97 protein-coding genes and 1 riboswitch (1 of these 98 running past the window's edge) are annotated in these 111,815 nt (G+C 72.6%); of the genes, 58 read left to right on the top strand and 39 right to left on the bottom strand.

Annotated features, from left to right (window positions below; all coding sequences use genetic code 11):
* Positions 1-64 precede the first annotated feature (64 nt).
* The 5 genes from tsaB to ACZ4TG_RS27995 all read left to right on the top strand — a co-directional run bounded on the left by tsaB (position 65) and on the right by ACZ4TG_RS27995 (position 3,653).
* Entirely contained in the window at positions 65-727 is a 663-nt protein-coding gene (gene tsaB, locus ACZ4TG_RS28015) for a tRNA (adenosine(37)-N6)-threonylcarbamoyltransferase complex dimerization subunit type 1 TsaB (protein WP_468167594.1), read from the top strand.
* Positions 724-1,245, top strand: coding sequence for a ribosomal protein S18-alanine N-acetyltransferase (rimI, locus tag ACZ4TG_RS28010; RefSeq protein ID WP_468167592.1), 522 nt, complete (start codon positions 724-726; stop codon positions 1,243-1,245). Before tsaB ends, rimI begins: the two co-directional genes overlap by 4 nt.
* Complete coding sequence (gene tsaD, locus ACZ4TG_RS28005) at positions 1,238-2,401, top strand: tRNA (adenosine(37)-N6)-threonylcarbamoyltransferase complex transferase subunit TsaD (protein ID WP_468167590.1); 1,164 nt, start codon at positions 1,238-1,240, stop codon at positions 2,399-2,401. The genes rimI and tsaD overlap by 8 nt, the downstream gene beginning before the upstream one ends.
* Entirely contained in the window at positions 2,398-2,670 is a 273-nt protein-coding gene (locus tag ACZ4TG_RS28000; RefSeq protein ID WP_468167588.1) for a hypothetical protein, read from the top strand. Before tsaD ends, ACZ4TG_RS28000 begins: the two co-directional genes overlap by 4 nt.
* 203 nt (positions 2,671-2,873) lie before the next feature.
* On the top strand, positions 2,874-3,653 hold the full coding sequence (locus ACZ4TG_RS27995; RefSeq protein WP_468167586.1) for a hypothetical protein: 780 nt from the start codon (positions 2,874-2,876) through the stop codon (positions 3,651-3,653).
* On the opposite strand, the gene ACZ4TG_RS27990 is transcribed toward ACZ4TG_RS27995, so the two are convergent.
* A complete protein-coding gene (locus ACZ4TG_RS27990; RefSeq protein ID WP_468167584.1) occupies positions 3,583-4,767 on the bottom strand; it encodes a class I SAM-dependent methyltransferase in 1,185 nt (394 codons plus the stop codon). The genes ACZ4TG_RS27995 and ACZ4TG_RS27990 overlap by 71 nt on opposite strands.
* 178 nt (positions 4,768-4,945) lie before the next feature.
* On the opposite strand from ACZ4TG_RS27990, the gene ACZ4TG_RS27985 reads away from it, so the two are divergent.
* Positions 4,946-5,806, top strand: a complete 861-nt coding sequence (locus ACZ4TG_RS27985; RefSeq protein WP_468167582.1) for a polysaccharide deacetylase family protein — start codon at positions 4,946-4,948, stop codon at positions 5,804-5,806.
* A gap of 325 nt (positions 5,807-6,131) precedes the next feature.
* Complete coding sequence (locus ACZ4TG_RS27980; RefSeq protein WP_468167740.1) at positions 6,132-6,995, top strand: polysaccharide deacetylase family protein; 864 nt, start codon at positions 6,132-6,134, stop codon at positions 6,993-6,995.
* A gap of 579 nt (positions 6,996-7,574) precedes the next feature.
* On the opposite strand, the gene ACZ4TG_RS27975 is transcribed toward ACZ4TG_RS27980, so the two are convergent.
* Positions 7,575-7,889: a 4a-hydroxytetrahydrobiopterin dehydratase gene (locus tag ACZ4TG_RS27975; RefSeq protein ID WP_468167580.1), complete on the bottom strand. Its 315-nt coding sequence runs from the start codon at positions 7,887-7,889 to the stop codon at positions 7,575-7,577.
* A 1-nt stretch (position 7,890) separates the two neighbouring features.
* Positions 7,891-9,135 (bottom strand): Twin-arginine translocation pathway signal, encoded by a 1,245-nt coding sequence (locus tag ACZ4TG_RS27970; RefSeq protein WP_468167578.1) that lies wholly within the window; start codon positions 9,133-9,135, stop codon positions 7,891-7,893.
* A 248-nt stretch (positions 9,136-9,383) separates the two neighbouring features.
* Here ACZ4TG_RS27970 and ACZ4TG_RS27965 point away from each other — a divergent pair, with 248 nt between their 5' ends.
* A complete protein-coding gene (locus tag ACZ4TG_RS27965; RefSeq protein WP_468167576.1) occupies positions 9,384-9,620 on the top strand; it encodes a hypothetical protein in 237 nt (78 codons plus the stop codon).
* Positions 9,621-10,079: 459 nt separating this feature from the next.
* Here ACZ4TG_RS27965 and ACZ4TG_RS27960 read toward each other — a convergent pair whose 3' ends face one another.
* Entirely contained in the window at positions 10,080-11,495 is a 1,416-nt protein-coding gene (locus ACZ4TG_RS27960; RefSeq protein ID WP_468167574.1) for an FtsW/RodA/SpoVE family cell cycle protein, read from the bottom strand.
* A gap of 376 nt (positions 11,496-11,871) precedes the next feature.
* Positions 11,872-12,384 carry a hypothetical protein gene (locus ACZ4TG_RS27955; protein ID WP_468167572.1) on the bottom strand — a complete coding sequence of 171 codons (513 nt, stop codon included), beginning with the start codon at positions 12,382-12,384 and terminating at the stop codon, positions 11,872-11,874.
* Between the two features lie 363 nt (positions 12,385-12,747).
* On the opposite strand from ACZ4TG_RS27955, the gene groES reads away from it, so the two are divergent.
* The gene (gene groES / locus ACZ4TG_RS27950) at positions 12,748-13,056 is read left to right on the top strand and encodes a co-chaperone GroES (protein WP_030230757.1); all 309 of its coding nucleotides are present in this window, start codon (positions 12,748-12,750) and stop codon (positions 13,054-13,056) included.
* A gap of 130 nt (positions 13,057-13,186) precedes the next feature.
* Entirely contained in the window at positions 13,187-14,815 is a 1,629-nt protein-coding gene (groL, locus tag ACZ4TG_RS27945) for a chaperonin GroEL (protein WP_468167570.1), read from the top strand.
* Between the two features lie 147 nt (positions 14,816-14,962).
* Here the strand turns inward: groL and ACZ4TG_RS27940 are convergent, their stop codons facing one another.
* The 3 genes from ACZ4TG_RS27940 to ACZ4TG_RS27930 form a co-directional block, all read right to left on the bottom strand.
* Positions 14,963-15,655 (bottom strand): ester cyclase, encoded by a 693-nt coding sequence (locus ACZ4TG_RS27940; protein WP_468167568.1) that lies wholly within the window; start codon positions 15,653-15,655, stop codon positions 14,963-14,965.
* Positions 15,656-15,755: 100 nt separating this feature from the next.
* A complete protein-coding gene (locus tag ACZ4TG_RS27935) occupies positions 15,756-16,529 on the bottom strand; it encodes an SDR family NAD(P)-dependent oxidoreductase (protein ID WP_468167566.1) in 774 nt (257 codons plus the stop codon).
* Positions 16,526-17,221: an MOSC domain-containing protein gene (locus ACZ4TG_RS27930; RefSeq protein WP_468167564.1), complete on the bottom strand. Its 696-nt coding sequence runs from the start codon at positions 17,219-17,221 to the stop codon at positions 16,526-16,528. The genes ACZ4TG_RS27935 and ACZ4TG_RS27930 overlap by 4 nt, the downstream gene beginning before the upstream one ends.
* 79 nt (positions 17,222-17,300) lie before the next feature.
* On the opposite strand from ACZ4TG_RS27930, the gene ACZ4TG_RS27925 reads away from it, so the two are divergent.
* Entirely contained in the window at positions 17,301-18,200 is a 900-nt protein-coding gene (locus ACZ4TG_RS27925) for a LysR family transcriptional regulator (RefSeq protein ID WP_468167562.1), read from the top strand.
* A 207-nt stretch (positions 18,201-18,407) separates the two neighbouring features.
* Here ACZ4TG_RS27925 and ACZ4TG_RS27920 read toward each other — a convergent pair whose 3' ends face one another.
* The gene (locus ACZ4TG_RS27920; protein ID WP_468167560.1) at positions 18,408-18,734 is read right to left on the bottom strand and encodes a WhiB family transcriptional regulator; all 327 of its coding nucleotides are present in this window, start codon (positions 18,732-18,734) and stop codon (positions 18,408-18,410) included.
* A gap of 379 nt (positions 18,735-19,113) precedes the next feature.
* Between ACZ4TG_RS27920 and ACZ4TG_RS27915 the strand changes: the two genes are divergently transcribed.
* From ACZ4TG_RS27915 to ACZ4TG_RS27900, 4 genes are all read left to right on the top strand, one after another.
* Positions 19,114-19,725, top strand: coding sequence for a response regulator transcription factor (locus ACZ4TG_RS27915; RefSeq protein ID WP_003948568.1), 612 nt, complete (start codon positions 19,114-19,116; stop codon positions 19,723-19,725).
* 264 nt (positions 19,726-19,989) lie between these two features.
* The gene (locus tag ACZ4TG_RS27910; protein ID WP_468167558.1) at positions 19,990-20,619 is read left to right on the top strand and encodes a sigma-70 family RNA polymerase sigma factor; all 630 of its coding nucleotides are present in this window, start codon (positions 19,990-19,992) and stop codon (positions 20,617-20,619) included.
* 137 nt (positions 20,620-20,756) lie between these two features.
* On the top strand, positions 20,757-22,256 hold the full coding sequence (gene guaB, locus ACZ4TG_RS27905; protein ID WP_468167556.1) for an IMP dehydrogenase: 1,500 nt from the start codon (positions 20,757-20,759) through the stop codon (positions 22,254-22,256).
* 169 nt (positions 22,257-22,425) lie between these two features.
* Positions 22,426-23,550, top strand: coding sequence for a GuaB3 family IMP dehydrogenase-related protein (locus ACZ4TG_RS27900; RefSeq protein ID WP_468167554.1), 1,125 nt, complete (start codon positions 22,426-22,428; stop codon positions 23,548-23,550).
* 80 nt (positions 23,551-23,630) lie between these two features.
* On the opposite strand, the gene ACZ4TG_RS27895 is transcribed toward ACZ4TG_RS27900, so the two are convergent.
* Positions 23,631-24,104: a hypothetical protein gene (locus ACZ4TG_RS27895; RefSeq protein ID WP_468167552.1), complete on the bottom strand. Its 474-nt coding sequence runs from the start codon at positions 24,102-24,104 to the stop codon at positions 23,631-23,633.
* Positions 24,105-24,384: 280 nt separating this feature from the next.
* A complete protein-coding gene (locus ACZ4TG_RS27890) occupies positions 24,385-25,614 on the bottom strand; it encodes a nucleotide sugar dehydrogenase (RefSeq protein ID WP_468167550.1) in 1,230 nt (409 codons plus the stop codon).
* Between the two features lie 247 nt (positions 25,615-25,861).
* Between ACZ4TG_RS27890 and ACZ4TG_RS27885 the strand changes: the two genes are divergently transcribed.
* The 7 genes from ACZ4TG_RS27885 to ACZ4TG_RS27855 all read left to right on the top strand — a co-directional run bounded on the left by ACZ4TG_RS27885 (position 25,862) and on the right by ACZ4TG_RS27855 (position 40,590).
* Positions 25,862-27,568 (top strand): glycerol-3-phosphate dehydrogenase/oxidase, encoded by a 1,707-nt coding sequence (locus ACZ4TG_RS27885; RefSeq protein WP_468167548.1) that lies wholly within the window; start codon positions 25,862-25,864, stop codon positions 27,566-27,568.
* Between the two features lie 290 nt (positions 27,569-27,858).
* A complete protein-coding gene (locus ACZ4TG_RS27880) occupies positions 27,859-30,579 on the top strand; it encodes a protein kinase domain-containing protein (protein WP_468167546.1) in 2,721 nt (906 codons plus the stop codon).
* 114 nt (positions 30,580-30,693) lie between these two features.
* Positions 30,694-33,336: a protein kinase family protein gene (locus ACZ4TG_RS27875; protein WP_468167544.1), complete on the top strand. Its 2,643-nt coding sequence runs from the start codon at positions 30,694-30,696 to the stop codon at positions 33,334-33,336.
* Between the two features lie 125 nt (positions 33,337-33,461).
* Positions 33,462-35,114 carry a serine/threonine-protein kinase gene (locus tag ACZ4TG_RS27870; protein WP_468167542.1) on the top strand — a complete coding sequence of 551 codons (1,653 nt, stop codon included), beginning with the start codon at positions 33,462-33,464 and terminating at the stop codon, positions 35,112-35,114.
* Between the two features lie 115 nt (positions 35,115-35,229).
* Positions 35,230-36,861: a succinic semialdehyde dehydrogenase gene (locus ACZ4TG_RS27865; protein ID WP_468167540.1), complete on the top strand. Its 1,632-nt coding sequence runs from the start codon at positions 35,230-35,232 to the stop codon at positions 36,859-36,861.
* A gap of 58 nt (positions 36,862-36,919) precedes the next feature.
* Positions 36,920-38,713, top strand: a complete 1,794-nt coding sequence (locus tag ACZ4TG_RS27860) for a GMC oxidoreductase (RefSeq protein WP_468167538.1) — start codon at positions 36,920-36,922, stop codon at positions 38,711-38,713.
* A gap of 188 nt (positions 38,714-38,901) precedes the next feature.
* Positions 38,902-40,590 carry a peptidase gene (locus ACZ4TG_RS27855; protein WP_468167536.1) on the top strand — a complete coding sequence of 563 codons (1,689 nt, stop codon included), beginning with the start codon at positions 38,902-38,904 and terminating at the stop codon, positions 40,588-40,590.
* A gap of 286 nt (positions 40,591-40,876) precedes the next feature.
* Here ACZ4TG_RS27855 and ACZ4TG_RS27850 read toward each other — a convergent pair whose 3' ends face one another.
* On the bottom strand, positions 40,877-41,137 hold the full coding sequence (locus tag ACZ4TG_RS27850) for a chorismate mutase (RefSeq protein ID WP_468167534.1): 261 nt from the start codon (positions 41,135-41,137) through the stop codon (positions 40,877-40,879).
* Positions 41,138-41,431: 294 nt separating this feature from the next.
* Between ACZ4TG_RS27850 and guaA the strand changes: the two genes are divergently transcribed.
* The 4 genes from guaA (at position 41,432) to ACZ4TG_RS27830 (ending at position 45,876) form a co-directional block, all read left to right on the top strand.
* On the top strand, positions 41,432-43,024 hold the full coding sequence (gene guaA / locus ACZ4TG_RS27845; protein WP_468167532.1) for a glutamine-hydrolyzing GMP synthase: 1,593 nt from the start codon (positions 41,432-41,434) through the stop codon (positions 43,022-43,024).
* 159 nt (positions 43,025-43,183) lie between these two features.
* Positions 43,184-43,939, top strand: a complete 756-nt coding sequence (locus tag ACZ4TG_RS27840; RefSeq protein ID WP_468167530.1) for a class II aldolase/adducin family protein — start codon at positions 43,184-43,186, stop codon at positions 43,937-43,939.
* 143 nt (positions 43,940-44,082) lie between these two features.
* Positions 44,083-45,348 carry a hypothetical protein gene (locus ACZ4TG_RS27835; RefSeq protein WP_468167528.1) on the top strand — a complete coding sequence of 422 codons (1,266 nt, stop codon included), beginning with the start codon at positions 44,083-44,085 and terminating at the stop codon, positions 45,346-45,348.
* Positions 45,349-45,372: 24 nt separating this feature from the next.
* Positions 45,373-45,876 (top strand): DoxX family protein, encoded by a 504-nt coding sequence (locus tag ACZ4TG_RS27830; RefSeq protein ID WP_468167526.1) that lies wholly within the window; start codon positions 45,373-45,375, stop codon positions 45,874-45,876.
* On the opposite strand, the gene ACZ4TG_RS27825 is transcribed toward ACZ4TG_RS27830, so the two are convergent.
* Together ACZ4TG_RS27825 and ACZ4TG_RS27820 are read right to left on the bottom strand one after the other, a co-directional pair.
* Positions 45,822-46,046 (bottom strand): hypothetical protein, encoded by a 225-nt coding sequence (locus ACZ4TG_RS27825; protein ID WP_468167524.1) that lies wholly within the window; start codon positions 46,044-46,046, stop codon positions 45,822-45,824. The genes ACZ4TG_RS27830 and ACZ4TG_RS27825 overlap by 55 nt on opposite strands.
* Positions 46,033-47,349: a PspC domain-containing protein gene (locus tag ACZ4TG_RS27820; protein ID WP_468167522.1), complete on the bottom strand. Its 1,317-nt coding sequence runs from the start codon at positions 47,347-47,349 to the stop codon at positions 46,033-46,035. The genes ACZ4TG_RS27825 and ACZ4TG_RS27820 overlap by 14 nt, the downstream gene beginning before the upstream one ends.
* 131 nt (positions 47,350-47,480) lie before the next feature.
* Here ACZ4TG_RS27820 and ACZ4TG_RS27815 point away from each other — a divergent pair, with 131 nt between their 5' ends.
* The 3 genes from ACZ4TG_RS27815 to ACZ4TG_RS27805 all read left to right on the top strand — a co-directional run bounded on the left by ACZ4TG_RS27815 (position 47,481) and on the right by ACZ4TG_RS27805 (position 50,677).
* Positions 47,481-48,782, top strand: coding sequence for an ATP-binding protein (locus ACZ4TG_RS27815; RefSeq protein ID WP_468167520.1), 1,302 nt, complete (start codon positions 47,481-47,483; stop codon positions 48,780-48,782).
* Positions 48,779-49,474 carry a LuxR C-terminal-related transcriptional regulator gene (locus ACZ4TG_RS27810; protein ID WP_468167518.1) on the top strand — a complete coding sequence of 232 codons (696 nt, stop codon included), beginning with the start codon at positions 48,779-48,781 and terminating at the stop codon, positions 49,472-49,474. Before ACZ4TG_RS27815 ends, ACZ4TG_RS27810 begins: the two co-directional genes overlap by 4 nt.
* A gap of 90 nt (positions 49,475-49,564) precedes the next feature.
* On the top strand, positions 49,565-50,677 hold the full coding sequence (locus ACZ4TG_RS27805) for an alpha/beta hydrolase (RefSeq protein ID WP_468167516.1): 1,113 nt from the start codon (positions 49,565-49,567) through the stop codon (positions 50,675-50,677).
* Positions 50,678-50,686: 9 nt separating this feature from the next.
* On the opposite strand, the gene ACZ4TG_RS27800 is transcribed toward ACZ4TG_RS27805, so the two are convergent.
* The 3 genes from ACZ4TG_RS27800 to ACZ4TG_RS27790 all read right to left on the bottom strand — a co-directional run bounded on the left by ACZ4TG_RS27800 (position 50,687) and on the right by ACZ4TG_RS27790 (position 53,202).
* On the bottom strand, positions 50,687-51,757 hold the full coding sequence (locus ACZ4TG_RS27800) for a C40 family peptidase (protein ID WP_468167514.1): 1,071 nt from the start codon (positions 51,755-51,757) through the stop codon (positions 50,687-50,689).
* A gap of 98 nt (positions 51,758-51,855) precedes the next feature.
* Positions 51,856-52,209, bottom strand: coding sequence for a hypothetical protein (locus ACZ4TG_RS27795; protein ID WP_468167512.1), 354 nt, complete (start codon positions 52,207-52,209; stop codon positions 51,856-51,858).
* A gap of 90 nt (positions 52,210-52,299) precedes the next feature.
* A complete protein-coding gene (locus ACZ4TG_RS27790) occupies positions 52,300-53,202 on the bottom strand; it encodes an alpha/beta fold hydrolase (RefSeq protein ID WP_468167510.1) in 903 nt (300 codons plus the stop codon).
* 118 nt (positions 53,203-53,320) lie between these two features.
* Between ACZ4TG_RS27790 and ACZ4TG_RS27785 the strand changes: the two genes are divergently transcribed.
* The gene (locus tag ACZ4TG_RS27785; RefSeq protein ID WP_468167508.1) at positions 53,321-53,629 is read left to right on the top strand and encodes an ArsR/SmtB family transcription factor; all 309 of its coding nucleotides are present in this window, start codon (positions 53,321-53,323) and stop codon (positions 53,627-53,629) included.
* 131 nt (positions 53,630-53,760) lie between these two features.
* The gene (gene pcrA, locus ACZ4TG_RS27780) at positions 53,761-56,304 is read left to right on the top strand and encodes a DNA helicase PcrA (protein ID WP_468167506.1); all 2,544 of its coding nucleotides are present in this window, start codon (positions 53,761-53,763) and stop codon (positions 56,302-56,304) included.
* 88 nt (positions 56,305-56,392) lie between these two features.
* Here pcrA and ACZ4TG_RS27775 read toward each other — a convergent pair whose 3' ends face one another.
* The 3 genes from ACZ4TG_RS27775 to ACZ4TG_RS27765 form a co-directional block, all read right to left on the bottom strand.
* Complete coding sequence (locus ACZ4TG_RS27775) at positions 56,393-57,967, bottom strand: M23 family metallopeptidase (RefSeq protein ID WP_468167504.1); 1,575 nt, start codon at positions 57,965-57,967, stop codon at positions 56,393-56,395.
* 222 nt (positions 57,968-58,189) lie between these two features.
* Complete coding sequence (locus tag ACZ4TG_RS27770) at positions 58,190-58,540, bottom strand: hypothetical protein (RefSeq protein ID WP_468167502.1); 351 nt, start codon at positions 58,538-58,540, stop codon at positions 58,190-58,192.
* A 45-nt stretch (positions 58,541-58,585) separates the two neighbouring features.
* Positions 58,586-59,380, bottom strand: coding sequence for an esterase/lipase family protein (locus ACZ4TG_RS27765; protein WP_468167500.1), 795 nt, complete (start codon positions 59,378-59,380; stop codon positions 58,586-58,588).
* A gap of 348 nt (positions 59,381-59,728) precedes the next feature.
* Here ACZ4TG_RS27765 and ACZ4TG_RS27760 point away from each other — a divergent pair, with 348 nt between their 5' ends.
* Positions 59,729-60,133 carry a cobalamin B12-binding domain-containing protein gene (locus ACZ4TG_RS27760; RefSeq protein WP_468167498.1) on the top strand — a complete coding sequence of 135 codons (405 nt, stop codon included), beginning with the start codon at positions 59,729-59,731 and terminating at the stop codon, positions 60,131-60,133.
* Positions 60,134-60,668: 535 nt separating this feature from the next.
* Here the strand turns inward: ACZ4TG_RS27760 and ACZ4TG_RS27755 are convergent.
* On the bottom strand, positions 60,669-62,228 hold the full coding sequence (locus tag ACZ4TG_RS27755; protein WP_468167496.1) for a DUF5691 domain-containing protein: 1,560 nt from the start codon (positions 62,226-62,228) through the stop codon (positions 60,669-60,671).
* Between the two features lie 297 nt (positions 62,229-62,525).
* Positions 62,526-63,869, bottom strand: a complete 1,344-nt coding sequence (locus ACZ4TG_RS27750) for an SWIM zinc finger family protein (RefSeq protein ID WP_468167494.1) — start codon at positions 63,867-63,869, stop codon at positions 62,526-62,528.
* A 134-nt stretch (positions 63,870-64,003) separates the two neighbouring features.
* On the opposite strand from ACZ4TG_RS27750, the gene ACZ4TG_RS27745 reads away from it, so the two are divergent.
* From ACZ4TG_RS27745 to sucD, 5 genes are all read left to right on the top strand, one after another.
* On the top strand, positions 64,004-65,110 hold the full coding sequence (locus ACZ4TG_RS27745; protein ID WP_468167492.1) for an ATP-binding protein: 1,107 nt from the start codon (positions 64,004-64,006) through the stop codon (positions 65,108-65,110).
* On the top strand, positions 65,107-67,635 hold the full coding sequence (locus tag ACZ4TG_RS27740; protein WP_468167490.1) for a DUF5682 family protein: 2,529 nt from the start codon (positions 65,107-65,109) through the stop codon (positions 67,633-67,635). Before ACZ4TG_RS27745 ends, ACZ4TG_RS27740 begins: the two co-directional genes overlap by 4 nt.
* 555 nt (positions 67,636-68,190) lie before the next feature.
* Positions 68,191-69,306: a vWA domain-containing protein gene (locus tag ACZ4TG_RS27735; protein WP_468167738.1), complete on the top strand. Its 1,116-nt coding sequence runs from the start codon at positions 68,191-68,193 to the stop codon at positions 69,304-69,306.
* A gap of 356 nt (positions 69,307-69,662) precedes the next feature.
* Positions 69,663-70,841, top strand: coding sequence for an ADP-forming succinate--CoA ligase subunit beta (gene sucC / locus ACZ4TG_RS27730; protein ID WP_329099493.1), 1,179 nt, complete (start codon positions 69,663-69,665; stop codon positions 70,839-70,841).
* Positions 70,842-70,862: 21 nt separating this feature from the next.
* Positions 70,863-71,753 (top strand): succinate--CoA ligase subunit alpha, encoded by an 891-nt coding sequence (gene sucD / locus ACZ4TG_RS27725; RefSeq protein ID WP_031145895.1) that lies wholly within the window; start codon positions 70,863-70,865, stop codon positions 71,751-71,753.
* A gap of 80 nt (positions 71,754-71,833) precedes the next feature.
* Here the strand turns inward: sucD and ACZ4TG_RS27720 are convergent, their stop codons facing one another.
* Positions 71,834-73,372, bottom strand: coding sequence for a helix-turn-helix domain-containing protein (locus tag ACZ4TG_RS27720; protein ID WP_468167488.1), 1,539 nt, complete (start codon positions 73,370-73,372; stop codon positions 71,834-71,836).
* 120 nt (positions 73,373-73,492) lie between these two features.
* On the opposite strand from ACZ4TG_RS27720, the gene ACZ4TG_RS27715 reads away from it, so the two are divergent.
* Positions 73,493-75,148 carry a cell division protein PerM gene (locus tag ACZ4TG_RS27715; protein ID WP_468167486.1) on the top strand — a complete coding sequence of 552 codons (1,656 nt, stop codon included), beginning with the start codon at positions 73,493-73,495 and terminating at the stop codon, positions 75,146-75,148.
* Between the two features lie 1,017 nt (positions 75,149-76,165).
* On the opposite strand, the gene ACZ4TG_RS27710 is transcribed toward ACZ4TG_RS27715, so the two are convergent.
* The gene (locus tag ACZ4TG_RS27710; RefSeq protein ID WP_468167484.1) at positions 76,166-76,825 is read right to left on the bottom strand and encodes a hypothetical protein; all 660 of its coding nucleotides are present in this window, start codon (positions 76,823-76,825) and stop codon (positions 76,166-76,168) included.
* Positions 76,826-77,059: 234 nt separating this feature from the next.
* On the opposite strand from ACZ4TG_RS27710, the gene purN reads away from it, so the two are divergent.
* Together purN and purH are read left to right on the top strand one after the other, a co-directional pair.
* Positions 77,060-77,683 (top strand): phosphoribosylglycinamide formyltransferase, encoded by a 624-nt coding sequence (gene purN / locus ACZ4TG_RS27705; RefSeq protein WP_468167482.1) that lies wholly within the window; start codon positions 77,060-77,062, stop codon positions 77,681-77,683.
* Entirely contained in the window at positions 77,680-79,269 is a 1,590-nt protein-coding gene (gene purH / locus ACZ4TG_RS27700; protein ID WP_468167480.1) for a bifunctional phosphoribosylaminoimidazolecarboxamide formyltransferase/IMP cyclohydrolase, read from the top strand. The genes purN and purH overlap by 4 nt, the downstream gene beginning before the upstream one ends.
* A 75-nt stretch (positions 79,270-79,344) precedes the next feature.
* On the opposite strand, the gene ACZ4TG_RS27695 is transcribed toward purH, so the two are convergent.
* Positions 79,345-80,085: an RDD family protein gene (locus ACZ4TG_RS27695; protein ID WP_468167478.1), complete on the bottom strand. Its 741-nt coding sequence runs from the start codon at positions 80,083-80,085 to the stop codon at positions 79,345-79,347.
* Between the two features lie 268 nt (positions 80,086-80,353).
* On the opposite strand from ACZ4TG_RS27695, the gene ACZ4TG_RS27690 reads away from it, so the two are divergent.
* Together ACZ4TG_RS27690 and ACZ4TG_RS27685 are read left to right on the top strand one after the other, a co-directional pair.
* The gene (locus ACZ4TG_RS27690) at positions 80,354-81,214 is read left to right on the top strand and encodes a bifunctional methylenetetrahydrofolate dehydrogenase/methenyltetrahydrofolate cyclohydrolase (RefSeq protein WP_468167476.1); all 861 of its coding nucleotides are present in this window, start codon (positions 80,354-80,356) and stop codon (positions 81,212-81,214) included.
* 43 nt (positions 81,215-81,257) lie between these two features.
* Positions 81,258-81,740, top strand: a complete 483-nt coding sequence (locus ACZ4TG_RS27685) for a DUF3017 domain-containing protein (protein WP_468167474.1) — start codon at positions 81,258-81,260, stop codon at positions 81,738-81,740.
* Positions 81,741-81,849: 109 nt separating this feature from the next.
* Here the strand turns inward: ACZ4TG_RS27685 and ACZ4TG_RS27680 are convergent, their stop codons facing one another.
* Positions 81,850-82,740 (bottom strand): LysR family transcriptional regulator, encoded by an 891-nt coding sequence (locus ACZ4TG_RS27680; protein WP_468167472.1) that lies wholly within the window; start codon positions 82,738-82,740, stop codon positions 81,850-81,852.
* An 81-nt stretch (positions 82,741-82,821) separates the two neighbouring features.
* On the opposite strand from ACZ4TG_RS27680, the gene ACZ4TG_RS27675 reads away from it, so the two are divergent.
* From ACZ4TG_RS27675 to ACZ4TG_RS27665, 3 genes are all read left to right on the top strand, one after another.
* Positions 82,822-83,436 (top strand): short chain dehydrogenase, encoded by a 615-nt coding sequence (locus tag ACZ4TG_RS27675; RefSeq protein WP_468167470.1) that lies wholly within the window; start codon positions 82,822-82,824, stop codon positions 83,434-83,436.
* 201 nt (positions 83,437-83,637) lie between these two features.
* Positions 83,638-84,627, top strand: a complete 990-nt coding sequence (locus tag ACZ4TG_RS27670; protein WP_468167468.1) for a malate dehydrogenase — start codon at positions 83,638-83,640, stop codon at positions 84,625-84,627.
* 107 nt (positions 84,628-84,734) lie between these two features.
* Positions 84,735-85,553: a hypothetical protein gene (locus tag ACZ4TG_RS27665; protein ID WP_468167466.1), complete on the top strand. Its 819-nt coding sequence runs from the start codon at positions 84,735-84,737 to the stop codon at positions 85,551-85,553.
* Positions 85,554-85,575: 22 nt separating this feature from the next.
* On the opposite strand, the gene ACZ4TG_RS27660 is transcribed toward ACZ4TG_RS27665, so the two are convergent.
* The gene (locus tag ACZ4TG_RS27660) at positions 85,576-86,079 is read right to left on the bottom strand and encodes a carboxymuconolactone decarboxylase family protein (RefSeq protein WP_468167464.1); all 504 of its coding nucleotides are present in this window, start codon (positions 86,077-86,079) and stop codon (positions 85,576-85,578) included.
* Positions 86,080-86,125: 46 nt separating this feature from the next.
* Between ACZ4TG_RS27660 and pdxR the strand changes: the two genes are divergently transcribed.
* Positions 86,126-87,538 (top strand): MocR-like pyridoxine biosynthesis transcription factor PdxR, encoded by a 1,413-nt coding sequence (gene pdxR / locus ACZ4TG_RS27655; protein ID WP_468167462.1) that lies wholly within the window; start codon positions 86,126-86,128, stop codon positions 87,536-87,538.
* A 751-nt stretch (positions 87,539-88,289) separates the two neighbouring features.
* On the opposite strand, the gene ACZ4TG_RS27650 is transcribed toward pdxR, so the two are convergent.
* Positions 88,290-89,099 (bottom strand): hypothetical protein, encoded by an 810-nt coding sequence (locus ACZ4TG_RS27650; protein ID WP_468167460.1) that lies wholly within the window; start codon positions 89,097-89,099, stop codon positions 88,290-88,292.
* 123 nt (positions 89,100-89,222) lie between these two features.
* Here ACZ4TG_RS27650 and ACZ4TG_RS27645 point away from each other — a divergent pair, with 123 nt between their 5' ends.
* Together ACZ4TG_RS27645 and ACZ4TG_RS27640 are read left to right on the top strand one after the other, a co-directional pair.
* Positions 89,223-89,525: a hypothetical protein gene (locus tag ACZ4TG_RS27645; RefSeq protein ID WP_468167458.1), complete on the top strand. Its 303-nt coding sequence runs from the start codon at positions 89,223-89,225 to the stop codon at positions 89,523-89,525.
* 7 nt (positions 89,526-89,532) lie between these two features.
* Positions 89,533-90,729 (top strand): glutathionylspermidine synthase family protein, encoded by a 1,197-nt coding sequence (locus tag ACZ4TG_RS27640; RefSeq protein WP_468167456.1) that lies wholly within the window; start codon positions 89,533-89,535, stop codon positions 90,727-90,729.
* 116 nt (positions 90,730-90,845) lie between these two features.
* Here ACZ4TG_RS27640 and rocD read toward each other — a convergent pair whose 3' ends face one another.
* Entirely contained in the window at positions 90,846-92,051 is a 1,206-nt protein-coding gene (gene rocD, locus ACZ4TG_RS27635) for an ornithine--oxo-acid transaminase (RefSeq protein ID WP_468167454.1), read from the bottom strand.
* A gap of 109 nt (positions 92,052-92,160) precedes the next feature.
* A riboswitch (ZMP/ZTP riboswitch) is annotated at positions 92,161-92,251 on the top strand.
* Positions 92,252-92,285: 34 nt separating this feature from the next.
* Here rocD and ACZ4TG_RS27630 point away from each other — a divergent pair.
* From ACZ4TG_RS27630 to ACZ4TG_RS27615, 4 genes are all read left to right on the top strand, one after another.
* The gene (locus ACZ4TG_RS27630) at positions 92,286-93,554 is read left to right on the top strand and encodes a serine hydroxymethyltransferase (RefSeq protein ID WP_468167452.1); all 1,269 of its coding nucleotides are present in this window, start codon (positions 92,286-92,288) and stop codon (positions 93,552-93,554) included.
* Positions 93,555-93,829: 275 nt separating this feature from the next.
* Positions 93,830-94,843 (top strand): tryptophan--tRNA ligase, encoded by a 1,014-nt coding sequence (trpS, locus tag ACZ4TG_RS27625; protein ID WP_468167450.1) that lies wholly within the window; start codon positions 93,830-93,832, stop codon positions 94,841-94,843.
* Positions 94,844-94,928: 85 nt separating this feature from the next.
* On the top strand, positions 94,929-95,525 hold the full coding sequence (locus ACZ4TG_RS27620; RefSeq protein ID WP_468167448.1) for a 2'-5' RNA ligase family protein: 597 nt from the start codon (positions 94,929-94,931) through the stop codon (positions 95,523-95,525).
* Positions 95,526-95,682: 157 nt separating this feature from the next.
* A complete protein-coding gene (locus ACZ4TG_RS27615) occupies positions 95,683-96,657 on the top strand; it encodes a YihY/virulence factor BrkB family protein (protein WP_468167446.1) in 975 nt (324 codons plus the stop codon).
* Between the two features lie 7 nt (positions 96,658-96,664).
* Here ACZ4TG_RS27615 and ACZ4TG_RS27610 read toward each other — a convergent pair whose 3' ends face one another.
* Positions 96,665-97,909, bottom strand: coding sequence for a D-alanyl-D-alanine carboxypeptidase family protein (locus ACZ4TG_RS27610; protein WP_468167444.1), 1,245 nt, complete (start codon positions 97,907-97,909; stop codon positions 96,665-96,667).
* A gap of 121 nt (positions 97,910-98,030) precedes the next feature.
* On the opposite strand from ACZ4TG_RS27610, the gene ACZ4TG_RS27605 reads away from it, so the two are divergent.
* The 3 genes from ACZ4TG_RS27605 to ACZ4TG_RS27595 all read left to right on the top strand — a co-directional run bounded on the left by ACZ4TG_RS27605 (position 98,031) and on the right by ACZ4TG_RS27595 (position 101,303).
* Positions 98,031-98,276 carry an SCO4848 family membrane protein gene (locus ACZ4TG_RS27605; protein WP_468167442.1) on the top strand — a complete coding sequence of 82 codons (246 nt, stop codon included), beginning with the start codon at positions 98,031-98,033 and terminating at the stop codon, positions 98,274-98,276.
* Positions 98,273-99,652: a metallophosphoesterase gene (locus ACZ4TG_RS27600; protein WP_468167440.1), complete on the top strand. Its 1,380-nt coding sequence runs from the start codon at positions 98,273-98,275 to the stop codon at positions 99,650-99,652. The genes ACZ4TG_RS27605 and ACZ4TG_RS27600 overlap by 4 nt, the downstream gene beginning before the upstream one ends.
* An 88-nt stretch (positions 99,653-99,740) precedes the next feature.
* Complete coding sequence (locus tag ACZ4TG_RS27595; RefSeq protein WP_468167438.1) at positions 99,741-101,303, top strand: ABC transporter substrate-binding protein; 1,563 nt, start codon at positions 99,741-99,743, stop codon at positions 101,301-101,303.
* 12 nt (positions 101,304-101,315) lie between these two features.
* On the opposite strand, the gene ACZ4TG_RS27590 is transcribed toward ACZ4TG_RS27595, so the two are convergent.
* On the bottom strand, positions 101,316-101,879 hold the full coding sequence (locus ACZ4TG_RS27590; RefSeq protein WP_468167436.1) for a MarR family winged helix-turn-helix transcriptional regulator: 564 nt from the start codon (positions 101,877-101,879) through the stop codon (positions 101,316-101,318).
* 108 nt (positions 101,880-101,987) lie between these two features.
* Here ACZ4TG_RS27590 and ACZ4TG_RS27585 point away from each other — a divergent pair, with 108 nt between their 5' ends.
* Positions 101,988-103,241, top strand: a complete 1,254-nt coding sequence (locus tag ACZ4TG_RS27585) for an MFS transporter (RefSeq protein WP_468167434.1) — start codon at positions 101,988-101,990, stop codon at positions 103,239-103,241.
* A 27-nt stretch (positions 103,242-103,268) separates the two neighbouring features.
* Here ACZ4TG_RS27585 and ACZ4TG_RS27580 read toward each other — a convergent pair whose 3' ends face one another.
* Genes ACZ4TG_RS27580 through ACZ4TG_RS27570 form a run of 3 tightly spaced genes read right to left on the bottom strand, consistent with a single transcriptional unit; the run spans position 103,269 to position 104,835 of the window.
* The gene (locus tag ACZ4TG_RS27580) at positions 103,269-104,027 is read right to left on the bottom strand and encodes a TetR family transcriptional regulator (protein ID WP_468167432.1); all 759 of its coding nucleotides are present in this window, start codon (positions 104,025-104,027) and stop codon (positions 103,269-103,271) included.
* Positions 104,009-104,455, bottom strand: a complete 447-nt coding sequence (locus tag ACZ4TG_RS27575; RefSeq protein WP_468167430.1) for a thiol-disulfide oxidoreductase DCC family protein — start codon at positions 104,453-104,455, stop codon at positions 104,009-104,011. Before ACZ4TG_RS27575 ends, ACZ4TG_RS27580 begins: the two co-directional genes overlap by 19 nt.
* The gene (locus ACZ4TG_RS27570) at positions 104,431-104,835 is read right to left on the bottom strand and encodes a hypothetical protein (protein ID WP_468167428.1); all 405 of its coding nucleotides are present in this window, start codon (positions 104,833-104,835) and stop codon (positions 104,431-104,433) included. Before ACZ4TG_RS27570 ends, ACZ4TG_RS27575 begins: the two co-directional genes overlap by 25 nt.
* A gap of 182 nt (positions 104,836-105,017) precedes the next feature.
* Between ACZ4TG_RS27570 and ACZ4TG_RS27565 the strand changes: the two genes are divergently transcribed.
* On the top strand, positions 105,018-105,560 hold the full coding sequence (locus ACZ4TG_RS27565; RefSeq protein ID WP_468167426.1) for an ArsR/SmtB family transcription factor: 543 nt from the start codon (positions 105,018-105,020) through the stop codon (positions 105,558-105,560).
* Positions 105,557-106,870 (top strand): MFS transporter, encoded by a 1,314-nt coding sequence (locus tag ACZ4TG_RS27560; protein ID WP_468167424.1) that lies wholly within the window; start codon positions 105,557-105,559, stop codon positions 106,868-106,870. The genes ACZ4TG_RS27565 and ACZ4TG_RS27560 overlap by 4 nt, the downstream gene beginning before the upstream one ends.
* Here the strand turns inward: ACZ4TG_RS27560 and ACZ4TG_RS27555 are convergent.
* The 5 genes from ACZ4TG_RS27555 to ACZ4TG_RS27535 all read right to left on the bottom strand — a co-directional run.
* Positions 106,867-107,640, bottom strand: a complete 774-nt coding sequence (locus tag ACZ4TG_RS27555; RefSeq protein WP_468167422.1) for an alpha/beta fold hydrolase — start codon at positions 107,638-107,640, stop codon at positions 106,867-106,869. The genes ACZ4TG_RS27560 and ACZ4TG_RS27555 overlap by 4 nt on opposite strands.
* Before the next feature lie 40 nt (positions 107,641-107,680).
* Positions 107,681-108,790, bottom strand: coding sequence for a serine hydrolase domain-containing protein (locus ACZ4TG_RS27550; RefSeq protein WP_468167420.1), 1,110 nt, complete (start codon positions 108,788-108,790; stop codon positions 107,681-107,683).
* Positions 108,791-109,143: 353 nt separating this feature from the next.
* A complete protein-coding gene (locus ACZ4TG_RS27545; protein WP_468167418.1) occupies positions 109,144-109,911 on the bottom strand; it encodes a succinate dehydrogenase iron-sulfur subunit in 768 nt (255 codons plus the stop codon).
* Positions 109,911-111,665: a succinate dehydrogenase flavoprotein subunit gene (gene sdhA, locus ACZ4TG_RS27540; RefSeq protein WP_468167415.1), complete on the bottom strand. Its 1,755-nt coding sequence runs from the start codon at positions 111,663-111,665 to the stop codon at positions 109,911-109,913. Before sdhA ends, ACZ4TG_RS27545 begins: the two co-directional genes overlap by 1 nt.
* Before the next feature lie 23 nt (positions 111,666-111,688).
* Positions 111,689-111,815, bottom strand: partial view of a succinate dehydrogenase hydrophobic membrane anchor subunit gene (locus ACZ4TG_RS27535; protein ID WP_468167413.1) — the 3' portion only. Its footprint extends 356 nt past the window's final position; only the last 127 of its 483 coding nucleotides appear in the window; its start codon lies off the right edge, out of view; its stop codon occupies positions 111,689-111,691.

Raw genomic sequence — 111,815 nt, 5'->3', positions numbered from 1 at the left:
AGCAGCCGGGCTGCCCGACGACCGGCCGCAAGGGCCCGGGGCCCCGGAGTCGTAGGCTGTTCGCGTGCTCTTGCTCGCTGTAGATACCGCCACGCCCGCCGTCACCGTCGCCCTGCACGACGGCGAGTCCGTCCTCGCCGAGTCGAACCAGGTCGACGCCCGCCGCCACGGGGAGCTGCTGCTGCCCTCCGTCGACAAGGTCCTCGCCGAGGCCGGGCTGAAGCTCGAAGCCGTCACCGGCATCGTCGTCGGCGTCGGCCCCGGCCCCTACACCGGGCTCCGGGTCGGCCTCGTCACCGCCTCCACCTTCGCCTCCGTCCTCGGGGTCCCCGTGCACGGGCTGTGCACCCTCGACGGGCTCGCGTACGCCGCGGGCGCCGCCGGGATCGAAGGCCCCTTCACCGTCGCCACCGACGCGCGGCGCAAGGAGGTCTACTGGGCCCGGTACGAGGACGCGCACACCCGCGTCGGCGAACCCGCCGTCGACCGCCCGGCCGACATCGCCGAGCAGGTCGCGGGCCTGCCCGCGGTCGGGCAGGGCGCGGTGCTGTACCCGGACGTCTTCAAGGACGCGCGGGCCCCCGAGCACCAGTCGGCCGCCGCCCTCGCGGCCCTGGCGGCGCAGCGGCTGGCGGCCGGGGCGGAGTTCCTGCCTCCGACGCCGATGTACCTGCGCCGTCCGGACGCCCAGGTCCCCAAGAACTACAAGGTGGTCACCCCGCAGTGACAGCCTCGACCGTGGTGCTGCGCGAGATGCGCTGGTGGGACATCGACCCGGTGCTGGAACTGGAGCACGGACTCTTCCCCGACGACGCCTGGTCGGCCGGGATGTTCTGGTCCGAGCTCGCCCACGCCCGCGGCCCGCAGGCCACCCGCCACTACGTGGTCGCCGAGGACGGGGCCGGCCGCCTGGTGGGGTACGCCGGGCTGGCCGCCGCCGGCGACCTGGGCGACGTACAGACCATCGCCGTGGCCCGCGAGCAGTGGGGCACCGGGCTCGGCGCCCGGCTGCTCACCGACCTGCTGCGCGCCGCGACCGCCTTCGAATGCGCCGAAGTGCTGCTGGAGGTGCGGGTGGACAACACGCGCGCCCAGAAGCTCTACGAGCGCTTCGGCTTCGAGCCCATCGGCTTCCGGCGCGGCTACTACCAGCCGGGCAACGTCGACGCGGTGGTGATGCGCCTCGCCGACCCCTCGAACTCCCTGAACTCCGCGAATTCCGTAAGAAGTGAGACCCATGGCTGACGAACCGCTCGTCCTCGGCATCGAGACGTCCTGCGACGAGACCGGCGTCGGCGTCGTCCGCGGCACCACCCTGCTGGCGGACGCGATCGCGTCGAGCGTCGACGAGCACGCCCGTTTCGGCGGAGTCGTCCCCGAGGTGGCCTCCCGGGCACACCTGGAGGCGATGGTCCCGACGATCGAGCGGGCCCTGAAGGAGGCCGGGGTCAGCGCCCGCGACCTCGACGGCATCGCGGTCACGGCCGGCCCGGGCCTCGCGGGCGCGCTGCTGGTGGGCGTCTCGGCGGCGAAGGCCTACGCGTACGCGCTGGGCAAGCCGCTGTACGGGGTCAACCACCTGGCCTCGCACATCTGCGTCGACCAGCTGGAGCACGGGCCGCTGCCGGAGCCGACCATGGCCCTGCTGGTCTCCGGCGGGCACTCCTCGCTGCTGCTGGCCCCCGACATCACCTCCGACGTACGCCCCCTCGGCTCGACCATCGACGACGCGGCGGGCGAGGCCTTCGACAAGATCGCCCGCGTGCTCCAGCTGGGCTTCCCCGGCGGCCCGGTCATCGACCGGCTCGCCCGCGAGGGCGACCCCAAGGCGATCAACTTCCCGCGCGGGCTGACGGGGCCGCGCGACGCGGCGTACGACTTCTCCTTCTCCGGGCTCAAGACGGCGGTGGCCCGCTGGATCGAGGCGAAGCGCAACGCGGGCGAGGACGTCCCGGTGCGCGATGTGGCGGCCTCCTTCCAGGAGGCGGTGGTGGACGTGCTGACGCGCAAGGCGATCCGCGCCTGCAAGGACGAGGGCGTCGACCACCTGATGATCGGCGGCGGTGTGGCGGCCAACTCCCGGCTGCGCTCGCTCGCGCAGGAGCGCTGCGACGACGCGGGGATCGTCCTGCGGGTGCCGCGGCCGAAGCTGTGCACCGACAACGGCGCGATGGTGGCGGCGCTGGGCGCGGAGATGGTCAAGCGGAACCGGCCCGCCTCGGACTGGGACCTGTCGGCGGACTCCTCGCTGCCGGTGACGGACCCGCACGTGCCGGGCACCTCCGGCGGACGCGCGCACGGCCACGGCCAAGGGGACGGACACGGCCACGGGCACACCCACGGTCACGGTCACGACCACGACCACGTGCACGAGCTGAGCAAGGACAACCTCTACTCATGAGCACCGTCACGCTGATGTGGGAGGCCCGGGCCGCCGACGGCCGGGGCAACGAGCTGCTCGAATGGGCCCGCTCCCAGGTCCTGGCCCGGGAGCCGGTGCGCCGCGAGGTGTTCCGGGCCCCGCAGGACCGGGTGCTGGTGCTCACCTGGTGGGAGGCCCCCGAGGGGGTGGCGGCGGAGCTGCCCGAACTGCCGGAGCCGGCCGCGGACCTGATCACGCGCGCGGTGCACCGCTGGCGGTTCGAGTCGGTGGAGGTCACGGGCGGCTGAGCCGGGCCGGGGCGGGTCGGGCTCGTGTGGCGACCTTCGCGGCGGCTCCCCTGTGGCGGGCGCCGGGGGCCTCGTGGCGGCCCTTCGGGGCGGGCGTCGCGGCAGGCCTCGCGGCGGCCTTCGCGCGGCCCCGTGGCGGGCCTCGTCCGGCCGTCCAGGATCGCTCCGGCGGTCCTGGAGCGGCCGCCGCTAGGGTCATGCGCATGCCTAGCCGTGACCTGCCGCCTCCGCCGCCGCCCGCGCACCTGCGCGAGTGGCTGGACGAGTCAGTCGTACGGGCCGACCGCGCGCGGTTCCTCGCGGAGCTGGGCCGGCGCAGCCTGGGCCTGGAGCGGCTGCTGCTGCTCTGGGCCGTCGCGGCCGTCTTCGCCCTCGGCTGGTCCTTCGTCGGCATGGCCCTGATGGCCTTCGAGGAGGGCGGGGGCCTCGCGTACGCCCTCGGCCTGGCCTTCGCCGCGCTCGGGACCGGGGTGCTGGTGCCCGCCGCCGGCTGGTTCGCCCGGGGTGCCCGGCTGGACCGGCAGGTACGCCAACTGCTGTGCGCCTGGGCCGACTCCGCCCGCGACCCCGCCGCCGACCGCCGGCTGCGCGCCCCCGGGCGGAGCCTGGGGTGGCTGGTGGCCTCCCTGGGGCTGGGCGTCCTCGGGCTCCGGGTGACCTTCGGGGCCGCGGCGGCGGCCGGTCCGGGCGAGGGCTCGTACGGGGAGGCCGCGTACGCGACGGTCATCTACTACATGGGCCTCGGCCTGATCCTGTGGATCACCGCCCTGCTGGGCCTCGGCAAGGCCGGAGCCCACTACCGCTGGGCGCTGCACACCTTCCGCCCGGCCGGCGGAACGGCCGGTGCGGGGGCGCGGGTTACCGCGGGGGCGCCGGCTACCGCGGGCGCAGCGGCCACCGCGGGGGCTCCGGCTACCGCGGGCGCACCGCCGCGGGCCCACCGATCAGCATCGACGGAGCTCCCGCCACTCGCGTCAGGATGACCGTCGCGGAGTTCGGCCCCTGCGGCTTGACCTTCCTGCGCAGCTCCTCGGGCTCGATCGCGGAGCCCCGCTTCTTCACCGTGAGGATGCCGACCTCCCGCTCGCGCAGCAGGGCCTTGAGCTTCTTGAGGCCGAACGGCAGGACGTCGGTGATCTCGTACGCGGTCGCGTACGGGGTCGCGCGCAGCTCGTCGGCGGTGATGTAGGCGATGGTCGGGTCGATGAGCCGGCCGCCCAGCTGCTCGGCGACCTCCGCCACCAGGTGGGCGCGGATCACGGCACCGTCGGGCTCGTAGAGGTACCGGCCGACGGGCCCCGCCTCCGGATCCGGCAGCGGATCGGCGGTCTCCAGGGCGCGCGGGCCGGGCAGCAGGGTGGCGCGTACGGTGCCGGGAGCCGTCCCGAACCACAGCACGGCCTCCTTCACGTCCCCCTGGTCGGAGATCCACTCCGCCTCGGCCTCCGCCGGCACCGCCTCGTGCGGGATCCCGGGGGCGATCTTGATGGCGGCGTACTTCGCGCCACGGGCCGTCTCCACGGCCCAGGACAGCGGCGGGGAGTAGCTCTCGGGGTCGAAGATCCGCCCGCGCCCGCCGCGCCGGGCCGGGTCGATGAAGACGGCGTCGTACCCCGCGGTGTCCACGCCCGTCACATCGGCTTCCCGGACCTCGATCAGGTCCGCCAGCCCCAGCGCCTCGGCGTTGGCCCGCGCGACGGCGGCCGTCAGGGGGTCGCGGTCCACCGCGAGCACCCGGATGCCGAGCCGGGCCAGGGCCAGGGCGTCCCCGCCGATCCCGCAGCAGAGGTCCGCGACGCTGCGTACGCCCAGGGCGGCGAGCCGCTCGGCGCGGTACGTCGCCACGGACGCGCGGGTGGCCATCTCGCCGCCGCCGGGAGTGAAGTACATCCGGAACGCGTCCTCGGCCCCGAACTTCGCCACGGCCCGCTGGCGCAGCCGGGCCTGCCCGAGCGCGGCCGAGACCAGTCCGGCCGGGTGCTCGCGCCGGAGCCGGGTCGCGACGGCGATCTCCTGGGCGGGGTCGTAGTCCCGGAGCGAGCCGAGGAGGGCGCGGCCTTCGGGGGTGAGCAGTTCGGCGAAGTCTTCGGGGGTCACGTGTCCATTGTCGGCCAGTGTGGGCCACTCGGTGGAAGGTCTGACTCCGGTCGAGGTGTCGCCGGTGACGCGCCGGGCGGTGCTGTAAGGATCCGGCGTTATGCAGCCTGTACGACAAAAAGGAAATAAGACGCAACAAGGTCACCGGTCAGCGGCGCGCCCGCGCGGCCGGTACGCGGTGGCCCTCACCGCGCTGCTGGTCGCCGCCCTGGGCACGGCGTGCAGCTCCACGCAGTCGAGCGCCCCGGCCACCAAGCCCAAGGCGGGCGCCGAAGGCGCCGGCGGCGGACTCGTCAACTCCGCCGAACGCCTCAAGGCCGCCCAGCAGGCGCGGGTCGCGGCGGCGAAGCGGTGGGGCCTGGCCAAGACCCCGCTGACCGCACCGGCGGCGCCGAAGACCAAGCCCGAGATCACCGCCCGGGAGGGCTTCGAGGTCGAGGACCAGGAGAACCTCCCGCCCGTCTTCACCACCGTCCCGACGGAGGAGAAGGTCGTCTTCCTGACGATCGACGACGGGGCCGAGAAGGATCCCGAGTTCCTGAAGATGATGAAGGAACTCAACATTCCGTACACGGCGTTCCTCAGCGACTACCTCGTGCGCGACAACTACCCGTACTTCAAGGAGATGCAGGCGGCGGGCGTCACGCTCAACAACCACACCCTCAACCACCGCTACATGCCGGCGCTCTCGTACGAGAAGCAGCGCGAGGAGATCTGCGGCCAGCAGGACACGATCCAGAAGCAGTTCGGCAAGCGGCCGACGCTCATGCGCCCGCCGTACGGCAACTACAACGAGGACACCCTGCGGGCGGCCAAGTCCTGCGGCATCAAGGCGGTCCCGCTGTGGAACGCCGAGGCCTTCCCCAACCGCATGGACTACCGCGAATGGGACCGGGACCTGCACCCCGGCGACATCATCCTCACGCACTTCCGCGGCAAGGAGGACTGGAAGGGCGGCATGCCGGACATGGTCCGGCACGTCATGAAGACCGTCACGGACAAGGGGTACGCCGTGGGGCGCCTGGAGGACTACCTCTGAGTCTGGGTCCGAGTCCGAGTCCGAGTCCGAGTCTGGGTCTGGGTCCGAGTCCGGGTCCGGGTCCGGGTCCGAGTCCTGTGGTCGGACGACCGGCGCGCGTGCGGAACCCTCCCCCGCGGGGAGCCCGGCTCCGCACGCGGGCGGGGTGGGGGATGGAGGGACGAAGAGGCGAAGGGGCGAAGAGGTCAGGAACGGGTCAGGAGCGGGTCAGGAACGGACTATCCCCATCCGGGTATAGATTCCGAAAGTGCGTATGACTCTCAAACACATTTCCCGCACTGCCCCTTCGCAGAGCGACCGCCACCTCGGCCCGGCCACGCGCCGGTTGCTGGCCGGGACGCTCGCGGTCGGCGCTCTCGCACTCTCCCTGACGGGGTGCGGCAACAGCGTGGAGCCCATCGAACGACTGGGCCGCAACACCAAGCAGGACACGGCGGCGCCGTCGGGCTCCGCGGCCGCGTCCCCCTCGTCCTCCGCGCCCGCGGCCTCGGCCTCGGACGAGTCCTACCGGAAGTGGGGCCTGACGGCCCCGCTCCAGTACGCCCCCAAACCAGGGCAGAAGCCCCAGCTGCCCAAGCCGGCCCCGGGCAAGCCGACGGTGCTGGACCGAATACCCGTGGCGCCCGCCGAGAAGGTCGTCTTCCTGACCTTCGACGACGGCGCGGAGAAGAACCCCGAGTTCCTGAAGATGGCGGCCGACCTCAAGCTGCCGATCAGCATGTTCCTGACGGACAACGTGGCCTCGTCCGACTACGGCCACTTCCAGGCGCTGCGCGACAACGGCAGCGGCAGCACGGTCAACAACCACACCCTGACGCACCCCAACCTCCGGACCCTGCCCTTCGCGGCGCAGAAGAAGGAGATATGCGGCCAGCAGGAGCGCCTGGAGAAGCGATTCGGCGCCAAGCCGACCCTCTTCCGCCCGCCCTTCGGCAACTACAACGACGACACCCTCAAGGCCGCCTCCGAATGCGGCATCTCGACCGTCGTCCTCTGGCGGGCGTCGATGCAGATCAACAACTTCCAGTACGCCGAGGGCTCCGCCCTCAAACCCGGCGACATCATCCTGGCCCACTTCCGCGGCCCGGCGGAGCTCAAGGGCGCGACGGAGATAGAGATGACGACGCGCATGCTCCAGCGCATCCAGGAGCAGGGCTACCGCATAGGCCGCCTGGAGGACTACCTGTAAGGGGTGGGGCGGTGGCTGCGGTGTGCGGGGCCCCGGCGGGCCCGTATCAGGGAGGGTTTGGTGGTTTCCCGTCAGTCTCATCGTCTCTCCGTGGCGTGCCGGTCCCTCAAGGGCGCTCCTCCTTCGTCGTCGCGTCGCTTCGCGATGGCCTTCGGCCACCCTTGACCGACCGCCCCGCCCCGGACATACGAAGACTGCCGGGAACCCCCCAAAAGAACGGCACGGGGCAAGTGACGGAGGAACGGCCCCGTCAGGACGTGCAAGGGGCCGGGCGCAGCCCACTTCCCGGATCCGGGCCCTCAGCGCCCCTTCCGGGACCAGAAGCCTCCCTACCTGCACCAAACCCCGACCAGACCGACCCCGGGACCCCCGCCCGCCCCAGATCGCTACGCGCTTCTCACATCTCAGCGACCGCCCGCCGTCTGAGGCTGGGACGCAGCAGATCGCTACGCGCTTCTCGCATCTCAGCGACCGCCGGCCGTCTGGGGCTGAGACGCAGCAGATCGCTACGCGCTTCTCGCATCTCAGCGACCGCCGGCCGTCTGGGGCTGGTCATGGGCGGGCGAAGGGGTCAGTGGGTCAGTCCAGCGGCAGGGACTGGTGCGCGGCGACGATCGCGTCGATCCGCTGCGCGAGGTCGAAGTCCGCAGCAGTGAGGCGGTGCCCGGCGTCGTGCGTGGTGATGGACGCCCTCAGCTGGTCGATGCGGAGGTCGAGGTCCGCATGGTGCTGGATCCGCCGGGACCGGTCGGCAATGGTCACGATCGCTGCCACTGCGGCGTGATAGCGGATCTCGTATGCGCGGGTGATCTTGTCACCCTGCCGCTCCCAACCAGGCAGGCCGGCCAGGTGCTCGGCGATCTCCTCATCGGACAGCGGCTTCGGTACGCCCATGTCAGCTCCCCTCGCTCATAGGCGCCAGGATCTCGGCAAGTTCCCGGCCCACGGGGGCATCGTGCCACGGGCCCATCGTCCGCTCCAGGGTGGCCAGTTCGCGGCGCATGCGCGCGGAACGGGTCTCGACGGCGATCTCGACAGCCCCGCGAGCAATCTCGACCGCATGATCGGGTTGCCGGGCCGTTGCGGCGGCGATGGCGTGCCGGGTGAGGTACACACCGCGGTCCCTGCGGGCGGTAGGGGGCACGCCTTCGAGCACCTGCGTCCAGAGCGATTCCGCTTCGCGGCCGAGGCCGAGCCTGCCGTAGCAAGTGGCGCGCTGAACCTCCAGGTAGCCCGGGGTCCTACGGCACGCGTTGCCCCACGGCAGGTCGTCGTCTACTCGGCGCAGCAGCCCGCCAGCGGTGTCGATGAGCCGGTCGACGGCGGTACGGTCACCGGTAAGGCTGGCGCCGTGGGCCTGCTGTTGCATCGCCATGATGCGGACCTTGGGGAACAGTCCGTCCGATACGTCGAGGGCCGCCTCGCAAAGGTCGATGACTCCGTATCCGTCGCTCAGATCCGTACGGACCTGTGCCTGGTTCACCAGGCTGTACCCGATGAGCTGGGGGTCGCGGGACCGGACCGCTATTTCCTGCGTGACGCCCCTCCAGAACGTGGCGGCGCCGAGATCGCCCGCGTCCTGGTAGAGCCAGCCGACGAGGGCCGCATACGCGGCGCCGACGCGAAGGAGGCCACGGCGTACTTCGCCCTTGGCTGACCGCACGAGCTTGTCGATCAGTTGGTACTGCGCGCTGACGGTGCCGATCAGATCGTGAGGACCGAGGTACATGTCGGCCCGGTAGTGCCCTTCGAGCTGCTGCTGGAAGTAGTCGATGAGGGCCGGATCCACGTGCTGGGGCCTGGTTGGCCCGGCGACCAGCGCCGCAGCGGTGACGGAGACGAACTGTCTTCTGTTCACGTCTTCCTCTTGTACCTCGGGGCGGATCCAGCCAGCGGGCGTCGTGAAGCCCAGATCCTCGGGCCACCGGCCGAGCGCGTCGTGCAGCACGATCGCGGTCTCCTCAGGTGGCCAGCCCGGGCGCTCGCCCTCCCACCGCCGCCAGGTGCGCGGCGACACCTCGAAGTGCCGATCCTGGAGAAGCTGCTGCCCATGCTCGGAAAGGCGCTTCGCAGCCTGATCCACGGTGCGCCAGCCGATGCGGAGTCTCGCCGCTCGGAGCGCGTCGTTGCGATGGCTCATGGACCCAGCTTGCGGTGTCATCGGGCCCGTCTCCGGCCATGGCCGCAACACGGCCACCCGTGGCCGCGCGATGGCCTGTCTGCCCCTCTGCGTGCCCGCTCATCATCGCCCTATGACGACTGACAGCGCAGACGAACAAACCGAGAGCCGGGTCTCGTTCTGCCGACCCAGCCCCGAGCTGGAAGCCCGTGCGGCTGCCGGGTGGGAGAGGTTCCTGCGCAGTGCAGCCGAGGGAGAGGAGACGTCCGATGACTGAGCGGTACGAATACGTGCCTCATCGGCTCCTGCACCGTCGTGTGCGTGACATTCCGTCCGGAGCCGAAGGTGAGCTGATGGCCGTGGTGAACGAGAACGTCTCGGACACCGGCGTCGAGCGCTGGGTGAAGCTGGCGTACATCCGGGGTGCGTCTGGTCGCGAGTTCACCACGGCGATCGACAACGTCGAGCCCGCCCATGACCAGCCCCAGACGGCGGGCGGTCGCTGAGGTGTGAGGAGCGCGTAGCGATCTGCTGCGTCTCAGCCCCAGACGGCGGGCGGTCGCTGAGATGTGAGAAGCGCGTAGCGATCTGGGGCGGGCGGGGGTCCCGGTGTCGGTCTGGTCGGGGTTTGGTGCAGGTAGGGGCGAACCGTGGCCCCGAAAAGGGGGCTGAGGGGCCGGATCGGGGAGTGGGCTGCGCCCGGCCCCTTGCACGTCCTGACGGGGCCGTTCCTCCGTCACTTGCCCCGTGCCGTTCTTTTGGGGGGTTCCCGGCAGTCTTCGTATGTCCGGGGCGGGGCGGTCGGTCAAGGGTGGCCGAAGGCCATCGCGAAGCGACGCGACGACGAAGGAGGAGCGCCCTTGAGGGACCGGCACGCCACGGAGAGACGATGAGACTGACGGGAAACCACCAAACCCTCCCTGATACGGGCCCGCCGGGGCCCCGCACACCGCAGCCACCGCCCCTCAACCCACCCCCGGCCCCACCCCCGCCCCCACCACAGGGGTGATCGTCGTTTCCGCCGGGCCGTGTGCGTCGGCCTCGCGTTGGCGTTCCGCGCTGTCGCTGATCCGCAGCAGCAGGGCGATCATGATCCAGTTGGCCAGCAGGGACGAGCCGCCCTTCGCCAGGAAGGGGAGGGCCTTGCCCGTCAGGGGGATCAGGCCCGTCACACCGCCCGCGACCACGAAGACCTGGAGCGCCAGCGCCGCCGCGAGGCCCACCGCGAGCAGCTTCCCGAACGGGTCGCGCGCCGCCAGGGCCATCCGCAGGCCCCGCTGCACGAGGAGCGCGTACAGGATCAGCACGGCCATGACCCCGGCCAGGCCGAGCTCCTCGCCGACCGTGGTCAGGATGAAGTCGCTGCGCCCCGCGAACTTGATCAGCTCGGGGTGGCCCATCCCCAGACCGGTGCCCGAGACTCCGCCCGTGCCGAAGCTGAACAGTGCCTGCGCCGACTGGTCCGAGGTGACGCCCGGCGGCCGGTCCTTCCAGTAGTACGACAGCGGGTTCAGCCAGGCGGCCACGCGCGCCTTGACGTGCGGCTCGGTCGAGCCGACGACGAAGGCGCCGGCCGACGCCATCACCAGACCGCACACGATCCAGCTGGTGCGCTCGGTGGCCACGTACAGCATCACCACGAACACACCGAAGAAGATCAGCGACGTGCCCAGGTCGCGCTCGAAGACCAGCACCAGCATGGACACGATCCACACCGTCACGATCGGGCCGAGCTGGCGCATCGGGGGCAGCCGCATCCCCAGGAACCGGCGACCCGTCAGGGAGAGCGAGTCGCGGTGGATGACGAGGTACCCCGCGAAGAACACCGCGATCATGATCTTCACGAACTCGCCGGGCTGGAGCGAAAAGCCGAACAGCACGATCCAGCGCTTCGCGCCGTACGTGTCCGCGCCGAAGAACACCGGCGCGATCAGCAGCACCAGCGCGACGGCCATCGTGATGTAGATGAACCGCTGCAACAGCCTGTGGTCGCGCAGCAGCGCCACCACCAGGAGGCAGGCGGCGATCCCCACCACCGTCCACATCAGCTGGTCGGGGGCGTTGGGGTCCCCGCCGTACCGGTCGATGTAGCTCTGGTCGAGCCGGTGGATGAGCACCAGCCCGAGCCCGGTCAGCAGCATGGCGAGCGGGAAGATCAGCGGATCCGCGTACGCCGCGAACCGGCGGATGCCCAGATGCCCCACCAGGGACAGCAGCGTCATGCTGATCGTGAAGCCGGTGAGGTTCTGCGGTAGCTCGTCGTTCATCGCCAGGCCGGCGCTGACGTGGCCGAAAACCGCGATGCCCACGACGAGGACGAGCAGCAGTGCTTCGGTGCGACGGCGTGCGCCGGCAGCCGTCAGGGGCCTCAGTCCACGCACGGGACGCCGCCGCCGTCGTCGATCTCCGCCGGCCGCGAAGGCGTAGAAGGCGTTGAAGGAGGCGAGGGCGGTGACGACGGCCCCGGCGGGGCAGGCTTGCCGGACGCGCCCGGTGCGGAGGGAGCGGCGCCCGGTGCGCTCGGGCTCGCAGAGGCCTGGGGCCCGATCTGCTCGGCAATGAGGCGCTTTATCTTCATATCATCTACGACGTTGATGCCCCCGTCATGGTTCCTTTGCGAACCCTTCGATGGGGAGTGTCATGAATTGCACTTCTCCGTTTGGCCGCGTCGACGAGTCTCGTCAGCTCCAGCTCCAGCTCCAGCTCCAGCTCCAGCGGCCAGGCCACCGGATCAGGCCACCGGATCAGGCCACCGGATCAGGCCGCCGGAACCGGCGGCACCGGGTCGGACGCCGCGGGCGCCGCGGGCTCCGCGGCCGCCCCGGGCCGGGCCATACGGGCGACCGTGCGGACGCTCCACAGGCCGAAGAAGAGCATGAGCAGGCCGGTGGCGCCCGGGACGAGCGACTTGGTCATGTCGGGGGAGACGACCTGGGTGGCGTCCGGCCCGTCGGCGAGGGCGTCGACCGCGCCGGCGGGGGTCTTGTCCAGGGCGGTGTCGAAGGGGATGTCGGTGAGGGTGAAGGAGCTGTCCCCCGCGGTGAAGGAGCCGCGGCACAGGACCGAGCCGTTGGGCTTGGCCTCGTCGGAGGCGGCGCAGGTGGCCGCGGTGAAGGAGCCCTCGACACCGGTCAGCTGGGTCACCAGCCGCGGTCCGACGAAGTACACCATGACCAGGCTGCCGATGAGGGCGGTGACGGCGGAGAGGGAGCGCTTGATGCCGAAGGCGCGGATCGCGGCGCCCCAGCCTGCCCCCGAGATGTTGTTCATGAGCGGCACCCTAGTGGCCGAAGAACGTCTGTCCGAGAGACAAGTCGGGCGACTTTCCGCAGGCCGGAGGCCGTGCGCCGGCGCTCGGGGCGGAAGGGGCGGAAAGCTGCGGGAAGGTCCGGTCCGGGTGTGGGTGCGGACCCCTGACGGAGCCTCGGCCGTCGGTCCGCCCGGACGCCTCGCCGGAGGCAAATTGGCACTCCGCTTGACCGAGTGCTAATCGCCGGAATAGTCTCGCACCTGGCACTCGCCCCTGGTGAGTGCCAACACAGCGACAGGCAGGTCCGGTACCCGCGACGACGGATCGACCTGGTCGCCACCTCAGACAGTTAACCCCGGATCTCCGAAGGGGGAGGTCGGATCGTGACGACCGCCAGCTCCAAGGTTGCCATCAAGCCGCTCGAGGACCGCATTGTGGTCCAGCCGCTCGACGCCGAGCAGACCACGGCCTCTGGCCTGGTCATCCCGGACACCGCGAAGGAGAAGCCCCAGGAGGGCGTCGTCCTCGCGGTCGGTCCGGGTCGCTTCGAGGACGGCCAGCGTCTCCCGCTGGACGTCAGCGTCGGCGACATCGTGCTGTACAGCAAGTACGGCGGCACCGAAGTGAAGTACAGCGGCGAGGAGTACCTCGTCCTCTCGGCTCGCGACGTGCTCGCGATCGTCGAGAAGTAGGCAGAGAAGCAATTCTCTTCCGCTTCACCAGTTTTGCTTTGAGCTGCGCCCCTGGTCACCCCGCTGATTGCCGGGCGGCGAGGGGCGCAGTTCGTTAAACCCGAGTTTTCGAGAGGGCTGAACCGCTCCCATGGCGAAGATCCTGAAGTTCGACGAGGACGCCCGTCGCGCCCTCGAGCGCGGCGTCAACAAGCTTGCCGACACGGTCAAGGTGACGATCGGCCCCAAGGGCCGCAACGTCGTCATCGACAAGAAGTTCGGCGCCCCCACCATCACCAACGACGGTGTCACCATCGCTCGCGAGGTCGAGCTGGACGACCCGTACGAGAACCTGGGCGCGCAGCTCGTGAAGGAGGTGGCGACCAAGACCAACGACATCGCGGGTGACGGCACCACCACCGCCACCGTGCTGGCCCAGGCGCTGGTCCGCGAGGGTCTGCGCAACGTCGCCGCCGGCGCCTCCCCGGCCGCCCTGAAGAAGGGCATCGACGCCGCCGTCAAGGCCGTGTCCCAGGAGCTCCTGGCGACCGCGCGTCCGATCGAGGACAAGTCCGACATCGCCGCCGTGGCCGCGCTCTCCGCGCAGGACCAGCAGGTCGGCGAGCTCATCGCCGAGGCGATGGACAAGGTCGGCAAGGACGGTGTCATCACCGTCGAGGAGTCCAACACCTTCGGCCTGGAGCTGGAGTTCACCGAGGGCATGGCCTTCGACAAGGGCTACCTCTCGCCGTACATGGTCACCGACCAGGAGCGTATGGAGGCCGTCCTCGACGACCCGTACATCCTGATCAACCAGGGCAAGATCTCCTCGATCCAGGACCTGCTCCCGCTGCTGGAGAAGGTCATCCAGGCCGGCGCCTCGAAGCCGCTGCTGATCATCGCCGAGGACGTCGAGGGCGAGGCGCTCTCCACCCTCGTCGTCAACAAGATCCGCGGCACCTTCAATGCGGTCGCCGTCAAGGCCCCCGGCTTCGGTGACCGCCGCAAGGCGATGCTCCAGGACATGGCCACCCTCACCGGTGCCACCGTCATCTCCGAAGAGGTCGGCCTCAAGCTCGACCAGGCCGGTCTGGACGTACTGGGCTCCGCCCGCCGCGTCACGATCACCAAGGACGACACGGTCATCGTGGACGGTGGCGGCAGCCACGAAGAGGTCCTCGGCCGCGTCAACCAGATCAAGGCCGAGATCGAGTCCACGGACTCGGACTGGGACCGCGAGAAGCTGCAGGAGCGCCTGGCGAAGCTCGCCGGCGGCGTCTGCGTCATCAAGGTCGGCGCCGCCACCGAGGTGGAGCTCAAGGAGAAGAAGCACCGCCTTGAGGACGCCATCTCGGCGACCCGCGCCGCGGTCGAGGAGGGCATCGTCTCCGGCGGTGGCTCCGCGCTCGTCCACGCCGTGAAGGTGCTCGAGGGCAACCTCGGCCTCTCCGGCGACGAGGCCACCGGTGTCTCCGTGGTCCGCCGCGCCGCCGTCGAGCCGCTCCGCTGGATCGCCGAGAACGCCGGCCTCGAGGGCTACGTCATCACGGCGAAGGTTGCCGAGCTCGACAAGGGCCAGGGCTTCAACGCCGCCACCGGCGAGTACGGCGACCTGGTCAAGGCCGGCGTCATCGACCCGGTCAAGGTCACCCGCTCCGCGCTGGAGAACGCCGCTTCCATCGCCTCCCTGCTGCTCACGACCGAGACCCTGGTCGTCGAGAAGCCGGCCGAGGAAGAGGCCGACGCCGGTCACGGCCACGGTCACGGCCACAGCCACTGAGGTCCGGGCCGTCGTATGACGCCCGACGCCTGACGTACGAGAAGGCCCCGGTCACCGCTGCCGAGCGGTGGTGACCGGGGCTTTCCCGCGTCCGGGTGTGCGGCTCGCGGGTGTGCGGCTCGCGGGTGCGGCTCGCCGGTGTACGGGCTACATCATGCCCATCTGCTTCATCAGGCCGGGGGCGTCGTAGTACCACCAGCCTTCCGCCACCTGGGCGTTGTCGAACCGGAAGGTGGTACAACCCGACATGCTGACCTCCTTGCCCGTCGACGCGACCCCCATGAACTCGCCCTTCTGGGTGCCGTTCCAGGTCCAGAGGGTGGTGACGCAGTCGCCCTCGGCGATCTGGCGGTGCAGGTCGAAGGAGAAGTCGAAGGCGGCGCGCCACATGCCTATCGTCCGCTTCATGCCCTCCCTGCCGTCGCCGGCGCCGCCCGCCTCGATGATGTCGTGGTTGACGTAGTCGGCCGCGAGGCACTCCTCGACGATCCCGAAGTCGCCCTTCTCCGCGATCTCCTCGAAGACCCGGTTCGCGACGAGCTTGTTGAGGTACTCGTCCCGGACCACGTCCAGGTTCATGAACTTGGGCATTCCCTCGCAGAGGGCCACCATCTCCTGGAACATCCTGTCCGTCTCCGGGAGCTGAGAGTTCCTCATGGCCTCTTCGTACGAGGGGAATTCGACGAGGTCCACGAAGTGCGTCTTCGAGTCGCGGTCCTTGCCGATCATCGTGTGGGTGACCGTCCGCCGGCCGCTGGCCTGCTCCGCCCAGCGGTCGATGAGCGCGTTCATCTCGTCGAACCGCGTGGTTTCGTAATCGATTACTTGTACGAATGTCATCGCGTCGCCTCCCGCGCTGGATGGGACACGTCCAGTTTAGGGAGATTTCACCCATTTAGCGGGTTTACCCGTGGGTCACAAGGTCGCACGGTCACAAGGGTTACTGGGGACCGTACTTGCGCCCCGTACGGGAGGACACGCCACCCAGCAGCCCGCGCGGCGCCAGCTTCACCACGCTCATCAGCGCCTTGTACCGCGGGTCCGGGATCGAGACGGCCTTGCCGCGCGCCAGGTCGGCCAGCGCCGCCGCGACCAGCTTGTCGGCGTCCAGCCACAGCCACCCCGGGATGTTGTCCGTGCCCATGCCCGCCCGCTGGTGGAACTCGGTCCGCACGAAACCCGGGCACAGCGCCATCAGCCGCACCCCGGACCCCGCGAGGTCCCGCGCCGCGCCCTGGGTGAACTGCACGACCCAGGCCTTGCTCGCCCCGTACGTGCCGCGCGGCACGAAGGCGGCCACCGAGGCCACGTTGATCACGCCGCCGCGGCCGCGCGAGCGCATCGACTCCGTGGCGGCCGCGGTCAGCCGCAGCACCGCCTCGATGTGCACCTTCAGCATGGTCAGCTCGTCGGCCATGGAGACCTCGAGGAAGCGGCCCTTGTTCCCGAAGCCCGCGTTGTTGACCAGCAGGTCCACCGGGTGCGTACGGTCGCCGAGGCGGGCCTCGACCGCCGCGATACCCGTGTCCGTCGAGAGGTCGGCGGTCAGCACCTCGGCCTCGATGCCATGCCGGTCGTGCAGCTCGGTGGCCTGCTCGGCCAGCCGCTTGCTGTCCCGGGCGACCAGCACCAGGTTGTGGCCCTGGGCGGCGAGCCGCCGGGCGAAGGCGGCGCCGATGCCCGCCGTGGATCCAGTGATCAACGCAGTCGTCATAGGCGCAACCTAGCCGCCTCCCGCCGACCGTCGTGCTGCCGCAGGTACTTGCGTACGGTTTCGTGCGCTTCCGGCTCCATCGCGTCGCCCGCGGCCAGGGTGCGCGGCAGGAGCGAGCGGTCGGTGGTGAAGGCGCGGAACCACAGCTCCACCGTCACGTCGTGGTCGGGGCGGCGCAGGACGTCGACGGGGTCGCCGGGGGAGACCGAGCCCTCCTCGATCACCCGCAGGTACGCGCCCGGCCGGGCCTCCCGGGTGAACCGCCTGACCCATCCGCGTTCGCCGAGGGCCCCCTGGAAGGTCCGGCACGGGATGCGGGCCGAGGCCACCTCCAGCACGAGGTCCGGGCCGACCCGCCAGCGCTCGCCGAGCCGCGCCGCGTTCAGGTCGAGGCCGGAGGTGGTGAGGTTCTCGCCGAAGAGCCCGCCGGCCAGCGGGCGGCCCAGCTCGCCCTCCCACCAGTCGAGGTCCTCGCGGGCGTACGCGTACACGGCCTGGTGGTCGCCGCCGTGGTGGCGCAGGTCGCAGACGTCGTCCCCCTCCACCCCGCTCGCGGCGGTGCCCTTGGGGCCCGGGGCGAAGACCCGTACCGGGCCGGGGACGGGGCGCTTGCCGATGCCGGTCCGCCCGCCCTTCGCGTCGGTGTACTCGGCGGCCGTCGCGCGGCCGACGTTCACGGAGACGAGGTGCATCGGACCACGCTAGCCGAACGCCCCCAAAGGGGTCGAGCGGAATTCGCGCTGCGGTAAAAGGTGGGCTTATGCTCGAAGGGTGATCGAGGCACGTCATCTCCGGGTTCTGCGCGCCGTCGCCGGGACCGGGTCCTTCTCCGCCGCAGCCCGCGAGCTCGGCTGCACCCAGCCGGCCGTCTCCCAGCAGATGAAGGCGCTGGAGCAGTCGGCGGGCACCCCGCTGCTGATCCGGACGGGCCGCGAGATGCGGCTGACCCAGGCCGGCGAGGCCCTGGTGCGGCATGCCGCCGGGATCCTGGCCGGGCTGACCGCGGCCGAGGAGGAGGTCGCGGCCATCGCCGGGCTGCGCGCGGGCCGGGTCCGGCTCGTCTCCTTCCCCAGCGGCAGCTCCACCCTGGTGCCGACCGCGCTCGCGGCGATGCGCGCCGAGCACCCCGGCACCCGGATCTCCCTGGTCGAGGCCGAGCCGCCGCGCTCGGTCGAGATGCTGCGCGAGGGGGACTGCGACGTGGCGCTGGCCTTCCGCTACGGGGCCTCGGCCGGGCCGGCCGCGGAGTGGGAGGACCTGGTGGTCCGGCCGCTGCTGACCGACCGGCTCGTGGGGCTGGTCCCCGAGGGTCACCGGCTGGCCGGCGCGGAGCGGGTGGGCATGGCGGAGCTGGCCGGGGAGCCCTGGATCGCGGGATGCCCGCGCTGTCGGCGCCATCTGGTGGAGGTGTGCGAGGACGCGGGCTTCACCCCGCGCATCGACTTCGCCACCGACGACTACCCGGCCGTGGTGGGCCTGGTGGGCGCGGGGCTGGGCGTCGCGGTGCTGCCGGAGCTCGCGGTGGAGTCCGTACGCGCCAAGGGCGTGAGCACGCTGGCCGTGGAGCCGGTCGTGGAGCGGGAGGTCGTGGCACTGACCCTGCCCGACCTCGCGCGGGTCCCCGCGGTGGCGGCGACCCTCGCCCAGCTGGAACGCGCCGCGACACGCTGACGGCCGGACTCGAAAGGGTGACGCTCGGCGGGCAGCTGCCGTACGGGGCGCCGCGCGCCCGGGGGTCGGCCGGTTCGGGCCGCCACGCGCTTGACCGTACGGCGGTACGGCCGAGCGGGTGACGGTCCGGGCCCGGACGGTCTGTGGCGCGCGGACGCGTGCCCCGGATTCGAGGAAACGTTCCTTCGGGCGTTTCGTACGAACCGGCTAGTGCGGCGTGATCGGGCCGATCACGGTCGACGCGGGGATCAGGCGATGGCGGGCGCGGCCCATCAGTTCCTCACGCTCGTCCTCGGTGAGGCCGCCCCACACCCCGTAGGGCTCGCGGACGGCGAGTGCGTGCGCTGCGCATTCCGAACGCACCGGGCAGCGCATGCAGACCTCTTTAGCCGAGGCCTCGCGCGCGCTCCTGGCCGCACCCCGCTCGCCTTCCGGGTGGAAGAAGAGGGAGCTGTCGACCCCGCGGCAGGCAGCCAGCAGCTGCCAGTCCCAGAGGTCGGCGTTCGGTCCGGGGAGCCGGGAGAAATCTGCCATTGGTAGTCCTCTTGGTGCCGGTACTGAGGCGGTTACGGTCCAAGTCTCCACACCTACTGTCGTAGTAGATGTAAATATGACTCATTGGGAATCTAGCCTCAGACACATGCCAAACGGAAGGAAAGCCGCCAAATAGGGCATAGCTCCAGATGGAGGACAGACCGTCAGCGCCTCCTGTGCCGTGATCGCTTCCTCACGTAGAGTGCCGAAGGTGTCCGTCCGACCCGTAACTCTTTCGAGTGACCATCGTTGAGAGTGCGAAGGCGGTTGAACCAAGAAGTTCTCGGACAGGTGTCCGGGGGCATCGACCGCACAGGTGACGATACGTACCAGCCTGGAGGCTCAAGGTGACGCGCATCAGCAGCTGCGGAGGGCGGTCATGACATCCGTCCTCGTCTGCGACGACTCCCCGCTTGCCCGAGAGGCGCTCCGTCGCGCGGTTGCCACCGTGCCCGGCGTCGAGCGTGTGACGACGGCTGCCAACGGCGAGGAAGTCCTCCGCCGCTGGGGTGCCGACCGCTCCGATCTGATTCTGATGGATGTACGGATGCCCGGCCTGGGCGGTGTCGAGACGGTCCGTCGGCTGCTCTCGGCCGACCCGGGTGCCCGCATCATCATGCTGACGGTCGCCGAGGACCTGGACGGCGTGGCCCTCGCGGTCGCCGCCGGAGCCCGCGGCTACCTGCACAAGGACGCCTCGCGCGCCGAGCTGCGGGCCACGGTCACCCAGGCCCTGGCCGACCCGACCTGGCGACTGGCCCCGCGCCGGCTCCGCTCGGCCGAGATGGGCGCCGCGCCCACGCTCACCGCGCGCGAGATCCAGGTGCTGGAGGGCATGAGCCACGGCCGGTCCAACGCGGAGATCGGGCGCGAGCTCTTCCTCTCCGAGGACACGGTCAAGACGCACGCCCGCCGGCTGTTCAAGAAGCTGGGCGCCTCGGACCGGGCGCACGCCGTGGCGCTCGGGTTCCGCTGGGGCCTGGTCCGCTGACCGCGGACCGCCAGAGTGTCCCGCCCGGACCCGGTGTGAAACCGGGGATTGGCGGGGCACAATCCGGGGGACGTGTCGCTTCGTGCGCGATGCCGCATCCTTGAGGGTGTGCCGCATTCTCGAAGATGTGGCCTAGGGGACCATTCGGGCCGAGCGGAGGGGAGGGCGCAGACGATGAGTTCCGGCGCACCCGCTCATAACGCTTCGATGCACAACAAGGACCACGGTGCCGCGAATGCACCCGCGCCAAGGCACCATGGATTGATGCGCGACGACGAGGCCGTGGGGTCACCCGCGACCACAGGGCCCACGGGCGCCGCCAAAGGCGGCGGAGCCGGGGCCGTCAGCGCGCTCGTACGCCGTGCGGTGGAGGGGGACGAGCAGGCCACGCACGATCTGCTGGCCTTCGTGCACCCCCTCGCCATCCGCTACTGCCGCACCAGACTGTCGCGCCTCCCCGGTGACGCTCGTCACTTCGTGGAGGACCTGGCGCAGGAGGTCTGCGTCGCCGTCCTGATGGCGCTGCCACGCTACCGGGACACCGGACGCCCCTTCGAGGCGTTCGTCTTCGCCATCGCCGCGCACAAGGTCGCCGACCTCCAGCGGGCCGCCATGCGGCACCCGGGGAGCACGGCCGTGCCGTCGGACGAGATGCCGGAGCGGCCCGACGACTCGCTGGGCCCGGAGGAGCGGGCGCTGCTCAGCAGCGACGCCGCCTGGGCCAAGAAACTGCTGGCCAACCTGCCGGAGAACCAGCGCGAGCTCCTCGTACTGCGGGTGGCCGTCGGGCTGACCGCCGAGGAGACCGGGCAGATGCTCGGCATGTCGCCCGGGGCGGTGCGAGTGGCCCAGCACCGGGCGCTCAGCCGGCTCCGCGCGCTCGCGGAACAGTAGGCCGACCGTGGCCGCCGACCGTGGATCAATAGTAGGAACAGACGAAACTTCTGCTTGACCTTGGTCGTGGAATGAGACGCGTCGGGATCCCGTTAGCATGGACATCCGCGCTGAGCAAGACCATTTGGGAAGGTGTCATGACCGCCGACGGAGTGCCCGACAAATTCGCCACGCTCGGACTGACCTACGACGACGTGCTGCTGCTGCCGGGCGCGTCGGACATGGCCCCGGACCAGATCGACACCTCCTCCCTCATCTCCCGGAACGTCCGCGTCAACGTGCCGCTGCTGTCCGCGGCCATGGACAAGGTCACCGAGGCCCGGATGGCCATCGCGATGGCCCGCCAGGGCGGCGTCGGCGTCCTGCACCGCAACCTCTCCATCGCCGACCAGGCCAACCAGGTCGACCTGGTCAAGCGCTCCGAGTCCGGCATGGTCACCGACCCGATCACCGTGCACCCGGACGCCACGCTCCGCGAGGCCGACGAACTCTGCGCGAAGTTCCGCATCTCCGGCGTGCCGGTCACCGACGCCGCCGGCAAGCTGCTCGGCATCGTCACCAACCGCGACATGGCCTTCGAGTCGGACCGCAGCCGCCAGGTGCGCGAGGTCATGACGCCGATGCCGCTGGTCACGGGCAAGGTCGGCATCTCCGGCGTGGACGCCATGGAGCTGCTGCGCCGCCACAAGATCGAGAAGCTGCCGCTGGTCGACGACGCGGGCATCCTCAAGGGCCTCATCACGGTCAAGGACTTCGTCAAGGCCGAGAAGTACCCGAACGCCGCCAAGGACAAGGACGGGCGGCTGCTCGTCGGCGCGGCCGTCGGCGTCGCCGGTGACGCGTACGAGCGCGCCCAGGCGCTGATCGAGGCGGGCGCCGACTTCATCGTCGTCGACACCGCCCACGGCCACTCCCGGCTCGTCGGCGACATGGTCTCCAAGATCAAGTCGAACTCGGCGGTCGATGTGATCGGCGGCAACATCGCCACCCGCGACGGCGCCCAGGCGCTCATCGACGCCGGTTGCGACGGCATCAAGGTCGGCGTCGGCCCCGGCTCGATCTGCACCACCCGCGTCGTCGCCGGCATCGGCGTCCCGCAGGTCACCGCCATCTACGAGGCCTCGCTCGCCGCCAAGGCGGCCGGCGTCCCGGTCATCGGCGACGGCGGTCTCCAGTACTCCGGCGACATCGCGAAGGCCCTGGTCGCGGGCGCCGACACGGTGATGCTCGGCTCGCTGCTCGCGGGCTGCGAGGAGTCCCCGGGCGAGCTGCTCTTCATCAACGGCAAGCAGTTCAAGTCGTACCGCGGCATGGGCTCGCTCGGCGCGATGCAGACCCGCGGCGACCGCAAGTCCTTCTCCAAGGACCGCTACTTCCAGGAGGGCGTGGGCGGCGACGACAAGCTCATCCCCGAGGGCATCGAGGGCCAGGTCCCGTACCGCGGCCCGCTCTCCGCGGTCGTGCACCAGCTCGTCGGCGGGCTGCGCCAGTCGATGTTCTACGTCGGCGGCCGCACGGTCCCCGAGCTGCAGGACCGCGGCCGCTTCGTCCGGATCACCTCGGCGGGCCTCAAGGAGAGCCACCCGCACGACATCCAGATGACGGTCGAGGCGCCGAACTACTCCCGCAAGGGCTGAGGCGTGCAGGAGGGGCGGATCCCGGTCACCGGGATCCGCCCCTCCGCCGTTCCCGGGCCCTGAAGGCCCGCGGGGCCGGGCGCGGACGTCCGTACAGCGGTCACCGGAACGCGGGCGCCCGGGGTTCGGGGATACTGGACGGGCAGACCCAGAGGAAAGGCCACCACACGTGACTGAGATCGAGATCGGGCGCGGCAAGCGCGGCCGCAGGGCGTACGCGTTCGATGACATCGCCATCGTCCCCAGCCGCCGTACCCGGGACCCGAAGGAGGTCTCGATCGCCTGGCAGATCGACGCCTACCGCTTCGAGCTCCCCTTCCTGGCCGCCCCCATGGACTCGGTCGTCTCCCCGCAGACCGCGATCCGCATCGGTGAGCTCGGCGGCCTCGGCGTGCTGAACCTCGAAGGCCTGTGGACCCGGTACGAGGACCCGCAGCCGCTGCTCGACGAGATCAACGAGCTGGACGAGGAGGCGGCGACCCGCCGCCTCCAGGAGATCTACTCCGCGCCGATCCAGGCCGACCTGATCCGCCGGCGCATCAAGGAGGTGCGCGACTCCGGAGTCGTCACCGCCGCCGCGCTCTCCCCGCAGCGCACCGCCGAGTTCTCCAAGGCCGTCGTCGACGCGGGTGTGGACATCTTCGTCATCCGCGGCACCACCGTGTCGGCGGAGCACGTCTCCGGCGCCGCCGAGCCGCTGAACCTCAAGCAGTTCATCTACGAGCTCGACGTCCCGGTCATCGTCGGCGGCTGCGCCACCTACACCGCGGCCCTGCACCTGATGCGCACCGGCGCCGCGGGCGTCCTGGTCGGCTTCGGCGGCGGCGCCGCGCACACCACGCGCAACGTGCTCGGCATCCAGGTCCCGATGGCCACCGCCGTCGCGGACGTGGCCGCGGCCCGCCGCGACTACATGGACGAGTCCGGCGGCCGCTACGTGCACGTCATCGCCGACGGCGGCGTGGGCTGGTCGGGCGACATCCCGAAGGCCGTCGCCTGCGGCGCGGACGCCGTGATGATGGGCTCCCCGCTGGCCCGTGCCACCGACGCGCCCGGCAAGGGCAACCACTGGGGCATGGAGGCCGTCCACGAGGACGTGCCGCGCGGCAAGAAGGTCGACCTCGGCACGGTGGGCACCACCGAGGAGATCCTGACCGGCCCCTCGCACAGCCCGGACGGATCGATGAACATCTTCGGCGCGCTGCGCCGCTCGATGGCCACCACGGGCTACAGCGAGCTCAAGGAGTTCCAGCGGGTCGAGGTCACGGTCGCGGACTCGCAGCACCGCCGCTGAACCCGTTCTCGCGTACGTACGGCGGAGGGCCGGCACCCCGGGTGGGGTGCCGGCCCTCCGCCGTACGGCGTGAAGCCGGATCAGTCGCTGGTCTTCTTGGCGGCGCCGAAGGCGATGAACGCGCCGATCCCGAGGAAGACGAAGGACATGAAGTCCACGGTCTCCTTCCAGAGGTCGTTCAGACCGCCGATGCCCACCTCGGTGAACACCTCGCCGACGCCCATGTTGCCGAAGTCGGCCAGGGCGAGGGCGATGAAGAAGACCTGGCCGAGGTAGACGGCGCCGAGCGAGAGCAGGGCGGCGACCACGGGCAGTACGGGGTTGCGGCCGCCGATCTTGCCCGCCGCGAGGCCGACGAGGAGGCCGACGCCCACCGCGGCGTAGCCGACCTCGCGGTCGATGGCGTTCATGATGCCGCCGTACGCGCCGGCCGCGACGAGCGCCGCCACGACGGCGGCGACGATGCCGAGGCCGAGGTTGCCGGTGCGGGCCGGAGCCGGGGCCGGAGCCGCGGTGTAGGAGTCGGGCGCGGGCGGCTGGAACTGCTGGCTCATGAAGAATCCCCCCAGGGATCACGGCACACGTGTGTCCCGGGGGACGTATGTGCGAGATAAGTAACGCCGCAGGCTAACAGCAGGCTGTGACATCCGGGCGGGGATTTCCGCCGGGACCGGGCGGCGCGCCAGGACGTGATCCGACCGGGATCCTCCCGTGATCTCCCGGCGGCCCGGCGGCCCGGCGGCCCGGCGCCCCGCTCACGGGCGCCCTGGCGGGCCGTGGGCGGGGGCGGGCCGAGCCGCGGCCCCGAAGGGGTGCTCGCGGGCTCCGGCGCGGTCAGAGGCGGTGCGCCGCGCCGACCGGGCTGGCGCCCCGGGTGTCGAGCAGCAGCTGGGCCTTCACCGCCAGGCCCTGGAGGTCGTACGTGCGGTGGTGCTGGAGCAGGATCGTCAGGTCGGCGTTGGCCGCGGCCTCGTACAGCGAGTCGGCGCGCGGGACCGGCTGGTCCCTGACCCGCCAGCTCGGGATGTAAGGGTCGTGGTAGCTGATCACGGCCCCGAGATCGAGGAGCCGGCTGGCGATCTCGCGGGCCGGGGAGCCCTCCTGGTCGGCGAGATCGGGCTTGTACGTGACCCCGAGCAGCAGCACCCGGGCGCCGCGGGCGGATTTCCCGTGCTCGTTCAGCAGGGTGGCCGAGCGCTGGATGACGTACTGCGGCATCCGGTTGTTGATCTCCTGCGCCAGGCCGACCATGCGCAGGGGGTGTCCGGGGGTGCGGGTGGTGTGCGGGAGGTAGTTGGGGTCGAGCGGAACGCCGTGGCCGCCGACGCCGGGGCCGGGGCGGAAGGCCTGGAACCCGTACGGCTTCGTCTCGGCGCAGCGGATGACGTCCCACAGGTCGACGCCGAGGTCGTGGCAGAGCACCGCCATCTCGTTCATGAGGGCGATGTTCACGTGCCGGTAGTTGGTCTCCAGCAGCTGTACCGTCTCGGCCTCGCGCAGGCCCCGGGCGCGGACCACCTTCTCGGTGAGCCGGGCGTAGAAGGCGTGCGCGGACTCGGTGCAGGCGGGGGTGAGGCCGCCGATCACCTTGGGGGTGTTGGAGATGCCGTGCGTCCGGTTGCCGGGGTCGTGGCGGCTGGGGGAGTAGGCCAGGTGGAAGTCCCGGCCCGCGCGGAGCCCGGAGCCGGCTTCGAGGATGGGGCGCAGGTAGTCCTCGGTGACCCCCGGGTGAGCGGCGGACTCCAGGATGACGGTGGTGTGCGGGCGGAGCCGGGCGGCGAGCGTGCGGCCCGCCTCGCCGACTGCGGAGAGGTCGAGCGCACGATCGGCGCCGAGCTGGGTAGGCGCGCAGATGACGGCGGTACGGACCCGGCCGAGCTCGGCGGGGTTGGTGGTGATCCGGAAGCCGGCCGCCGACATGCGGCGGATCTCGGCGGCGGTGAGTGTGGTGTCCGTGGCCGGACCGCTGTCGTAGCCGACGGTCTCGATTCCGGCGGCGACGGCCGCCTGGGCGAGGGGGAGGCCGAGGTGGCCGAGTCCGATGACGGCGAGATCTGCGGGCATGGAGGTGCCGTCCCTTCCCTTCCCTGACATGAGGGGGCTGGGCGCGCAAGTCCTGGAGACCTGAAGCTGGCGCAATGTCAGACTAGGCGTATATATGACAGATATGTGGCATTACGAGCTGATGGCTGCCGTTGTGTTGTCCACAGGCGGTGGCTGATGTGCGTGCGGCCGGTCAGAATCATGAACGGGATGTGAGCGGGATCACCCGCACCGAGCGGGGATTCCCCCGCACCAACGGGAGGCAGCCGTGAGGACAGCGACACTGGGACCGGCCCAGCGGGCCGAAGCGCTCGCCCGGATGGCCGAGCGGGAGCTGGACGTGCTGGTGGTCGGCGCCGGGGTGGTCGGCGCCGGGACCGCGCTCGACGCGGTCACCAGAGGCCTGTCCACCGGCCTCGTGGAGGCCCGGGACTGGGCCTCGGGCACGTCCAGCCGGTCGAGCAAGCTCATCCACGGCGGTCTGCGCTACCTGGAGATGCTCGACTTCGCCCTGGTCCGCGAGGCCCTCAAGGAGCGCGGTCTGCTGCTGGAGCGGCTCGCCCCGCACCTGGTCAAGCCGGTGCCGTTCCTGTACCCGCTCCAGCACAAGGGCTGGGAGCGGATCTACGCCGGTTCGGGCGTGGCCCTGTACGACGCGATGTCCGTCTCCAGCGGGCACGGCCGCGGGCTCCCCGCGCACCGCCACCTCTCGCGCAAGCACGCGCTGCGGGTCGCCCCGGCGCTGCGCAAGGACGCCCTCGTGGGGGCCCTGCAGTACTACGACGCCCAGATGGACGACGCGCGGTACGTGGCCACCCTGGTCCGGACGGCCGCGGCGTACGGGGCGGACTGCGCCAACCGGGCGAGGGTCGTCGACTTCCTGCGCGAGGGCGAGCGCGTGGTCGGCGCGCGGGTGCGGGACGTGGAGGGCGGCGGCGAGTACGAGATCCGCGCGAAGCAGGTCGTCAATGCCACCGGGGTGTGGACGGACGACACCCAGGCACTGATCGGGGAGCGCGGCCAGTTCCACGTACGGGCGTCGAAGGGCATCCATCTGGTCGTCCCCAAGGACCGGATCCATTCCTCCACCGGGCTGATCCTGCGGACGGAGAAGTCCGTGCTGTTCGTCATCCCGTGGGGGCGGCACTGGATCGTGGGGACCACGGACACCGACTGGGACCTGGACAAGGCGCACCCCGCGGCCTCCAGCGCCGACATCGACTACCTCCTGGAGCACGTGAACTCCGTACTGGCCGTCCCGCTGACGCGTGACGACGTACAGGGCGTGTACGCGGGCCTGCGGCCGCTGCTGGCCGGGGAGTCGGACGCGACCAGCAAGCTCTCGCGCGAGCACACGGTGGCGCATCCCGTGCCGGGGCTGGTGGTGGTGGCGGGCGGCAAGTACACGACCTACCGGGTCATGGCGAAGGACGCCGTCGACGAGGCGGTGCACGGGCTGGACCAGCGGGTCGCGGACTGCGTGACGGAGGACGTGCCGCTGGTGGGGGCGGAGGGGTACAAGGCCCTGTGGAACGGGCGGGCCCGGCTCGCCGCCCGGACGGGCCTTCATGTGGCCCGGGTGGAGCACCTGTTGAACCGGTACGGCTCGCTGACGGAGGAACTGCTCGACCTGGTCGAGGCCGAACCGGGCCTGGGCGAGCCGCTGACGGGGGCGGACGACTACCTGCGGGCGGAGGTGGTCTACGCGGCCTCGCACGAGGGGGCCCGGCACCTGGACGACGTGCTGACGCGGCGGACGCGGATCTCGATCGAGACGTTCGACCGGGGGACGCGGTCGGCGCGCGAGTGTGCGGAATTGATGGCTCCGGTGCTCGGCTGGGACAAGGGGCAGATCGAGAAGGAGGTCGAGCACTACGAGAAGCGGGTGCAGGCGGAACGGGAATCGCAGCGCCAGCCGGACGACCAGACGGCGGACGCGGCCAGGCTGGGGGCGCCCGACATCGTTCCGTTGTAACTCCGCGATGCGGAAGGGGGAACCGCAGACCCGGGGCGCCCGTCCGTTGCGGAGTGAGCAACAATGAGGTTTCTGCCGGGGCGGGTTACCGTGCCTCTCGGCGGCTGCCGGGTCAGCCGGGGCAGGCTGCACGATCGCAGAGGGGACGCATGTCGAAGCCGGAGCACACCGAGTCGCCGGATCCCGCCGGCGCTAAGCCGAGCGCCGGACCGGCGGATGCGTCTGCTGCGCCGCGGGCCGGGGGTGCGAAGCCTGCGGCTGCGCCTGCGAAGCCGAAGCCTGCCGAGGGCGTGCGCGCCGAGCCGCAGGACGCGAAGCCTGCGGCTGCGGCCGCGAAGCCGGGCCTCGGCAAGCCCACGGGCGCAGCGAAGCCTGAGGCCGCGAAGCCGGGCCCTGCCGAGCCGGCGGGGGCCGAGGGTGCGTCCGCCGAGCCGGGAGACGCCGGGCCCGCGGCCGCGAAGCCCCGTCCGGGCACGGCCGTGCCCGCGCCGGAGGACGCCGAGCCCGCGGCCGCGAAGCCCCGTCCGGGCAAGGCCGTGCCCGCGCCGGAGGACGCCGAGCCCGGGGCGGCGAAGCCGGGCTCGAGCCGGCCGGCCGCTGCCAAGGCCGAGCCTGCGCCGGCGGCGGCCGCGGGAGTCCCCGCCGCGCCGGAGAGCGCCGAGCCGCAGGACGTGAAGCCCGCGGCTGCGGCTGCGAAGCCGGGCCTTGGCAAGCCCACGGCCGCAGCGAAGCCTGAGGCTGCGAAGCCGGGCCTGAGCAGGTCGGCCGCTGCCAAGGCAGAGCCCGCGGCGCAGGACGCGAAGCCCGCGGCTGCGGTCGGCAAGCCGCGCCTGGAGAAGGCGGCTGAGGGCGTGTCCGGTGAGCCGGCTGCGGCGAAGCCCGCGGCTGCGAAGCCGGAGACGGGCAAGGCCGTGCCCGCTGCGGCATCGGTGCCCGCGCCGGAGGACGCGAAGCCTGCGGCTGCGAAGCCGGAGACGGCCAAGCCCGCGGCCGCGAAGCCCGGCCAGGGCAAGGCCGCGGAGGACAAGGGCCGGTTGCTGGCCGGGCGGTACAGGCTGGGAGCCGTGCTCGGCAAGGGCGGGATGGGCACCGTGTGGCGGGCCGAGGACGAGATCCTCGGCCGGACGGTCGCCGTCAAGGAACTCCGCTTCAGCACCGGCGTCGACGAGGACGAGAAGCGCCGGCTCATCACCCGTACCCTCCGCGAGGCCAAGGCCATCGCACGGATCCGCAGCGGCGGCGCCGTCACCGTCTACGACGTGGTCGACGAGGACGCCCGCCCGTGGATCGTCATGGAGCTCATCGAGGGCCCCTCCCTCGCCGAGTTCGTGCGTGAGAACGGCCCGCTGACCCCGCGCCGCGCCGCCGAGGTCGGGCTCGCCGTGCTCGACGTACTGCGCGCCGCGCACGGCCAGGGCATCCTGCACCGCGACGTCAAGCCGTCCAACGTGCTGATAGCCGACAGCGGCCGCGTCGTCCTCACCGACTTCGGCATCGCGCAGGTCGAGGGCGACCCCTCGGTCACCTCCACCGGCATGCTCGTCGGCGCCCCCTCCTACATCTCCCCGGAGCGCGCCCGCGGCCAGAAGCCCGGCCCGCCCGCCGACATGTGGTCGCTCGGCGGTCTGCTCTACGCCTCCGTGGAGGGCGTGCCCCCGTACGACAAGGGCTCCGCGCTCGCCACCCTCACCGCGGTGATGACCGAGCCGGTGGACCCGCCGAAGAACGCCGGTCCGCTGACCGAGGTCATCTACGGCCTGCTGGCCAAGGACCCCGCCCGGCGGCTCGACGACGACCGCGCCCGGGTGATGCTCAAGGCCGTGCTCGACGCCCCCGAGCCGCCCCCGGTGCTGCCCCCGGCCGTCGAGGCGACCAGGGCGATCTCGCTCGCCGAGGCCAAGGAGGCGGCGGACAAGGCCGCGGCCGAGAAGGCCGAGGCCAAGGCGGCCGCCGAGCGCGCCGCCGCGGCCAAGGCGGCGGAGCGGGCCGCCGAGAAGGCGGAGAAGAAGGAACGCGAGCGGCGCGAGCGCGAACAGCGCGAGCGGACCCGCGCCGCGCTGAAGTCGGCCCGCAAGGCGGCAGCCGCCGAGGCCGCCGCGGCCTCCGCGGCCGAGGCACCGCCGTCGCGCCCCGCGCCGGTCCCGGCGCCGCTCACCGACGTGATGCAGCGCCGCACCATCGCGCTCGCGATCGCCGGTGTGGTCGTGGTGCTGGCGGTGGTCGGCTCGCTGATCGCGTACGCGTTCAGCGGGGACGACGACCGCAAGGACGAGGGCAAGGGCGGCCCGGGGCCGTCCGTGTCCGGGACTCCGAAGCCGGGTGCGGCGGCCGGCACCTCAGCCGGGACGTCCCCGAGCGGAGCCCCGAGCGGCACCCCCGGCGGCGGCGCGAAGAGCGGCGATCCCAGCCCGGGCGGGACCCCGCCGACCGAGGGCCAGAGCCAGGGCCAGGGCCAGGGGCAGACCCAGGGGCAGACCCAGGGCCAGAGCCAGGGGCAGACCCAGGGCCAGACCCAGGGCCAGGGGACCTCGCCCGGCGGCTCCGGCGGCGGCCTCCCGGCCGGGTACGCCACGCTGACGGAACTCGGGTTCCATTTCTCGATGGCGATGCCCCAGGGCTTCCACCTGACCGGCATAGCCGGGGAGAACTCCGGCGGGATATACAGCCGCGACGGCGGATTCCCGCGGATCCAGGTCGACTTCAACGCGAAGCCGGGCAACGACGCACGGGCCGCCTGGGCCGAGCTGGCCCCCGCCGTGGCGGGCAGCAGCAGCAACTACCGCCTGATCCGCATCGACGCGGTGGACTACCGCGGCTACCCGACCGTCGCCGACTGGGAGTTCGAGCGGGACCAGAAGGGGACCCGGGTCCGGGTGCTGAACCGCGGCTTCAGGATCGACGCGCAGCACGGCTACGCCATCATGATCAGCTGCCCGGCCGACCAGTGGGACGGCCCCGAGTGCACGCAGATGCGCAACACGGCATTCCAGACCTTCCAGCCCCTGGGCTGACCCGGTTGACCCCCGAGAGGGGCGGGCCTTGTCAGGCCCGGGACGCGGGCGCCCCGGGCGACGTATCGTGTCCGCGGGGGCCAAGGGGTACCCGCCGCACTCGGGGGAGGCGATGTGGAGGACTACGCGGGCCGGATCCTGGCCGACCGCTACCGTCTGCCGCTTTCGCCGTCGGACGAGTACGAGCTGGTCGAGACCCGGGCCTTCGACACGCGCAGCGGACAGGAAGTCCTCGTACGGCAGGTGCCGTTGCCGGAGGTCGTGGACGCCGAGCTGCTGGACGGCACGCGCGGACCGGCTGCCGGGCGGCGCCCGGCCGGTGAACTGCCCGCGGTGCGCAGGGCCATCGCCGCGGCGCAGGCGGCGGCCTCGGTGCCGGACCACCCGCGGCTGGACCAGGTCTTCGACGTGTTCGCGGAGGGCGGCTCGCTGTGGATAGTGAGCGAACTGGTCCCCGCCAGGCCGCTGGCCGCGCTGATCGCCGATGAGCCGCTGAGCCCCTACCGGGCGGCGGAGGTGGCCTCCGACGTGCTGACCGCGCTGCGGGTGCTGCACGCGCACGGCTGGACGCACCGGAACATCACCGTGCGGACCGTGTTGATATGCGATGACGGCCGGGTGGTCCTGACGGGGCTGGCGGCGGGCGCAGCCGAAGAGGCCCTGTGCGGGTACGACCCCGTTCCGGAGGGATCCGCCGACGGTACGCAGGCCCTCGCGCCGGAGCCGGCGGGCCCGGGCGGTCAGGGCTTCGGGTGGGGCGCGCCGGATCCGCTCGGCCCGGCCGCGGCGCCCGGCCGGGAGCCGGCGCTGCCGGAGCCTCAGGCGCTCGCGCCCGTACGGGAGTCCACGGGCCCCGAGTACGCGCCGCTGGTGGCTCCGGGGTACGACACCGGGCCGCGCTACTCCGACCACATCACCCCGCAGCGGCCGGCCGCCCCGGAGCTCCCCGCCGCGGACCGGCCCGACCTCAAGGCCGCCGCGCGGGCCGGCTCCATCGCCGCGTACCGGGCCGGGGCGCAGGCCGCCGCCGCCCGGGTCGACGAGGAGCGCAAGGCCGGGCCCGGGGCCGTACCGGAGCCGAGGCCGCAGGGCTCGAACCTCCCGCAGGGGTACTCGTACCCGTACGGGGGACCGGATTCCGCAGCCGCCACGCCCTGGCACGGAGCCACCCCGCGCCGCCGGCCCGATCCGGAACCGGAGCCGCGGCCGGAGCCCTCGCGGCCCGAGCCCGAGCGGTCCGCCGACCCGGAGCCCCCGAGCGCCCCGGCCCGGCCCGCGATCCCCGCGCAACTGGCCCTGCCCCAGGGCTACCGCCCGGCCGAACCGCGGGACCCGGAGGCCCACTTCCGCCCGGGCGAGCCCCGGACCGACCCCCAGGCCGACCCCCAGCCCGACTCCCAGGGCGGGGCCCGCGCGCCGCACCGGCCCCGGCCCGAGGCGGGCATCGCCCTGCCCCCGCCGCAGCGGCCGCAGCGGCCGACGCAGCCGACGCAGCCCTCGGGACCCGAGGGGTCCGCCCGGTCCGCGGCCCCCACCCCCACCGCCCCCGCCGGCTGGGCCGCGGGCGGCCCGAAGACCGGACTGGACGCCGAGCGGGCGCGGCAGACGCGGATGGCCGTCGTCGGGGCCGTGACCGAGCGGTGGGCGCCCGAACAGGCCGGCCCCGTGCACGGGCACTGGCAGCTGGCCGCGCCCGTGGGCCCGGCCACCGACCTGTGGGCCCTGGGCGCCCTCCTGTACCGCGCCGTCCAGGGCCATGCCCCCTACCCCGAGGAGAGCGTCGCCGACCTCGTGGAGATGGTCTGCGCCGAGCCCCCGGCCTTCGCGGAGGAATGCGGCCCGCTGCGCCCGGTCGTGGAGTCGCTGCTGCGCCAGGACCCCACCGAGCGACCCGACTTCGAGGAGCTCCGCGGCTGGCTGCGCTCGCTCGTGCGGTCCGCGCCCGAGCCCGACGGGGCCATCGGCATGCTCCCGATGCCGGAGCCGGATCCCGCGCGCCTGCCCGTCGTACGCCGGCGCGGGGAGCTGCACGGCCGTCACCGCAGCGCCGACACCTCGCGCCGGCCGCGCTCCCTGGGGCGGGTCCTGCTGGTCGGGGTGCTCGTCGCCCTCGCCGGGGCGGTGGCGTACGCGATGCTGTTCATGCCCCGCTCCGCCGATCCGCAGGCGCAGGGCGACAAGGGCGGCCCGGGCACCGCGCCGGCCTCCTCAGCCCCGCCCGCGCAGGTTCCCGCTCCCGGCCGGACCCCTTCGGGCACCCCCGAGTCCAAGCCCGCCCCGCAGACCAACGCCCCCGCGCCCGCTCCGCCCGGCTACACCACCCAGCAGGACCCCGAGCACTTCGAGATCGCGGTCCCCAACGGCTGGGAGCGCCGGGGCATCAACGAGGCGGGCCAGGTCCGTTACGTGGAGGGCCAGTTCGTCCTGACGGTGGTGCCCGGCCGCGACAAGGTGGAGGGCGGCAGGCCGGATCCGCTGACGTACCAGAAGGAGAAGGAGCCGGAGCTCGCTCCGTACCGCTCCTCCAGCTGGTCGAGCGGCGGAGACGTCAAATCCACCACGGTCGGCCAGCAGGTCCGGGTCACCGGCCGTTACACATGGATCGATTCGGCGGGCCGGAACGTCGTCGCGCGTAACTTCGTCGTGGCCCTCGGCGGGGTGTACCACGTCGTCCTGGTGACCGGTCCGCAGGACGAGGAAGGCAAGGTCACCGAGGTCTTCGAGAAGGCCACGGGGAGTTACAGAACAGGGGGTTGACAGACCGCTGACGGTGTGTCAATACGGCAATTGCGTCACAGTGCTGTCTCACCGCGCCCGCGCGGTTCCGGCAGCGCCCACGGGCTCCGTAATCTGGCCCGAAGTGCACAGAGTGGCGGGGTTTCGTGGAACAGCAGACAGGCGCGGGTGCAGTGCTCGCGAGCCGGTACCGGCTCGTCGAGCCCATCGGCAGCGGCGGCATGGGCAAGGTGTGGCGCGCGCATGACGAGCTGCTGCACAGGACCGTGGCGGTCAAGGAACTGACGGCGGGTCTGTACGTCGCTCAGGCCGACCGCGACGTCCTGCACGCCCGGACGCAGAAGGAGGCCCGGGCAGCCGCCCGGATCCAGCATCCGGCGGTCGTCGTCGTCCACGACGTGCTGGAGCACGACGACCGGCCCTGGATCGTCATGGAGTACATCGACGGCCCCTCCCTCGCCGAAGCGGCCAAGGCGGCGGGGCGGATCGAGCCCCGCGAGGCGGCCCGGATCGGGCTGCACGTGCTGGGCGCGCTGCGCGCCGCGCACGCCGTCGGGGTCCTGCACCGCGACGTGAAGCCGGGCAACGTGCTGCTCGCCAAGGACGGCCGGGTCCTGCTCACCGACTTCGGGATCGCCGCGATCGAGGGCGACTCGTCCATCACGCGGACCGGCGAGCTCGTCGGCTCCATCGACTACCTGGCCCCCGAGCGGGTCACCGGCGGCGCCCCCGACCCGGCCTCCGACCTGTGGTCGCTCGGCGCCACCCTCTACACGGCCGTCGAGGCCCGCTCGCCGTTCCGCCGCACCTCGCCGATTTCCAGCCTCCAGGCCGTGGTCAACGAGGAGCCGCCCGCGCTGCGGCAGTCCGGTGCGCTGGGTCCCGTCATCACGGCCCTGCTGCGCAAGGACCCGGCCGAGCGGCCCTCCGCCGCGGAGGCGGAGCGGATGCTGCTGGAGGCGATGGAGGGCCGGGAGCCGAAGGCGGCGCAGGCGTACGTACCCACACGTGCGGTGAGCGCCGAGGAGCGGGCGCCGGCCCAGGAGTCCGCGCAGCCCCACGAGGCGGGCCAGGACGGCCGGCAGCAGCAGGAGCAGCCCCCGGCCGGCGACCGCGCCCCCGGGTCCGGCGCGACCTCCCTCCTGCCCGAGCGGCCGCGCACCCCCGCCACGGGCCGTCTCAAGCGCGCGGCGGCCGTGGCCCTGGTGGCGGCGCTGCTCGGCGGCGGCGGGGTCTTCGGAGTGCTCAAGTACACGGAGGGCGGGGGCGCGGACAAGGGCGTCAGCGCCCCCGACAAGGAGCAGTCCGGCGACGACCTCAAGCCGCAGGCGGCGGCCACCCCGCCGGCCGGCTGGAAGAAGGTCGTCGACCCGGCGGGCTTCACGCTCTTCGTGCCCGAGGGCTGGGAGCGCCAGGTGAACGGCACCCAGATCGACTACACCCCGGACAACGGCAACCACTTCATCCGGATCGCCTTCGATCCGACCCCGGACTACGACAATCCGTACGTGCACCTCCTCGACCTGGAGAAGCAGCTCAAGCAGCGGTCGGACTACAAGCGGCTGAAGCTGGAGCAGAACACCTTCCGGGACACCGTCCGCTCGGCGATGTGGGAGTTCACCCTGACCGAGAAGGGGACGCACGCGGGACCGCGCCGGGCCATCGAGCAGATGTACGTGGCCCCGGACGACACCGAGTACGCGGTGTACATGTCGAGCCCGGCCGCCGACTGGTCGAAGACCCGGCAGCAGTTCGACACGGCGCTCAGCGGCTGGCAGCCCCCGGCGAAGGCGGGCTGACGGCCGGGCGGCACGGCCGTCCGTCGGCCATCCTGCCAGCGATCACTGGCGGAAATGGCAAAATCCGGTTACCCACGGGTACCCAAAGGCCCGCAGGCGGAATACGCTCACCGCCATGACGGACTCGCAGGCCCCCGCCGCCCCCCTCCGCGCCGCACCGCAGCCCACCAACCCGGTCGCCGCCGCCCCGGCCGGCGCCCGCACCGCCTCCGACGTGGTGACCCCGGACCTGGTCGCCCGGCTGACCCGCGGAGTGCTCGGCTCCGGCCGCACCGCCAACCACACCCCCTTCACCGGGGACCGGCTGGCGGAGCTCCCCGAGGCCACCCCCGAGGACGTGGCGGAGGCCTTCGCCCGGGCCCGCGCCGCCCAGCCCGCCTGGGCGGCCGTCCCCGCCCGCAAGCGCGCCGCCGTCCTGCTGCGCTTCCACGACCTGGTCCTGGACCGGCAGGCCGAGATCCTCGACCTGATCCAGCTGGAGACCGGCAAGGCCCGCCTGCACGCCCACGAAGAGGTCCAGGCCGTCGCCGTCGCCGCCCGCCACTACGGCCGCAAGGCGCCCTCGTACCTGCGCCCCAAGGGCCACACGGGCGCCATCCCCACCCTCACCAAGGTCACCGAGCTGCGCCAGCCGCGCGGGGTCGTGGGCCAGATCGCCCCCTGGAACTACCCGCTGGAGCTGTCGGTCGGCGACGCGCTGCCCGCCTTCGTCTCGGGCAACGCCGTCGTGATGAAGCCCGACACCGAGACCGCGCTCACCGCCCTGTGGGCCCGCGACCTCCTGATCGAGGCCGGGCTGCCCGCCGAGGTCTTCCAGATCGTCCTCGGCGAGGGACCGGTCGTCGGCCCCGAGGTGGTCCGGCACGCCGACTACGTCTCCTTCACCGGCTCCACCCGCACCGGCCGCGAGGTCGCCCGGGGCGCAGCCTCCCGCCTGGTCGGCGTCACCCTCGAACTCGGCGGCAAGAACGCCATGCTCGTCCTGCGCGACGCCGACGTCGAGAAGGCCGCCGCCGGCGCCGTCCGCGCCTGCTTCTCCTCCGCGGGCCAGCTCTGCATCTCCATCGAGCGCCTCTACGTCCACGCCTCCATCGCCGACGCGTTCGTCGAGCGCTTCGCCGCCCGTACGAAGGCCATGCGGCTCGGCAACTCCCTCGCGTACGGAGCCGACATGGGCTCGCTGGTCGGCGAGCGCCAGCTGGAGACCGTACAGCGGCACGTGGACGAGGCCGTGGCCAAGGGCGCCACCCTGGTCGCGGGCGGCGTGGCCAGGCCCGACATCGGCCCGCTGTTCTACGAGCCCACCATCCTCGACGGGGTCGAGGCCCCCATGGCGGTGTGCGGCGAGGAGACCTTCGGCCCGGTCGTCTCGATCTACCGGTTCACCGACGAGGACGAGGCGATCGCCCAGGCCAACGCCACCGCGTACGGGCTCAACTCCAGCGTGTGGACCAAGGACGCCCGGCGCGGCCACGCCGTCGCCGCCCGCCTGCGCACCGGCACCGTCAACATCAACGAGGGCTACGCCCCCGCCTACGGCAGCGCCCAGGCGCCCATGGGCGGCATGAAGGAATCGGGCCTCGGCCGCCGCCACGGCTCCGAGGGCATCCTCAAGTACACCGAGGCCCAGACCGTCGCCCACCAGCGGCTGCTCCCGATGGCGCCCTCGCTGGGCATGGACGACGAGAAGTACGCCGCGTTCATGACCCGCAGCCTCAAGGTCATGAAGGCGCTCCGGTTCCGTTAGGACCGGGCCCAGGCACCACCGGATTCCGTCAGGCACGACCGCCCGGGAGGCACCGCAAGTGTCGTACGACTACGACGTGATCGTCATCGGATCGGGCTTCGGAGGGTCGGTCTCGGCACTGCGGCTCACCGAGAAGGGGTACCGGGTCGGCGTCCTGGAGGCAGGACGCCGCTTCACCCGCGAAAGCCTGCCCCGCAACAGCTGGGACCTGCGCAACTACCTGTGGGCCCCGGCCCTCGGGCTGTACGGGATCCAGCGGATCCACCTGCTCGGCAACGTGATGGTGCTCGCGGGCGCCGGCGTGGGCGGCGGCTCGCTCAACTACGCCAACACCCTCTACGTGCCGCCCGCCGCCTTCTTCGCGGACCGGCAGTGGGCCTCCATCACCGACTGGCACGAGGAACTCGCGCCGTACTACGACCAGGCCAAGCGGATGCTCGGCGTGCGGCTCAACCCGACGATGACCCCCTCCGACGTCCACCTCAAGGCGGCCGCGGCGAAGATGGGCGTGGCGGACTCCTTCCACATGGCCCCGGTCGGCGTCTTCTTCGGGGACGGCGAGGACGCCGAGGGCCAGCGCAGGGTCCGGGGCGGCGAGGAGGTCCCCGACCCGTACTTCGGCGGCAAGGGCCCCGCCCGCAAGGCCTGCACCGAATGCGGCGAGTGCATGACCGGCTGCCGGCACGGCGCGAAGAACACCCTCAACGAGAACTACCTGCACCTCGCGGAGCGCGCCGGCGCCGTCATCCACCCCATGACCACGGTCACCGCCCTGTCCGAGCACCCCGAGGGCGGCTACCGCGTCCGTACCGTCCCCACCGACAACCGCCGCCGCGGCAAGGCCAAGGTGCTGCGCGCCCGGTACGTGGTCGTCGCCGCCGGTACGTACGGCACCCAGACCCTGCTGCACACCATGAAGGACCGCGGCGAGCTGCCCCGGCTCTCGGACCGGCTCGGGGACCTGACCCGGACCAACTCCGAGGGCCTGGTCGGCGCCCAGACCGACGACCGGCGCTACCGCAGGCGCCACGGCGCGGGCCCCGGCGAGGAGCAGCGCGCCGACTTCACCCGGGGCGTGGCCATCACCTCGTCCGTGCACCCCAACGCCGACACGCACATCGAGCCCGTCCGCTACGGCAAGGGCTCCAACGCCATGGGGTTCATGACCATCCTCCAGGTGCCCTACCACCAGCACCGGGTACGGGCCTGGTTCACCCGGACCGCGAAGCACCCGGTGCAGCTGCTGCGCTCGCTGTCCAACCGGCGCTGGTCGGAGCGGACCATCATCGGCCTCGTCATGCAGTCGCTCGACAACTCCCTGACGACGTACCGCAAGCCCGGCGGGATCGGGAAGGGCCTGCTGACCGCCCGGCAGGGCCACGGAGCCCCCAACCCCGTGCAGATCGCCGAGGCCACCCAGGCCGCGACCCTGCTCGCGCAGGAGATCAACGGCTTCGCGGGCAGCAACGTCGGCGAGCTGATGGGCACCCCGCTGACCGCGCACTTCCTCGGCGGCTGCCCCATCGGCGCGACGCCCGAGGAGGGCGTCGTGGACCCGTACCACCGGCTGTACGGACACCCCGGCATCTCGGTCGTCGACGGCTCGGCGGTCTCCGCGAACCTCGGGGTCAACCCGTCGCTGACGATCACGGCGCAGGCCGAGCGGGCCATGTCGTACTGGCCGAACAACGGCGAGGCGGACCCGCGCCCGGTCCAGGGCGCGGCGTACGCCCGTCTCGCGGCGGTGGAGCCGGTCCGGCCGGCCGTCCCGAAGGAGGCCTTCGGCGCGCTGCGGCTGCCGTTCCTGGCCGTTCCGGAGATTCCCCGGAGGCAACCGGAACCGGAGCACTGAGGCGGCTTTCCTCCGGATGCGACAGCGGCGGGTACCGCGCTCCCCCTCCGAGCGCGGTACCCGCCGATGTACATGAGTGACCGGTGGTCGGCGTAGAAGGTTGTAGCGGAATCCGATGGGCGGGGCTGTGGCGTCCATCACACAGTGAGCGAGGCAACTGCCCCGGGCCCTCGGAGGTCAAGGGGGGCATGAGAAAGCGCATCTCCCTGCTGGCCGCGTGCGGCCTGGTGGCCGTCGGGCTGGCCACCACCCCGGCGAGCGCGGCGGACCCCGTCCTGCCGCTGACCGGTCCGTCCGTACTGGCCCTCCCCCTGCCCCCGGCAACCGGTGAGGCACAGCCCACCCCGCTGCGGTTCGGGGCGGACGACCCCACCGGCGCCTTCCGGGGCGAGTTCTCGTACACGGTCGACCTGGGCAAGCTCGCGGGGGTCGCGACCGTCCGGCCCGCCCCCCTGCGAGGGGGCGCGAAGTGCACGGAGAGCGGCACCACGCTGGTCTGCAAGGAAAGCGTGCCGATGTCGGCCCGCACGAGCCGTGTCGAGCTGGACGTCTTCCCCGCCAAGGGCAGCACGGACGGGGCGACCGCCGAGATCACGGTCACCGGCAAGGCCGGCGGAGCCACCCTCACCCCGGCGAAGACCCAGGTGACCGTCGGCGGCCCGGACCTCGCGATCCAGGAGATGGCGCTCAAGCGGGACCCGAAGCCCGGCGAGAGCCAGCCGCTGCCCCTCGCGTTCACCAACCGGGGCACCCGGGCGGCGAAGGGCGTGGTCCTGGAGCTGGAGACCACGCACGGCGTGGAACTCGGGGAGAAGTACGACAACTGCGCCTACCGCAAGGACGGCTACCTCACCACCGTGTCGTGCGCGGTCGACGGGGACTTCGAGGCCGACGCCACGTACGAGCTGGCCGGGGAGAGCCCGCTCCACCTCAAGGCGACCGCCCACGCCTTCACCGACCTGCTCGGCTACGCGATCTACCCGGCCGGCGCCGAGCCGAAGCACTCCGGGACGGCCGCCGCCGCCAAGGCGCCGGTCACCGGCAAGAAGCTGACGGTGGCGAAGCGGGCGGCGGCGCCCGCCCTGCGCGGCGCCGGCGCCGCGGCCAACCCCGGGGACACGAACCTGCGCGACAACCGGCGCGAGTTCGAGTTCCAGGTCCCGAACACCGCGGACCTGGAGGCCAGGCCGCTGACCGTGAAGGGCGCGGCCGGGTCCACCGTGCAGGTCCCCGTGGTCGTGCGCAACGACGGCCCGGCCTGGGTCGGCAAGCTCCGCTTCGACGTGCCGGTCGCGGTCACCGACGTGCTGGTCCCCGAGGGCCTGAAGGTCACGAAGATGCCCTTCGGCTGCTTCCCGGTCGACCTCAAGGGCATGGCGATGGGGCAGACGCTGGGCGCGCCCCGCTACTTCTGCACCACCGGCCGGTCCCTGCTGGAGGACCAGAAGGTGGAGTTCCTCTTCGAGATGAAGGTCGAGAAGGTCGTCCCCGACGCCAAGGCGTACGTCGAGGTGGGCGAGGTGGGCCCGCAGAGCGAGCCGCACCAGCCCTCCTACGACCCGAACCGGGCCAACAACAAGGCCGACTTCGTGGTGAACCCCAAGGGCGGCACCGGCACCCGGCCCACCCCGGGCCCGTCCACCAGCGCCGGCACCGCGACCCCGACGCCGGGGGTCTCCGCGACCCCGACGGCGACCCGGTCGGCCACGGTGAACGCCACGGGCACGGGCACGGGCACCGGCACCACCGCGCAGGGCGGCAACCTGGCCTCCACCGGCAGCACCGTCGGCCCGATCGCCCTCGGCGCGGCCGCGCTGGTCGCCGCCGGAGGCGCGCTGTACGTGGCCGTCCGCCGCCGGGGCGCCGCGCGCGCGTAAGCGGCACAGGCGAGGTACGTACGAAAAGAAACGGCCGGCCCGGGGCGTCCCCCGGGCCGGCCGTCCTCTTTCACGGGGGTGACCGGGCTGCTGTCCCCTGCCGTCCGGTCACATGCGGAGCGAGGTCCCACGACGCACGCCCGTCGGGACGTACGTCTCATCGCTCCGGCGGAGCCACGCGTGGTGCTGCGGACCCGCGCCTGGCTGGCACGGACACCCGCATCAACGAAGGGTCCCGGGGCCGGTCACGGTCCGGACGGGTGAAGAACAGGCGCCCGCGGCCGCCTCAGACGCGGCCGCGGCACAGCTCCAGCAGGGTCATCGCCAGGGTGGTGCCGGGCTTTCCGAGAGCATCGCTCCAGTGCGAGAGCACCTCCATCTCGCGTGAGAGGTGCACCCGCCGGCCGCCCGAGCCGATCCGGGCCTCCTGGATCACGGTCGAGACGGCCGCCCGCTCCAGGATCAGACCGATGATCCGGTCGTCGATGGCGTCGATGCGCTCGCGGGAGTCGGCGATCAGCTGCTCGGGGGTGGTGGTGACGGACATGCGGTTCTCCTGTCGGGTGGGGGCCGGCAGGAGCGGGAAACGCGGAGCGCCCCGGTCCTGTCGGACCGGGGCGCTCTGGGAAGTCAGCGGCTCAAGCGAGCATCACGATGACCCATGGCGACCGGACCGGCCGGTGCCATAGGTAAAGAGGAAGCTCAGCTGCTTGCGCACGGAACGGATTATTGCCTTCCGCGGGCCTTCCGGCCAAGCCGGTTCGGATGGTGAGACGAAGAGGCGTGTACGTACCCCGTTAGAATCGACAAAACAAACCCTCTTCCGCCGGAAGGCCTGCCCGTGCCAGAAGCACACTCCGCCGCCCACGACAGCGCCCCGGACACGGTTCTCGTCGTCGACTTCGGTGCCCAGTACGCCCAGCTCATCGCCCGCCGCGTCCGCGAGGCACGGGTCTACAGCGAGATCGTGCCCAGCACGATGCCCGTGGCCGAGATGCTGGCCAAGAACCCCAAGGGGATCATCCTCTCCGGCGGCCCGTCCTCCGTGTACGAGGAGGGTGCGCCGCGCCTGGACGACGCCCGCGCCCTGTTCGAGGCCGGCGTTCCCGTTTTCGGCATGTGCTACGGCTTCCAGCTGATGGCGGTCACCCTCGGCGGGCAGGTCGACAACACCGGCGCCCGCGAGTACGGCCGCACCCCGCTGGCCGTCTCCAAGTCGGGCTCCACCCTCTTCGAGGGCACCCCCGACCACCAGTCGGTGTGGATGTCCCACGGCGACGCCTGCTCCGCCGCCCCCGAGGGCTTCACCGTCACCGCGTCGACGAACGTCGTCCCGGTCGCGGCCTTCGAGAACGACACGCAGCGGCTGTACGGGGTCCAGTACCACCCCGAGGTCATGCACTCCACGCACGGGCAGCAGATCCTGGAGCACTTCCTCTACCGCGGCGCCGGCCTGGCCCCCACCTGGACCACCGGCAACATCGTCGAGGAGCAGATCGCGGCCATCCGCGAGCAGGTCGGCGACAAGCGCGCCATCTGCGGCCTCTCCGGCGGCGTGGACTCGGCCGTGGCCGCCGCTCTCGTCCAGAAGGCCATCGGCTCGCAGCTCACCTGCGTCTACGTCGACCACGGCCTGATGCGCAAGGGCGAGACCGAGCAGGTCGAGAAGGACTTCGTCGCGGCCACCGGCGTGCAGCTGAAGGTCGTCGACGCCCAGGAGCGCTTCCTGAGCGCACTGGCCGGCGTTTCCGACCCGGAGACCAAGCGGAAGATCATCGGCCGCGAGTTCATCCGCGTGTTCGAGCAGGCCCAGCTGGAGATCCTCCAGGAGGACGGCCCGGCGGTGGCCTTCCTCGTGCAGGGCACCCTTTACCCGGACGTCGTCGAGTCCGGCGGCGGCACCGGCACCGCGAACATCAAGTCCCACCACAACGTGGGCGGCCTCCCCGACGACATCGAGTTCGAGCTCGTCGAGCCGCTGCGCCAGCTGTTCAAGGACGAGGTCCGGATGGTCGGCCAGGAACTCGGCCTGCCGGACGAGATCGTCCAGCGCCAGCCCTTCCCGGGCCCCGGCCTGGGCATCCGCATCGTCGGCGAGGTCACCAAGGAGCGCCTGGACCTGCTCCGCGAGGCCGACGCCATCGCCCGCCACGAGCTCACCTCGGCCGGTCTGGACCGCGAGATCTGGCAGTGCCCGGTCGTGCTGCTCGCGGACGTCCGCAGCGTGGGCGTCCAGGGCGACGGCCGCACCTACGGCCACCCGATCGTGCTGCGCCCCGTCTCGTCCGAGGACGCGATGACCGCGGACTGGACGCGCATGCCGTACGAGGTCCTCGCGCGGATCTCCACCCGGATCACCAACGAGGTGCCGGACGTGAACCGCGTGGTCCTCGACTGCACGAGCAAGCCCCCGGGCACCATCGAGTGGGAGTAGTCCCCACCCGGTCCCGCCGTACGTGACGAAGCCGCCGTTCCCCCCGGGGAGCGGCGGCTTCGCCGCGTGTATGGCCTCTTGCCGCGTCCGCCGGTACCTTCCGCCGCGAGCCGGAGCCGCGAGCCGGAGCCGACACCGGACGCCGATGGAGGAGGGGCCATGCCGCAGCAGCCCGCACCCGTGCCCGTGGACCGGTTGCGGTTCGAGATGCCGCCCGTGCACGCGGACCGGGCCGAGGAGCGCGCGTACCGCAAGGAACGGCTCGCGGGGGCGCTGCGGCTGTTCGGGCGGCTCGGGTACGAGGACGGGGTGGGCGGGCACGTCACCGCGCGGGACCCGGAGTTCGAGGACTGCTACTGGGTGAACCCCTTCGGCCGGGCCTTCGCCGGGCTGACCGCCGACGACCTGCTGCTGGTCGACGGCGACGGGCGGGTGGTCCAGGGGGAGCGGCGGGTCAACGAGCTGGCCTTCGGGGTGCACGCGGCCGTGCACCGCGCCCGGCCCGGGACGGTGGCCGTGGTGCGCACGCAGGCCCCGTACGGCAGTGCGCTGGCCGCGCTCGGCGAGCTGCTGGCCCCGCTCACCCGGGAGGCCTGCGTGTTCTACGAGGACCACGCCCTGCTCGACGAGTACGCCGGGGACGGCGACGGCGAGCGGATCGGGCGGGCGCTCGGCCCGTACAAGGCGCTCATCCTGCGCAACCAGGGTCTGCTGACGGTCGGGGACTCCGTGGACGCGGCGGCCTGGTGGTTCATCGCGGCCGAGCGGGCGGCGCGGGTACAGCTGATCGCGCGGGCGGCCGGCAAGCCGGTGCTCGTCGACCATCGCGGCGCGGTCGCCGCCAGGGAGCGGTTCGGGACGGACCTGGCGGCCTGGGTGAGCTACCAGCCGCTCTGGCAGACCGTCGCCGCGTAGAGCGGTTCCGCGCCGCCAGACGGGTGACGTCAACATCATGAACGGTTAATCACCTGCTCTGACATCGTGCGCAATCCGGAGCACTGCCGCAGTGGTGCACAATTCGCTGGCATTGCACCGGAGTTCAGAGAGGCGGCACGCACGTGGCTGTCCAAGAGATCCCCCGAAGTACCCACGGCGGCGCCTGCACCTGCGACGACTGCCCCCACGGCGCGCGGGAGGGACACCGCCGGGCGGTGGCCGCGTTCCTGGAGAAGCGGGACGAGTTCGCGGCCGGGCAGGGCCTGCCTGCCGCGGTCGCCCGGTCCGCCGGAGCCTCCCGCCAGTGGGTCTCCGACGAGCTGACCCTGTCCGCCCGCACGGTCGCCGACCGGGGCCGGGAGGCCGGTCACTCCTGGCTGTACCTGCTCTCCCGGCGGGCCGTCCTCACCCTGTGGATCGCCGCCGGAGTCCTGCTGGTGGTCCAGGTCGGCACCGCGCTGGGCACCGGCTGGTCCACCGCCCGCACCGCCGGACTGCTGGCCGCCCTGGTCCTGGCCGGGCTGCTCACCGTCGCGGCCCGGGCCCAGTCGCTGCGCGGCGGGCTGCTGGCGCCGCTGGTCGGCGAGGACAACCGGCTGTCCACCTCCAAGGCGGTCCCGGCCGCCTGGCTGGTGCTGACCTCCTTCGCCGCCCTGCTGCCCGCGCTGCGCCTGGCCGCCTCCTCGCCCGGGCCGCAGCGGGAGGCGCTGTACGAAGGGCTGGCGCTGGGGCGGGCGCTGCCGCTGCTGGCGGTGCTCGCGCTGACCTCGGGGGTGGCGGTGCTGGTGCGCCGGGTGGTCTCCGTACGGATCATGGGCCAGCGGCTCCAGAAGCTTCCGGCGGACCGCCCGGCCGGGGCGGACCTGCTGACGGACGACGCCGGCCGGGGGAGTTTCCCGGACGCCCAGTACGTGCTGGTCTCCACGGTGGTGCTGGCCTACGCGGCCGTGTCGCTGGCCCGCTTCCCGGACCGGCTGCCGCGGCTGCCGTGGGCGCTTGCCCTGCTGGTGGCCCTGTCGGCCGCCGTGTACCTCGCCGCGAAGTACGCGGAGGGGAGCCGTCCGCTGGTGCTGTCGGTGGTGCGCAGACGGGAGCCCGGGGATCTGGACGCGGCCGTGCGCCCCGGGGACGACATCGAGATCCGGGGCGTGGGTTTCGTGCCCCCGGGCGCGCAGACGCCGGAGATGCTGGCCCGGCTGGTGGTGCGCATCGGCAGCGTCCACGTGCACGTACCGCTGGTGCCGGTGGCGGGCGGGTTCACCAACCCCTCCGACGCCGTGCTGACCGTGCCGGTGCCGGCCGAGGTGGAGCCGGGCCGGGTCGAGATCCAGGTGGTGACCGCCGCCGGGGTGGAATCCAACCGCTGCAGCATCGACGTCGCGGAGTGAACGGGAACGGGGTACACATGGGGCGTGACCCGAACTGACGTCCCTTCCGGTGCCGCCCCCGGCCTGCGGGAACTGGCCGCCCGGCACGCACTCCTTCCGCTGCGCGTCTTCCTGGGCGTGACCTTCGTGTACGCGGGTCTGGACAAGCTCACCGACTCCGCGTTCCTGTCCGCCACCGGCGACGGCTCCATCGGCGACCTGATGCGCGGGGTGCGCGACACCTCCGCGATCCCCGCCCTGGTGGACCTCGCCCTCAAGGCGCCCGTCGGATTCGCGATCGCCCTGGCCATCGGGGAGCTCCTCGTCGGCCTCGGGGTCCTGGCCGGGCTGCTGACCCGGATCGCGGCCGTGGGCGGAGCGCTGATCTCGCTCAGCCTGTGGCTCACGGTCTCCTGGGCGGTCACCCCGTACTACTACGGCAACGACCTGATCTACCTGATGGCCTGGATCCCGCTGATCCTCGCCGGGGCGCCCTACCTGTCGCTGGACTCCCTGATCCCGTCGCGCCGGTCCCGGCGGACGGCGTAGGTCACGACCCCGACCACGGCGGCGAGCGCGAGCCCGCCGACGGCCAGCGGTACGACGGCGAGCCAGGGCAGGTCGGCCTGGCCGGTCGCGTCCAGCAGGCAGAGCACGCCCGCCGTGAGCAGGACCAGGCCCGCGATCAGCCGCCCGGGCTGGAACTCATGACGCCGCACGGGCCACCTCCACCTGTCCGACACCCGCGTCGAGGTGCAGTTCGATCGTCCCGCCGGCCTCGGTGCCGGGGGCGGGGGGCAGGGTCGCCTGCCGGGTTTCGCCGCCGCGCTTGATGCGTACGTCCTGGCCGGTGTCGCCGGGCAGCTGGAGGTCGCCCAGCCGGATCGACATGCCGGCCTGTGCGGTGACCTCGCGGGGCACGATCACCTTCAGCAGGCCCGCCTCGATGGAGGCGCGGACCGTCAAGGTGGTGCCCTTCGGCACGTCCAGGCGGCTCAGGTCCAAGGTGGCCATCCCGGTGCCCGCCTCGTACGCGGGCCGTACGTCGGCCACCGCGGCCGGCCGCCAGGCCACCTTCTGCCAGTCGGTGCCGATCTCCTTCGGCAGCGTCGTCGCCCCGGCCAGCAGCCCGGCGGTGATCAGGGACAGCAGGACGGTGCCGAAACCGGTGCGGCCCTTGACCGAACTGACGGCCAGGCCCAGGCCGAAGACGGCCAGCGAAGCGGCCAGCCCGATCTGCAGGGCGTGCGAGAGGGTGCTGCCCTCCCAGACGGAGGCGGCGCCCACGGCCCCGGCCAGCAGGGCCAGTACGAAGACCCGGCCGCCGATCCCGCCGCGCGGTACGGCCGGGAAGGCCGGTGCGGGAGCCGTCGGAGCGTCCCCCCCGGGGGCGTCGGCCCCGTCGGGCCCCCACAGGTAGCCGGTGGCCCCCACGGGCCCGGTCGTACCGTCCTTCACCAGCGGGTCCCGCCACCAGGAGGGGCTGCCCGGCACGGGCGGGGCCTTCGTCTCGGGCGGCGGCACCGGCCGGTGCGCCGCCGGGGACTGCGCCTGCGCGGGGGCGGCGGCCCGGCGCCGCTGGGACCAGTACGAGGCCCCGCCGAGGGCCAGGATCACCAGCACGGAGAAGACCGCGAGCCCGCCGTTGTCCAGCATCGACAGGAACAGTGCGCAGCCCACCAGCGCCGCGAACAGCGCGGCCAGCGTGGCCCCCTCCACCCGGCCCGTCAGAAGCTTCTTCGCCTCCGACTCGTCGTCGCCTTCCTGGGGGAGCAGCAGCCACGCGAACCCGTAGAAGATCAGACCGACCCCGCCCGTGACCGCGAGGACGCCCAGCACGATCCGGAACACCACCGGGTCCAGGTCGAAGTACCGGCCGAGCCCGCCGCACACCCCCGCGAGCACCTTGTCCTGCCTGCTGCGGCGCAGGGGGGAGCGGTCCGAGGGTGCGGGGGCACCGGCATCCTCCCCCGGAGTGCGTCCGGGGGGACCCCCGTGCGGAGCGTCGTGTACTTCGGTCATGCGTCCATGGTGACGGGCGCCGCGACCCCGGAGCATCGGGTCCGACCCTGGGACAACCCTGATATCCCCCCGATCCGACTGGGGGGAATTCCCGATGTCCCCGGCCCGCCGGGCGTGTGACCATCGGTGACATGCCCGCAGCAGCCGCCCGCACCCCGCACGCACCGCCCCCCTCCGACCGCGCCGAAGCACCGCAGCGCAAGCTCTACCGCAGCGCCGACGGCCGGATGCTCGGCGGCGTCGCGCGCGGCCTCGCCGGGCACCTCGGGCTGCCCGTCATCTGGGTCCGGCTCGCCTTCCTCGGGCTGTTCATGTGGGGGGACGGCCTCGGCGTCCTGCTGTACGCCGCCTTCTGGGTCTTCGTACCGCTCGGCGTCGGCGGCCGCACCGGACACCGCTCCTACTTCGAGACCCTGCCCGACGGCACCCGGCGCCTGCGCAAGCCCGAGAAGGGGCAGATCACCGCGCTGATCGCGCTGTGCGTCGGCGCCGGCATCTTCATCTCGCAGCTCCAGGTCGGCGGCACCAACGGCCGCTACATCTGGCCGACGCTCCTCGTCGGAGCCGGCGTGATCCTGGTGTGGCGCCAGGCCGACAACGCCCGCCGCGCCCACTGGACCTCCGCCGCCGGACGGCACGGACGCCTGCTCCAGACCGCCCGGGCCCTCGCCGGGGTCGCGCTGGTCGGCGTCGGCCTGACCGTCTTCATCGTCGTACGGGGCTCCGCCGCCCAGCTGGGCAACGTACTCACCGCCACCCTCGCCGTCCTCGTCGGCGTCGCCCTCCTCGCCGGACCCTGGCTGATCCGGATGACCCAGGACCTCTCCGAGGAACGCCTGATGCGCATCCGCGCCCAGGAGCGCGCCGAGGTCGCCGCCCACGTCCACGACTCCGTGCTGCACACCCTCACCCTGATCCAGCGCAACGCCGAGGACGTGGGCGAGGTGCGCCGGCTCGCCCGCGCCCAGGAACGCGAGCTGCGGAACTGGCTGTACAAGCCGGAGGGCACCGGCAAGGACGAGGCCGAGGAACCGGCCACCCTCGCGGACGCCGTGAAGAAGACCGCCGCCGAGGTGGAGGACCACCACGGCGTCCCCATCGAGGTCGTCGTCGTCGGCGACTGCCCCCTCGACGAGAAGCTGGCCGCCCAGATCCAGGCCGCACGCGAGGCAATGGTCAACGCCGCCAAGTACGGTGGCGAGGGCGGGCCGGTGCAGGTGTACGCGGAGGTCGAGGGCCGCACGGTGTTCGTGTCCGTACGCGACCGCGGACCGGGCTTCGACATCGACGCGGTACCGGACGACCGGATGGGCGTACGAGAATCGATCATCGGCCGGATGCAGCGCAACGGCGGGACCGCGGTGCTGCGGTCCGCGCCCGACGGCGGCACGGTAGTCGAGCTGGAGATGGAGAGGGCGGCGAACGCAGCATGACCGAGGACAACGCGACCACCGGCGCGGCGAGCAGGCAGGTCCGGGTGGTGCTCGTCGACGACCACCGGATGTTCCGCACCGGCGTACAGGCCGAGATCGGCGAGACCGCCCGGACCGGCGTCGAGGTCGTCGGCGAGGCCGCCGACGTCGACCAGGCCGTCACCGTCATCACCGCCACCCGCCCCGAGGTGGTGCTGCTCGACGTGCACCTGCCCGGCGGCGGCGGTGTCGAGGTGCTGCGGCGCTGCGCCCCGCTGATGGCGGCGGCCGAGAACCCGGTGCGGTTCCTGGCCCTGTCGGTGTCGGACGCCGCCGAGGACGTCATCGGGGTCATCCGGGGCGGCGCGCGCGGCTACGTCACCAAGACCATCACCGGCACCGACCTGGTGGACTCCGTCTTCCGCGTCCAGGACGGGGACGCGGTGTTCTCGCCCCGGCTCGCCGGGTTCGTGCTCGACGCCTTCGCCTCCACGGACGCGCCGCCGGTGGACGAGGACCTGGACCGCCTCACCCAGCGCGAGCGCGAGGTGCTGCGGCTGATCGCGCGCGGCTACGCGTACAAGGAGATCGCCAAGCAGCTGTTCATCTCGGTGAAGACGGTGGAGTCCCACGTCTCGGCCGTCCTGCGCAAGCTCCAGCTGTCCAACCGGCACGAGCTGACCCGCTGGGCCACGGCCCGCCGCCTGGTGTGACGCACGGGCCCCGGCAGACGGGGCCTGTGATCCACGACGCACCGGTCACGGGGAACCCGGGTGCCCGTGGGGGGCCTCTTCGCAGGCGTGATGAGCTTGACGGGGACCCCCCTCTTCGCGACGGCGATCGCCCTCACGGCGATCGCCGTCCTCCTTCCGCTGCTGCTGTGGAGCAAGGCGCGCGGCCCCGCCGTCGTACGCGTCGCCACGCGCTGCCTGATGCTGGTCTTCGCCCAGGCCACCGCCATCGCCCTGGTGTTCGTCGCGGTCAACCGGGACATGAACTTCTACGCCTCCTGGGGGGACCTGCTCGGCACCGGCAAGTACGTCACCGCCGCCCCCGACCTCGGCCCGGACGGGCTCGGCGGGAAGAAGGCCGCCGAGGTCAAGGCCGAACCGAAGGTGAAGCAGGCGTTCCAGCCGGTGGAGGGCCTCGGCGGACGCGTCCAGAAGACCGAGCTCGACGGCAGGATCTCCGGGGTCCGGGGCGACGTCATGGTCTGGCTGCCGCCGCAGTACGACGACCCGGCCTTCAAGGACAGGAAGTTCCCGGTCGTCGAACTGATCCCCGGCATACCGGGAACGGGGAAGTCCTGGTTCCAGGGGCTCAAGGCGCACGAGGTGCTGGAGCCCCTGATGAAGAGCGGCAAGGTGCAGCCGTTCATCCTGGTCTCGCCGCGCGCCATGCTCATCGGCAACGGCGACACCGGCTGCGCGAACATCCCCGGCAAGGTCAACGCGGACAGCTGGTTCAGCGTCGACGTGCGCAAGATGGTCACCGACAACTTCCGGGCTTCGGACGAGGCCCGGACCTGGGGCGTGGCCGGCTACTCGGCCGGCGCGTACTGCGCCGCCAAGCTGGGGATCCTGCACCCCGACCGCTACAGCGCGGCCGTCTCGCTGTCCGGCTACAACGACCCCGGCCAGGAGCCGTCCTCGCTGGTCGCACAGGACCCCGAGCTGCGCCGCACCCACAACCTGAAGAACCTGCTCCAGGCCGCGCCCACGCCGCCGGCGGTCGCGCTGTGGATGTCGGGCGCCGAACAGGACGGCTACCTGTCCGGCACGGACCTCAAGGCGCTCGCGAAGAACCCGACCTCGGTGCACGCGGAGAAGGTCACCGGCGGCCACAACCTCGACTCGTGGTCGAAGCAGCTGCCGCAGACCTTCGGCTGGCTGAGCCAGCAGGTCAAGGCCCCCTGACGGCGGGCGCTACGCCGGGCGGGAGGCGCCGGCCCAGGGCATCGAGTCCACCGGGGCCAACCGGACCGTCGAACCGGGGCGCGGGGCGTGGATCATCTGGCCGTTGCCGATGTACAGGCCGACGTGCGTCACCCCGGAGTAGAAGAAGACCAGGTCGCCGGGGGCCAGCTGGTCCCGGGAGACCCGCCGGCCGGCGTTGATCTGGGTGTAGGTGGTGCGGGGCAGCGAGACCCCGGCCGCGCGCCAGGCCGCCTGGGTCAGGCCCGAGCAGTCGAACGAGCCCGGTCCGGTCGCGCCCCATACGTACGGCTTGCCGATGGCCCCGTACGCGAAGGCGACGGCCCGGGCGGCGCGGGAGCCGTCGGCGGGCGCGCCCGCGTGCGGCGCGTGCGGCGCGGCCACGGGGGCGGCGGCGGTGACGGGCGGGGTGGCGGGCGCGGACTGCGCCTCGTACGCCGCCCGCTCCTCGGCGGTCAGCTTGGCCAGCAGCTGCTTGGCGGTGCTCAGCTTGCCCTCCACGAGGGCCTTGGTCTCCGCGAGTTCGTCCTGCCGGGCCCGCAGGTCGGCGAGGCGCCCGGAGGCCTTCTCGCGCAACTGCCCGACCTCGTCCAGCTGCCGGCGTACGGAGGACACCTCCGCGGCGGTGCGGTCGCCGGTCCGGCTGAGGAACGCGGCCCGGTCCAGGTAGTCCTTCGGATCGCGGGCCATCGCCAGCTGCACGGCGGGCCCGAGCCCCCCGCTGCGGTACTGGGTGGCGGCGACCGAACCGAGGGCGCTGCGGGCGGCGTTGAGCCGGTCGGTCCTGCGGGCGCTCTCGTCGCGCAGGCCGGTCAGGGCCCGCTCGGCCTCCTCGGCCTTCTCCTTCGCCCCGTTGTACCGCTCGGTCGCCTCCTCGGCCTCCTCGTAGAGCCGGTCCACCTCCGCCTTCACCTGGGCGGGAGTCTGCCGGGGCTCGGCCTGGGAGGTGCCTTCGAAGGCGGTGGCGGAGGCAGCGCCCGCGAGGGCGAGGGTGGTGGCCGCGGTCCGTACCGCCGGGCCGCCGGAGAGCGGGCGCTGCCTGGGCTTTCGATGACTGGCCACGGGGGCTTCACGTCCTTCCGTTGGTCTTGGGGGAGGACGCTAAACCTGAAGGTAACGGGGAGATGACGAGATGATCCGAACTGACCGCAGTTGACCGGTCAGTGCCAGAGGAGGGCGATAAAGATATTGACCACGGTCAGTCCGCCGACCGCTCCGAAGACCGCCTTGTCCACCCGCTCCTCGTCGCGCTTCACGTAGACCAGGGCGAGGATCACGAAGAGGATCGCGAGCTTCACGCCGATCTTGACGTTGTTGACCGTACCGCCGTCTATCTCGCGGAATCCCACCAGCAGTACGCCGGTCACGAGCATGGTCAGCGCGCCGTGCAGCATGGCGGGCACGAAGCGGGCGGTGCCGGCGCTCATCGCCTTCATCTGGGTGAGGAACCCGCCGAGGAGCGAGGCGATCCCGATGATGTGCAGACCGACGAAGACCTTGATGAGTACGTCCATGCCGACGAGCGTACGGGGCGCCCGTCGGCGGACTCCGGCCAGGTGGGCGGGGGGCCGGGCGGCCAAACGGGCGGCCGTACGGGCGGGTCGTCAGCCGAAGAAGCGGACCAGTTCCTTCACGACCGCCCGGGGCTGTTCCTCCGGGAGGTAGTGGCCGCTGTCGTCGATGCGGACGACCTCGGTGTCCTTGCCGAGCGGGGGCACGGCGGTGGTCAGCAGCTCGTAGTTGCTGAACTCGCCGCCGAGGGCGAGCAGCGGGGCGTCGACGGGGGCGTACGTCGCGAGGTCCGCTATGTCCTGGCCGAAGGCGCGGTACCAGTCGTTGGACGCCCGGATCGCCTCCGGGGTGTCGTACGCCGCCGCGTACACCGCCCGGGAGTGGGCGTCGATCGTGGCGGGGTCGGTGGCGGCGTTCGTGAACAGCCACTCCAGGAGGAGGTGGTACCGCCCGGCCAGCAGCTGCTCGGGGAGGTCCTGCACCTGGTTGAAGGCGAACCACCACTTGTGCCAGTGCCCCGGCCGGGGCAGGAGGGTCCCCTCGTACCAGTGCTCGTCGGGGTGCGAGACGTCGAGGAGGGCGACCCGGCCGGTGGCCTCGGGGTGGTTGGCGGCGTGGGCGTAGGCGACCATCGCGCCGATGTCGTGGCCCGCGATGTGGGCGCGCTCGATGCCGAGGTGGGTGAGGAGGCCGTGGATGTCGGCGGCCATCGTCTTCTTGTCGTAGCCGCCCTCGGGCCGGGCGGAGGAGCCCATGCCGCGCAGGTCCACGGCGATGACCCGGTACCGGCGGGCCAGCTCCGGCATCACCTTCGCCCACTGCCACCAGGTCTGCGGCCAGCCGCCGAGGAGCACGAGCGGCTCGCGGCCGCCGGCCGCTCCGCTGTCGACGTAGTGCAGGCGGATGCCGTTGACCTCGGCGTGACGGCTGGTGAAACCGCCTTCGAGGGAGGCGGCCAGGGTGGCGTCGTCCAGGGCGTCCAGGGGAGCGGGCATGGGGTGTCCTCACGTCGGAACATCGGATTGACCGTACGAAGATCTCGTACGAACAGGACTGTACGAGATCTTCGTACGGTCAGGCAAGGTCCGTACGAGATCTGCGTACAGTGGAGGCATGGCTGCCACTACCGCTGCTGCGCCCACCCACCCCGCCCCCGAGGACCTGGAGCTGGCCGAGGTCCTCGCCGCGCTCGGACATCCCGTCCGGCTGGAGATCGTCCGCAGGCTCGCCTCCGGCGAGGAGGCGTTCTGCGGCGAGGTCGTACCCGACCTGCCGCGGTCGAGCGTCACGCACCACCTCAGGACGCTCCGCGAGAGCGGTGTGATCTGCCAGCGCCCCGCGGGCCGCAAGCTCTACCTCGCACTGCGGCGCGAAGACCTGGAGCTGCGCTTCCCGGGGCTGCTGCGGATCGTGCTCGGCTGACCCGCCCGCCCGCCCGCCCGCCCGCCCGCCCGCCCGCCCCGCCCCTCCCCGCCCCGGCGGAGGGCCCGGATGCGGACGATTTTCCGGGGCCGGGACCGGCTGTCGGTCCGGCCCCCTAGACTCGGATGGCGATGAGCAGCCTCTTTGACGACAGTTTCCTGGCGGACCTCTCCCCCTCCGACGAGGTCCCGCCGCCGCCCGAGGACCACCCCGCCCCGGAAGCGGGCGCGGACGATCTCTTCGGGGGCCGGTTCGACGTACCCATGAGCGGGGACGCGTACTACCGGGACGGGGCACCCAAGCCCGTCATCGACCCGGCGGCGCTCCTGGACGGGCTGAACGCGGAGCAGCGCGCCGCCGTGGTGCACGCGGGCTCCCCGCTGCTCATCGTGGCCGGCGCCGGCTCCGGCAAGACCCGCGTCCTGACCCACCGCATCGGCCACCTGCTGGCCGCGCGCGGGGTCCACCCGGGCCAGATCCTGGCGATCACCTTCACCAACAAGGCCGCCGGCGAGATGAAGGAGCGCGTCGAGGGCCTCGTCGGCCCGCGCGCCAACGCCATGTGGGTCTCGACCTTCCACAGCGCGTGCGTGCGCATCCTGCGCCGTGAGTCGAAGCGGCTGGGCTTCACCTCCTCGTTCTCGATCTACGACGCGGCCGACTCGAAGCGCCTGATGGCGCTCGTCTGCCGCGACCTGGACCTGGACCCGAAGAAGTTCCCGCCCAAGTCCTTCAACGCGAAGATCTCGAACCTCAAGAACGAGCTGATCGACGAGGACGCGTTCGCGGGCCAGGCGGCGGACGGCTTCGAGAAGACGCTGGCCCAGGCCTACGCGATGTACCAGGGGCGGCTGCGCGAAGCCAACGCCCTCGACTTCGACGACATCATCATGACCACGGTGCACCTGCTCCAGGCGTTCCCGGAGGTCGCCGAGCACTACCGGCGCCGCTTCCGGCACGTCCTGGTCGACGAGTACCAGGACACCAACCACGCCCAGTACACGCTGGTGCGCGAGCTGGTCGGCACCGGCTACCCCGACCTGCCGCCCGCCGAACTGTGCGTGGTGGGTGACGCCGACCAGTCGATCTACGCCTTCCGCGGCGCGACCATCCGCAACATCCTCCAGTTCGAGGAGGACTACGCGGACGCGACGACGATCCTGCTGGAGCAGAACTACCGCTCCACGCAGACGATCCTGTCCGCCGCCAACGCCGTCATCGAGCGCAACGAGAACCGCCGCGCGAAGAACCTGTGGACCGAAGCCGGCACCGGCGCGGTCATCACCGGCTACGTCGCGGACACCGAGCACGACGAGGCGCAGTTCGTCGCCGACGAGATCGACCGCCTCACCGACGCCGAAGACGCCAGGGCGGGCGACGTCGCGATCTTCTACCGGACGAACGCGCAGTCGCGCGTCTTCGAGGAGATCTTCATCCGCGTGGGCCTGCCCTACAAGGTCGTCGGCGGCGTCCGCTTCTACGAGCGCAAGGAGGTCCGGGACGTCCTGGCGTACCTGCGCGTCCTCGCCAACCCCGAGGACAACGTCCCGCTCCGCCGCATCCTGAACGTGCCCAAGCGCGGTATCGGCGAGCGCGCCGAGGCGATGATCGACGCCCTCGCGATGCGCGAGAAGATCACCTTCCCGCAGGCGCTGCGCCGGGTGGACGAGGCCTTCGGCATGGCCGCGCGCTCGACCAACGCCGTCAAGCGGTTCAACGTGCTGATGGAGGAGCTGCGGACCATCGTCGACTCCGGCGCCGGCCCGGCGGTGGTGCTGGAGGCGGTGCTGGAGCGTACGGGCTACCTCGCGGAGCTCCAGGCCTCGACCGACCCGCAGGACGAGACCCGGATCGAGAACCTCCAGGAACTGGCCGCCGTGGCGCTCGAGTTCGAGCAGGCGCGGGCCGACACCGAGAATCCGGCGGCTGCCGACGCGGGCGCGGGGGCCGGCCCCGGCGCCGGCCCGGGTCCCGGTCCGGGGACGCTCGCGGAGTTCCTGGAGCAGGTCGCGCTCGTCGCGGACTCCGACCAGATCCCCGAGGAGGACACCGACGGCAGCGGAGTCATCACGCTGATGACCCTGCACACCGCCAAGGGCCTCGAATTCCCGGTGGTCTTCCTGACCGGCATGGAGGACGGGGTGTTCCCGCACATGCGCGCGCTGGGCCAGACCAAGGAGCTGGAGGAGGAGCGCCGACTGGCGTACGTCGGCATCACGCGGGCGCGCGAGCGGCTGTACCTGACGCGCTCCTCGATGCGCAGCGCCTGGGGCACGCCCTCGTACAACCCGCCGTCGCGGTTCCTCGAGGAGATCCCGCCGGAGTACCTGCAGTGGAAGCGCACGGGCGCGTCCCAGAAGCCGGCCGGTCCGATGCGGAGTTCGGGCTACGGTTCGGGCTCCTCCGGGTCGAAGCCCTCGTTCGGGACCTCGCCGGAGTCCTTCCTGTCCTCGTCGCGTACGAAGTCGGGCCCCTCGGGGTTCGCCACGCGCCGCGCCGCCGACAAGCCGGTCATCACGCTGGTGGTCGGGGACCGGGTCACGCACGACCAGTTCGGGCTGGGCACCGTCATGGAGGTCAAGGGAGCCGGCGCGGACGCGCAGGCCACCATCGACTTCGGGGACGACAAGCCGAAGCGGCTGCTGCTGCGCTACGCGCCGGTGCAGAAGCTGTAGGCGCTGGCACGGGCCCGGGGCGCGGGCGCGGGATCGGGGCGCGGCGGTAGCTTCGTGGCTACCGCCGGGGGGAGTTCGGCGGGACGGCTCAGGTCGGGTCCAGGCCGTGGCTGCGCAGCCACGACTGGGGGTCGATCGGGGAGCCGCCGCCGGGCCGGACCTCGAAGTGGAGGTGCGGGCCGGTGGAGTTGCCGGAGTTGCCGGAGTACGCGATCACGTCGCCGGCCTTGACCTTGCCGGACCGGATCTTGGTGCTGCTGAGGTGGCAGTACCAGGTCTCGGTTCCGTCGGGCGAGGTCACTATGGCCATGTTCCCGTAGGCGCTGTTCCACTGCGTGCGGACGGTGCCGTCGGTGGCGGACATGACCGGAGTGCCGTAAGAGACCGGGAAGTCGATGCCGGTGTGCACCGACATCCACATGCCGCCGGCCTGTCCGAACCCGGCGCTGAGACCGTGCTGGGAGACCGGGACCGCGAACTTGGGGCGGGCGGCCTCCTTGGCCGCGGCCTCCTCGGCCCGCTTCTTCTTCTCTTCGTCCTGGCGTTCCTTGAGGTCGATGCGCTCCTGCGTGCGGCTCGCGCGGTCGGCGAAGTCGCCCGCGTCCGCGCTGAGCGCGGCCAGCTGGGTGTCGAGCTTGTTGTTCGCCGCGACCGGCTTCACCGAGGCCGGGTCGGGCGCGGCCATCGTGGTGGTTTCCTCGGCCGGCTTCTCGGTGCCGGTGAGTCCGCCGACGGAGGCGGCTGCGACTCCCGCGACCCCCATCACGCACACGGAGGGGACGGCCACGGTCAGCAGGGCGGAACGCTTCGCCGGGGTGCGGCGCCGGCTGTTGCCGCCGGCCTTCGCGGTGGTCTTCGTACCGACCTTGGCGCTGCTCTTGCTGCCGCCCTTGGCGGGCGCGGCGGCGCGGCGCGTGGCACGCGACTCGGATGCCGGGCCCGGGGTGACGGGCATGGCCTGGGTGGGCATGTCGTGCACGGCGCCCGACGGCTGGGAGTCCTCGTCGGAGAGCGGTTCGGAGAGCGGTTCGGAGAACGTCTCCGGGAACGCCTCGGGGAACGTTTCGGGGACGGCCTCGAAGACGGCGGTGTCGCCCGCGTACGGCTCGGCGACGGTGACCGGGACGACGGTCGTGGCCTCGTACGCGTAAGCGGGTGCGGCCTGGTCGGCGCTGGTGTCGTACCCGTACGAGTACGCGTACCCGGCCTCGGGCTGGGACTGCTGCTCCGGGGCGGCCGTCCCGGCGTTGCCGCCGTTCCATGCGGTCGCGTCGTACGTGCCGGTGTCCTGGCCGTAGCCGGGGAAGGTGGACCACTGGCCGGTCTGCTCCGCGCCGGCGGACTCGTAGCCGAAGGAAGTCGGCTGGTAGTCGGTGCCCGCGGAGTTCCAGGCGCTCGCGTCCCACTGGCCGGTGGTGTCCTCGGGGACGCCCTGGCTGGGGATGGTCGACAGGTAACTGTCCTGTCCGGCCCAGGCGGTGGTGTCGTACGTACCCGTGGACTGGTAGTTGCCGTAGGCGTCGTAGGCGCCCGAAGCAGCGTAGTTGTAGCCCTGGCCCTGCGTTTCATAGGAGACGTACGACTGATCACCAGCGAAAGTGGTGGTGGAAAGGCCGTCATACCCGGGCTCCGGGTACTGGCCCGACGAGGGGCGGTCGTTCACCAACTTCTCTTTCGCCTCGGCAGTGGGGGGCCTGGGTGGCCGGGGAACTCAAGGTTCACCGGAGGAGAGCAGTGGCGTGACTGTACCCGGCGGTTACTGGCAACGACAATCTTCGGAGGGTTTCGGCCTCGCGGGAACCGGGCATTCGGCCGCCTTTCGGTCGCGGAAAGACGCAGCCTTGGCCTTGAGTTCGAAATTCGTTCGACTATGGGCGCGGAACCTTCACATCCGGCTGAGTGCCAGGAGTACGGCGAACGGCAGCGGTATGAGCAGCGCGCCCGCCCCGAGCCAGACCTTCCGCCGCTCCCGGCCCGGCAGCACGGCGTCGACCACGACCACCGCGCCGAGCAGCAGCACACCCGTCACGACCAGCAGCAACATCACCGGGAACGAGTGGTCGAGGGTCGAGTAATTGCAGTTCGTCAGGCCGGGCTTGCCGAGGTCGTCCGTGCTCCGGCAGTCCATCGGCAGGTACTCGGTCAGCAGCCACCACGACAGGTACAGCGGGATGATCGCGGGCACGCCGAGGCCCAGGTTCGCCAGTCCCGGTGCCCAGAGCCCGCGCCGCGCCATGAGTGCCCACTTCCCGGTGCGTGTGGTGACCGCACCTCTCGGGGGTCAGATGGCCAAGCTCTGGCTTTCGGTTCCCGGATCGGTGGTGCGGGAGCGGGCCACCCGTCCGTCGAGGGCGCGCCGGACCGCCGCGATCACGGCGGGGTGGACCGGGAGGGCCAGGTGTCCGATGCCGGTGACCAGCACGTTCTCCGCGTCCAGATCGGGATGGTCGATGCGTGCCGTCCCGGTGGGCGCCATGATCGCGTCGAACTCGCTCCAGAACGCCACGCACCGGGTCCGGCAACCGGGCGAGGGCGCATCCAGCTCGGCCAGCACCTCGGAACCGGGCCGTATCTGGCGGATCAGCGGGTGCGCGTCCATGAAGGGGGCGACGCGGGTTCCGGCGTGCGGGGTACCCAGCGTGACGAGCGTCCGCACCCGGGCGTCACCGCCGAGCCGCTGGACGTAGTACCGCCCCACCAGTCCGCCGAGGCTGTGCCCGACCAGGTCGACCCGGTCCTGCCCGCTGCGCTCGCACAGTTCCTCGACGCGGCGGGCGAGGTGGCGGGCGGTGGAGCGCAGATCGCGGGTGAAGGGGGAGTAGTTGTACGTCTCCACGCGCCGCCGGCCGTCCGCGCCGAGGGCGCGGCGCAGCAGGACGAAAACGGAACGGTTGTCGGTGAAGCCGTGCAGGAGCAGCACCGGCGGCCGCTGCCCGGCGGCCCCGGGGGCCGGCGCGGCGGCCGGGCGCTCGTCGAGCACCCCGGTGGGATAGAGCAGCAGGTGCCCGGTGAGCACCACCGCCTCCAGCACGGCGGCGCGCAGCGCGGCCCCGGACGCCGCCGACAGCAGGGACATCGGCAGGGACTTCGACGGAGGCTCCGGCAGAGACCTCGTAAGGGAACCCGTAAGGGAGCTCGGCAGGGACATCGGAAGGGGCAGCGGAGGTGGCTTCGGTGCGGACGGCGGCGTGTCGGACAGCCCCATGAACGGCCTCCCCTGGGCCCCTTGGGTCGTGGCTGGGCGCGCGGCCGTGCTGCCGAAGCGGCCCCGCCACCGTGCCGTGCGGCTGTCGGCGCGGTGGCGGGGCGACTCGGTGCGGTGAATCAGTGGCGTCCCACGTGTGATTTCCCCCTCCTGGTTGACCGCGAAACGGAGTCGTGCGCGATGCTGTACTTAACGTTCGTTCACTCGGGAGGCAGTGCGATGGGTGTGACCGGTCCGATCCGTGTGGTGGTGGCCAAGCCGGGTCTCGACGGCCACGACCGCGGCGCCAAGGTGATCGCGCGTGCGCTGCGGGACGCGGGCATGGAGGTCATCTACACCGGCCTCCACCAGACGCCCGAGCAGATCGTGGACACCGCCATCCAGGAGGACGCCGACGCGATCGGCCTCTCGATCCTCTCGGGTGCGCACAACACGCTGTTCGTGCGCGTGCTGGAGCTGCTGAAGGAACGCGACGCGGAGGACATCAAGGTCTTCGGCGGCGGCATCATCCCGGAGGACGACATCGCCCCCCTGAAGGCCAAGGGCGTTGCCGAGATCTTCACCCCGGGCGCCACGACGACGGCGATCGTCGACTGGGTCAACGCCAACGTCCGCCAGCCGTAACCCGCCTGAGCCCGCCCCCCGACCCGGCCGCGCGGCTTGGCCGCCGCGGTTTGGCCCGCGCCTGGGCCGCGCCGTCACGGCTGACGGACCCGCGCACCCGGCGGGGCCGGAGGCGTCGGGCCGATCCGGGCGTCGGCCCGGGCCTGGCGCCGGACCGGGCTGGGGCGCCGGGAAGAGCGCCGGCCGCGGCATACGGTTCGCCTGGTCGGTGGGCCGGAGCGTCTGGCCGGTGGTCCGGGGCGGTGCGCCGAGGCAGAACGCCGGGCACGAGCCGAGGCCGTTCGTCAGAGCGGCGGTCTGGAGCGCCAGGTCAGCGGACCGGCGCCGCCGAGGCAGCGTGTCGGCCCGGACCGGGCGGTTCGCCGGACCGGCGGCCGGGGCGGTTCCCTGTGGGCAGACCACCGGCCTGCGGCAGGCGTTTCGGCGTGCCGGTCGGCCGGGCGGTTTCCCGGGCCGGGGCGGTCCGCCGGGCCAGTGGGCCCGATGTCTGCCCGGCGGGCCGGGGCGGTTCGCCGGGGTGGGCCGAGGGGCCCGGTCAGTGGGGCGGGGCTAGTTCCGACAGCATCGCTGCTCTGACCTGCAGGGTGGCCACCAGGCGCTGGAAGGCCTCCGACCAGTACGCGGCAGCACCGGGCGAGGCGTCCGGCGGGTCCTGAGACGACGCCGTCAGCTTCTCCAGCCGTACCGCCTCCGCAGGATCCAGGCAGCGCTCGGCCAGCCCCATCACCCCGCTGAAACTCCAGGGGTAGCTCCCCGCCTCCCGGGCCGTGTCCAGCGCGTCCACCACCGCACGGCCCAGCTCGCCCGCCCACGGCACCACGCAGACCCCCAGCAGCTGGAACGCCTCCGACAGCCCGTGCGCCCGGACGAACTCCGCCACCCACCGCGCCCGTTCCCCGTCGGGCAGGACCGACAGCAGCTTCGCCCGCTCCGCGAGCGAGGCCGTGCCCGGCCCGGCCGCGGGCGGCGCGGAGGCCGAGCCGAGCAGGGCCTTCGACCACTGCGGGTCACGCTGACGCACCGCGGCCCGGCACCACGCCGCATGCAGTTCCTCCGCCCAGCCCTCCGCCACCGGCAGCCCCACTATCGCGTCCGGGTCCAGCCCGCCGAACCGGTCCCGCCAGCAGGACAGCGGAGCCGCCTCCACCAGCTGGCCCAGCCACCACGCCCGCTCCCCACGCCCGGCGGGCGGCCGCTTCACCACCCCGTCCCGCAGCATCCCCGCATCGCAGTCGGCCGGCGGCTCCACCCCCTCCGGTCCCACACAGGCCAGCGCCCGCTCCGCCATCCGCCCGGCCAGCGCCGAGCCCGTCAGCGCGGACAGTAGCTCGGCCGCCGTCGCCCGGACATTGCGGCTCCGGTCGCCCAGGGCCCCCTCCAGGAACGGCTCGTCCGCCGACGACAGCCCCACTCTCAGCGAATCGAGGAACATCAGCCGGTCCTCGGCCCGTTCCGCCGCCCAGGTGGTCGCCAGCAGACGGGTCGCGGCCGCCGGCTCGTGCGCCCGTACGACACCGAGCAGCGCGACCCGCTCAGCGAACAGGCCCTCCTCCCAGAGCCGTTCCACTCCCGCCCGGTCCGTCGCCTCCGGCAGCTCCCCGGCGCCGCCCGCCCCACCGCGCAGCGCGAAGCGCCAGTCCGGATTCAGCCGGGCCAGCCACAGCCCCCGCGCCCCGGTCAGCGCCAGCGCGTGCGGCCGCAGATCCGTCCGGGCCCGGGCCGCGTCGAGCAGGGCCGGAACGAGTGCCGCCGGGGCGCGGTATCCGTGCCGTCCGGCGGCGGCCAGCCACTGCGGCAACAGTTCGGTCAGATCGGGGGCGGCCCCCCGCCGCCCGCCGGAGCCGCCCGCGGCCGCCCGGCCGGCCAGCAGCTGCGCGAGCCGCCGCCGGGCCGCGTCCGGCGGCTCCGGACGCGGATCCCGCGGCGCGGCATCCGGCCGCGGAGCCGCCTGCGCCGGCCGCAGCCCGGCCCTGCGCCGTACGGTCTGCACGGCCGCCGCTTCCAGCAGTGCCTCCGGTGAGCCGCCCCGGCGCCGATCGGTGCCCAGCAGTGCGGCGCCGACCAGCTCGTCCCAGTCCCCGTGACCCGTGTCCATGCGGACCCCCTCCCTCGTGGTGTGCCCCCGTGCTCCGGTCCCGCCCCCTCCGCGGGACCGGAGCAGTACTCTGATTTATCGCCTTAAATCGCGTTTCAGCTGGCGTGGTTGTCGTTCATCAAAGCCCCCCGGCTTTTCTCGTTCCTGCCCGACGGCGCCCCCGCGCCGCCGGCCCCTCCCTGGGCGGTGTCGTGTCGATCAGGCCGCTCGGCCCGATCGACAAGCCCCCCGGCGTCGACGCTCCCCCGCGCCGGCCGCCTTCTGCTTTCCCCGCCGGTCCCCTCGGGCCCGGTCCGGTCAGACCAGTGCCACCGGCTCGGCCGAATCCGGCTGCCAGGCCGTCAGCGGCGTGAACCCCCGGTGGCCGACCTCGCCGAACACCGTCACCGGGCCCCCGCCCGACAACGCGGCGAGCTGCCACAAGCCCGAACGGGATCTGTTCCCCGCCCCGGGCAAAGGCACCGGCAGGGCGGACTTCCCCTCCGCGTCCGCCAGTTGCCAGCCCAGCTCACCCGGTATCGGCACCACCGGACCCAGCACCACCGGCCAGGACTCCAGCCAGGGGTCCTCCCGCAGGGCGGCCCCGTATGCCTCCAGGGCAGCCCCCGCGCTGACCCCGGCCGGGGCCTTCGTCCCCGGCGCGGCCGCCGCGAGGCGGTCCCCGAGGTCTGCCCGCAGTCCCGCCGAACCGGGCCGGAAGCGGGCTTCCGCCTCCAGTACCAGTCCGACCGGCAGCGCCAGCCCCGGCGGCCGTCCGGGCGGCCCGAAGTCCAGCACCAGGGCAGGGCGCCCGCTCCCCTGCCCCCGCAGCCATATCCGGCGTGTGGTGAGCCGTCCGTCCGGGGACACCGAGTCGTACTGGGCCAACACGAGCCAGTGGTCCCGTACGACTTCCCCCTCCGCAGAGGACGGCAGCCCCACCCGGGTCCGAACCGTCGCGGCCAACTGCTCCGGCAGCCCGGACACCCCCATCCAGGCCTTGTCCAGCAGGTGCAGCAGCGCGAACTCCTCAAGCATCCGGGCGGGCCAGCCGGGGCCGCAACCGGGTATTGCACCCAACTCCCTTACCCGCGCGGCCAGTCCCGGCGCCTGCGCGTCGACCATCCGGGCTGCGGTCTCCTCCCATCCCGCGTATCCCGCCTGCTCCTGCCCGGCCAGACCGCCGCGCAGCAGATCGCCGAGCCGCTGCTCCAGCTCGGTGACGCCCGCGCCGATCCGCGCCGCCCGCCGCTCGGCCCGTCGGCGAGCCCCCTCCTCGTCCGCCGGCCTGCCCGCCCCGGCAGCCGGCCGCGCGGCCTTCGCCTCCCGCTCCGAGAGCCATTCCCCTGCCCAGTCCGGCGCCTGTGCCGGATCACCCACCCCCTCCGCCGCCCAGAGCAGCAGCAGTCCCAGCGCGTGCTTGCACGGGAACTTCCGGCTCGGGCAGGAGCACTTGTACGCCGGGCCCGTCAGGTCCACGACCGTCCGGTACGGCTTGCTGCCGCTGCCCTTGCACAACCCCCACACCGCACCGGAAGCGGAACCTCCGGTCTGCGACCACGGACCCGCCCCGCCCAGCTTGGCACCCGCCTTTCTCGACGCATCGTCAGGAGCCAGAGCCAGTACCTGTTCCGCTGTCCAGCGGACCCCCTGCTCAGTCATGTGTTCCACCGTAGAGACCCCCACTGACAATCGCTCTGACCTGCAACAACGCTATGAGCAGGGCGCGTTGTCAGTGGCGTGGTGCACCGTGGTCACAGCAGTCGGAAGCGGCTGTCGAGCAATGGAGGGGGACCATGACCATGCCCGAGAACGGCACCGGTACCGAAGCACTGCGCCCGCACGCCGAAGACGCCTACGCACAGGAACTGAAAGCCCTGGCGGCCGCCGACGACCGGCCCCGCCCGGCCCGCTGGAAGCTCTCCCCGTGGGCCGTCGCGACGTACCTGCTCGGCGGCGAACTCCCCGACGGCACCCTCATCACGCCCAAGTACGTCGGCCCGCGCCGCATCGTCGAGGTCGCCGTCACCACCCTCGCCACCGACCGGGCCCTGCTCCTGCTCGGCGTCCCCGGCACCGCCAAGACCTGGGTCTCCGAACACCTCGCCGCCGCCGTCAGCGGCGACTCCACCCTCCTCGTCCAAGGCACCGCCGGAACCCCCGAGGAAGCCATCCGGTACGGCTGGAACTACGCCCGCCTGCTGGCCCACGGCCCCAGCCGCGAAGCCCTCGTACCCAGCCCCGTCATGCGCGCCATGGCCGAGGGCATGACCGCCCGCGTCGAAGAGCTCACCCGCATCCCCGCCGACGTCCAGGACACCCTCATCACGGTGCTCTCCGAGAAGACGCTGCCGATACCCGAACTCGGCCAGGAGGTGCAGGCCGTGCGCGGCTTCAACCTCATCGCCACCGCCAACGACCGTGACCGCGGGGTCAACGAGCTCTCCAGCGCGCTCCGCCGCCGCTTCAACACCGTCGTCCTGCCCCTGCCCGCCACCGCCGACGCCGAGGTCGACATCGTCGCCCGCCGAGTCGACCAGATGGGCCGCGCCCTCGACCTGCCGGCCGCACCCGAGGGCCTGGAGGAGATCCGCCGCGTCGTCACCGTCTTCCGCGAGCTGCGCGACGGCATCACCGGCGACGGCCGCACCAAGGTGAAGTCGCCCAGCGGCACCCTCTCCACCGCCGAGGCCATCTCGGTCGTCACCGGCGGTCTCGCGCTGGCCGCGCACTTCGGGGACGGCGTCCTGCGCCCCTCCGACGTGGCCGCCGGCATCCTCGGCGCCGTCGTCCGCGACCCGGCCGCCGACCGCGTGGTCTGGCAGGAGTACCTGGAGACCGTGGTCCGCGAGCGGGACGGCTGGAAGGACTTCTACCGCGCCTGCCGGGAGGTGTCGGCATGAGCCCCGACCCGAAGGGGCCGCTGCTGCTGGGCGTCCGGCACCACGGACCGGGCTCCGCCCGCGCGGTACGGGCGGCCCTCGACGCCGCCCGGCCGCGGGCCGTGCTCATCGAGGGGCCGCCCGAGGGGGACGCGCTGCTGCCGCTGGCCGCCGATCCCGCGATGCGGCCGCCCGTCGCCCTGCTCGCGCACGCGGCCGAAGACCCCGGCCGGGCCGCGTTCTGGCCGCTCGCCGGCTTCTCCCCGGAGTGGGCCGCCATCCGCTGGGCCCAGGACCAGGAGGTGCCCGTCCGCTTCATCGACCTCCCCGCCGCGCACTCCCTCGCCACCGCGCGGGAAGAGGAGCGGGAAGGGGACCCGTGCGCGCCCGGACCCGAAGCCGTCCGGATCGACCCGCTCGCGGTCCTCGCCGAGACCGCCGGGTACGACGACCCGGAGCGCTGGTGGGAGGACGTGGTCGAGCACCGCGGCAGCGGAACCGTACGGGACCCCCTCGCCGCCTTCGGGGCCCTCGGGGAGGCCATGGAGGCTCTCCGCGAGGCCTACGGCGACGGCGGCCACCCCCGCGACCAGGTGCGCGAGGCCCACATGCGGCAGCGGATGCGGGCCGCCCGCAAGGAGTTCGGCGACGACTACGCCGTGGTCTGCGGGGCCTGGCACGTCCCGGCCCTGCGCGCCAGGACCACCGCCGCCGCCGACAGGGCACTCCTCACCGGGCTGCCCAAGGTCAAGGTGGAGACCACCTGGGTGCCCTGGACCCACCGCAGGCTCGCCCGGGCCGGCGGGTACGGCGCGGGCATCACCTCGCCCGGCTGGTACGCGCACCTCTTCGAGGCCCGGGACCGGCCGGTGGAGCGCTGGCTCACCAAGGTCGCCGGCCTGCTGCGGGCCGAGGACCGGCAGGTCAGCCCCGCCCACGTCATCGAGGCCGTCCGGCTGGCGGAGACCCTGGCCGCCGTCCGCGGCCGGCCGGTGCCCGGACTCACCGAAACCCTGGAAGCGGTCAGGGCGGTGATGTGCGACGGCTCCGACATACCGCTCGCCCTCATCGAGGACCGGCTCGTGGTCGGGGACGTGCTCGGCGAAGTCCCCGACGCGGCGCCCGCCGTACCGCTCCAGCGGGACCTCGGCCGCCGGCAGCGCTCGCTGCGGCTCAAGGCCGAGGCGCAGGACCGCGAACTGGAGCTCGACCTGCGCAAGGACACCGACGGGGCCAAGTCCCTGCTGCTGCACCGGCTGCGGCTGCTCGGGATCGACTGGGGCATACCCACCGCCTCCCGGGGCAGCACCGGCACGTTCCGGGAGACCTGGCGGATCCGCTGGGAACCGGAGCTGTCGGTCCGGGTCGCCGAGGCCGGGATCTGGGGCACCACCGTGCTCGGTGCGGCCACCGCCAAGGCCGAGGCCGACGCGGCGGCAGCCGGGGAGCTGGGCGAGGTCACCGCCCTGGCCGAGCGGTGCCTGCTGGCCGGGCTCTCGCAGGCGCTGCCCGCCGTGCTGCGGGCCCTCGCGGACCGGGCCGCGCTGGACACCGATGTGGCGCGCCTCGCCAAAGCCCTGCCCGCGCTGGCGCGTTCGCTCCGGTACGGGGACGTACGCGGCACCGACGCGGCGGCGCTCGGCACGGTCGCGGCCGGGCTCGCGGAGCGGATCTGCGTGGCGCTGCCGCCCGCCTGCGCGGCCGGGCTCGACGCGGACGGGGCGGCCGAACTGCGCGGGCACGTGGACGCCGTCCACGGCGCGGTCGGGCTGCTCGACGGGGACGGCCTGCGGGAGCGCTGGTCGGCCGTGCTGCGGACGCTGGCAGGGCGGGACAGCGTGCCCGGGCCGATCCGGGGCCGGGCGGCGCGGCTGCTGCTCGACGAGGGGCGGCTGCCGGCCGAGGAGACGGCGCGGCTGATGGGGCTCGCCCTGTCCCCGGCGGCCGCCCCGGCCGACGCGGCGGGCTGGATCGAGGGCTTCGCGGGCGGCAGCGCGGGGGGCGGCACCCTGCTGATCCACGACGACCGGCTGCTCGGCCTGATCGACGCCTGGCTGGTGTCGGTCCCGGAGGGGGCGTTCATCGACGTACTGCCGCTGCTGCGGCGGACGTTCGGGGCGTACGAGCCGGGCGTCAAGCGGACGCTGGGGGAGCTGGTCCGCCGCGGCCCGGGCGGCCCGGCCGCCGGCTCGGGGACCGGTTCGGCCCCGGACGGCTTCGCCCCCGACCTGGACCCGCTCCGCGCCGACGCGGCGGCGGACCTGGTCCGCCTGATCCTCGCCGCCGCCCCGCAGGCCCCGGCCCAGGCTCTGGCACCGGCTGAGGCCCCAGCGCCGGCTCAGGCCCAGGCCCAGGCTCAGGCCCAGGCTCAGGCCCAGGCCCAGGCCCAGGCCCAGGCCCAGGCCCAGGCCCGGGCTCAGGCCCCGGCTGAGGCCCCGGCCCCAGCGCTGGCTCAGGTCCCAGCGCCGGCCTCAGCGCCTGGCGCAGGCCCAGGCCTCGGTCCCGGCGCCGGCGCAGGCCCAGGCCTCGGTCCCGGCGTCGGCTGAGGCCCCGGCCCCGGTCCCGGTTCAGGCCCCGGTCCCGGCGTCGGCTCAGGCCCCAGCCCCGGCTCAGGCCCCAGCCCCGGCTCAGGCCCCAGCCCCGGCTCAGGCCCCGGCGCCGGCTGAGGCCCCGGCGCCGGCTGAGGCCCCGGATCCGGCCCCGGCGGGGTGAGGGCAGCGGGGCGGAGGGTTCCGCGCCGCAGGACACGCACGGAAGTAAGGACGCCGGCGGCACGGGCCGTCGTACGACGAGAGCTGGGGGACGGACACATGGCGGACACGGGCAACGCGGCAGCGCCGAGCGCGGCCGGAGCCACCGACACCACCGACACCACCGGGGGCACCGAGGCGGCCGGAGCCACCGGGGCGGCCGGAGCGGCCGACCCCACCGGGGGCACCGACACCGCCCGGGCCACCGACACCACCGACACCACCGACACCACCGGGGGCGCCGACACCGCCGGTGCCACCGGCACCGCGCTGGGCGCCGACACCGGCGGCACCGCCCGGGGCGTCGACACCGGCGGGGCCGCTGGAGGGGAGCGCCTGCGGCGGTGGCGGATGGTGCTCGGCGGCGGGGAGGGGGAGGGCACCGGGTGCGCGCTCAGCGGGCGGGACGCGGCGATGGACGCCGCGCTCGGGGCGCTGTACGGCGGCAGCGGCGGCGGCGCCGGGAGCCGGAAGGGGGCGGGGGAGCGCTCCGCGGGCCTCGGCGGGTCCGCGCCACAGGTGGCCCGCTGGCTCGGGGACATCCGGACGTACTTCCCCAGCTCCGTGGTCCAGGTCATGCAGCGCGACGCGATCGAGCGGCTCGGGCTGTCCGCCCTGCTGCTGGAGCCGGAGATGCTGGAGGCCGTGGAGCCGGACGTCCACCTCGTCGGGACCCTGCTCTCGCTGAACAAGGCCATGCCCGAGACGACCCGGGAGACGGCTCGGGCCGTGGTCCGCAAGGTGGTCGAGGAGCTGGAGAAGCGCCTGGCGACCCGCACCCGGGCCACCCTCACCGGCGCTCTCGACCGTTCGGCCCGGATCAGCCGCCCCCGCCACCGGGACATCGACTGGGACCGGACCATCCGGGCCAACCTCAAGAACTACCTCCCCGAGCACCGCACGGTGGTCCCCGAGCGGCTGGTCGGCTACGGCCGGGCGGCCCGGTCGGTGAAGAAGGAGGTGATCCTCTGCATCGACCAGTCGGGGTCGATGGCCGCCTCCGTCGTCTACGCCTCCGTCTTCGGCGCGGTGCTGGCGTCGATGCGCTCGATCGCGACCCGGCTCGTCGTCTTCGACACCGCCGTCGTCGATCTGACCGACCAGCTCGACGACCCCGTCGACGTCCTCTTCGGCACCCAGCTCGGCGGCGGCACCGACATCAACCGTGCCCTCGCCTACTGCCAGTCCAAGATCACCCGGCCCGCCGACACCGTCGTCGTTCTCATCAGCGATCTTTACGAGGGCGGCATACGCAACGAGATGCTGCGGCGGGTCGCCGCGATGAAGGGCGCCGGAGTGGAAGTCGTGACCCTGCTCGCGCTGTCCGACGAGGGCGCTCCCGCCTACGACCGCGAGCACGCCGCCGCGCTCGCCGCACTCGGCACGCCCGCCTTCGCCTGCACCCCCGATCTGTTCCCGGATGTGATGGCCGCGGCGCTGGAGAAGCGGCCCCTGCCCGTCCCGTGAGCCCCCGCGCCCGAGCGCCCGCCCACTGGCGGCCCACCCGCCGCCCATCGCCGCGGGCACCGGCCGCTCACCACCCGCCGACCACGCGCCCGCCGCGTCCGCAAATCGGCAGATCACACGAAGTCGCAGTTCAACCGTGAGGCGATCTGTGACAGGTATCACCGCTCAGGTGTGATCTGCGATTTAGGGACCTACGTCCCACGGGGATAACCTGCGGGACGGACATGCCGCGTCCACGGTCACCGTGTGCGCCTCCCCTGTGACAGCGCCGTCACGTTGCCCTCCGCGGCACGCCCACGCAGATAGCAGAAAACCGCGAATCACTGCGAATCTTTGAAGACAAGGGACGGACGCGCGTGGACCTGTTCGAGTACCAGGCGAGGGACCTCTTCGCCAAGCACGGTGTACCGGTGCTGGCCGGTGAAGTGATCGACACGCCTGAGGCGGCGCGCGAGGCCACTGAGCGGCTGGGCGGCAAGTCGGTCGTCAAGGCACAGGTGAAGGTCGGCGGCCGAGGCAAGGCCGGCGGCGTCAAGCTCGCCGCCACCCCGGACGAGGCCGTCGCCCGGGCGACGGACATCCTCGGCATGGACATCAAGGGCCACACGGTCCACAAGGTGATGATCGCCGAGACCGCTCCCGAGATTCTCGAGGAGTACTACGTCTCCTACCTGCTCGACCGCACCAACCGCACCTTCCTGGCCATGGCCTCGGTCGCGGGTGGCATGGACATCGAGCAGGTCGCCGAGGAGACCCCCGAGAAGCTCGCCAAGGTCCCGGTGAACGCCAACGAGGGCGTGACCATCGAGAAGGCCCGCGAGATCGTCGCCCTGGCGCAGTTCCCGGCCGAGGTCGCGGAGAAGGTCGCCGAGGTCCTCGTGACCCTGTGGGCCACCTTCATCGCCGAGGACGCGCTCCTCGTCGAGGTCAACCCGCTCGCGAAGGTCGCCTCCGGCGACGTCATCGCCCTCGACGGCAAGGTCTCGCTCGACGAGAACGCCGAGTTCCGCCAGCCGGGCCACGAGGAGTTCGTGGACCACGCGGCCGCGAACCCGCTCGAGGCCGCCGCCAAGGCGAAGAACCTCAACTACGTCAAGCTCGACGGTGAGGTCGGCATCATCGGCAACGGCGCGGGTCTCGTCATGAGCACCCTCGACGTCGTCGCGTACGCCGGCGAGAACCACGGTGGGGTCAAGCCCGCCAACTTCCTCGACATCGGCGGTGGCGCCTCCGCCGCCGTCATGGCCAACGGCCTCGAGATCATCCTCGGCGACCCGGACGTCAAGTCCGTCTTCGTCAACGTCTTCGGTGGCATCACCGCGTGTGACGAGGTCGCCAACGGCATCGTCCAGGCGCTGCAGCTGCTCGAGGACAAGGGCGAGGCGGTCACCAAGCCGCTCGTCGTCCGCCTCGACGGCAACAACGCCGAGCTGGGTCGCAAGATCCTCTCGGACGCCAACCACCCGCTGGTCCAGCGCGTGGACACCATGGACGGCGCGGCCGACAAGGCCGCCGAGCTCGCGGCTGCGAAGTAAGGGCAGAGGTCACAGACTCACATGGCTATCTTCCTCAACAAGGACAGCAAGGTCATCGTCCAGGGCATGACCGGTGCCACGGGCATGAAGCACACCAAGCTGATGCTGGCTGACGGCACCAACATCGTCGGTGGCGTGAACCCGCGCAAGGCCGGCACCACCGTCGACTTCGACGGCACCGAGGTCCCGGTCTTCGGCTCGGTCGCCGAGGCGATGGAGAAGACGGGCGCCAACGTCTCCGTCCTCTTCGTCCCGCCGGCCTTCGCCAAGGCCGCCGTCGTCGAGGCCATCGACGCCGAGATCCCGCTGGCCGTCGTCATCACCGAGGGCATCGCGGTGCACGACTCCGCCGCCTTCTGGGCGTACGCGACCGCCAAGGGCAACAAGACCCGGATCATCGGCCCGAACTGCCCGGGTCTGATCACCCCCGGCCAGTCCAACGCCGGCATCATCCCGGGCGACATCACCAAGCCCGGCCGCATCGGTCTCGTGTCGAAGTCCGGCACGCTGACCTACCAGATGATGTACGAGCTCCGTGACATCGGCTTCTCCTCCGCCGTCGGCATCGGTGGCGACCCGGTCATCGGCACCACGCACATCGACGCCCTCGCGGCGTTCGAGGCGGACCCCGACACCGACCTGATCGTCATGATCGGCGAGATCGGCGGCGACGCCGAGGAGCGTGCGGCGGACTTCATCGCGAAGAACGTCACCAAGCCGGTCGTCGGTTACGTCGCGGGCTTCACCGCCCCCGAGGGCAAGACCATGGGCCACGCCGGCGCCATCGTCTCCGGTTCTTCTGGCACCGCACAGGCCAAGAAGGAGGCCCTCGAGGCCGCCGGCGTGAAGGTCGGCAAGACGCCGACCGAGACCGCCAAGCTGGCGCGCGAGATCCTGAACGCCGCTCAGTAAGCAGCAGCTGTACGTGTGTACGGGCGTGGCCCGCACCCTCCGGGGTGCGGGCCACGCCCGTTGCGCATGTCCGCGCCGCGTCACTCCAGCGTGGGCGAGAGCCGGTCGGGCCGGGCGGCCGGGTGGTTGCGCAGCTGGTCGTGGAGTTCCTTGCTCCGCTCGGTGAGCGCCTGCGGGCCGCTGTGCGGGGGCACGCCGGAGACGTTCGCGCCGGGGGCGATGGGCGGTTCGTACCGGGTCGGCGCGGTCACCGCCGTGTACGCGGTCGCCACCGCGACCACCGCCGTCAGGCTGAGCGCGGCCCGCGTCCACCGCCGGGCCCGCCGCTCGGCCGCGCCGCGTACGGCCGCTGCGGCGCGCGGCTCCAGCTGTACGGCGGGCCGCAGCGAACCGAGGCGCTCGCGCAGCAGGGCCGAGTGTCTCTCGGGCGGCGCGACGGCCAGTTCGGGGAGCCGTTCGGCGAGGTCGGCGTGCGCGTGCAGCAGCCGGTGGCCGGCGGTGGGGGTGCTGGCCTCGGTCTCGGCGGCGGTGTCGGGGAGGTCGAGGCCGACGCCGTCGTAGAGCAGCACGGTACGGCGGTGCACGGCGGGCAGCGCCAGCATGGCGTCCATCAGGATCCGGTCGGCGGGCTCGGGCGGGGGCTTGTCCGCCGTACCGGTGGTCCGGTGGGCCGGACGGAACCGCTGCCAGGGGGACAGCGCGTACTCGTACGAGGCCGCGCGCACCCAGCCGACCGGATCGGGGTCGACGGCGACCTCGGGCCAGCGCTCCCAGGCGTGCTGGAAGGCCCGCTCCACGGCCCTCAGGGAGAGGGCCCGGCGGCCGGTGAGCAGGTACGCCTGGCGGACGAGCGCGGGGGCGGCGTACGTGTACAGGGCGTCGAAGGCCCGGACGGGGGTGAGCACCTCCACCTCGGCCCCGGGCTCCTCGGCCCCGGCGTCGGCCTGGGTCTCGGCATCGGCCCGGGGCTGCGTATCGGATTCGGATTCGGCGTCGGTTTCGCGGTCGGCGTCGGCGTCGGCGTCGGGGTCGGGGTCGGCGTCGGTCCGGGCCCGGGTGTCGGCCTCGGGGGATTGCGGGGTCTCGGCGGCCTCGGCGGCCGGAGGGGGTTCGGCTCCGCCGGGGGTCGTCTCCGGGCCGAGGGGGGTGTAGCCGCTGCCGCCGGCCCGGACGGGGGTCTTCGTCTCGTGGCGGGACACGGCGGCGGGCGGCTTGGCGGCCCGCTTCGCCGCGGCCTTGGGCCGCGTCCGGGGCCCGGCGGCCCGTCCTTGCCCGCCGGACGCGAACGCCCGTACGACACCGGGCATCCGCAGGGCGTGACCGGGGTCGGGCGCGGGATCCGCATCCGCGTCCTCGGCTGAGACGGCGTCAGCCCCGGCTCCGGCCCCGGATTCCGCGGCTGCGAGTCGGTTGAGCAGGTCGGCGTACGTCTCGCGCTTGCGGCCGCGTGGATCCGTACGGCCCGTCTCCCAGGACCGCACGGTGCCCGGGGTGACGCCCACGGCCGCCGCGACCTCATCGTGCGTCAGCTCGGCGGCCTCGCGCAGCCTGCGGCGCTCCTTGGGGGAGGGGAGGTCGGTCTCCCCTGTGGCTGAGGTCGTCTCCACGCCTGGTGTCATGCCACACTCCCCGCGACCCGGCAGTCCTGCGCGAAAAAGTACATAAAACGTATATTGAGCGACACCACCGACATTCGCCTGTTACCCGCCCATAGCGCGTGTCGTTGGCACCATGGCGGGGTGACCCAAGTGACCGAACGCGGGACCCCGTTGCCCACGCCCCCGCGGGCCCGCGCGCGGCGCCGCTCACCGGCCGCCGCCGCCTGTGTGCTGGGCGGCGCCGTGGCCGCCGGACTGGGGCTCGGCTTCCTGGCCGTGCTCGTGATCGTGCTGTGGATCAGTTCCCCCTATCCGGACAGCGGTCCCGGCGGTGCGCTGCACCTGGCCGCAGGACTGTGGCTGCTGGCCCACGGGGCGGAACTCGTCCGCTACGACACCCTCTCCGGGGTGCCGGCGCCCGTCGGCGTGACCCCGCTGCTGCTGGTGGCGCTGCCCGTACTCCTGGTGCGGCGCGCCGCGCGGCTCGGCAGCGCACCGGGGGACGGCCCGGGCGAGGAGGAGGTGCTTCCGCCGAGCGTGGTCTTCTCCGCCGTGACCTGCGGATACCTGAGCGTCGGGGCGCTCGCCACGGTCTACGCGGCGGGCGGCCCGATGCCGGCCGATCCGCTCAGCGCCGCCTGGCACGTGCCGCTGGTGGCCGTACTGGCCGCCGCGGGCGGAGTGTGGGAGGCCCGCGGATGGCCGACGGTGGTGCCGCCGCAGTGGGTGCCGGGACGGCTGGCCACCGGGGTACGGCGGGCGATCGCACGCCCCCGCTACGCGCTGGCGCTGCGCTCCGGTGCGGCCGGGGCGCTGGTGCTCCTGGGCGGGGGCATCCTGCTCGTCGGAGCCTCGCTGGCGTGGCACGGGGCTGAGGTCCAGGGCTCCTTCCTGGCGCTGACCGGGGTGTGGTCGGGGCGGTTCGCGGTCCTGCTGCTGGCGGTGACGCTGATCCCGAACGCGATGGTGTGGGGCGCGGCCTACGGGCTGGGGCCCGGGTTCGAGCTGGGCACCGGCGCGACCGCGACACCGCTCGGCTTCGGGGGGTCGCCGGCGCTGCCGAGGTTCCCGCTGCTGGCGGCGCTGCCGCCGGAGGGGCCGGGGACGCCGTTGACGTGGGCGGCGGCCGGCGTGCCGGTGGTCGCGGGGCTGGTGGTCGGATGGTTCGCCGTGCGGCGGGCGCGGGAGGTGTCGTACGGGGAGACCGCGCTGACGGCCGCGCTGGGGGCAGTGGTGTGCGGGCTGGCGATGACCGGGCTCGCGGCGGTGTCCTCCGGGCCGCTGGGGTCGCGGGAACTGGCGAGCTTCGGGCCCGTGTGGTGGCAGGTCGGGGCGGCGGCCGGGGGATGGGCGCTGGGGCTGGGGGTGCCGTTGGCGGTGGCGGTGCAGGGGGTTCGGACGCGGCCGATGAGGGGGGTTCCGGCGGCGGACCCCGACGCCTGGCACGACTCGGGGATCCACGAACTCCGCCGCTCCGCGACCCCGCCCCTGTTCCCGGACCGAGCCCCCACGGCCCCGGTGCCCCCGGCCCCGGCCCCGGGCCCTGCCCCGGACCCGGCCCCTGCCTCGGTGGCCCCTGCCTCGGTGGCCCCGGCCCCGGTAGTCCCGGACCCGGTGCCCCCGACCCCAGTGGCCCCGATCCCGGTGACCCCGATCCCGGTGCCCCCGGCCCCGGCCCCGGCGGTCCCGGACCCGGCCCCAGTGGCCCTGGTCCCGGAACCAGCCCCGGCCGCACCGCCGCTGCCGCCCCTGCTCCCGGGGGTGGCCGGGGCCCGGATCCTGTCCCGGCGCCCGTAGCCCTGGCCGGGCGGATGACGGGTGCTCAGGCTGCCCGTGCCGTGGCCGGGCGGTTGACGGGGGCTCAGGCTGCCCGTGCCCTGGCCGGGCGGTTGACGGGTGCTCAGGCTGCCCCTGCGGGGCGGAGCTGGGTTTGCTCGGCGGCGCCGGGCGTAGCAAGCGGCGTTGCCCTGGCCGGGCGGGGTGGGGTTCGGGGTGCCCCCGGGACCTTTGCCCTGGCCGGGCGGTTGAGTTGGTCGCCTGCGGCGCCGTTGCTTCCGGCCCCGGGCTGCGCCCGGGCGCCTCAAGCGCCGGCGGGGCTGGGTTTGGCTGCGGGTTGGGCGGGGTGCCGGTGGCGCCGCCGGGGTGGGGTGTGGTCCGGGGCGGGCATGATTTATGGCGCCCGATCCGGGTCCCTTTTGCCGGGCGGTGCGGGGCGCCAACAAATCACGTTTTAGCCCCGGACAACACCCCACCCCGACACCGCCCCCGCCCACGAAGCCCAACCCCCACCGTGAGGGGGAAAAGACACCCGACCACCTGGGTCGGTGACGGGGCCGGGGTGGGGTGTCGACCGGGGCTAAAACGTGATTTGTGGCGCACAGAAGCCCGAACTTCAAGGTCCTGAACAGGCGCCATAAATCATGCCCGCCCCGGACGACACCCCACCCCGGACACGGCACCGACCCACCACCCCAGCCCCGCCGGCGCTTGAGGCGACCCGCAGTAGCCGAGCTGCAAACCGGCCCGGCCCGGCACGGGACGCCCCGAACCCCGCCACCCGCCCGGCCAGGGCAACGGCAGCCGAGCTGCAAACCGACCCGGCCCGGCACGGGACAGCCCGAACCCCGGAAACCGCCCGGCCAGGGCACCGGCCCCGCCGGCGCTTGAGGCGACCACGCTGCCGAGCAGCAGATCAGCCCCGGCCCGGCAGGGGGCAGCCCGAACCCCGCCACCCGCCCGGCCAGGGCAACGGCAGCCGAGCTGCAAACCGGCCGGCACGGGGCAGCCCGAACCCCGTCAACCACCCGGCCAGGGTTACCGCTGGACCTTGAGGACCTTGCCCACGAAGTTGTCCGGCAGCAGCGTGTTGCACTGCAGTTCCGCCGTCTTCGTCAGGGCGTCGTCGCGGCACACGTAGAAGTCCTTGTACGCCAGCTGCAACGCGTACGAGCTCAGCGCCAGCAGCAGCGCCAGGGTCGCCGTCACCATGCCGCTGACCGCCGCCGTGCGCTGGGGGCCGGCCGCGGGGCCGAGGGCCGCCAGGCCGTTCTGGGCCGGCGCGGCGGTCGGCGCGGCGGTCGGCGCGGTGGCCGGGGCGGCCGGGGCGGCGTCCGGCGACGGGCTCGACGGCTCGGGGGCGGCGGCCGGGCGGCGGCCGCGGAGGGCGCTGATGCCCCAGTACAGCGCGAGCGCACCCAGCAGGAGCCCCATCGACGGGATCCCGAAGATCCCGAAGAAGAACCCCCACATGCCCGCCAGCAGCGCGTACCGCGCGCGCCGCTGGAGCGGGTCCGTCGGGTCCCAGCGGGCCGGGCCGTCGGGGCCCGAGGGGCCGGAGGGTCCCGGGTCCTGGCCCTGACCCGGACCGGAGCCGCCACCGCCCCGCGGCTGCCACGGCTGGTCGGGCCGGCCCTCCGGGGGCGCCGCGAAGGGGTTGTCGTCGGTCGAGGAGTCGGGCTGACGGCGGTCCGGCATCGAGTGCGTTACTTCCCCTGCTGTCGTGCGGCCAAAGGAGTCGCGCCGCGTCGTATGTGGCTTGTATGCCAGACGCTACCGCCCCCCCGTCCCCCCGTCCCTCGGGGGCGGTCCGGTGTGCCGGTATCGTTGCAGGCGGTCGGTGGCTTCGTATGGTTCCCCGTATATCGGCGCCCCGTAGTTTCATGCGATCGCACAAGATGAACGCCGTATTCACGTGAGAAAGGGCCGCTCATGGCCGCCTCCCGCCTGGTCGTGCTGGTCTCAGGCTCCGGCACCAACCTCCAGGCCCTGCTCGACGCCATTGACGCCCACCCGGAAGGCGCCGAGGGATTCGGTGCCCGCGTGGTCGCCGTGGGGGCCGACCGCGACAACATCGAGGGGCTCAGGCGCGCCGAGAAGGCCGGGATCCCCACCTTCGTGTGTCCGGTCAAGGCGTACGCGACCCGCGCGGAGTGGGACGCCGCCCTCACCGAGGCCACCGCCGCCCACGAGCCCGACCTGGTGGTCTCCGCCGGGTTCATGAAGATCGTGGGGCAGGGGTTCATCGACCGTTTCGGCGGTCGGTTCATCAACACGCACCCGGCCCTGCTCCCGGCCTTCCCCGGCGCGCACGGCGTGCGCGACGCCCTCGCCTACGGCGCGAAGGTCACCGGCTGCACGGTCCACTTCGTGGACTCCGGCGTGGACACCGGTCCGATCATCGCCCAGGGTGTCGTCGAGATCCGGGACGGGGAAGACGAAGCCGCTCTCCATGAGCGCATCAAGGAAGTCGAGCGCCATCTGCTCGTCGACGTCGTGGGGCGCCTGGCCCGGCACGGCTACCGCATTGAGGGACGAAAGGTAACAATCCAGTGACCGCCGCAGACAGCAGCAGCAACGACCCGACCACGACCCAGCGGCCGATCCGTCGTGCGCTCATCAGCGTCTACGACAAGACGGGACTGGAAGACCTCGCCCGCGGCCTGCACGAGGCGGGTGTCGCCCTCGTCTCCACCGGCTCCACCGCCTCCAAGATCGCCGCGGCCGGTGTGCCCGTCACCAAGGTCGAGGAGCTCACCGGCTTCCCCGAGTGCCTGGACGGCCGGGTCAAGACCCTGCACCCCCGCGTGCACGCCGGCATCCTCGCCGACCTGCGCCTGGAGGACCACCGGAGCCAGCTCGCCGAGCTGGGCGTCGAGCCCTTCGACCTGGTGGTCGTCAACCTCTACCCCTTCCTGGCGACCGTCCAGTCGGGTGCCACTCCCGACGAGTGCGTCGAGCAGATCGACATCGGCGGTCCTTCGATGGTCCGCGCGGCCGCCAAGAACCACCCCTCGGTCGCCGTCGTCACCAGCCCCGAGCGCTACGCCGACGTCATCGCCGCAGCCCAGGGCGGCGGCTTCGACCTGACCGCCCGCAAGCGGCTCGCGGCCGAGGCCTTCCAGCACACCGCCGCGTACGACGTGGCCGTCGCGTCCTGGTTCACGAACGCCTACGCCCCGGAGCCGGAGGCCGTGCTGCCCGAGTTCCTGGCCGGCGCCTGGGAGCGCAAGTCCACCCTGCGCTACGGCGAGAACCCGCACCAGGCCGCCGCCCTCTACACGGACGGCCAGCCGGGCGGGCTCGCCAACGCCGAGCAGCTGCACGGCAAGGAGATGTCCTTCAACAACTACGTGGACACCGAGGCGGCCCGCCGCGCCGCCTACGACCACGAAGAGCCCTGCGTCGCGATCATCAAGCACGCCAACCCGTGCGGCATCGCCGTGGACCAGGACGTGGCCGCGGCCCACCGCAAGGCGCACGCCTGCGACCCGCTCTCGGCCTTCGGCGGGGTCATCGCCGTCAACCGCCCGGTGACCGTCGAGCTCGCCGAGCAGGTCGCGGAGATCTTCACCGAGGTCATCGCCGCCCCCGGCTACGAGGACGGCGCGGTCGAGATCCTGGCGAAGAAGAAGAACATCCGCGTGCTGAAGGTGGACGGCACCCCGCACCAGCCGGGCGACCTCAAGCCCATCTCCGGCGGCGCGCTCCTCCAGCAGAGCGATCTCTTCCAGGCCGAGGGCGACGACCCGAAGAACTGGACCCTGGCCACCGGCGACGCCCTCTCCGCCGAGGAGCTCGCCGAGCTCGCCTTCGCGTGGAAGGCCTGCCGGGCCGTCAAGTCCAACGCGATCCTGCTCGCCAAGGACGGCGCCTCGGTCGGCGTCGGCATGGGCCAGGTCAACCGCGTCGACTCCGCGAAGCTCGCCGTCGAGCGGGCGGGCGCCGAGCGCGCGCAGGGCTCGTACGCCGCCTCCGACGCCTTCTTCCCCTTCCCGGACGGGCTGGAGATCCTGACCGCCGCGGGCATCAAGGCCGTGGTCCAGCCGGGTGGTTCGGTCCGTGACGAGCAGGTCGTAGAGGCCGCCAAGGCCGCGGGCGTGACGATGTACTTCACCGGTACCCGCCACTTCTTCCACTGAGCGGATCCCGGAAAAACGGCGAAGGCCGCGCCCGCACTGCGGGCGCGGCCTTCGCCGTCTTACGAGCGGTACCGCTTACTTCTTGACGACGAGGGTGCCGGCGGCACGGTCGTGCCAGCCCTGGAGCTTGCCCGAGTTGTCGAAGAAGGGGGAGAGGTACACCAGGAGCTGGCCGATGCCGCAGATGAAGGAGCCGACCATCGGAATGATCCAGCGGATGAAGCCGCCGCCGATGCCCGGGACCTGGCCCGTGTTCTCCTTGACGACCTTCAGGCCCAGGGCCATCTTGCCGACCGTCGCGCCCACGAACGCGATCATCAGCCATTCGTAGAGCAGGGTGGCGACGAAGAAGATGAGGAGGGCGCCGAAGAACGCGGCGATGATGCCGCCGGCGGCCTCGCCCGCGTCGTTGACGCAGTCCTGGTACGCGGTGGACGCGTAGTCGAGACCCGTGCAGTCCGAGATGCTCTTGGACGCGCCGAAGGCACCGGCCAGGCCGATCGTGCTGAGGATGAAGTACAGGACACCGATGACCAGCATGTCGATCACGCGGGCGCCGAAGCGGGCGCCCATCGTGGCGACCTGGACGGTGCCGAGACCGGCAACGTTGATGAGGCCGTTGTTGGCCTGGAGCGTGCCGGGGGCCTGCGGGGGCACCGCGCCGTAGGGCGGCTGGCCCTGCGCCGGGTAGCCGTAGCCACCCTGCGGCGGGACGCCCTGGGGGGCCTGCTGCGGGTAGCCGTAACCGGGCTGGCCGGGCTGGCCCTGCGGCGGCTGCTGCTGTCCGTACGGGTTGTTCGGGTCGCCGAAGCTCATCTTTGGGTTGTTCCTCCGTGGAAGTGCGGGGACGCACGGCACTTTCGGAGGAAACACTGCTGTTTGCGGTCCGCCCCCCGGCACTGCCCGCGGCACTCATTGCCCGTCATCGTGGTCTGGTCGGCCATGCGTTGTCCAGCCGGTGCGCGAACCCCGGGGTACTTGTTGTGCAAGTGCAATGAACAGTGTCACCCCGTGGACACCTCGGAGTCCGCCGCGGAGGGCGCCTGACTGGAACCGGGGCCACTCCATCCGGGAGGATGGGGGCATGACTGCCCAGATTCTCGATGGCAAGGCCACCGCAGCCGCGATCAAGTCCGAACTGACCGCCCGCGTGGCGGCGCTGAAGGCCCGGGGCATCACCCCCGGCCTCGGCACCCTGCTGGTCGGCGACGATCCGGGCAGCCGCTGGTACGTCAACGGCAAGCACAAGGACTGCGCCGAGGTCGGCATCGCCTCGATCCAGCGCGAACTGCCCGCGAGCGCCTCCCAGGAGGACATCGAGGCGGTCGTACGGGAACTCAACGCCAATCCGGAATGCACCGGCTACATCGTCCAACTGCCGCTCCCCAAGGGCATCGACACCAACCGTGTGCTGGAGCTGATGGACCCGGCCAAGGACGCCGACGGCCTGCACCCCATGTCGCTCGGACGGCTGGTCCTGAACGAGCCGGGCCCGCTGCCCTGCACTCCGTACGGGATCGTCGAGCTGCTGCGCCACCACGGCGTCGAGATCAACGGCGCGCACGTCGTCGTCCTCGGACGCGGCATCACCGTCGGCCGCTCCATCGGCCTGCTCCTCACCCGCAAGTCCGAGAACGCGACCGTGACCCTGTGCCACACCGGTACGCGCGACCTGTCCGGGCTGCTCCGCCAGGCCGACATCGTGGTGGCGGCGGCCGGTGTCCCGCACCTGGTCAAGCCGGAGGACGTGAAGCCGGGCGCGGCCGTCCTCGACGTCGGCGTCAGCCGCGACGAGAGCGGGAAGATCGTCGGCGATGTGCACCCCGGTGTCGCGGAGGTGGCCGGCTGGATCTCTCCGAACCCGGGCGGTGTCGGGCCGATGACCCGCGCCCAGCTGCTGGTCAACGTCGTCGAGGCCGCGGAGCGGACCACCAGTGCAGGCTGAGCGCGGCGCGGGTCCGGCGGGGTCCGCGGAGCCGCCGGAGCCCGTGAAGTCCGCCGAGCCCGTGAAGCCCGTGCAGTCCGTGCAGTCCGCCGAGCCCGCGGCGCCCGGGGAGGACGGGGAGCGGGACGAGGGCGCGGCCGCGCGCTCCCGCCGCTTCCCCTCCGTCACCCGGGACACCGCCCGCCCCGAGGGCGGCGGCCGGGCCGCGCCCGGGGACGCGCCCGCGCCGGCGCGTCAGTGGCCGATGCTGAGCGTGCTGACGGCCACCGCGGCCGGGCTGCTGTCCACGGCGACGGGGCACCCCCGGGTGGGCTGTCTGATCATCGGGGTCGCGCTGATCGCGGCCGCCGTGCTGCGGCGGACACTGCCTTCGGTGGGCATGCTGGCGGTGCGCTCCCGCTTCACGGACATGGTCACGTACGGCCTGCTGGGGGTGTCGATCACCCTGCTCGCGCTGGTCATACAGCCGAAGCCGTTGCTGGACATCCCCTTCCTGACGGACGCGGTCCGCTTCACCGTCCGCTAGCGGCGGCGGCCGGCGGCCGGGCCGGGCAGCCGGGCCGGGCGGGCTGCCCCGCGCGGGCCCTCCGTACGGCCCGGGCAGGCGTACGGAGACGTACACGGGCGTACGCGGCTCAGCGCGCGCCCTGTTCCGCCAGGCAGGCCAGGACCGCCGCGACGGCCGGCTGCGCCTCGGTGCCGGCCCGGACCAGCGCCTCCAGGGTCCGCCCGGGGCCCGGCAGCTCCACCACGGCGGTGCCGGGGGGCGGGCCGTCGCACAGCAGCTTCGGCAGGATCGACACGGCCCGGCCGGTGGCCACCAGCCACAGCCCGGCCCGCAGATCCGCGCACTCGTGGGCGATGCGCGGGGTGAACCCGGCGTTGCGGCACGCGTGCAGCAGCATGTCCCGGCAGCTGCTCGGGGCGGGCGCGGAGACCCAGTCGGCCTCCCCCAGCGCCGCCAGCCCGTCCCGCCCGTACGCCGGGAGCAGTGCCTGCGGCAGGGCCAGGCACAGGGGGTCCTCGAACAGCGGGACGGCGGTGGTCCCGCTCGCGGGCGGGGCGCCGAGCAGCGGGTACGCGTACGTCACGGCGAGGTCGAGGCGGCGTTGCCGCAGCCGGGGGAGTGCCTCCTCCGGGTCGGCCTGCACGATGCGCGGCCGCAGCCGCGGGTGGCGTACGGCGAGCGAGGCGAGCAGCGGGGCGGCCACGGTGGCGAGCGCGCTCGGGGCGCAGCCGATGGCGAACTCCCCGACCGGGTCGGAGTCGAGGGCCCGTACCGCCCCTTCGGCCCGTTCCAGCGCGGCCAGCACCGGCTCGCAGGCGGCCGCGAGGGCCAGGCCGGCCGGGGTGAGGCGCAGCCCGCGGCCTTCCCGTTCGACCAGCGGGGCCCCGGCCTCGGCTTCCAGGGCGCGCAGTTGCTGGGAGACGGCGGAGGGGGTCACGCGGTGCAGGTCGGCGACGACGGTGACCTTCCCGTGCTCGGCCAGGTCCCGGAGGATCACCATGCGCTTCACGTCCAGCATGCCGACAGCGTAGCCAGACTTCACGACGGGTGAAGTAAAGATAGCTGGACTTCACGGTTCGTGACGGGGGATGCTCGGTCCATGAACGTCGTACTGATCGGAGCGAACGGAACCCTCGGCCGAGCGGTTCACGCGGCCCTGCGCGAGCGCGGCCACGCCGTCCTCACCGCCTCCCGCAAGGACGCGGACCTGCACGTCGACATCACCGACCCGGAGTCGATCCGGACGATGTACGACGCAGCGCAGGAGCGGTTCGGCGCCGTGGACGCGGTGGCGTGCGCGGCGGGCAGCGTCCCGTGGCGCCCGCTGGGCGAGCTGACCACCGAGGACGTCCGCGGCGGCCTCGAAGGCAAGGCCGTCAGCCAGATCGAGCTGGTCCGCCAGGGCGCGGCCCGGCTCCCCGCGCACGCCTCGTACACGCTGATCACCGGCATCCTGGCCCGCGAGCCCCTGCTGACCGGCTCGGTCGCCTCCCTGGTCAACGGGGCGGTCGAGGCGTTCGTCAGGGCCGCCGCGATCGAACTGCCCGGCCGCCAGCGGATCAACGCCGTCAGCCCCACCGTGTTCACCGAGTCCCTCGACGCGTACGGGGACACCTTCGCGGGGTTCGACGCCGTCCCGGTGGCGCGCGCCGCGAACGCCTACGTCAAGTCCGTGGAAGGGCACCGTACGGGGGAGATCTTCCGCGTGGAATGAGGGCCGCGCCCGTGCCCGCGCCTTCGAACTCCCGGATCCGTGTGCCACGGACCACAGGGACCCGGGGGTGCGGCGCCCCCCGGGTCGGATAGCCTGACCGCGGATGTCTCTTCACGTCAAGATTCAGAGGGTCGGGGAGCGGCGTCCTCCCAGCACATGGGGCAGGGACGCCCCACCGCCAGCTGTCTAACGGAGAAGGCCATGACCCGCACTCCCGTGAATGTCACCGTCACCGGCGCCGCCGGACAGATCGGCTACGCGCTGCTCTTCCGTATCGCGTCCGGTCACCTCCTCGGCGCGGACGTGCCGGTCAAGCTCCGGCTCCTGGAGATCCCGCAGGGCATGAAGGCCGCTGAGGGCACCGCCATGGAGCTCGACGACTGCGCCTTCCCGCTCCTCAAGGGCATCGACATCTTCGACGACCCGAACCAGGGCTTCGACGGTGCGAACGTCGCGCTGCTCGTGGGCGCCCGCCCGCGCACCAAGGGCATGGAGCGCGGTGACCTGCTCTCCGCCAACGGCGGCATCTTCAAGCCGCAGGGCGCCGCGATCAACGCGCACGCCGCGGACGACATCAAGGTCCTCGTCGTCGGCAACCCGGCCAACACCAACGCGCTCATCGCGCAGGCCGCCGCCCCGGACGTACCGGCCGAGCGCTTCACCGCGATGACCCGCCTGGACCACAACCGCGCGATCTCGCAGCTCGCCAAGAAGACCGGCGCCGACGTCACCGACATCAAGCGCCTGACCATCTGGGGCAACCACTCGGCGACCCAGTACCCGGACATCTTCCACGCGGAGATCGCCGGCAAGAACGCCGCCGAGGTCGTCAGCGACGAGCTGTGGCTGGCCGAGACCTTCATCCCGACCGTCGCCAAGCGCGGCGCCGCGATCATCGAGGCCCGTGGCGCGTCCTCGGCCGCCTCGGCCGCCAACGCCGCCATCGACCACGTGCACACCTGGGTCAACGGCACCGCCGCGGGCGACTGGACCTCGATGGGCATCCCGTCGGACGGCTCCTACGGCGTCCCCGAGGGCATCATCTCCTCCTTCCCCGTCACCACCAAGGACGGCAAGTACGAGATCGTCCAGGGCCTGGACATCAACGAGTTCTCCCGTGCGCGCATCGACGCGTCCGTGGCGGAGCTCGTCGAGGAGCGCGACGCGGTGCGCGAGCTCGGCCTGATCTGAACGATCTAGTCGGTACGAACATCGAAGCGCCCCGGCCGGACCAGGCCGGGGCGCTTTGGCGTGATCCCGCCTGTCGGGCCACCCCGGACGCTACCTAGGGTCGGTCGGTGACCGACACCCCGAATCCCCGGCAGCCCAGCGGCGACGGCAGCGGCAGCGCGTTCCCGCCGCCCGAGCCGGCGCCGGTCCCGGAGCCGGCCGGGTACGAGCCGTGGTCGCCCCAGCCGCCGCCCGCCGGGCAGGGGCGCCGGTGGCTGACCCCGGCGACGGCCGGCATCGCGGTGGCCGCGCTGGCGATCGGCGCCGCCGCCATGTGGTTCGTACAGCGGGACCCGGGCCAGGAGCACGGACAGGCCGGGCCGACGGCTTCGAGCGGGTTCGGCTCCCTGGAGCCGTCGGGCCCGCCCGCCCCGTCCGGTACCCGCTCGCCCTCGACACCCGGCCCGGGCACCGCTACGAGCACCCCCAGTGCCCCGAGTACCGGCGGGAGCGGCGCCCACGAGACCGTGCGGGACCCGAAGGGCTTCACCGTCGCCGTCCCCGCGGGGTGGGTCCGCGAAGAGAGCGGCAGCGCGGTCTTCTACCGCTCGCCCGACCGGACCGCCCTGCTCCAGGTCTTCCGGGTGGCCGGGCCGGAACTCGGTCCGCTCGAAGCCGTGCGGGCCGCCTCCGCCGACCTGAAGATCCGTACCACCGGCTACGAGGAGATCCGGGTCGGCGCGGTCCCGGGTGCGGCCGAAGCCGCGGAGCTCGTGTACGAGTACGACAGCGCGGAGTCGCACGGCCGCCGGCGCTGCGTCGAACGGGTCTTCGCCACCCAGGACGGCGGCACATGGGCCGTACTGACGGGCGGCCCCGCCCCCGGGTGGACGCTCACGCAGGACCACCACGCGAAGGCGCTGGCCGCGTTCCGCCCGGGCGGGTGACGGCGGCCGTGCCCGCCGCCGGTCAGTGCTTGAACATGCCCGGCGTGTAGTGACCCGGCGTCATCCGGGTGGTCACGCCGAACCGGTTCCAGGCGTTGATCGTCGCGATCAGGGCGATCAGCTGGGCCAGTTCGGCCTCCTCGAACTGCTTGGCCGCCTTCGCGTAGACCTCGTCCGGCACGAAGCCGTCCGTCAGGACGGTGACGGCCTCGGTCAGTTCGATCGCCGCCAGCTCCTTCTCGGTGTAGAAGTGCCGGGACTCCTCCCAGGCGCCGAGCTGGATCAGCCGCTCCACGCTCTCGCCGGCCGCCAGGGCGTCCTTGGTGTGCATGTCCAGGCAGAACGCGCAGTGGTTGAGCTGCGAGGCACGGGTCTTGACCAGCTCCACCAGCGTCGGGTCGAGGCCCTTCCGGGCCGCCACCTCCAGGCCCACCATGGCCTTGTAGACCTCCGGGGCGAGCTGGGCCCACTGCAGGCGGGCGGGGTGCTCGGGGGCGTAAACGGGGGTTTCGTTCGTCGTCGTCATGCCCCCACCGTACGAGGGGACCGGCCCGCCGATATGGTCCATATCCATGACGGAATCCTGGGCCACTTTCGGCGCTGACCTGCACCTGGACCTCTCCGCCGGACGCGGACTGCGGGCCGGGCTGACCGAGGCCCTGCGCGAGGCCGCCCGCAGCGGCCGGCTCGCCCCGGGCACCCGGCTGCCGTCCTCCCGGTCCCTCGCCGTCGACCTCGGCATCGCCCGCAACACGGTCGCGGAGGCGTACGCCGAGCTCGTCGCCGAGGGCTGGCTGACGGCCCGCCAGGGCTCGGGCACCCGCGTCGCCGAACGGGCCAGGCCCCGGCGCCCCGCCGCGGCCGCCGCCCGCGTACGGCCGGCCGCGCGGCGCGGTCCCGCGTACAGCCTCGTGCCCGGCTCCCCGGACCTCGGCAGCTTCCCGCGCACGGCCTGGGCGGCGGCCGCCCGCCGGGCCCTCGCGGCCGCGCCGAACGACGCCTTCGGGTACGCGACGGACGTACGGGGCCGGGTGGAGCTGCGCGAGGCGCTGGCCGGATACCTGGCGCGCGCCCGGGGCGTGTACGCGGACCCCGACCGGATCGTGCTGTGCGCGGGGTTCGCGCACGGGCTGATGCTGCTGGCGCGGGTGCTGCGGGCGCGCCGGGTGCGGGAGGTGGCCGTCGAGGGGTACAGCCTCGACGTGCACCGGGAGCTGCTGACGGGGGCCGGACTCCGGACGCGGCCGCTGCGGCTGGACGGGGCGGGGGCCCGGACGGGTGAGCTGACGGCGGCTTCCGGGGCGGTGCTCCTCACCCCCGCGCACCAGTTCCCCACCGGGGTCGCGCTGACGCCGGAGCGGCGGGCGGCGGCCGTGGACTGGGCCAGGACCACGGGCGGGCTGATCCTGGAGGACGACTACGACGGGGAGTTCCGCTACGACCGCCAGCCGGTGGGGGCGTTGCAGGGGCTGGACCCGGACCGGGTGGTGTACCTGGGCACGGCGAGCAAGTCCCTGGCCCCGGGGCTCCGGATGGGCTGGATGGTGGTACCGGCGGAGCTGGTGGGGGAGGTGATGGCGATGAAGGGCCGGATCGACTGGACGTCCAGCGCGCTGGACCAGCTGACGCTGGCCGAGTTCCTGAGGTCGGGGGCGTACGACCGCCACGTGCGGGGGATGCGGCTGCGGTACCGGCGGCGGCGGGACGCGCTGGTCGCGGCGCTGGCCACGCGGGAGGCCGTGACGCTGTCCGGCATCGCGGCGGGCCTGCACGCGGTGCTGGACCTCCCGGCGGGCACGGAGCCGTCCCTGATCCAGGCGGCGGCCTGGCACGACCTGGCCCTGGAGGGCCTCTCGCGCTACCGGCACCCGGAGTCGGACATGCCGATGCGCGACGCGGTGGTGGTGGGGTACGGGACCCCGTCGGACAGCGCGTGGTGGGGGGCGCTGGGGGCCCTCAAAGCGGTTGCCCTGGCCGGGCGTTAACGGGGCTCGGGGTGCCCCCGGTACCCCGGGCCTGTTTGCCGTTGCCCTGGCCGGGCGGTTTCCGGGGTTCGGGGTGTCCCGTGCCGGGCCGGGCCGCTTTGCAGCTCGGCTGCCGTTGCCCTGGCCGGGCGGGTGGCGGGGTTCGGGGTGCCCCGTGCCGGGCCGGGTCGGTTTGCAGCTCGGCTGCTGCGTGTCGCCTCAAGCGCCGGCGGGGCTGGGGTGGTGGGTCGGTGCCGGGTCCGGGGTGGGGTGTCGTCCGGGGCGGGCATGATTTATGGCGCCTGTTCAGGGCTTTGAATGTTCGGGCTTCTGTGCGCCACAAATCACGTTTTAGCCCCGGTCGACACCCCACCCCGGCCCCGTCACCGACCCCGGTGGTCGGATAACTGTCCCCTACCGCGGGGGTTGGGCTTCGTGGCCGGGGGCGGTGTCGGGGTGGGGTGTTGTCCGGGGCTAAAACGTGATTTGTTGGCGCCCTGTACCGCCCGGCAACTGGGGACCCGGCTGGGGCGCCATAAATCATGCCCGCCCCGGACCACACCCCACCCCGGCGGCGTCCCCGGCACCCCGCCCAGAGCGCAGCCAAACCCAGCCCCGTCGGCGCTTGAGGCGGCCGCAGCAGCCGAGCTGCAAACGAGCCCCGCCCCGCAGGGGCAGCCCGTTCCCCGCCCGGCCAGGGCAACGGCAGGGGCCACGGGGACACCCCGAAACCCCGTCAAACCGCCCGGCCAGGGCAACCGCCCGGCCAGGGCTACGGTTCGCCGAAGCGGGCCAGGGCCAGGGAGCCCGCCACGGCGATGGCGAAGCCGGCCACGGCGAGCCAGGTCAGCCCCTCGCGGGTGCGGTCGCCGAGCCACACCACCCCCACCACCGCCGGGCCGATCGTCTCGCCCAGCACCATCCCGGCCGTCGCCGCCGTCACCGAGCCGCGCTGCAGGGCGGAGGTGAGCAGCAGGAAGGCCGCCCCGCCGCCCAGCAGCAGCGCGTACAGCGCCGGGTTGGCCAGGGTCGACAGCGAGACGTCGTCGATGAGGCGGACGGCGACTTCGACGACCCCGAAGCCCGTGCCCGCCGCCAGGCCGAGGGTCAGGGCCCGGGCGCGGTCCGGCAGGCCGCCCGCCACCGCCCCCACCAGCAGCACCAGCCCCGCCACCCCCAGCAGGCCCAGCTTCAGTGCGAGGGATCCGGTCCCGGAGCCCTCTTCCCCCGAGGAGAGCCCCAGCATCAGGAGCCCGAGGCAGACCAGTCCCACCGCGCCCCACTCCAGCCCGCTCAGCCGTACGCGCAGCAGCCGGGACGCGACCACCGCCGTCACGGCGAGGCTGGCCGCCAGGGCCGCGCCCACCGCGTAGATCGGGATGTGCCGCAGGGCGATGATCTGGAGGACGAAGCCGACCGCGTCCAGGGAGAGGCCCGCCACGTACCGCCACTGCCGGAGCGCCCGCAGCAGCAGCGAGACGTCCACCCCGGAGCCCGTTCCCGGCTCGGCGGCCCGTGCCGCGACCGCCTGGAGGACCGACGCCGTACCGAAACAGACCGCCGCGCCAAGTGCGCAAATCATCCCAAGGAGCACGAACTGACTCTAGGTCACCGTCGTGACAAGGGTGTGACGACGGCTGGATTCCATCCCCCGGCAACCCCGTTCTAGTCTGTCGGGACCACGCCACCCAGGGAGCGATCTCAGATGGACACCAGCAAGACCACCCAGCGCCGGATGCGCTCGGGCGCCGTCGCGCTCGGCGGCATGGGCCTGCTCGCAGCCACCCTCGTGGCCTGCGGCAGCAGCGACGAGCCCGACAAGCGCTGCGCCGACCGCTCCACGCTGAAGAAGTTGGACAGCAAGGAGTGCAAGAGCGGCGGCCACGGCGCCTACTACTACGGCGGCAGCGTGTCCAACGGCAAGGTGGGCGGCGGCAGCTTCGACAAGTCCGCCGTCACCCGCGGCGGCATCGGCGGCCACAAGAGCTCCGGCTCCTCCGGCGGCTGAGCACCCCATGCAGCGGCACACCATCGAGCCCCGCCCCGGCTGGCAGAAGACCGTCGAGGAGCAGGGGCTGATCTACCCCCTGACCCGGTATCCCGACGACTCCCTGCGCCCCTACTGGGACGAGAGCGCGTACTACTCGTTCTCCCTCCCGGAGGTCGAGGCGCTGGAGAACGTCGTCGAGGAGCTGCACGCCATGTGCCTGGCCGCGGCCGCGCACATCGTCGAGCAGGACCGTTTCGCCGACCTCGGCATCACCGACCCGAAACTCGCCGCGCTGATCGCCGGGTCCTGGCACCGGCGCGCCGAGCAGCCTTCCCTCTACGGCCGCTTCGACCTGCGCTACGACGGCTCCGGCAGCCCCGCGAAGATGCTGGAGTACAACGCCGACACCCCCACCTCCCTGGTGGAGGCGGCGAGTCCGCAGTGGTTCTGGATGGAGGAGCGCTTCCCCGGCGCCGATCAGTGGAACTCGCTCCACGAGCGGCTCGTCGAGGGCTGGCGCCGGCAGGCCGAGCTGCTGCCTCCCGGCCCGGTGCACTTCGCGCACTCCGAGACCGACGAGCTCGGCGAGGACCTGATGACGGTGGCCTACCTCCAGGAGACCGCCGAGCAGGCGGGCCTGGACACGCAGGCCCTGTCCGTCGAGCAGATCGGCTGGGACAGCCTGTCCGGCCGGTTCGTCGACGAGAAGCTGCGCTTCATCCGCAGCTGCTTCAAGCTCTACCCGTGGGAGTGGCTGGCCACCGACGAGTTCGGCCCGCAGGTCCTCGGCACCTACGACCACGGCGGCGGCTCCGGCACCACCTGCTGGATCGAGCCGCTGTGGAAGATGCTGCTCTCCAACAAGGCGCTGCTGGCGATCCTGTGGGAGCTGTTCCCCGAGCACCCGAACCTGCTGCCCGCCTATCTCGACGGCCCGCGCGAGCTCGCGGAGACCACCGGGTACGCGGCCAAGCCCCTGCTGGGCCGCGAGGGGGCCGGGGTGAGCCTGCACGCGGCGGGCGCGGACGCGGAGCCGTTCGTCCCGGACGAGGGCGAGACGTACGTCTTCCAGGCCCTGGCCCCGCTGCCCGACTTCGACGGCAACCGGGTGGTGCTCGGCGCGTGGGTCGTCGAGGAGGAAGCGGCGGGGCTGGGCATCCGGGAGTCCGCGGGGCCGGTCACGGACGAGTACGCCCGTTTCCTGCCCCACGTCATCCTCTGACCGTGGCCGGCCCGGCAGCCCGGTCCGGCAGCCCGGTCCGGCAGCCCGGTCCGGCAGCCCGGTCCGGCAGCCCGGTCCGGCAGCCCGGTCCGGCAGCCCGGTCCGGGAGGACCGCTCTAGGCGGAGAGCACCGAACGCAGCTGGTCCAGCCCCCAGTCCAGGTCCTCCTTGCTGATCACCAGCGGGGGCGCGATCCGGATGGTCGATCCGTGGGTGTCCTTCACCAGCACCCCGAGTTCCATCAGCTTCTCGGAGATCTCCCGGCCCGTGCCGCGCGCCGGGTCGATGTCGACGCCCGCCCACAGTCCGCGGCCCCGTACGGCGGTCACCGCGCCCCCGCCGACCAGCAGGTTCAGCTCCCGGTGCAGGTGGTCGCCGAGTTCGGCGGCGCGCTGCTGGTACTCGCCCGAGCGGAGCATCGCGATCACCTCCAGGGCGACCGCGCAGGCGAGCGGGTTCCCGCCGAAGGTGGAGCCGTGCTCGCCGGGCCGGAACACGCCGAGCACGTCCCGGTCCGCGACGACGGCGGACACGGGCACGACCCCGCCGCCCAGGGCCTTGCCCAGGATGTACACGTCGGGGACGACCCCCTCGTGCTCGCAGGCGAAGGTCTTGCCGGTGCGGCCGAGGCCCGACTGGATCTCGTCCGCCATGAACAGGACGTTCCGCTCGCGCGTGAGTTCCCGTACGCCCCGCAGGTAGCCGGCGGGCGGTACGAGGACCCCCGCCTCGCCCTGGATCGGCTCCAGCAGCACGGCGACGGTGTTCTCCGTGACGGCGTGGGCGAGCGCGGTGAGGTCGCCGTACGGGACGATCTCGAAGCCCGGCGTGTACGGGCCGAAGTGGTCGCGGGCCTCGTGGTCCGTGGAGAAGGACACGATGGTGGTGGTCCGGCCGTGGAAGTTGTCGGCCGCGACCACGATCTTGGCGTGGCCGTCCGGGACGCCCTTGACCTCGTAGCCCCACTTGCGGGCGGTCTTCACCGCCGTCTCCACGGCTTCCGCGCCCGTGTTCATGGGCAGCACCATCTCCTTGCCGCACAGCGCGGCGAGTTCGGTACAGAAGTCCGCGAAGCGGTCGTGGTGGAAGGCGCGGGAGGTGAGGGTGACCCGCTCCAGCTGGGCGCGGGCGGCGTCGATCAGCCGGCGGTTGCCGTGGCCGAAATTGAGCGCCGAGTAACCGGCCAGCATGTCGAGATACCTGCGGCCCTCCACGTCGGTCATCCACGCGCCTTCCGCCGACGCGACGACGATGGGCAGGGGATGGTAGTTGTGCGCGCTGTGCGCGTCGGCGGAGCGGATGGCATCAGCAGTATTCGACACGGGGTCTCCGATCGTCCGTCAGGCCTGTGACGAGGGTGGCGTCACTTTCCATCCTCGCTCGCGATGCGGACGGAGAAACCTTTCTCGTGGCGTGCCCGCTAAGGTGGGCCCCACGCACGGCGACTGGCGTACGGAGAACCAACTCCGGGGGAGCCGTGCGCGCACGACCGCATACACGGCCGCTCGCCTGGGCCTCGCGGGGACGAAGACGACATCGACCCCGGAGGAGCCGCCATGACCGCGCGCCGCCATCCCGCCCTTTTCGCGACCGACCCCGAGCTGGCGTCCTTCGTCGAGGCGGAGGAAGTACTGCAGGCCGAGACCCTGCGGCTGATCCCCAGCGAGAACTACGTGTCCGCCGCCGTGCTGGAGGCCTCCGGCACGGTCCTGCAGAACAAGTACAGCGAGGGCTACCCGGGCCGCCGCTACTACGAGGGCCAGCAGAACATCGACCGCGTCGAGGCGCTGGCCGTCGAGCGGGCGAAGGGCCTGTTCGGCGTGGACCACGCGAACGTGCAGCCGTACTCCGGCTCTCCGGCCAACCTGGCCGTCTACCTGGCCTTCGCGAAGCCCGGCGACACGGTGATGGGCATGGCCCTGCCGATGGGCGGCCACCTCACGCACGGCTGGGGCGTCTCGGCGACGGGCTCGTGGTTCCGGGGCGTGCAGTACGGCGTCTCGGCGGAGACCGGCCGGATCGACTACGACGCGGTGCGCGAGCTGGCCCTCGCGGAACGCCCGAAGATCATCTTCTGTGGCGGTACGGCGCTGCCCCGCACGATCGACTTCGAGGCCTTCGCCTCCATCGCGAAGGAGGCGGGCTCGGTCCTGGTGGCCGACGTCGCGCACATCGCGGGCCTGATCGCGGGCGGGGCGCACCCCTCGCCGGCCGGGCACGTGGACGTCATCTCCACCACCACCCACAAGACCCTGCGCGGTCCGCGCGGCGCGATGCTGATGTGCCGTGAGGAGCACGCGAAGGCCATCGACAAGGCGGTCTTCCCGGGCCTCCAGGGCGGCCCGCACAACCAGACGACGGCCGGTATCGCGGTCGCGCTGCACGAGGCGGCGCAGCCGGCGTTCGTCTCTTACGCGCACGCGGTCGTCGCCAACGCCAAGGCGCTGGCCGCCGCCCTGCTGGAGCGGGGCTTCGACCTCGTCTCGGGCGGTACGGACAACCACCTGATCCTGATGGACCTGACCTCGCGGGGCGTCCCGGGCAAGATCGCCGCCAAGGCGCTGGACCGGGCGGGCATCGTGGTGAACTACAACACGGTCCCGTTCGACCCGCGCAAGCCGTTCGACCCGTCGGGCATCCGGATCGGCACGCCTTCGCTCACCTCGCGGGGCCTGTCGCAGGAGCACATGCCGGTGGTGGCCGACTGGATCTCCCGCGCGGTCGAGGCCGCCGCCAAGGGGGACGAGCCGGCCCTGGCCGCCGTCCGCGCCGAGGTCACCGACCTGATGGCGGCCTTCCCGGCACCGGGGCTCCCGTTGTCGTGACCCTGCGGCGGCGTCGCGGGGCTCCGCCCCGCGCCCCGCGCCCCGCAATCCGCGCCTCGAACGCCGGCGAGGGCCGGATCTGTCCGGCGGCGCCCCGGAAAGCGGTCGCTCGGCCGGGGCAAGATCCGGCCGCCTGACTACTGCCCGGTACGTGGGCGGCCCCCGCACGGCGGGCGGGGCGCCGTCCGGGGCGGGGGCCCGCGGGGCCCGCGGACCCGGACGGTTCCGGCCAGCGAAGGGCCCGAGCCCGCCCCCGCACCTGAGAGAATGAGGCCATGGCTTCTGACCGTCCTCGCGCGCTCTCCGGCATCCAGCCCACCTCCGGTTCGTTCCACCTCGGGAACTACCTCGGAGCCATCCGTCAGTACGTCGCCCTGCAGGAGACGCACGACGCCTTCTACATGGTCGTCGACCTGCACGCGATCACCATGCCGCAGGATCCGAAGGAACTGCGCGCGAACACCCGGCTCTCCGCCGCCCAGCTGCTCGCCGCCGGCCTGGACCCCGAGCGCTGCACGCTCTTCATCCAGAGCCACGTGCCCGAGCACGCGCAGCTCGGCTGGGTCATGAACTGCATCACCGGCTTCGGTGAGGCGAGCCGGATGACCCAGTTCAAGGACAAGTCCGCCAAGCAGGGCGCCAACAACGCCACCGTCGGCCTGTTCACGTACCCGATCCTCCAGGTCGCCGACATCCTGCTCTACCAGGCGAACTCCGTCCCCGTCGGCGAGGACCAGCGCCAGCACATCGAGCTGACCCGCGACCTGGCCGAGCGCTTCAACACGCGCTTCGGCCAGACCTTCACGCTCCCCGCCGCGCACATCGTCAAGGAGGTCGCGAAGATCTACGACCTCCAGGACCCGGCGATCAAGATGTCGAAGTCCGCCTCGTCCCCCAAGGGCCTGATCAACCTCCTCGACGAGCCCAAGGTCACCGAGAAGAAGATCAAGAGCGCGGTCACCGACACCGAGGCCGAGATCCGCTTCGACACCGAGAAGAAGCCCGGCGTCAGCAACCTGCTCACGATCTACTCCACCCTCACGGGCGAGTCCGTCACCGAGCTGGAGGCCCGGTACGAGGGCAAGGGCTACGGCGCGCTGAAGACGGACCTGGCCGGTGTGATGGTCGATTTCGTCACACCGTTCAAGCAGCGCACCCAGGACTACCTGGACGACCCGGAGACCCTGGACGCCGTGCTGGCCAAGGGCGCGGAGAAGGCTCGGGCGGTCGCCGCCGAGACCCTGGCGCAGGCTTACGACCGCCTCGGTTTCCTGCCCGCCAAGCACTGACCGACAGAGGGCCCTGGCGGTCCGGGGGGTGCTGGCTCCACACTGAGGCGGCAGCACCCTTTCACACGACAGACGGAGGACATACGTGGGGACCGTAACGCTCGGCGTTTCGATCGCGGTCCCGGAGCCGTACGGCAGCCAGCTCCAGGGGCTGCGCGCCGGCTTCGGGGACGCCGCCGCGCACGGCATCCCCACGCATGTCACCCTCGTCCCGCCCACCGAGGTGGAGGCCGAGCGGCTTCCGGCGATCCGGGCCCACCTGGCCGAGGTGGCGGCGGCCTTCCGTGCCTTCGCGATGCGGCTGGCGGGCACCGGGACCTTCCGGCCCGTCTCGCCGGTCGTCTTCGTCCAGGTCGTCGAGGGCGGCTCCGGCTGCACCCGCCTCCAGAGCCAGGTCCGGGACCCCGGCGGTCCGCTCAGCCGGGAGCTGGCCTTCCCGTACCACCCGCACGTCACGGTCGCCCACGGGATCTCCGACGAGGCGATGGACGTGGCGTTCAGCAGCCTCGCCGGGTACTCGGCCGAGTGGCTGTGCGAGGGCTTCGCGCTCTACGAGCAGGGCTCGGACGGGGTCTGGCGCAAGCTGCGCGAGTACCCCTTCGGCACGGGCCCGACCGGCGTCCCGGCGCAGCAGGGCTCACCCACCGACGAAGCGGCCGGTACGTCCGTACGCCGCTCGTAGCGGAGCGGCCGCAGGGCCTGGAGCGCGTGGAACCTGAGCCTTCTCAGGACCAGTGCGTGGAACGGGCGAGCCGTAGGGCGAAAAGTCACAATCGACGACCGTAGTACCCGAAACCGACAATACCGGCTATTTCCGGCAGCTCATTTACGGTGACCCCATGGACTGGCTGAAGAAACTCCCGGTGGTCGGGCCGTGGGTGGCCGCTGCGATGCGGACCCACGCGTGGCGCTCGTACGAGCGGCTCGACCGGGTCCACTGGGCCAGACTGGCCGCCGCGATCACCTTCATCAGCTTCCTGGCGCTCTTCCCGCTGATCACCGTCGCCGCCGCCGTCGGCGCGGCGCTGCTCAGCAAGGAACAGCTCGACCGGCTCCAGAAGAACCTCGCCGAGCAGGTGCCCGGGATCTCCGACCAGCTCGACCTCGACGCGCTCGTGGCCAACGCGGGCACCATCGGCCTCGTCGCGGGTGCGCTGCTGCTCTTCACCGGCATCGGCTGGGTCGGCTCGATGCGCGACTGCCTGCGCGCCGTGTGGGAGAAGGACGACGAGGACCAGGGCAACCCCGTCGCCCGCAAGGGCAAGGACGCGCTCGTCCTCCTCGGCCTCGGCGGCGCGGGCGTGGCCTCGGCCGCCGCCTCGATCATCGGCTCCAGCGCGGTGGGCAAGTTCGGCGGCTGGCTGGGCATCCCGCGCGAGGGCGCGGGCGGGGCGCTGCTGAGGTCCGCAGCCTTCCTGGTCGGCGTACTGGCCGCCTTCCTGCTCCTGCTGTACGTACTGACCCTGCTGCCCGGGGTCGAACCGCGGCGCGCCCGCCTGATCCAGGCCGCCCTGATCGGCGCGGCCGGGTTCGAGCTGCTGAAGCTGCTGCTGAGCGGCTACATGCGGGAGGTCGCGGCGAAGAGCATGTACGGGGCCTTCGGCGTGCCGATCGCCCTGCTGCTCTGGATCAACTTCACCGCGAAGCTGCTGCTGTTCTGCTCCGCCTGGACCGCCACCCGCGACGACGCGGACGGGGACGGGGAGGAAGACCCCGAGGAGCCCGGGGACCCCGGGGACCCCGCAGAGCCCGGGGACCCGGAGCGCACCGCGCGGGGCGCGGGCCCCGGGACCGGGCCCGCGCGCACCTCGTAGTGACGGCCTAGACCAGGTCCTGGCCGCCCCGGCGGCCGCGGCGCGGCCAGCGCCGGTTGACGACCAGCGCCCCGCCCGCCAGTACGGCCAGCGCCCCGCCCGCGATGCCGAGTGCGGTGCCGATGCCGCTGCTTCCGGAGTCGTCGCCGGCCGCCCTGTTGTTCTCGTGCGACGGGGCGGGGGAGCCGTGCGAGGTGGGGTCGGCGCTCTTGGGCGGCACCAGCTCACCGACCGGCTTCACCTTCCCGATCGCCGCGAAACCCCAGTCGAAGAGCGCGGCGGTCTCCTGGTACACCGAATTGGCCCCGGCCGTGACCGGGTTCATCACCGTGACCAGGAGCTTCTTGTCGCCCTGCTGGGCCGCTCCGGTGAAGGTCGAGCCGGCCAGGGTGGTGTTGCCGTTCTTCACCCCGGCGATGCCCTTGTACGGGGAGAGGCCGCCCGCGCCCGTCATCAGCCGGTTGGTGTTCTGGATCTCGAAGAACTCGCGCGGCTTGCCCGCCTCCTGCTTGCCGGGGAATTTCGCGCTCGCCGTCCCGCAGTACTCGCGGAAGTCCTGCTTCTGCAGCCCGGAGCGGGCGATGAGGGTGAGGTCGTACGCGCTGGAGACCTGGCCCGGGGCGTCGTACCCGTCCGGGGAGACCACGTGCGTGTCGAGGGCCTGGAGCTCCTCCGCGTGCGCCTGCATGTCCTTGACGGTCTTCTCCACGCCGCCGTTCATGGCCGAAAGTACGTGCACGGCGTCGTTCCCGGAGCGCAGGAACACCCCGAGCCACAGGTCGTGGACGGTGTATTCGAGGTCCTCCTTCACGCCGACCAGGCTGCTGCCCGGGCCCACTCCGTCCATGTCCTGGTCGGTGACCTTGTGCACCTGGTCCTTGGGGAGGCCCGGCAGCACGGTGTCGGCGAAGAGCATCTTCATCGTCGAAGCCGGGGGGAGCCGCCAGTGGGCGTTGTACGCCGCGAGGACCGCGCCCGTCTCGGCGTCCGCCACGATCCACGAGCGCCCGGTGAGGCTCGTCGGGAGGGCGGGTGCGCCGGGCAGCAGGTCCACCTGGGTGCCGGGCTGCCCGAGCATCGTGCCGCCGACGGTGGACATCGCGGGGGGCGGTCCGGGCACCATGGGCCCGCCGTTCACGTCGGCGGTCGGTGTCGCCTGGAGCGTCGGGTCGGCGTGTGCGGGGGCCGCGAGGATTCCGGGGATCAGCAGCGCGGCGGAAAGGACCGTCAGCGCGGTCTTCTTGGCATACACGCAGGTGAAAGTACATCCCGATGTGCTGTCCGCCCTCGCTGACCGGCCAACCCGCCCGAACCACCGCCGGTCTAGCCCACCCCGGCGCGTCCGTCCCGGGTAGGAATCCGATACTGGGGACATGAAACTCAGCCGTGCCGCCTCCTGGTTCCTGCTCGCCTTCGGAGTGTGGAGCTGGATCATCTGGGTGTCCTTCGTCCGGAACCTGTGGAAGAACGGCAGCGGCCAGGCTTTCGACACGGCCGGTGACCCTACGGCTTACTTCTGGGTCCACTTTGTACTCGCGGTGACGTCCTTTCTCCTGGGGACGGCCGTTGGTGTGATCGGGTTGCGCGGGGTCCGCGCGCTGCGGCGTGAATCACGATGACCGTATTTGTCTTCGCCCTCGTGGCCCTGGCGGTCTTCGCCCTCCTGGTCCTGGTGCACCGGTGGCTGTGGGTCCGCCTGGTCCGTGACACGACCCGCCCGGGCGGCGCCTGGCGCCGGACCGGGACCGGGCTGGCCTTCGCCCTGCCCCTGCTGGCGGTGGCGGCCCTGGTCGCGGGCCGTGCCGGCGCCCCCTTCCCGGTCCAGCAGGCGGTGTCGTGGCCGGGCTTCATGTGGCTCGCGGTGCTGCTGTACCTGACCCTGGCGATGCTGGTGGCGGAGGTGGTACGGGCGCTCTGGCTCCGCCGGATCGCGGCCGCCGCCCCCGCCCCGGCCCCTGCACCCGCCGCCGCGTCGGCGCCTGCCTCCGCTGCCGCGCCCACCGCCGCTGCCTCCGGCTCCGCCGCTGCCTCCGGCTCCGCTCCCGGGCCCGCCTCGGAGCCGGCCCGCGTGTCGGAGCCGGCCCCCGCCCCGGAGCCCGCGCCCGCCCCGGAGACGGCCCCGGCGCCCGCGCCCGCCGCCGCGGCCGACCCCGAGGCCGCCCGCGACATGCTCAGCCGCCGCCGGTTCGTCGCGCGGACCGTCGGCGCGGCGGCGGGAGTCGCCGCCGCGGGGACGGTCGGGTACGGGACCTACGGCGTGCTGCGCGGGCCGCGCGTCAAGCGGGTGCGGGTCCCGCTCGCCAAGCTGCCCCGCGCCGCGCACGGGTTCCGCATCGCCGTCGTCAGCGACGTCCACCTCGGGCCGGTCCTCGGCCGCGCCCACACCCAGCGCATCGTCGACACCGTCAACCGGACGCAGCCCGACCTCATCGCCGTCGTCGGGGACCTGGTCGACGGGAACGTGCACGATCTGGGGCGGGCCGCCGAGCCGCTGCGCCTGCTCGAAGCCCGGCACGGCTCCTACTTCGTCACCGGCAACCACGAGTACTTCTCCGGGGCCCAGCAGTGGGTCGACCACGTGCGCGAGCTGGGGCTGCACCCCCTGGAGAACGCCCGCCGTCCCCTGCCGCACTTCGACCTCGCCGGGGTCAACGACGTACAGGGCGAGAGCGAGGGCCACGGCCCCGACTTCCAGGCGGCCCTCGGCGACCGCGACCGGTCCCGGACCGCCGTGCTCCTCGCCCACCAGCCGATCGTCATCCACGACGCCGTCCGCCACGGAGTCGACCTCCAGCTCTCCGGGCACACCCACGGCGGCCAGCTCTGGCCCGGCAACTACCTCGCCGAGCTCGCCAATCCCACCGTCGCCGGGCTGGAGCGCTACGGGGACACGCAGCTCTACGTCTCCCGCGGCGCCGGTGCCTGGGGACCTCCCGTTCGAGTCGGCGCGCCCTCCGACATCACCGTGGTCGAACTCGCCTCATACCAGGCCTGACACCGCATAACCGGCCTTCCGGTGGCCGATTTTCCGTGATTGGGTGACCGATAGTCGGATACCTAGTTCGAATATCGGGGTTCAGGGGATGCGGTCTGCCCGCTCGAAGTTCATCGCGGCCGCTCTGGCCCTCGCGGCGGCGGGCGGAGTCGCCGCCTGGCAGCTGCTGCCCGGCGAGGGCAGCGGACGCGGCTCGGCGATCCGGGTCGGAACGAGCGACGTCGTCTCCGACCTGGACCCGGCGGGGGCCTACGACGCGGGCTCCTGGGCCCTGTTCGGCAACGTCTACCAGTCCCTGCTGACGATCAAGGCGGGCTCCGACGCCCCCGTCCCGGACGCCGCCTCGGCCTGCCAGTTCATCGGCCAGAAGCTGACCACGTACCAGTGCGAGCTGCGCCCGGACGCCAAGTTCTCCAACGGCCGCGCGATCACGGCGCAGGACGTCAAGCACTCCTTCGACCGGATCAAGGCGATCAACTCCGACCAGGGCCCTGCCCCGCTCTTCAACACCCTGGAGTCCGTCAAGGCGGACGGCCTCACGGTCACCTTCAACCTCTCCAGCCGCGACGCCACCTTCCCCTTCAAGATCGCGACGGGCGCCGCCTCGATCGTCGACCGGGAGAAGTACCCGGCCAAGGCCCTGCGCCAGGACGGCAAGGTCGACGGCTCGGGCCCGTACGCGCTCGGTGCGTACCAGGCCGGCGAGAGCGCCGAGCTCAGGCCCAACCCGGCGTACAAGGGGCAGGCGAAGCCGGCCCGCTCGGCGGTCACGGTGAAGTACTTCAAGGACTCCGCCCAGCTCGACGCGGCATGGCGGGACCACCAGATCGAGGTCGCGCACCGGGACATGCCGCCCGAGGTGCTCGCGGGCCTCAACCCGGGCCTGAAGGACACCCGCTACCAGGCCTCCGGCGGCACGGAGACCCGTAACCTCGTCTTCAACCTCCGCCCCGGCGGTCCCGTGTCGAAGCCCGCCGTCCGCCAGGCCGTGGCCGCCGTCCTCGACCGCTCGAAGCTGGCGGCCGAGGTGCACCGGGGCACGGTGACCCCGCTCTACTCCCTCGTCCCGGCGGGCGTCGCGGCGCACAGCACGCCCTTCTTCGACACCTACCCGGCGCCCAACGCGGCCACGGCCAGGAAGCTCCTCAAGGACGCCGGGATCGCCGCCCCCGTCTCGGTCACCCTGGGTGTCAACGAGCGCGGGGCGAACGTCGCGGAGGCCGACGCGATCGTCAAGCAGCTCACGGACACCGGTCTCTTCCAGGTGAAGCTCAAGGCCGTCGCGAAGTGGGAGGACTTCCAGAAGCAGTACGCGGCCGGGGACTTCGACGTGTACACCGTCGGCTGGATCGCGGACTTCCCGGACGCGGACAACTTCCTCGCGCCCCTCGTCGGTGCCGGGTCCACCATGAACAACGGCTTCTCCGACAAGACCGTCGACGAGCTGATCACCCGTACGCAGTCCCACTCGGACCGCGGCGCGGCGGCCGCCGACTTCCGCGAGCTCCAGCGGATCGTCGCGCAGCAGGTCCCGATCCTGCCGATCTGGCAGAAGAAGGACTACGTGATGTCGCGCGAGGCCGTCACCGGGGCGCAGTACCTCTCCGACGGCACGGGCGTCTGGCGTCTGTGGGAGCTCGACCGGCTGTAGGGGGCCCTGCTCCTACGCCGTCCCGCCCGGTGTGTCGCCGTGGGCCGTCAGCAGGGTGTGCAGGGCCTGCGCCACCTCCCGGCAGGTCTCGCGGTCGAGCGGGGCCAGCAGCTTCGGGTAGGCGCGCAGGTGCTCGGTGATCACGGTTTCGCTGAGCGCGCGGCCCTGTTCGGTCAGCCGGATGCGCACCGAGCGCCGGTCCACGTCGTCGCGTACCCGCTCGACCAGGCCCTTGGCCTCCATCCGGTCGATCCGGTTGGTGATCGCGCCCGAGGTGACCATGGCCGCCTGGAGCAGGGCGCCGGCGGTCAGTGCGTACGGGGGGCCCGACCGGCGCAGGGTGGTCAGTACGTCGAACTCGCCGATCTCCAGGCCGTGCTCGGCCGTGAAGGACTTCAGGTGCTTGTCGATGACCCGGTTCATGCGCTGGATCCGGGCCAGGGTCTCGACCGGCCAGAGGGCGTCGACCAGGTCGGGGCGCTCGGCCGCCCACTGGCCGACGATCGCGTCCACCATGTCGGCGCCCTCTGCTCCGGCCGTGCTGTCCGTGCTGTCCGTGCCGCTGTCTCGGTGCATGCGCCCAGATTACCTCAACGTTAAGACACTTGACGTTGAGGCGGTGTCGGTGTTTTTATTTCAACGTTGAGATTATTAATCCTGAGAGATGGATCGGAGCGGCCCGCCATGTCCGTCACCAACCCCGGCGCCACCACCGCCACTGCCACCGCCGACGCCCCCGCCGCCCCCGCCGCCCCGGCGGCGCGCCCCCGCCCCGTGCCCGTCCTCTGGCTGGCGCTCCTCGCCACCCCCATCGCCGCCGGGGCCAACGCGCCGGTGCTGATCCTCCCGGACATGGCGGCCTCCCTCGGCGTCGGCGCCCCCACCGCCGCCTGGCTCCTGACCGCCTTCGGCTGGGCCATCGCCGTCGGCACCCCGCTGCTCGCCGGACTGATCCGCCGCCGGGGCCTGGGCGCCGTGCTGCGGCTCTCCACCGCCCTGGTGCTCGCCGGCACCCTGCTCGTCGCCGTCGCCCCCTGGCTGCCGGTCGCCCTCATCGGCCGCTCCGCCCAGGCGGCCGGCGGCGCCGGTCTGGTGGCCGCCGCGATCAGCCTCGCCGGGACGGCCCGCCGGATGGGCGTCATCAGCGCCGGCTTCGGGATGCTCGGCGCGGTCGGCCCGTTGCTGGGGCAGCAGCTGTCGGACGCCCTGTCCTGGCGGCTCTCGCTCGCCGTCTCGGTGGTCTCCCTGCTCGCGGTGCCCGCCGTCGGCCGGTACGCCCGATCCGCCCCGCTGCCCGTCGCCGGCCCCTTCGACGCGCGCGGCGCCGGGCTGCTGACCGCCCTGGCCACCGCTCTGGTCCTGCTCCCGACCGCGCCCCTGGCCGCCCTCGGCGGGGCCCTCGTCGCCGGCGTGCTGCTCGCGCTGCACGTACGCCGGCGCCCCGACGGGTTCGTCCCCGTCGCCCTGCTCCGCCAGCCGGTCTTCGTCGTCTCGGCGCTGCTCGCCCTCGGCCTGTCCGGGTCCTACTTCACCCTGCTGTTCTCGGCGCCCCGGCTGCTCGCCGACCGGGCCGGCTGGGACGCCGCCGGGGCCGGGGCCGGACAGCTCGTGGCCCTGCTCGCCGGGTCCGCGCTGTCCTGGCTGCTCGCCGCCGCGTCGGTACGCATGAGCCGCACGGCCGTCCGTACGGTCCTCGCCGGGGCGGGGGTCCTGGCCGCGGCCACCGCGGTCTTCGCGAGCTGGGGCCCCCTGCTGCTGGCGGCCACCGGGGTGGGCGTGTTCACCGCCAGCGCGGCCAACGCCATCCTCTCCACCCACGCCGTGAGCGGCGCCCCCGAGGCCCAGCGGCCCACCGCCATCGGCCTGTTCACCCTCTGCTACCAGCTGGGCGGCGCCTTCGGCCCGGCCGTCGCGGCCTTGCTCGTCCTCGGCGCCTGAGCAACCGCACTGCCGCCCGTACGGCCCCTACTCCTTCTCGGGGTGGGGGTCGGAGGCGCGCTTGCGGGACACCGCCGTCTGGGCCATGCCCGGCAGGAAGTCCGCGAACAGCTCGTGCACTTCCCGCACCAGCGGCCGCAGCACCCGGAACCGGGCCAGGATGATGCCCCGGGTCGTCAGCTGCGCACCGCGCTCCGCGAGCCGGCGGGTCTTCTCGCTGTTCGGCGAGCGGTCGAAGACCCAGTACAGGACCAGTCCCATCTGCGAGAGCCACATCAGCTCCGGCAGCACGTCGGCCAGTTCGTCGGGAACCTTGGTCTTCGCGCCCGCCAGCACCTCGCGGTGCATGTCGATCGCGGCCTTGCGCGCCGGTTCCGATTCCGGGGAGAAGGGGCTGAGGGGGCTCTCCGGGTCGGCCGCGTTCTTGAAGAACTGCGAAGCGAACTCGTGGTACGGCGCCGCGATGTCCAGCCAGCTCGTCAGAACGCCCGCGAGCCGCTTCTGCAGATCGGTCTCGTTGTCCAGGATGGGCCGGACCGCAGCCTGGTGCGCGGCGCCGATCCGGTCGTAGAAGCCCTGGACCAGATGTTCCTTCGAGGCGAAGTAGTAGTACGCGTTGCCGACCGAGACCCCTGCCTCCTTGGCGATGACCCGCATGGTCGTCTTGTCGAACCCGCGCTCCTGGAAGAGGCGGAGCGCGGTTTCGAGGATGAGCGTGCGGGTCTGCTCGCTCTTGGGAGCCTTCTGATCAGTCACGGTGTCCGACCCTATCGGGGTGCGGAGCATTGGTCGCCACAGAGTGGGTCCCCAGGCTCCGCTTCGGTGTTGGTACGTACCACAGACCGCCAGGCGGAGGCCGTGTGCATCGCGGCCCGGGCGAAGGGCCGGCCGGCCGGGGTGGCCAGCCAGTTCGCCTTCGGCCGGTGCTCGGCCAGCGCCCACAGGCACACGATGAAGGCGTCGGTCCCGGTCCACACCTGGCCCCTGTCCCCGACCACGGTGATCTGCCGGAGGGTGGCGGGGTGGTCGAGCCGGGGGAAGCGGTGCTGCGCTTCGTAGGACCCGGCCGGGACCAGCCGGAGCGGGACCAGTGGGCGCTGCCCGAGCAGCCAGTGCCGGATGTGGACGCAGAGCGGGCAGTCGGCGTCGTAGAGGACGGTCAGGTGCCTGGTCGGCGCGGCCACCGGGATCAGGCCCCGGCGGGCGCGGTCCACCCCTGGGGGGCGACCGGCGGGGTCTGCTGACGCTCCATGATCCCGCGGCGGCGCATCTTGTTGAGCACCCACACGTTGCCGAGGTGCATGACGCCGAGGACCAGCAGGACGACGCCGAGCTTGACCGAGAGCGCCTCGAAGAGGCCGCGGGCTTCGAGTATCGTCTCGCTCGAGCGGAGGTAGAGGGTCACGAAGCCGATGTTCACGAGGTAGAAGCCGACCACCAGGAGGTGGTTGACGGCCTCCGCGAGCTTCTCGTTCCCCTGGAGGACGTCGGCGATGAAGATGCGGCCGTTGCGGCTGAGCGTGCGGGCCACCCAGACGGTGAGCCCGATGCTGATGATCAGGTAGATGACGTACGCGACCACGGTGAGGTCCATGCCCCAGCCCCTTTGAACGTGTTCAACTGCTGACGGGACTGACTGTAGACCTGTTTTTGAACAGGTTCAAGGCATCGCGGCGAGGCCTTCGCGGAGGGGGGCGGTCGAGGTGCCGGACGTCGATTTCGGAAGCCCGAACAAAACCCCTTGCGCAATGGTCAAGAAGTGTTGACCATTAGGCCATGCCTACCGATGATCTTCCCGAGGCGCTCCACGTCACCACCGACGAGCAGCTGCGCGCCGTTTCCAATCTCACGCGTCACCGGATCATGGCCGTGCTCCGCTTCGAGCCCGCGACGATCACGCAGATCGCCGAGCGGGTGGGCCTTGCGAAGGGGAGTTCCAGCTACCACGTCCGGCTGCTCGAACGGGCCGGCCTGGTGAAGGTGGTACGGACCCGGAAGGTCCGGGGGGTCACCGAGCGGTACTACGCCATGGCCGCGCGGGCGATCGTGCTGCCGGATCCGGGCGAGGGCGGCCCGGACGTGCTGATGCGGCATGCGGTGGCCGACCTGGAGGCAGCGCCGGTGGACGCCGAGCGGCACGTACGGATGGCGCATCTGCGGCTCACCGACGAGCAGTTCGCGGAGCTGGGGGCACGGCTGCAGGCACTGGCGGACGAGTACCGGGAGCTGTCCGACCCTTCGCTGCCGGACGCGTCGCTCGTCTTCGCGCTGTTCCACCCGGCACCGCGCCGGCAGGCTGCCGAGGGGGACGCCAAGTGACCTCAGAGGCAAGGAAGCTGCCGGCCGGATTCGGACGGCTGTGGACCGCACAGACGGTGTCCTCGCTCGGTGACGGGGTGTCGCATGCCGCGCTGCCGCTGCTCGCGCTGACGCTGACGCGGGATCCGATGGCGCTCGCCGTCGTCACGGCCGCCGGAACGCTGCCGTGGCTGCTCTTCGGGGTGCTCGGCGGAGCGCTGGTGGACCGCTGGGACCGCCGGCGCACCATGTGGGTCGCGGACGCGGCGCGTGCGGTGCTGCTCGCGATACCGGCGGCGGCCGCCGCCCTCGACGTGCTGAGCATTCCGCTGCTCGCGGCCCTCGCCTTCCTGCTCGGCCTCGGCGGACTCTTCTTCGACACCGCCGCCACGGCCTACCTGCCGGACCTGCTCGGCCGCGACCCCGCGCTCCTGGAGCGCGCCAACTCCCGCCTGCGCGGCGCCCAGACCGCCATGTCCGGCTTCGCGGGGCCGCCCGCGGGCAGTGCCCTGCTCGCGCTCGGGCGGGCGGTTCCGCTGCTCGCCGACGCGGTGTCGTTCGCGCTGTCCGCACTGCTCGTACGGTCGCTGCCCGCCGCGCCCCGGCCCGTACCGCAGGCCCGTGAGTCGCTGCTGCGGCAGGCGCGGGCCGGCGCCTCGTACGTATTCCGGGATCAGTTGCTGCTCGGGCTCGCGCTGCGTCCGGCGGTCGGGAACATCGCCTTCCTCGCGGTGGAGACCGTACTCGCCCTCTTCGCGCACGACCGTCTCGGCATCGACACCTTCGGCTTCGGCCTGCTCCTCACGGCGGAGGCCACCGGCGGCCTGCTCGGCGCGGGCATCGCCTCCTTCCTCGGCCGACGACTCGGCACCGGCGCCGCGCTGACCTGCACGGCCGCGGTCGAGGGACTCGCCATCCTGGGCCTTGCCGCCGCCCCGAACCCGTACGTCGCCGGACTCGCGCTGGCCGTCTGCGGAGCGGGCATGGGCGCCACGATGGTCCTCGGCCCCTCCCTGCGGCAGACGATCGTCCCCGCCCACCTGATGGGCCGGGTCGCCTCCACCTCCCGCATGCTTTCCATGTGCGCCGCCCCGTTCGGCGCCTTCCTCGGCGGCTGGCTGGCCACCACCTACGACGTACGCACCCCGCTCTACGCCGCCGCGGGCCTCCTCCTCACCATGACCGCCGTCACGGCGACGATGACCAGCAACCGTCAGGTCGAGGCGGCGCTGCGTGCCGCCGTCCCCGCCGATGACCCGGATCACCCGGCGTCCTCGGATCCCGTTCAGCAGGGTGCCCTTCAGGGCCGGCCGGGCAACGGGATCGTCTAGGCCCGTCCCGGCGGGCCGGCGAGGAACTCCAGCAGCAGCCGCGTGATGTCAGCCGGGCGCTCCAGGGAGGGCAGGTGCCCCGCCCAGGCCAGTTCGCGGTACTCGGCGCCCGGGACGAGGGCGGCGAGGTCGGCGGGGATACGGCGGTAGTCGGGGAGGTCGTGCGCGCCGCCGACGGCCAGCACCGGGGCGGTGACGGCGGCCAGGTCCACCTCGGGCTCGGGGAGTTCGTGGTCCCCGGTGGCGGCGAGGGCGCCCCGCAGGTTGCCCAGCGCCATCTCCCGTACGGCGGCGCGTGCGCCCTCCCCGGCTTCGGGGCCGAGCCACGTGGCGGCGGTCAGCGCGGCCGCGCCCGCCAGGTCCCCGGCCTCCACCAGTGCGTCCTCGGCGGCTCCGAATGCCCGGACCTCCGGGCCGTCCGGCCGCAGTCCCGGCCGACCCGGGCAGAGCAGGGCCAGGCGCGACACCCGCCCGGGGTGCAGGGCGGCGATCTGGAGTGCGACCCGGCCGCCGTAGGAGGAGCCGACGAGGGCGGCGCGCCCGATGCCGAGCTGGTCCAGCAGTGCGAGGACGTCGCCGTCGTCGCTGTACGGGGCCTCGGCGGCGGGGGATCGCCCGCAGGTGCGGAAGTCCGCCCGGACGACGCGGAAACCGGCTTCGGCGAGCGGGCGCCACTGGGGGTCCCACATCCGCCGGTCGCAGACGGCGGAGTGCAGCAGGACCACGGCCGGGCCGTCGGCGGGCCCGTCCACATCATGAGAAATGATCATGTGCTGATCCTCGCCCCCCGGGACCGCCGGCCGCCACCGCTTAGAACGCGGCCTCGGCGAGGTCCTGGGCGCGGGCGCGCTGCTTGTCCGGGTCGTTGTCCAGGACGGTGTACGAGTACACGAGGACGCGCTCGCCGTCCTGCGTGCCGAACAGCCCGTTGGCGTTGGGGACCTTGGAGCCGGTCTTGCCCCAGACCACCGTGCCGTCCTCGAGCCGGCCCCGCACCAGACCCGCCATGCTGAAGCGGTCCTTCGCGCCCTCGGAGAGGGCCGGCATGCGGAACAGCTCCGCCTGCTGCGCGGGCGCCAGCAGCCGGCCGCGCAGCAGGGACCGCAGGAAGCGCTCCAGGTCCGGGGCGTTGGAGATCATGCCGCCCTCGGCCCAGGCCCACGGGTCGTCGGCGACGGGGGCGGCCAGCGACGGGGCGGGGATCGAGGTGTCCCCGGCGGCCGGGACGTAGGTGTGGCGCAGGCCGAGCGGGCGGGCGATGCGGCGCTGGACCTCGTCGGCGTAGGAGCGGCCGGTGACCTTCTCGACCACCAGGCCCAGGAGGAAGTAGTTCATCCCGTTGTACTGCTGGGTGATCGGTGACCGGGGCGCGGGGCACTTCGGGTCGGTGAGGGCGGCGATGACGGCGGCCGGGGTGGGCGAGGCCGGGTTCTCGGGTGCCACGCAGGGCAGGCGCAGGCCGCTCGTGTGGCTCAGGAGCTGGCGTACGGTGATCGGCGCCCAGTGGGCCGGGAGGGTCCCGGGGAGCAGCTCCTGCACGGGCGTTTCCATGGTGAACCGGCCCTCGCCCACGAGCTGGAGGATCACGGTCGAGGTGAACACCTTGGTGATGCTGCCGACGCGGAAGTTCGCGGCGGGGTCCTGCGAGAGCTGCCCGGTGGCCTCCGTCAGGTGCACACCCGGGCCGGTGATCCGCACCATGGTCCCGCTCGCCATGCCGCCCGGGGCCATCAGCTGCGCCAGCGCGGCGCGGTCGACGGGCTGGTGCCCGTGCGGTCCGGCGGTCGCGGGGGCAGGGTGGCGGACGGCCGCCGAGGCCGGCTGCGTGGCACCGACGGTGACCGACACGAGGGCGGCGGCGCCGGCCACCAGGGAGATCCAACGGGCCTTGCGGGCGGCGGAGTTCGCGGGGTTCGTCATGCCTCCAACCCTGCCGCGAGGAAGATCGGCGGACCATCGGGGCCGCCCCCGAGCCGCCCCCGACCGCCCACCTAGGCGCGCGTCAGGGTCTCCCCGATCTCCAGCCGCTTGGCCGGGCCGTCGGGGATCGTCACGGGGGTCCCGTACGGGACGTTGGTCCTGGTGGCGTACCTGCCCTTCGTGGCGTACCTCCCCTTCTCGGAGTCCGGCCCACGTCCAGGTCCTCGGGTCCCGCGAACAGGTCGGGGACGCAGGCCTTCCGGCCGGGATGTCACCCCGGCGGGGGAGGACACGGCGAAGGCCCCGCCCCCGGAGCGGATCCGGGTGCGGGGCCTCGTCGGTGCGTCGGAAGGCTAGAAGCGGCGCGTGATCAGCGCGCGCTTGACTTCCTGGATCGCCTTCGTGACCTCGATGCCACGCGGGCACGCGTCGGTGCAGTTGAACGTCGTGCGGCAGCGCCACACGCCGTCCTTGTCGTTCAGGATCTCCAGCCGCTGCTCGCCGGCCTCGTCACGCGAGTCGAAGATGAAGCGGTGCGCGTTGACGATCGCCGCCGGGCCGAAGTACTGGCCGTCGTTCCAGAACACCGGGCACGAGGACGTGCACGCGGCGCACAGGATGCACTTGGTGGTGTCGTCGAAGCGCTCGCGGTCCTCGGCGGACTGCAGGCGCTCGCGCGTCGGCTCGTTGCCCTTGGTGATCAGGAACGGCATGACGTCCCGGTACGCCTGGAAGAAGGGCTCCATGTCGACGATGAGGTCCTTCATCACCGTGAGGCCCTTGATGGCCTCGACGGTGATCGGCTTCTCCGGGTTGATGTCCTTGATCAGCGTCTTGCAGGCGAGCCTGTTCTTGCCGTTGATCCGCATCGCGTCGGAGCCGCAGATGCCGTGCGCGCACGAGCGGCGGAAGGTCAGCGTGCCGTCGAGGTCCCACTTGATCTTGTGGAGACCGTCGAGCACGCGCTCCTTCGGGTCGATCTCGACCTGGAAGTCCTGCCACTGCGACTCGTCCGAGATCTCGGGGTTGAAGCGGCGGATCCGGAACGTGACCGTGATGAAGGGCGAAGCCGCGGCCGCGGCCTCCATCTTGTCCGTCTTGCTCAGGGTCGGGGTGCCCATCAGTACTTACGCTCCATCGGCTGGTAGCGGGTGACGACGACGGGCTTGTAGTCCAGCCGGACGGAGTCCTTGCCGTCGTCGCCGACCTCGCGGTACGCCATGGTGTGGCGCATGAAGTTGACGTCGTCGCGGTTCGGGTAGTCCTCGCGGTAGTGGCCGCCGCGGGACTCCTTGCGCGCCAGCGCGGACACGGCCATGACCTCGGCCAGGTCGAGCAGGTTGCCCAGCTCGATGGCCTCCAGCAGGTCCGTGTTGAAGCGCTTGCCCTTGTCCTGGACGGACACGTTCTTGTAGCGCTCGCGCAGTTCCGCGATCTTCTCGACCGCGGTCTTGATGGTCTGCTCCGTACGGAAGACCATCACGCACGCGTCCATCGTCTCCTGGAGCTCCAGGCGCAGGTCGGCGACCCGCTCCTTGCCCGTGGAGTTGCGCAGGTGCTCGACCAGGTCGATGACCTGCTGCGCCGGGTTCTCGGGCAGCTCGACGTAGTCGTTGGCGTGCGCGTACTCGGCCGCCGCGATGCCCGAGCGCTTGCCGAAGACGTTGATGTCCAGCAGCGAGTTGGTGCCCAGGCGGTTCGCGCCGTGTACGGAGACACAGGCGACCTCGCCGGCCGCGTACAGGCCCGGCACGACGGTGGTGTTGTCCGCCAGGACCTCACCCTCGACGTTGGTCGGGATGCCGCCCATGGCGTAGTGCGCGGTGGGCTGGATCGGGATCGGGTCCGTGTAGGGCTCGATGCCGAGGTACGTGCGCGCGAACTCGGTGATGTCCGGGAGCTTCGCGTCGAGCTGCTCCGGCGGGAGGTGCGTCAGGTCCAGGTACACGTGGTCACCGGCCGGACCGCAGCCGCGGCCCTCACGGATCTCGGTGTAGATGGAGCGCGAGACGACGTCGCGGGACGCGAGGTCCTTCATGACCGGCGCGTACTTCTCCATGAAGCGCTCGCCGTCCTTGTTGCGGAGGATGCCGCCCTCACCGCGGGCGCCCTCCGTCAGCAGGATGCCCATGCGCCAGATGCCCGTCGGGTGGAACTGGAAGAACTCCATGTCCTCCAGCGGCAGGCCGCGGCGGTAGCAGGCCGCCTGGCCGTCACCCGTGAGGGTGTGCGCGTTGGAGGTCACCTTGAAGAACTTGCCGGTGCCGCCGGAGGCGTAGATGACGGACTTCGCCTGGAACACGTGGATCTCGCCGGTGGCGAGCTCGTACGCGACCACGCCGGCCGACTTCTTGACGCCGTCCTCCTCGACCAGGAGCTGGTCCAGGACGTAGAACTCGTTGAAGAACTCCACGCCCTCCTTGACGCAGTTCTGGTAGAGCGTCTGGAGGATCATGTGGCCCGTGCGGTCCGCGGCGTAGCAGGACCGGCGGACCGGCGCCTCGCCGTGGTTGCGGGAGTGGCCGCCGAAGCGGCGCTGGTCGATGGTGCCGTCCGGGGTGCGGTTGAACGGCAGGCCCATCTTCTCGAGGTCGAGGACCGCGTCGATGGCCTCCTTCGCCAGGATCTCGGCGGCGTCCTGGTCGACCAGGTAGTCACCGCCCTTGACCGTGTCGAAGGTGTGCCACTCCCAGTTGTCGTCCTCCACGTTGGCGAGCGCGGCGGCCATGCCGCCCTGCGCGGCGCCCGTGTGGGAGCGGGTGGGGTAGAGCTTCGTGAGCACCGCGGTGCGGCTGCGCTTCGTCGACTCGATGGCGGCGCGCATGCCCGCGCCACCTGCGCCGACGATGACGGTGTCGTACTTGTGGATCTTCATTGGTTTCGCCTCAGCCCCGTTGCCTAGCGGATGTTCGGGTCGAAGGTGAAGATCACCAGCGTGCCCAGAAGGATGGTGAACACCGTGGCGGTGTAGAGCAGGCCCTTCAGCCACAGCCGCGTGTTGGCGCGCTCCGCGTAGTCGTTGATG

The organism is Streptomyces sp. NPDC028314 (assembly GCF_055565795.1).
The sequence above is the reverse complement of the archived record's forward strand: the minus strand, read 5'-3'. Positions and strand labels throughout refer to the sequence as shown.

What these genes read in the sequence shown, in the direction of transcription:
- tsaD (WP_468167590.1), top strand. Translation starts at nt 1,238, where the DNA reads ATGGCTGACGAACCGCTCGTCCTCGGCATCGAGACGTCCTGCGACGAG.
- ACZ4TG_RS28000 (WP_468167588.1), top strand. Translation starts at nt 2,398, where the DNA reads ATGAGCACCGTCACGCTGATGTGGGAGGCCCGGGCCGCCGACGGCCGG.
- ACZ4TG_RS27995 (WP_468167586.1), top strand. Translation starts at nt 2,874, where the DNA reads ATGCCTAGCCGTGACCTGCCGCCTCCGCCGCCGCCCGCGCACCTGCGC.
- ACZ4TG_RS27975 (WP_468167580.1), bottom strand. Translation starts at nt 7,889, where the DNA reads ATGGGCGTACCGAAGCCGCTGTCCGATGAGGAGATCGCCGAGCACCTG.
- ACZ4TG_RS27970 (WP_468167578.1), bottom strand. Translation starts at nt 9,135, where the DNA reads ATGAGCCATCGCAACGACGCGCTCCGAGCGGCGAGACTCCGCATCGGC.
- ACZ4TG_RS27965 (WP_468167576.1), top strand. Translation starts at nt 9,384, where the DNA reads ATGACTGAGCGGTACGAATACGTGCCTCATCGGCTCCTGCACCGTCGT.
- ACZ4TG_RS27955 (WP_468167572.1), bottom strand. Translation starts at nt 12,384, where the DNA reads ATGAACAACATCTCGGGGGCAGGCTGGGGCGCCGCGATCCGCGCCTTC.
- groL (WP_468167570.1), top strand. Translation starts at nt 13,187, where the DNA reads ATGGCGAAGATCCTGAAGTTCGACGAGGACGCCCGTCGCGCCCTCGAG.
- ACZ4TG_RS27940 (WP_468167568.1), bottom strand. Translation starts at nt 15,655, where the DNA reads ATGACATTCGTACAAGTAATCGATTACGAAACCACGCGGTTCGACGAG.
- ACZ4TG_RS27935 (WP_468167566.1), bottom strand. Translation starts at nt 16,529, where the DNA reads ATGACGACTGCGTTGATCACTGGATCCACGGCGGGCATCGGCGCCGCC.
- ACZ4TG_RS27930 (WP_468167564.1), bottom strand. Translation starts at nt 17,221, where the DNA reads ATGCACCTCGTCTCCGTGAACGTCGGCCGCGCGACGGCCGCCGAGTAC.
- ACZ4TG_RS27920 (WP_468167560.1), bottom strand. Translation starts at nt 18,734, where the DNA reads ATGGCAGATTTCTCCCGGCTCCCCGGACCGAACGCCGACCTCTGGGAC.
- ACZ4TG_RS27915 (WP_003948568.1), top strand. Translation starts at nt 19,114, where the DNA reads ATGACATCCGTCCTCGTCTGCGACGACTCCCCGCTTGCCCGAGAGGCG.
- ACZ4TG_RS27910 (WP_468167558.1), top strand. Translation starts at nt 19,990, where the DNA reads ATGCGCGACGACGAGGCCGTGGGGTCACCCGCGACCACAGGGCCCACG.
- guaB (WP_468167556.1), top strand. Translation starts at nt 20,757, where the DNA reads ATGACCGCCGACGGAGTGCCCGACAAATTCGCCACGCTCGGACTGACC.
- ACZ4TG_RS27895 (WP_468167552.1), bottom strand. Translation starts at nt 24,104, where the DNA reads ATGAGCCAGCAGTTCCAGCCGCCCGCGCCCGACTCCTACACCGCGGCT.
- ACZ4TG_RS27890 (WP_468167550.1), bottom strand. Translation starts at nt 25,614, where the DNA reads ATGCCCGCAGATCTCGCCGTCATCGGACTCGGCCACCTCGGCCTCCCC.
- ACZ4TG_RS27865 (WP_468167540.1), top strand. Translation starts at nt 35,230, where the DNA reads ATGACGGACTCGCAGGCCCCCGCCGCCCCCCTCCGCGCCGCACCGCAG.
- ACZ4TG_RS27855 (WP_468167536.1), top strand. Translation starts at nt 38,902, where the DNA reads ATGAGAAAGCGCATCTCCCTGCTGGCCGCGTGCGGCCTGGTGGCCGTC.
- ACZ4TG_RS27850 (WP_468167534.1), bottom strand. Translation starts at nt 41,137, where the DNA reads ATGTCCGTCACCACCACCCCCGAGCAGCTGATCGCCGACTCCCGCGAG.
- ACZ4TG_RS27840 (WP_468167530.1), top strand. Translation starts at nt 43,184, where the DNA reads ATGCCGCAGCAGCCCGCACCCGTGCCCGTGGACCGGTTGCGGTTCGAG.
- ACZ4TG_RS27820 (WP_468167522.1), bottom strand. Translation starts at nt 47,349, where the DNA reads ATGACCGAAGTACACGACGCTCCGCACGGGGGTCCCCCCGGACGCACT.
- ACZ4TG_RS27815 (WP_468167520.1), top strand. Translation starts at nt 47,481, where the DNA reads ATGCCCGCAGCAGCCGCCCGCACCCCGCACGCACCGCCCCCCTCCGAC.
- ACZ4TG_RS27810 (WP_468167518.1), top strand. Translation starts at nt 48,779, where the DNA reads ATGACCGAGGACAACGCGACCACCGGCGCGGCGAGCAGGCAGGTCCGG.
- ACZ4TG_RS27805 (WP_468167516.1), top strand. Translation starts at nt 49,565, where the DNA reads ATGAGCTTGACGGGGACCCCCCTCTTCGCGACGGCGATCGCCCTCACG.
- ACZ4TG_RS27795 (WP_468167512.1), bottom strand. Translation starts at nt 52,209, where the DNA reads ATGGACGTACTCATCAAGGTCTTCGTCGGTCTGCACATCATCGGGATC.
- ACZ4TG_RS27790 (WP_468167510.1), bottom strand. Translation starts at nt 53,202, where the DNA reads ATGCCCGCTCCCCTGGACGCCCTGGACGACGCCACCCTGGCCGCCTCC.
- ACZ4TG_RS27785 (WP_468167508.1), top strand. Translation starts at nt 53,321, where the DNA reads ATGGCTGCCACTACCGCTGCTGCGCCCACCCACCCCGCCCCCGAGGAC.
- pcrA (WP_468167506.1), top strand. Translation starts at nt 53,761, where the DNA reads ATGAGCAGCCTCTTTGACGACAGTTTCCTGGCGGACCTCTCCCCCTCC.
- ACZ4TG_RS27770 (WP_468167502.1), bottom strand. Translation starts at nt 58,540, where the DNA reads ATGGCGCGGCGCGGGCTCTGGGCACCGGGACTGGCGAACCTGGGCCTC.
- ACZ4TG_RS27765 (WP_468167500.1), bottom strand. Translation starts at nt 59,380, where the DNA reads ATGTCCCTGCTGTCGGCGGCGTCCGGGGCCGCGCTGCGCGCCGCCGTG.
- ACZ4TG_RS27760 (WP_468167498.1), top strand. Translation starts at nt 59,729, where the DNA reads ATGGGTGTGACCGGTCCGATCCGTGTGGTGGTGGCCAAGCCGGGTCTC.
- ACZ4TG_RS27755 (WP_468167496.1), bottom strand. Translation starts at nt 62,228, where the DNA reads ATGGACACGGGTCACGGGGACTGGGACGAGCTGGTCGGCGCCGCACTG.
- ACZ4TG_RS27750 (WP_468167494.1), bottom strand. Translation starts at nt 63,869, where the DNA reads ATGACTGAGCAGGGGGTCCGCTGGACAGCGGAACAGGTACTGGCTCTG.
- ACZ4TG_RS27745 (WP_468167492.1), top strand. Translation starts at nt 64,004, where the DNA reads ATGACCATGCCCGAGAACGGCACCGGTACCGAAGCACTGCGCCCGCAC.
- ACZ4TG_RS27740 (WP_468167490.1), top strand. Translation starts at nt 65,107, where the DNA reads ATGAGCCCCGACCCGAAGGGGCCGCTGCTGCTGGGCGTCCGGCACCAC.
- ACZ4TG_RS27735 (WP_468167738.1), top strand. Translation starts at nt 68,191, where the DNA reads ATGGTGCTCGGCGGCGGGGAGGGGGAGGGCACCGGGTGCGCGCTCAGC.
- sucD (WP_031145895.1), top strand. Translation starts at nt 70,863, where the DNA reads ATGGCTATCTTCCTCAACAAGGACAGCAAGGTCATCGTCCAGGGCATG.
- ACZ4TG_RS27720 (WP_468167488.1), bottom strand. Translation starts at nt 73,372, where the DNA reads ATGACACCAGGCGTGGAGACGACCTCAGCCACAGGGGAGACCGACCTC.
- ACZ4TG_RS27710 (WP_468167484.1), bottom strand. Translation starts at nt 76,825, where the DNA reads ATGCCGGACCGCCGTCAGCCCGACTCCTCGACCGACGACAACCCCTTC.
- purN (WP_468167482.1), top strand. Translation starts at nt 77,060, where the DNA reads ATGGCCGCCTCCCGCCTGGTCGTGCTGGTCTCAGGCTCCGGCACCAAC.
- ACZ4TG_RS27695 (WP_468167478.1), bottom strand. Translation starts at nt 80,085, where the DNA reads ATGAGCTTCGGCGACCCGAACAACCCGTACGGACAGCAGCAGCCGCCG.
- ACZ4TG_RS27690 (WP_468167476.1), top strand. Translation starts at nt 80,354, where the DNA reads ATGACTGCCCAGATTCTCGATGGCAAGGCCACCGCAGCCGCGATCAAG.
- ACZ4TG_RS27680 (WP_468167472.1), bottom strand. Translation starts at nt 82,740, where the DNA reads ATGCTGGACGTGAAGCGCATGGTGATCCTCCGGGACCTGGCCGAGCAC.
- ACZ4TG_RS27675 (WP_468167470.1), top strand. Translation starts at nt 82,822, where the DNA reads ATGAACGTCGTACTGATCGGAGCGAACGGAACCCTCGGCCGAGCGGTT.
- ACZ4TG_RS27670 (WP_468167468.1), top strand. Translation starts at nt 83,638, where the DNA reads ATGACCCGCACTCCCGTGAATGTCACCGTCACCGGCGCCGCCGGACAG.
- ACZ4TG_RS27660 (WP_468167464.1), bottom strand. Translation starts at nt 86,079, where the DNA reads ATGACGACGACGAACGAAACCCCCGTTTACGCCCCCGAGCACCCCGCC.
- pdxR (WP_468167462.1), top strand. Translation starts at nt 86,126, where the DNA reads ATGACGGAATCCTGGGCCACTTTCGGCGCTGACCTGCACCTGGACCTC.
- ACZ4TG_RS27650 (WP_468167460.1), bottom strand. Translation starts at nt 89,099, where the DNA reads ATGATTTGCGCACTTGGCGCGGCGGTCTGTTTCGGTACGGCGTCGGTC.
- ACZ4TG_RS27645 (WP_468167458.1), top strand. Translation starts at nt 89,223, where the DNA reads ATGGACACCAGCAAGACCACCCAGCGCCGGATGCGCTCGGGCGCCGTC.
- ACZ4TG_RS27640 (WP_468167456.1), top strand. Translation starts at nt 89,533, where the DNA reads ATGCAGCGGCACACCATCGAGCCCCGCCCCGGCTGGCAGAAGACCGTC.
- ACZ4TG_RS27630 (WP_468167452.1), top strand. Translation starts at nt 92,286, where the DNA reads ATGACCGCGCGCCGCCATCCCGCCCTTTTCGCGACCGACCCCGAGCTG.
- trpS (WP_468167450.1), top strand. Translation starts at nt 93,830, where the DNA reads ATGGCTTCTGACCGTCCTCGCGCGCTCTCCGGCATCCAGCCCACCTCC.
- ACZ4TG_RS27615 (WP_468167446.1), top strand. Translation starts at nt 95,683, where the DNA reads ATGGACTGGCTGAAGAAACTCCCGGTGGTCGGGCCGTGGGTGGCCGCT.
- ACZ4TG_RS27605 (WP_468167442.1), top strand. Translation starts at nt 98,031, where the DNA reads ATGAAACTCAGCCGTGCCGCCTCCTGGTTCCTGCTCGCCTTCGGAGTG.
- ACZ4TG_RS27600 (WP_468167440.1), top strand. Translation starts at nt 98,273, where the DNA reads ATGACCGTATTTGTCTTCGCCCTCGTGGCCCTGGCGGTCTTCGCCCTC.
- ACZ4TG_RS27595 (WP_468167438.1), top strand. Translation starts at nt 99,741, where the DNA reads ATGCGGTCTGCCCGCTCGAAGTTCATCGCGGCCGCTCTGGCCCTCGCG.
- ACZ4TG_RS27590 (WP_468167436.1), bottom strand. Translation starts at nt 101,879, where the DNA reads ATGCACCGAGACAGCGGCACGGACAGCACGGACAGCACGGCCGGAGCA.
- ACZ4TG_RS27585 (WP_468167434.1), top strand. Translation starts at nt 101,988, where the DNA reads ATGTCCGTCACCAACCCCGGCGCCACCACCGCCACTGCCACCGCCGAC.
- ACZ4TG_RS27580 (WP_468167432.1), bottom strand. Translation starts at nt 104,027, where the DNA reads ATGCTCCGCACCCCGATAGGGTCGGACACCGTGACTGATCAGAAGGCT.
- ACZ4TG_RS27570 (WP_468167428.1), bottom strand. Translation starts at nt 104,835, where the DNA reads ATGGACCTCACCGTGGTCGCGTACGTCATCTACCTGATCATCAGCATC.
- ACZ4TG_RS27565 (WP_468167426.1), top strand. Translation starts at nt 105,018, where the DNA reads ATGCCTACCGATGATCTTCCCGAGGCGCTCCACGTCACCACCGACGAG.
- ACZ4TG_RS27555 (WP_468167422.1), bottom strand. Translation starts at nt 107,640, where the DNA reads ATGATCATTTCTCATGATGTGGACGGGCCCGCCGACGGCCCGGCCGTG.
- ACZ4TG_RS27550 (WP_468167420.1), bottom strand. Translation starts at nt 108,790, where the DNA reads ATGACGAACCCCGCGAACTCCGCCGCCCGCAAGGCCCGTTGGATCTCC.
- ACZ4TG_RS27545 (WP_468167418.1), bottom strand. Translation starts at nt 109,911, where the DNA reads ATGGGCACCCCGACCCTGAGCAAGACGGACAAGATGGAGGCCGCGGCC.
- sdhA (WP_468167415.1), bottom strand. Translation starts at nt 111,665, where the DNA reads ATGAAGATCCACAAGTACGACACCGTCATCGTCGGCGCAGGTGGCGCG.